Origin of the sequence: Microcystis aeruginosa FD4 (assembly GCF_009792235.1) — a bacterium.
Lineage (GTDB): Bacteria > Cyanobacteriota > Cyanobacteriia > Cyanobacteriales > Microcystaceae > Microcystis > Microcystis viridis.
Window position 1 is genome coordinate 2,067,434 of sequence record NZ_CP046973.1, and the last position, 115,343, is coordinate 2,182,776.

Sequence of the window (115,343 nt, forward strand, 5' to 3'; positions counted from 1 at the left end):
TTAAAGTCCCACCAATCGATAAAGGAAGGGAAGTTAAAATCGCTAAGGGATAGAGAAAATTGTTATACAATAAGACCAGAATCCCATAGATAGAAATAATTGCTAAACTTAACGCCCCCAAAAAACGAGCGAAGATATCCCGCATAATACGAGCATCACCAAAGGGTTCTTCTGTCACCTCTGGGGGTAAGTTTTTCATGATTGGTAAAGCGCGAATTTGTGTCACCGCACTTCCCAAAGAAACTCCCTCTAAATTAGCTCCAATATTAACCTGACGTTGACGGTTAAAGCGTTGAATTTCCGCAGGTCCACTACCTAAGCTAATTGTCGCCACCGAGTTAAGCGGTACTAACGTCCCATTACTGCTAGGAACGCGCAAATTTTGCAGAGTTTCTATCTCACTGCGTCCATCATTGGCAATTTTCACCCGGATGGGAATTTGTCGGTCAGCAAGGTTAAATTTAGCTAAATTAAACTCATTATCGCCGATTAAAGCTAAGGATGCAGTACGGGCGATCGCTCTGACCGAGACTCCCTGATCGGCGGCCCGGACGGGATCTGGTTGAATAATGATCTCCGGTTTAACTAAACTTACCCCGGAACTGACCTCGACAAAACCGGGTAATGCCCGCATTTGTCGCTCTAATTTTTGGGCAGTTTGGGTTAAAATATTGCCATTTTCACTTTTAAGGACTATAGCCACATCTTTAGTGCTTCCTGCTCCCCCCTGCGCCCGAAAAGTCACTCTAGCCCCTGGTATCTTCTGGAAATCCCGGCGGGTTTGTTCCTCAAATTGCCGTTGAGTTAGCGATCGCTGTTCCTTAGCAACTAAATTAACATATATTAAGCCCGTATTTACCCGTCCCGAATCTCCCGGAATAGCCAAAACATTAGCGACGGCGGGATTTTTTTGCAGTAAACTATTCACCTGATTAGCCACGGCAACAGTATCATTCAAAGTCGCACCGGGAGGTAATTCTAGACTGATCGTACTTAATCCAGTATCCCCGGAACTAAATAACCCTTTTGGAATCAAAGGAACTAACTGTAAACTACCGATAAAAAAGACCAAAGCCGCTAATAAAGTCAGGATTCGATGACGTAAAGCCCAAGTTAACAAACTTTTGTAGGGACGAAAACGGGGGCGCGAGGAGGGATGATTATCACCAGTTTTGATCTTTTTCGGCTGTAGAATATAGGCACTTAACATCGGGGTGACGGTGACAGCGATCAAACTGGAAAATAGGGTAGAAACCGCCACCGTAACGCCGAAAGGTTGAAAGAATTGCCCCGGCACACCACCCATAAAAGCAACCGGCAGGAATACCGCCATAATTGCCGCTGCACTGGCTAAAACGGCTAATCCAATCTCTTTTGAGGCATCAAAGGCCGCTTGCAGGGGTTTTTTACCCATAGCTAAATGTTGATCGATGTCCTCCACCATACACACCGCGTCATCGACAAGATTACCCAAAGCTAAAGCTAAGGCCAGCAGGGTCATGCCGTTAAGGGTATAATTTAGGGACTGCATCACCCAAAAAGTCGGGAAAATCGACAAAGGCAGGGCCAAACCCGTGATAATCGTGGCGCGCCAATTGCCTAAAAATAGACCCACCGTGATCACCGTCATCAGACAACCAATCAGGAGATCACTAAGAAGGCTTTCGTAACTAGCACGAATTGAGTCAGCACGGGTAAAAATTAATTGAAATTTAAGATCTTCGGGCAGTTTTTTCTTTAAATTCTCGATTTCTTGACGCACTGCTGTTTCTACCGTCACCAGAGTGCTGCCAGTCCCCCGTAAAATCGAAAAACCCACCACTGGCTGCCCATCTAAGAGGGCCATTTGTCGAGGATCACTGGAACTATCGCTAACTGTCCCTAAATTGCTTAAGGGGACGGTATCACCGTTAGGTAAAGAGATTTGATAATTTCTTAAATCTTCAATGGTTTGAGCGCTGCCGAGGGTGCGGACAGTTTGTTCGCTACCAGCGATTTCCGAGCGCCCTCCGGGTAAATTAATATTAAAACTACGAATTTGGTCATTAACCGCCGTAGCCGTGATACCGTAGGCGATCAGACGACCGGGATCTAAATCTACACGCACTTCTCGATCGACTCCCCCAATCCGATTGACTCGCGCTACTCCCGGCACTCCCGTTAAAGCGCGGCCAATTTGGCGATCAACTAGATCACTTAATTCGGCGATCGATCTTTTCGGGGAGGAGATGGTATAGTTCATCACCGCACCCCCGGCAAATTCTAAACGTTGGACAATTGGATCATTAGCATCCTGGGGTAAATCCTGTCGAATTTGCGCTATGGCATTTCGCACATCATTGGTAGCGCGATCGCTGTTAGTGCCAAGGATAAAGTTAACGGTGGTGGTGCTGCTGCCTTCGTTAATGGTGGAAGTAATTTGATCGATATTACCCAAAGCAGCCACCGCATCCTCGACTTTTTTGGTGACTTGGGTTTCCAATTCCTCTGGACCGGCGCCGGGTTGATTAACGGTGATAATCACGGCCGGAATGTCAATATTAGGAGAGCGATCGATCCCTAATCCTAGAAAGGCAATGTATCCCATTAAGGCCATAACCAGGGAGATCAGGATCGTCGGAATGGGATTTTTGATCGACCAATTAGAAATATTAAAAGCCATAATTTCAGTTATCAGTTATCAGTTATCAGTTATCAGTGGGTAAGTTATCAGTTACCAGTTACCGGTTATCAGTTATCAGATTTGAGTTTTAAGTTTTAAGTTTTGAGTGAGCAGTATGTATTAAGTGAGCCTGATCAAATGGCAGTTTGCTACTGTCTTTTCACTGATCACTGTTTACTGTTTACTGATCACTGATTACTGATCACTGATTGCTGTAATTTTGTCGCCATCACCGAGATAGGCTGCCCCTTTGACCACAATGCGATCGCCCGCTTGTAAACCAGTGAGAATTTCCACGCGATTATTCGACATAATTTGACCTAATTGCACAGTTTTGGCGGTAACTGTGTTATCAGGTCCCACTAAATAAACTAGAGCTTGATTATCTTTTTGGGGTAAAACCGCGGTCATGGGGACAGTTAAACTATTGCTAGTATTCGTCACGATCGCACCTCGTAAAAACATCCCCGGTTTTAATCCCGTCTTGTCGGTTAAATCGACTTTAACCGTTGCTTGACGGGATGTCTCATCGACGATGGGATTAATTTCGCGCACCTGTCCCGATAATTTTAAACTGGTATTAGCATCGGAAGTGATAGTAACAGGCGCTCCGACGCGGATTAAAGGCAATTGATTCTCAGGAACCCGTAATCTTAGCTCTAAACGCCCATTTTCGATGATTTTAAAGAGAGCATTTTGACCGTTGGTAGTATCCCCGATGCGGCCATTTCTTTCAGCAATTTTGCCACTGACCGGAGAAATCAGGCGAGTCTCGTTTAATTGGGCTTTAACAATGGCTAAACGGCTTTGAGCCTCCGCTAATTGGGCTGTAGCTTGGGCAATCACTTCGGGACGATTGCCCGCTTGCAATTGCGCTAGTTGCTGCTCTGCTTCTCCTAAACGGGATTGGGTCTGTTCTACGATCGCCGCTTGGTTTCTTTCTTCGTTGAGGACTTCATCGAGACGATCCCGGGCGATCGCTCCTTCCGCTTCTAAACTTTGGTTTCTCTGGACGCGTTTTTTAGCCAAATCCCAATCCGATTGAGCTTGACTAATTTCGGCTTTTATGCGTTGAATAGTTTGTTTAGCTCTAGCGATCTCCTCTTTACGGCTACCTGCTTGCAATTCTGCCAAACGCGCCTGGGATTGGGCGACATTTGCCTGTGCTTGGGTTAATTGCGCTTGTAGGACGGTATCATCGAGACGAGCGAGAATTTGACCTTGACTAACGATATCACCCTCATCGACAAAGATTTCTTGGATTTGTAGTCCCGTCGCTTGGGAAAGAATCGGGATTAATTCATAGGCTGCCACGCTTCCAGTCGCTTTCAGGGTGCGGTCCACGGGAGTAAATTCTACCCTAGTGGTGGTTACTGTTTGTGCTGGTGCTTCATTTTTTGCCGCTACAGGCTGAGTATTGGGGTTTTGGGCTGTTTGGGGTCGATTAGCGAAACGAGTCGCCCCTAGGGTCAATAAAACCCCCAATCCCACACCGATAAATAAACCCCTTCCTCCCGATAGCCAAGAGTTGGTTTTTGTCGGTTTTGGCGAGTATTCGGGTTCCTCTGGCTCAATTTCGGGATTAAATGCGATTTCTTCGGGAACTAGCGAATTATCGGCTGAATGCTGGTTATTTTCTAGGGTATCTGGCCGCACGGTCTGCCCTCTCGGTAGATTCTGGATAAAATGTTAAGTTTTGTATCCATTTATAATCTAACGGAAAAAGGTCGCAGGTGGGGAAACTGAGAAAGTGGACTTGCTCTAAAAATCCAAAATTGTTGTGTTTGGTGAGAATTCAGTAGGCAGGAGAATTAAGGATAAGTAATCAGAAATTAAATGGTTTATTTAGAAGTTTTATGCCAGTTAATACTGATTTTTGGCGTTTTTGAATCCCCAAAAATTAATTATGCCAGAGGTTTATTGTTGCCCATCAGAAAAGTGGGGAATCCCAAGCGTTAAGGAACTTGCGCTTTGATAATGTACCTTTTGGGCGAACGCAGTTCGCCCCTACATTGTGGACAAAATCCGTTACTGTCGGGGCGCCTGGAACCTGCGCCCTCTGCGCGGAGGGGGTTTGCTGATCACCCTAAGTAGGGCGAGAGCCTTCGAGAGCCACCTTCCAATAAGGGACTTGCGCTTTGATCCTGTGCCATCTGACTGGTCTGATTCTTCTACAGAGCGATTTTCAAAGCTGGGATATTATTCCCACGCCAGTCCCTAAGTTAACTTTTATCAACGTCCAGACTAGACTTTCATGGGTTGGGAGTATCATCGAAGTATAAATACTTAGTGATGCCGATTCTCTAGGTTAAAAAATAGCCCCAGTCAAGAAGCGGAGGCAACCATGAATGACCTCTATAGCCAAGGCTTTGCACCAGAAGACTATTCGCTTAACCCTTTAGATAGTGAAGCTTTGGAGTTAGTTTCCCCAGATTTTACGGAGGTGAATCTGCCGGAAACCGAAAGCGGTTGGCAGGAAATGCCGACTCAAGGGGGTTGGAATTGGCAAAATGAGATGATGGTGGATTCTTTCAACTATCAACCTGATGAGTCTTGGCAAGATGTATCCCACTGCCATCAAGATTTCCATTATGAATCGCCAGAAGCTTTAATTAATGATATTCCCCATCAAGAATTAGGGTTTACGGGGTTAGGAAATGTGCATTTGTTGGCAGATTTACAAACGGGTCCAACCTGTGGTTACGAAACCATTGAAAATATTGTCCAGTGTTTCCATCCCGAGATTACGAATCATTTCTCAGACCAACTGCAAATAGACTATCCCGGCCGAGAAGGTGCATTAAATCCTGAGGATTACCAAGAAATTTTGAGTTCTTATGATATCCCCTCCCATTGGGCAAATTTTGACCATCAGGAATTGGCTAATGCTTTAGATGAGAATCGTCCCGTGGTTTTTGTCGGGGATGCCCACAATTTAGACCCGATTTCCTATCCCGATTCCCAATCTTGGCACGCGATTACTTTAACCGATGTTAGCCGAAATCTCGATGGTGACGTTATTGGTTATCGGGGGATTGATTCTAATTTTCCCTATGAGGAAAAGTTTTGGTCTTGTTGGCAAATTGAACAAGCAAATGAGCAGTTGACTGGGGAGGTTTTAATTACCGATAAACCAGCGGAAGCTTGGCCGTTTAAAACTACTTTAAAAAGTTAGTTTTTGGAGAGTAAAAATATGTCTTTGAATTTACCAGCCTTACCCGAAAAAACGGGGTTTTGGCGTTCGATTTGGGATAAAGCAAAAAACAGCTTCAACTATTTGTTTAAACCCCAAGTTTATTCCAGCCAAATCTTGGCAGATACTCAGCGCATTAATACCGAGAGAAATATTGAAGCTCAACAGGAACGGGATAAAGCACAGCAGGAATTACAGCGGATGCAGATAGTTTCCCAGGCGCTGCAAGCAAAGGCTAATTTAGATTTGCAAATGGAGCAAGGAGAGTTAAACCGACAACTACAATTAGAATTAGCGAAGTTGAATCAGAATGCACAAGCAGAACAGGGAATTCTTAATCGAGAACTGCAACTCAAACTAACTCAATTAAGTCAAGAATTTCAAGCGCAACAGGGAAAACTCAACCGAGAACACGCTGAAAAACTAGAAATTTTGCGAGGACAATTGCAAAAATGGGCTTTAGATCAACAAAAAGAATTGCAACTCCATCTCAAACAATTAGATGCAGAATTGGCAAGAGAATTAAGAATTTTTGATCGCCAAACTTCCCTAGAGGTGATCAAAGAACAAAAGCGAGAAAAGAATTCGCCTTTGATTTTTGTCACAGAAGATTTAATTAATCTCAACCCTGATGAAATGCGCTTATTAGTGCTATTTTCACCGCCAAAAATCAGGCAAGATAATCCTTCTCAATCGTCTGGAGGTCGTGGGTTTCCTGATGCTGAACACGCTTTAGCTGATTACTTGAGGGAATTTTTCCAAAAATACACTAATCAAGGAAGAACCATCGAATTTTTACCCGGTGCTTGGACAAGTAAAGCTTTTCATAGTGAATCTGCTGCTAAAGCTATTTTTCGAGGACTGAAAACCGAACCGACTTTAATTCTCGAAGATTTAATCGAGGGCAATAATTTATTTATCAATATTGCTTTTTGGGGATTAAATTGGTCTAAGTATCGCTATCAGAAAGCTATCTCTTTATCGTGGCTAGAAACACTTTTTGATTTTGTTAAAGTTCGGACTCTAGATTGGGCAGAAAAACGACAAGCTTATCAGGATTCAGGGAAAAATTCTGAGCAGTTCGATCAATTTTTTGGCAATAAGGTTGTGGAGGGATTAAGAAGAAATTTAAGTGTTCTGGAAGCAGAACAGGAATGTCTAAAATATGACTGTGATCCTAGTGAAATAGAACGTCCTTATTGGGTCAATGAAAAAGATTACCAAGCACTAATTCAATTTATTGCTATTTGCCATTGTCTATTTGCTGGAATGTTCATTGATGAATTTTTCTTACTGCACGTTCCCAATCGCTATCGAAAATCACCTTTTTTACCGCAATTGTTGCCTGATTTAATTAAAGATATTCCTGAAGAACAGCAGACAGAATTAATAGAGATGGTTGTTGCTTCCTACGAAGCAATGTATCAAGCTCTGGAGGCAAGTGAGTCGGCATGGATATCTGAACTAAAACTAGATTTAGCGGAAAGTTTAAGTCATTTTTCTAATCAATTTGTTGCTAGAAAACAGATCGATGAATCGATTAAAGCTTGGCTAGATCTGCGTCAAATAGACTTTCAAGGACTTGAGCCGATGGAAGTCTTAAATCAATGGGTTACTATTGATGATCAAGCTTACATTGATCGACTCAATCAATGTTTGTTGAATCTAGGAGAAAAACGACAACTGAATGTTAGTTTAGCTTGCTATAATCGAGGGCTAAATTATTATCAAAACCGAGAGTATCAAAAAGCCATTTTCGAGTTCAGTCAATTAAGTGAATCAGAGTCCCCACAAGCAGAGGTTTTCTATTATTGCGGATTGACCTATAGTCAATTGCAAAATTATTCAGAAGCAGCCAAATATTTTACTCGCTCTCTGCAAATTAAGCCCGATTGGGCAGAAGTCCATTTTGAGCTAGGTAAGGCTTATCAAAAATTAGGAAAAGTCCAACAAGCTTTAGCTGAATATCAACAGACATTGCGGCTAAAACCAGAATTTTCTGAGGCACTAAGTAAACTGGAATTAGAAGAACCTCAACAAGAATTCTCCGACAATCTTCCATCTTTTGATTTTCAAACTGTCACCGTCGATAGTCGAGGGAAAGAAGTCAAACGAGAAAAGAAACAAGCGCAGTATTTTACAGAAAACTTAGGCAATGGTATCACCCTGGAAATGGTCGCTATTCCACCAGGACAATTCAAGATGGGTTCACCCGATGGACAAGGAAGTGATGACGAACGTCCCCAACATCTAGTGACTGTTTCTGCCTTCTTTATGGGCAAATATCCTATCACTCAGGCCCAGTGGAAAGCAGTGGCCTCCCTGCCAAAAATTGAACGTGACCTCAGCTTAAATCCTTCTAACGTCTCTGGCAATAATCGCCCTGTTGAAAAAGTCTCTTGGTACGATGCGGTGGAATTCTGTCAGCGACTCTCGAAAGCGACGGGACGAGACTATCGCCTCCCCTCGGAAGCGCAGTGGGAATATGCCTGTCGTGGGGGAACCACCACTCCCTTCTATTTCGGGGAAACCATCACCCCCGATTTAGCCAACTACGACGGCAATTCTATTTATGCTCAGGGCCCTAAAGGTATTTATCGTCAAGAAACCACCCCTGTTGGCAAGTTTCCCCCCAATGCTTTCGGGCTGTACGATATGCACGGGAACGTTTGGGAATGGTGTGCCGATACTTGGCACGATAATTATGACGGTGCGCCGACAGATGGCAGTGTCTGGATAGAAAATGGGGATGATAATCGTTCTCCTCGGCGGGGCGGTTCTTGGTACTCCATTCCGAATAGCTGCCGTTCCGCTTACCGCGTCAGCGGAAGCCGCCGCGACTACAACTACTACAACGGTTTTCGGGTGGTGTGCGGTGCTGGGAGGACTCTGTAACCCTTTTTCTCTTTTTTCCCTTTTTACCCTCATTCCCTATTTTTTCTCTTTTCTTTTCTTTCCCGCCCTTAGGCGGGTCGATTTTGTAGGGGCGAACTGCGTTCGCCCGCCGGCAATAATCGTCCCACCGGCAATAATTGTCCCGCCGGCAATTATCGATTTTGTAGGGGCGAACTGCGTTCGCCCGCCAGCAATTATCGGGTTTGGGGGTGGTTTTTGGGGATTTGGGTTTTTTTGGGGTATTTGGGGGGATTTGGGCGCACGCGATGCGCCCCTACGGGTTTGGGGGTGGTTTTTGGGGGGTTTGGGTTTTTTGGGGGTATTTGGGGGGATTTGGGCGCACGCGATGCGCCCCTACGGGTTTTGGGGTGGTTTTTGGGGGTTTGGGTATTTGGGGGTATTTGGGGGGATTTGGGCGCACGCGATGCGCCCCTACGGGTTTTGGGGTGGTTTTTGGGGGTTTGGGTTTTTTGGGGTATTTGTGGGGATTTGGGGGGATTTGGGCGCACGCGATGCGCCCCTACGGGTTTGGGGGTGGTTTTTGGGGGTTTGGGTTTTTTGGGGTATTTGGGGGGATTTGGGGGGATTTGGGCGCACGCGATGCGCCCCTACGGGTTTTGGGGTGGTTTTTGGGGGTTTGGGTTTTTTGGGGTATTTGTGGGGATTTGGGGGGATTTGGGCGCACGCGATGCGCCCCTACGGGTTTGGGGGTGGTTTTTGGGGGGTTTGGGTTTTTTGGGGTTTTTGGGGGGATTTGGGCGCACGCGATGCGCCCCTACGGGTTTGGGGGCGGTTTTTGGGGGTTTGGGTTTTTTGGGGTTTTTGGGGGGATTTGGGCGCACGCGATGCGCCCCTACGGGTTTGGGGGTGGTTTTTGGGGGGTTTGGGTTTTTTGGGGGATTTGGGGGGATTTGGGCGCACGCGATGCGCCCCTACGGGTTTGGGGGCGGTTTTTGGGGGTTTGGGTTTTTTGGGGTATTTGTGGGGGATTTGGGCGCACGCGATGCGCCCCTACGGGTTTGGGGGTGGTTTTTGGGGGGTTTGGGTTTTTTGGGGGATTTGGGGGGATTTGGGCGCACGCGATGCGCCCCTACGGGTTTGGGGGTGGTTTTTGGGGGTTTGGGTTTTTTGGGGTATTTGGGGGGATTTGGGGGGATTTGGGCGCACGCGATGCGCCCCTACGGGTTTGGGGGTGGTTTTTGGGGGGGGTTGGGTTTTTTGGGGTATTTGTGGGGATTTGGGCGCACGCGGTGCGCCCCTACGGGTTTGGGGGTGGTTTTTGGGGGTTTGGGTTTTTTGGGGTATTTGGGGGGATTTGGGCGCACGCGGTGCGCCCCTACGGGTTTTGGGGTGGTTTTTGGGGGTTTGGGTTTTTTGGGGCATTTGTGGGGATTTGGGGGGATTTGGGCGCACGCGATGCGCCCCTACGGGTTTGGGGGTGGTTTTTGGGGGGTTTCAGAAAAAATACGTCGGTGTGAATTGCGATCGCTTATGATGGGAATTGATAAGAGGTTTTGTGAGTATTGCGGGAATATATATGACCTTTGATCCTGAAAAACATCATCGTCGTTCTATTCGCCTCAGAAATTATGATTATTCCCAACCAGGAGCATATTTTGTGACTATTTGTACCTACCAAAAACGACCTTGGTTTGGAGAAATCAAAAATGGTCAAATGTACCTTAATCAATTAGGAAAAATTGTTGCTGATGAATGGCTAAAAACCTGCAAAATTCGACCTAATTTTCAATTGGCTGAATGGGTTATTATGCCCAATCATTTCCATGGAATTGTTATAATTAATGATTATTCTGGCGACAATCAGAGTTTGGGCAACGGGCAATCAGCCTCTAGATTTAGGCGCACGCAGTTCGATCAACTCACTGACCACGATGCGCCCCCACAGCAGAAACCGAATTCTTTATCGTCATGTATTGCGGGGTTTAAATCGGCGGTTACTAAACGAATTAATTTGCTTCGACAGAACAGAGATACTCCTATCTGGCAACGCAATTATTATGAATCAATTCTTCGAGATGAAAAGTATCTAGCAGTTGTTCGAGAATATATTATTAACAATCCCAGAAACTGGCCAAATGATCGAGATTATCTGCCAATCGATCGACAATCACAAGAATTATATTTAGATTTGTTGTTTTAAGCGAGAACATAAAACAGTAGGGGCGCATCGCGTGCGCCCACAACCAATTATTAGCCCACAGCCAATTATTAGCCCACAACCAATTATTAGCCCACAACCAATTATTAGCCCACAACCAATTATTAGCCCACAACCAATATGGAATTAATCAAAAAATTCAAAACGGATTTGGTATCACTTAACACTCCCACTGATCACTGATCACTGATTAGCCATTCCGAGGCTCTTTCACCTAGATCTAGGGGCAGACTAACCGCTTTACCGAGACGGGGACGCTCGCGGGTTTCGCGAATAAAAGCTTGAAATTGACTAACACCACCCCATTCGTGGAGATAATTAGCGATCGCATTGAGATGTTCCAGATATTCAGACTCGGAGAGAGGAAAAGAAGCTTGTTCAAGATATTTCCACATCACCTGCACATGAACTTTATCTTTGATGCGTCGCAGCCGGATATCGTAGGAACGACCCCATTTTTCTAGTAATAATTGCTGTAAGTCCACACCTGTCATGGTTGGTATCGCTTCTCAGATGTCAGTCAACCCCTTAATTTTATCTTATACCAATTCTCTACAGTCTGACTACAGGAGTTCGCTCCCCTGGGCATCCCCGATCCCCCGCCCTCCTCACTAAGGATAGGGCCGATAGACGGCGATATGCGACAATTCTCAACTCTCAAATCTTCACTTAAAAATGAACGACGAACAAATATTACTCAAAAAATGGCGCATTTTCTCTTGAAGAACAACAGAAAATTTTAGTAATCTCAAGCTAATGCAAAAAAATTATAAAAATATCAAAACTCAAAACGTAAGCCACACAACAGGTTATTATTATACCTAAAGAATTAGAACCAAAAGGTGATGAATTCTCTCTCAAACAAATTGTTAACACTGAAGAAATGGAATTTTTAGCAACTTTAGAAACAGGCTTGATCTCCGCTGTGGCAATCATCAAGTTTTGCCTAGAAAGTCTTTCGATCGCTTGTGTGGTGATCGGATTAATTAAAACCCTACAATTAGCTTGGCAGTCTAATCGTCACCGTCGTAGTCTTCCCTCTTTTTCTTTCAATCAAATTCGCATTCGTTTTGGTACTTGGCTATCTTTAGCCCTAGAGTTTCAGTTAGGTGGAGACATCGTGGCTACCACCGTCACACCTACTATAGAAGCCTTGGCAAAACTCGCCCTCATCGCTATTATCCGAACTTTCCTCAACTATTTCCTCAGCAAAGAATTGGAAACGGAATTGTCCCTGGAACAAGAGCGATCGCAACTAGCAGCCAGGGACAATCTCAGGGATTTTTAATGCCAAAAAAAGGTGAGTTGACAATCACCTGACACTAACCCCTGATCAGCTGTTGACTATCTAAATTACCTGTTAAGACTGCAAGGGAGCTGCGGAGCAGGTAGCAGGGAGAAGGGAGAAGGGAGAAGGGAGAAGGTAGTTCGAGCATTTGTACTAGAATATCCAAGACGCAGTTTAAATCCAGTACAGCTTAGTTGATCAACAGTTAAGGTGTTGACATCCTCGCCGCCCTAAAAGTGCGGCGATTCCTAAACCTCACGATTTAAGTTTCTGCTTCAACCACCGTTGCATACCACGGTTAAAAAACCATGTACTGTCTTACACAAAGTCCACAGACTTTCGCGACCTTTCAGAAGCCCGATTCCTTGTGTCCCACGGTACGGTTCTGACTAAACGCTTCTTGTACTTGTTGCGCGCGACTTTTTACCAGGACAAGCTTTTCTGAACGGAACCCCCTAAGCCGAGTTTTCAAGGTGCTGTCCGCCCACTTGGTTTTCGAGACGGTCTTTTTAATTCTAACGTAAAGCCAACCTAGAACGGCGGGGTTTCCCACCCAAAATTTTCGATGAGCAAATCTGAGCGAAGAAAGGGCGTAGGCTATACGTCTCTACCAAACGCCCCTAGCAATCACAGCAGGTGCAATTTAGGGGCGCAACGTGGTCAGTGAGTTTATCGAACTGCTTGCGCCCATAATGTGACATTGTGAACATTTTTCAGCCAAGGGCCAAGAGAGGCTCTTTTTTTTTCTGATATTGAGAGAATAAACCTGACTTTCTTACCCTAAAAAAGGGGAAAAACTGTATCAAAAGTAGCAGAAATGGGCAAAAAAAAATAAACTAGCTTCTGCTAATTATTGGAGAAGATTTCTCGATGAAACTCGCTATTAGGCCCCTTGTTTTATCAACTGCCACTTTAGGGTTAATATTTGGGGTGACACAAAACGCCCAAGCCGCCCTGATTACTGGAGTTACTGCTTCATCGAAAATTTTGGGTCTGAAACCCCGTCGTTCTACGACGGCTTTACTGTTAAATACTAGCGCATTTACCAAATATATGCTAAAATGTGAGACATGGAAAAAGCCTATTCGTTTCGATTTTACCCCACACCAGAACAAGAGTCGCTATTGCGGCGCACCTTGGGCTGTGTAAGATTGGTTTACAACAAAGCTCTCCATCTCAGAACACAAGCATGGTACGAAAGACAAGAAAGAGTAGGATATGCTGAAACGTCTTCAATGTTGACCGATTGGAAAAAACAAGAAGAATTAGACTTTTTAAACGAAGTTAGTTGTGTACCTTTACAACAAGGTTTAAGACACCTACAAACAGCTTTCACTAATTTCTTTGCTGGTCGTACTAAGTATCCTAACTTTAAGAAAAAACATCAAGGAGGAAGTGCCGAATTTACTAAGTCAGCCTTTAAATTTAAAGACAAACAAATCTATTTAGCCAAATGCACAGAACCCTTAGCGATTCGCTGGTCGCGACAAATCCCAGAAAGCTGTGAACCAAGTACAGTAACAGTCAGATTACATCCTTCTGGACGTTGGCATATCTCAATAAGATTTGATGACCCAACGATTAAGCCATTACCAGTAACAGATAAAGCCATTGGAATTGACTTAGGAATTAGTAGCCTAGTAATTACCAGCGATGGTGACAAAGTATCTAATCCCAAGCATTTTAAAAAGCATTATCAGAGACTGCGAAAGGACCCCAAAAATCTTTCTAGAAAACAGAAAGGGTCAAAAAATCGAGAAAAGGCAAGAATCAAAGTAGCCAGAATTCACGCTCAAATCACCGATAGCAGAAAAGACCATTTACACAAGCTAACCACTCAATTAGTTCGTGAAAACCAAACGATTGTGGTTGAGAATTTAGCCGTCAAGAATCTGGTCAAAAACTCGAAATTATCTCAGGCAATATCTGACGTTAGTTGGGGAGAAATAACTCGACAATTAGCCTATAAATGCCGTTGGTACGGGAAAAATTACCTCGAAATAGATAGATGGTTTCCTAGTTCTAAGCGGTGTAGTAATTGCGGGCATATTGTCGAAAAGATGCCGTTAAATATTCGAGAGTGGGACTGTCCAGACTGTGGGACACACCATGACCGAGATATTAACGCCAGTAAAAATATTTTGGCCGCAGGACTTGCGGTGTCAGTCTGTAGAGCGACCATAAGACCAGAACAGAGTAAATCTGTTAAGGCAGGTGCGGAACCCCGCAAGGGAAAGAAGCAGAAACCTAAATCGTGAGGTTTGGGAATCACCGTCCGTTTACGGCGGTGAGGATGTCAACAGATATATCTACTGACTTTGGCAGTCTAAACTATACCGTCAATGGGGCAGGGTTGCCCGGTAATACACCAAGTCTGACGGGAACTCATGCTGCTCGTAATTTCAGCAACAATGCGTGGCTAGGAAATTACAGCCTTGGTGGTAATATCACTTTTAATCTTAATGGCAGCTATAGCCTAGCTGGTTTTAGCTTCTGGAACCTGAGCGGCCAGGGCAACAGTGCGGATTACGGAATTAAGGGCGTGACTGTTCAAGCCTCCACCGATGGTACAACTTTCACTACTATATCGGGTGCTCCTACTGAGTTTTCTAAGGGTACTGGCGGTTCTGTCGGTCCACAGCAATACTCCTTTTCTCCTGTTACCGCGTCTTAAGTGCGGTTTGTTGTTGGTGGTAACTGGGGACATCTCAGTGGTGAAGCAGGCTTCTTAGAAGCTCAATTTGATGGAACTACTCCTCCACCGCAACCTGTCCCCGAACCGTCTTCCTTGCTTGCTCTGTTAGCCTTTGGTTTAGCGGGTGTTGGTTTCAGAAAAAGAATGTAATCTTTAGATGGCAAAGATGGTTAATTACCCTTAGCCATCAGCTTTGAATCAGTTATCATACCATTTTTCTTTATTCGTAGCAGGCATAACCGGGCGCATCTCCTATTGGTGATTTTCTCTCACTGATGGTGAGCAGCAGAAGTTGTTCAAAGAGGGCGAAGGCAATTCGCCCCTACAATAATATGATTGCGCCAATGGTAGGGGCGCACTGCGTGCGCCCAAAATGTCATCTAGATATTTCGACAAAATTGAGATGCACCAGGCATAACCATCTCTGTCATTACTTTTGAAAAATGGTATCAGATGTGAGTTTTCAGTTCACTGATTATTGTTTACTGTATTACTGATCACTGAAAAAAAGCTCCCCACTCCCCAATTCATAATTCATAATTCATAATTCATAATTCCCACTCTTCTTAAACAGGATTTAGTCTAGGATATCTGCTAGGAATAAAGAAAAATGATATTACTTTCGATCGCCCACTGGCTCAATTCCGTGCGATTATGAAGACCGGTTTTATGAAGCATATTCGACACATGACTTTCGATCGTCCGTTGACTAACATTAAGTTTTGCGGCGATTTCCCGATTAGCCAGTCCTTGTGCGACCAATTGTACTACTTTTAACTCCGTTGGGGTTAATTCCACATTACCCGGAACCTGAAGAGGGGTGACATCTGGGGAATGGATGCGGGTGCTGCGTTTCGGCAGCCGGCCCGCTTGTGTGAGGGAAGACTCCACCCGGGCCACTAATTCTTCCGGTTCAAAGGGTTTGACCATATAAAAATTGGCCCTGGTGATTAAACCTCTTACCTTGTCCTGACTTTGCCCCTCAGGGGAGAGAAAAATCACGGGAATGCAACTAAAACGACTGTCCTGACGAATTTTTTCGAGGAAAGCATAACCGTCCATTTCCGGCATGATCAGATCACAGATAATCATATCGGGCATTTCCCTTGCTTTGGCCGCATTTGCCCCGCGTTCGAGGATTACTAGGGCCTCCCGACCGTTTTCTGCGGTTGTCACCCTATAACCACGAAACTCTAGATAATCCTTCACCAAAAGTATTAAATTTGGGTCATCGTCGATTAATAAAAGTTGTTTGTTGTCTTTGTTTGTCTCTTTCATCGCTATTTTCCAGGCTGCAGGGTTGGGGGAATGGAGACGGACAAAGGATCGACAGGCAAGAGGCAAAAGGTAGTTAGATATGTGCAATTAATTGTGTCTAGCTACTTATCTTAATCGATCGAATCAGTGATTTCAGTTAGTTTTAACCCTGTTTTCCTCTATTGTTTCGGGTTCTTCTCTGGGACAGTTCAGAGAAATTGCCGGTAAATCGTGGCGAAGAAAAGCATATTCGGTGACGATTTGATTACCGATTAGGTGTTCTTGGATAATTCTTTCGACCACTTCCCTGTTTACCCTTCGATACCAGACTCCTTCCGGGTATACTAATAAAATCGGCCCTTGGCTACAAACCCGCAAACAGTTGGCTTTAGTGCGAAAAATACAGCCTGGACGGTCGGCGCTGGGGCGATCGAGTTCTAATTCCCCTAACCGTTTCTTTAAATAATCCCATACTTCTAACCCTTCTTGCTTGTCACAGCATTTTGGCTTAGTCTGATCGCAGCAGAGAAATAGATGACGCTGGATCTGGGCTAATCCCAACTTAGCCGCATTTTCCCCCAAGATATCTCTGGTGTCTGTTTCTTCCATAAATTTTTTTTATCAACTAAACTCTTGACATTGAACAGAAAATGTGCATAGCCGACTAAACTTTTGGTTTGAGGATGTAACGATAGATAAGATAAACGATAGCGGCGAGGATTAAAGCACTTAAAACTGCGCTGACTAGGCGTAAAATCGCCGTTAAAATCGAAAAAGTCACAAAAACCCCCGCCACTGCCACAACTACCTGTGCTGGTGTGGACAGGCTGCCGTACCAAGTTTTCACTTTTTCAACAGTGGCAGCGAAACTAACCCGGGTATCAACGGGGGGGGAATCGTCGGTTTCGATTTCCACTTCCACTTCCTCTGGGGTATATTTATTATCGAACGGTTCGGGAGACTGCATAAACACTCAAGCTACTTAACACTTCATCCCTATTTTATCGGTGATTGGGGTTAACAGGGGTTGAGACAGAATTAATGTAACAATGGGTTTATCAATAGCTAGACGACCGGAATCTATGAGCCTATCGACTCCCACCGTTACCGCCATCAATTATCCTGATGCTACCATCACTAGGGCCGAACGAGCCCTCTGTTGTTCTCCTTTCCGTCTCACCCTATTCGCCGCTATGCTTGAGCGAAGTGTATCACTTTTAAGCATCCCCGGTCCTGGAGGTTTAGAAAAAGGTTATACTTCCAGACTGCTAACGGAAGCAGCAGCGGAAAGCTATCTTCTCTGGTTGATTAAAGTGGGAATTTTGCGGCGCGAAGTAGATGGACAGGGGATAACCGATAGTTTTCGTCTCACTCCTTTGGGGAGGAAATTAATAGAAAAATGGCAACCCCAAGGGGACTTTTTCCCTCAACCCACTTTCTGGCAAAGATTTTTAAATACTCTGCAACGTTGGTTTTCTTTTTAAGCAAGAGGCAACAGGCAAGAGGCAAGAGAAAGAATCTGGCAATTCTCCTACCCAAAAAAGTTTATAAACTAACTACATCAAAGCTTTTAGCTTAACAAATTAGGTTGTAGATTCGGTCATTGTTATCAGCTATCAACTGATTACTGTTAACTGATTACTGATTACTGATTACTGATTACTGAAAATACTCAATAAAAAAACTAGATGAAAGCAATTATGGTGGTGGGGACAACTTCCCACGCGGGTAAATCTTTTTTAACTGCGGCTTTATGTCGTTTATTTAACCGGAAAGGTTGGCAGGTAACACCCTTTAAAGGTCAGAATATGGCTCTTAATGCCTATGTTACCGCCGGAGGGGAAGAAATGGGTCACGCTCAGGCGGTGCAAGCATGGGCTGCGGGGACAATTCCCCGGGTAGAAATGAACCCAATTTTATTAAAACCCCAGGGAAATATGACCTCTCAGGTGATTATTAAAGGTAAGGCTGTTGGTGTCACCACGGCAGCGGATTATTATCAGAATTATTTTGACCAAGGTTGGCAAGCAATTAAAGAATCTTTAGCCAAATTATCAACAGAATTTGATCTAGTTGTCTGTGAAGGTGCGGGAAGTCCGGCGGAAATAAATCTCAAACATCGCGATTTAACTAATATGCGGGTGGCTAAATATCTCGATGCCGCTACTATTTTAGTGGTGGATATTGATCGCGGGGGGGCTTTTGCTCACGTCGTCGGTACGCTAGAATTATTAGAACCGGAGGAAAGGGCTTTAATTAAAGGTATTGTGATCAATAAATTTCGCGGACAAAAATCTCTCTTAGATTCGGGGATTACTTGGCTAGAAGATTATACAAAAATTCCCGTCTTGGGAGTTCTTCCCTATAGTGATATCTTTTTAAGTGCTGAGGATTCTCTCAGTTTACTCGATCGCCCCGCCCAAAAACCCAAAGCTGAACTAAATATCACTGTCATTCGTCTGCCTCATATCGCTAATTTTACTGATTTTGACCCTCTTTGTGGCGAAGCAACGGTTAATGTACGTTATCTAGAATTACAGGAATCTTTAGGTGATCCCGATGGGGTAATTATCCCCGGTTCTAAAACCACTGTCGCTGATTTAATTGCTCTTAATCAAAGTGGTATGGCTCATCAATTACAAGCCTATCACCAAAGGGGAGGTATTATCTTGGGCATCTGTGGTGGTTTGCAAATGTTAGGGCGATTAATCCTGGATCCTGACCATCGAGAAGGTCCCGACAGTGAGGCAGCTGGCTTAAATTTACTGCCCTTAAAAACGGTAATTACTGCCGAAAAAATTACCCGTCAACGACAAGTTTTATCTAATTTTCCCCAAGCGGGTTTACCAGTAACAGGATACGAAATTCACCAAGGAATAAGCGAATGGGAAAGTGAATCAGGTTATCAAAAAATGTTCGAGGAAGATGCTAGTCTAGGAATTGTCAATGATTCTCTCTCAATTTGGGGCTGTTATTTACATGGTATCTTTGATAATGGTTCTTGGCGAAGAACTTGGCTAAATCATCTGCGTCAGCGTCGCGGTTTATTATCTTTGCCTACGGCAATTGCTAACTATAGTGAACAAAGAGAAATAACCCTCGATAATATGGCTAATTTACTGGAAGAACATTTAAATTTTAAACCTATTTTTGCTCATTTGTAAGGAGAAATTATGACTATTTCAGTGCGTTTTTTACCCGATGATATCATCATGGAAGCGGAAACCGGAGAACTATTATTAGATGTGGCCAAAAAAGCAGGAATTGCCATTCCTACCGGCTGTTTAATGGGTTCCTGTCACGCCTGTGAAGTAGAATTAGATGATGGTACTCAAATTTGTAGTTGTATTACTGGTATCCCCGGCGATCGAGATTCTTTAACTGTTCATTTATACTCCGATCCGCTTTGGTAGTTAATCCCTTAGATCTAGTCAAACTTGGGAATAATCCAAGCTGCTATAATAGCCAATAAAACAACAATTTCTAGGACTTTATATAAGTTAAGAGATTGTAGCCACTGAAAAGTATTGGCTAGACGCAAACTTAACCCCCATTGACGTAATTGAGATAACCATAATTTCGGATTATCTTGTTCACGAAAACCCCATTTAAGGATAGACAATAACAGGGGAACTCCTCCCACTTTAGCAGTCATGAGCAGGTGCAGCACCAGACATACTACCATAATTAACCAACTGAGCAAATGGGCATAATACCAGAAGTGATTTAATTCCCCTTCTGGTAGCCATTTGGAATCCATCATCCGGCCACTATACAAAGCAAAAGTTAGGGCAAAAAGAGTCAAAGTATTGACTAAACGATGGAGACTATACCACCAAATTGGCTTACCAAATTGAGTTAATTTGTGAAGAGAATCACTTTGAATTAATCTTTTGTTGCCGCGACGAAAAGCATAGATAGCAAAAACGGGAAAGATAATCAGAGTATAGAGGCCAAAAGTGCCGTGAATACTTTCAATTTCTTGATATTCTGGTAAGGGCAGTTTTAACCAACGACCGTCAAAAGTATCATAGGTCCAATAGGCCGTAACCATGGCGGCAATCAGTGCAATTCCTGTGAATCCGTGCAGAATTCGCAGTAAAAGAGGTTGATAAGGTTGATTAGTTTTCATCGACTCGATCGATACAATAGGGTATATAAACTTGCCCAGATACTATGTTAACTAATCCTTGGCTCGTCGCTGTTCTTCTCAATACCGTCCTCCTCGGAATCGCTGCAATTGCCCCAAAAAAGCTCTTAACTCGGATGGGTTATCTCCATGCTTGGGTTTTAGGGGTAATTGTCTGGGGAAGCTTAGGATGGCGCGGTTATCTAATTGTTTTATTCTATTTCCTCGTCGGTTCTACTGTCACCCGCATCGGTTTAGCGCGCAAGGAAGCGGAGGGAATTGCCGAAAAAAGAGCGGGGGTACGCGGTCCTGAAAATGTCTGGGGTTCCGCTTTAGCGGGGGCAATTTGCGCTATCCTCAGTCTTTTTGCCGCTCCTCCCTGGGATTACCTCTTAATACTCGCTTATGTGGCTAGTTTTAGCACTAAATTAGCCGATACTACTGCCAGTGAGGTGGGTAAAGCTTACGGTAAAACTACCTATCTAATCACTAATTTTAAATCCGTCCCCCGGGGAACAGAAGGTGCTGTTAGTTTGGAAGGAACGCTCGCCGGTTTGCTGGCAGCCACGGCGATTTCCCTGTTAGCATGGGCTATCGGTGCGATCGATCTTATCGGTGTGTTATGGTGTGTAATTGCGGCATTTATCGCCACCAATATCGAAAGTCTCATCGGCGCTACCCTACAAACTCGCTTTCTGTGGTTAACTAATGAATTGGTCAATGTGATCAATACGGTTATCGGTGCGATCGTGGCTATACTGTTAAGCTTGCTCTGGTCTTTCCGCTAAAATTAAGTGACTAAAAAAATTTTTCAGAGAATATCTATGCTAAAGTGGCGTTTTTGTGCATTGTCCCTGTTTTTACTGCTAATTACTGCCTGTGGGACGGAAAATCAACCTAATTCTAGTTCTAACACCGCAAGTAGTCCCGATGCTGGCCGCTTGCAAACGGTGAAAAATCGCGGTAAGTTAATTTGTGGCATTAACGGAGAAGTGCCGGGGTTTAGCTTTGTTAATGAAAAAGGCGAATATTCGGGCTTAGATGTGCAAATTTGCCGAGCTATTGCGGCCGCTCTCTTTGATGATCCCTCCAAAGTCGAATATCGTAAACTTAGCCCCCAAGAGAGATTTACTGCCGTACAGACGGGAGAAGTGGATATTCTCAGTCGTAACACCACCTGGACGATTAACCGGGATACCGCCCTGGGGATGGAGTTTATCACCCCGGTTTTCTATGATGGTCAAGGAATTATGGCCACGAAAGCCAGTAATATTAAGAAATTAGAAGATTTAAGCGGAAAGTCCATTTGTGTGCTATCGGGAACCACCACGGAACAAAATCTGGCCGATGCCATGGCAAAAGCGGCAGTTCAAGGTTATAAACCGATCGTTTCCGATGATGTGGAGGCCTTATATACAGCTTATCAGGCGGGGCGCTGTCAGGCTGTCACCTCCGATCGCTCCCAATTGGTGGCCCGGCGCTCGGTTTTTCCCCGACCGCCGGATCATCAAGTATTAGAAGTGGTAATATCTAAGGAACCCTTGGCCCCGGCCGTGGCCGATGGTGATCCCGCTTGGTCGAATGCTGTCCGCTCGATCGTTTTTAGTTTAATTCAAGGGGAAGAATTTGGGATTAACTCCCAAAATATTGCCACTTTTGCCGATAGCAAAGACCCCAGTATTCGGCGCTTTTTGGGTATTGATGAGAAGTTAGGTGAAGATATGGGTTTACCCAATGATTTTGCCCAAAGAGTCTTAAAACAGGTGGGTAATTACGGGGAAATTTATGAGCGCGAAATCGGTAAACCCCTGCAACTCGATCGAGGTTTAAATAATCTTTGGACAAAGGGGGGTTTATTGTATTCTCCTCCTTTTCGTTAATTTTAAAATTGTGTTTCTTGACGGGGAATATAGACCCCTATGGCTGCTGGAATAACTCGAAACATGGCGGGAGTAGTGCTAGTAATTTCGCCATCGGTGTTGATACTATGGGGTTTACGAGTCTGAATTTGAATTTCTTTACCGTTAAGAGTTCTCACCCAAGATAATAAACCCTGTTGTCCTCGCGGTAATGTCCATAAAAGCGGGAAAATTTGCCACCAGTGTTCAATTTCTAGGCTATATAAATCTAATCTTTGATCGTCAATTTGGGCATCGTGAGCGATCGGCATTCCTCCCCCATAATAACGACCATTTCCGATCGCTATTTGTAGGGTTTTAACTTTGATATTTTGGCCATCAACACGGATCATAGCGGTAAAAGGACGGGTTTTACTTAATACCTGTAGGGCTGTCCAAGCATAGGCCAAAATCCCCAACCGTCGCTTTAAACCCTTGCTCAGTTTTTGGGTAATTTTCACACTTAATCCTAAACTAGCCACGTTGAAAAAGTATTTATTATTTACCCAACCTAGATCGATATATTTTAAGTTACCTTCGGCAATAATTCGACAGGCTTCGGCAATAGAATTCGGTATCCCTAAAGTCCGGGCTAAATCATTAGCTGTTCCCAAAGGTATAATGCCTAGGGGCAGTTGAGTTTCTACCAACACATCCGCCATAGCATTAAGAGTCCCATCGCCACCACCGACGATAACTAAATCAATACTAGAGCGATATTTTTCGATTAAAAAAGGTATATCTTCTACTTTTTTCAAAGGGACGCTGATAATTTCAAAATCCCAATGATTGAGTAGATCAACAGTTTGAGCAAAGTTTTCTTTACCCTTGCGCGAGTGACGATTAATTAGTAGTAAAGCTCTTTTAGTCATAGGTAAGTTTCTCAGCAATCCAAGGATAAAGGTTAAGCTGCCTGCGAATTTAAATGCGCGGACGGCTTATAGCTCTAACCTGTTCAACCTCTAACTCTAACGCGGATGCGACTTGTTCAACACTTAATCCTAAGGCTAACAAACGAGGGACTGCCTCTAGTGCTTTGTTTAGTCTGCCTTCCTGACGTGCTTCCTCGCGCACATCTTGAAAATACTGAGTTTGTTTTAATTCATCTAAACTAAACATAGTTTCTATCTCCCGACGATTGAGAAGCGGTAACTTATAAACGAGAATCGTCTCTATTAATTGTAAGAGTTCTTGGGGTTTTTGGTCGGGGGTTAATTCTTCTCTCACTCTTTGGATTAATTTTCGGGTGCTATCAAGCGCTTTTGCTTTAGATAGGGTGATTAATTGGACTGTGGCTAAACCAATCGAAGTTTGAGGAATGTTTTCTAATTCATTCAGATAAATGCGTCTAACTCGCTCGCAGTTGAGGAGTTCCCGATAACGTTGAACTTTATCAGTTTCTACTTGAGGGTTAGGATAGACAATCACACCCTGCCAATCATTGGTTAAGTCGGTTTTACTGAGATATAAGAATATTTCAGTGAAAAAGCGCTGATAAAAAGCCTCATCTTCTTGAAATTGTACCTCACAAAAGTAGATAGGAGTCTGGGGGTGATTATTTTGCGGCAGAAAGACTCCATCAAGACGAAAGGAAAGTTGTTTGACTTCCACTGAGTCAAAGCGGTAGTTATTCGCTTCGCTGATAGGGAGTTGAATTAATTCAAAGAAGATAGAGGGGAAAGATTGAAAGAGTTGATCAAAAATCGTGTCAGTTTTCATGCTTTTATTTGACAACGCGTAGCGTGCCGTCGGCAACGCATTTTTTGAGCAGCAATAACCTCTCTGGGGTTCATAAACTTCTATAAATTGTCTTCCACAATGCACACAAAGGTAGTTCTGTTTTCCTTTTCTATGACCATAATCATACCTAAATTAGCAGTGCTGATTTCCCCAAGGCACCCAAAATGTGACATAGAGAAGATCACAGAGTTACAGAACCGGTTAGGTGGGGATAAAATACCAGTGGTTGCTTTAATATCACCTGAATAGTCGGTTTTTTGTGTCTTTCCCGAGACTATCGGCTGCTACCACTGGTTTGCTGTTGTTTGTTGTTGTAATCCGAGGAAATATAGTTCTTGCGTTCCCAAGCGCTTGAACTGCATTTGTCTCTCTAGTAACAATTGTAACAGACAATACCCATTTTGTGTAAAAAAAAGTAAACAATTTGGTAAAAAATTATTTTTTGCGGTAATCCTCAACCCTCTGAGGACAGCCCCAGATTACCGTTTCCTGTTTGTAAACCACCATACCGGGCTTTGCGCCCTTGGGTTTATAGACGTATTTGGGACGGGTATAGACGACGGGAACCCGTTCACTATGGCGAGCGCGGCTATAATAAGCGGCGTAATCGGCGGCAAATTGCAGATCGGCGGCTTCTGGAACTGTACCGGGGGTTAAACGGAGTAAAACGTGACTACCAGCGATTTCTTGACTATGAAACCAGATATCGTAATCGCTGGCGCTACGAAAAGTTAGCCGATCATTTTGACGGTTATTTCTGCCAATCCATAATTCTACTCCAGAGGGAGTAGTAAAGCGCATAGGTTCGGATTCTTTGTTATTCGCCCGATTGCGCTGGTAATTGCTTTCTAGATACTTCTGTTGAATTAATTCTTCTTGTATCTCGTCTAATGCCTCTAAATCTTCGCTGCTGCTATAATTTTCTAGTTGACTTAAACTCGATCGCACCTGTTCGAGATAATTAATTTCACTGACCACTTCCTCTAATAAAGGTTCCACCGCTAACCGCGCCCTTTTTAATTTCTGATGTTGTTTATACAAATATTGGGCATTCTGTACGGGATTTCTTTCGGGATCGAGAGGAATAATTACAGGTTTTCCTGTCTGGAAATCCGCCAAACTAATGCTAGTCATTCCCTGCTGTATTTGTTGCAGATTGGCCATTAATAAATCCCCTTGCTCTTTATAGCGATCAGCATGAGCAGATTCTGCTAGTCTTGTTTGAAATCCTGCGGCTTTACTTTGCAGTTTAGTCAGTAAAGATACGACTTTTTGGTTTAATTTTTGCTGTAGTTGTCGAAAGCTTTCTTGATTAATTTGGTCGCTATAATAACGGTTTAATAATTCTTGGACATTTTTAGCTGCTGCCAGTATCTCCCCACCGATAACTGTATAACCTTCTCTTGTCCATCCGGGTTGAAAGGTTTTATTTTCAAGGATTTTTAACCATTCTTGCCAAGCTGAAAAGAGCTTTTCCCAATCAGTATTATCTAACTGATCCGTGTTTAATTTCGGGTGAATTTTGGCTTTTTGTAACAGCGATCGAGCGATGACCGGACTAACCCCACGATAGGTACTAACTAGCTGTTTTTCGATAGTTTTAGGGATTAAACTAACTCTGGCTTGCCAACTGCTCAAGGATTCTTCTAAACTGGGATTTGTTGCCAATAAAACGGGGGGTAGTTGATAGATTTGTCCCGTTTGTACGGTGCGAACACTAGACTGGGTGGCATTGACTTGATGGGCAACGGTGACAATTTGATTGTCAGCCGCAGTTAAAATCACATTGCTATATTTGCCCATAATTTCTATATACAAATGCCACAGGGCCGGATCATCGGGACGTTGGGCAAATTGCAGATCGATGACTCTTTCCCACGGGGCAACAAATGCTAATTTTGTCAGCGCAAAACCATTGAGTTGATGACGCAATTGATCGCTAAAAGTGAAGGTATCGGGGACTTTTGGCGGTGGATCACCAATATGCAGCCGCGCTCCTTGGGGATGCCAAGAAATAATTAACCATCCTTTGCGATCGAAGGTTCGTAAATAGAGGGCGATCGTTTGGCGATCAATTTGATACACTTGTTCTAGTCTCGCCGGCAGCCAAACGGCAGCAATTTCGGCACAAGTGGCGCTGAGGGTGGTAAAGTCTACGGATTGCATTTTCAGGATTCAGGAGATATTCTCGATGCCAAAGTTGGCACCGCCAAGCATGAAAATATCATAGCTTCCCACTAAGGCTAAGACAAAAAAGTTGTTTCCTCAATTAAAAACGGATTTGGTGTCAGAATCTATCGATGGAGGTATCCCAGTCTTAGCCGCACTTAAAAGCTGAGGAAGGAAAAACTATGCCAGTAGTCTATGAGAATGGCACTGGTCTAACGGACAAAACTGGCCATAGCGCCTTTTCTGGGTTTTGTCTGGATGGGTATTAGCAACCGCGCAAGCGTCCATCTTCCATGTGAACAATGCGATCGGCAATATCTAAAATCCGATTATCGTGGGTGACGAGTACAATAGTACGGCTCTGTTCTTTGGCTAAACGTTGCATCAAATTCACCACGTCTCGTCCCGTTTTACTATCGAGGGCGGCCGTTGGTTCATCGGCTAAAACTAATGGCGGATTACCAGCCAAAGCTCGCGCGATCGCTACCCTTTGTTTTTGTCCCCCAGATAAGCTATCTGGATAATAGTCGATCCGATGTCCTAAACCGACTTCTTCTAATATCAAAGCAGCGCGTTCTTCCGTTTCCCACCCGCCGAGATTTTCCTGAAGCTCGATCGACATTTGTACATTCTGTCTTGCGGTTAGAAAGGGTAACAAATTATGGGCTTGAAAAATATAACCAATTTGACGGCGGGTTTGGACTAATTGTTCTTCACTAGCCCCCCGTAATTCTTTTTCAAAATGCTGTAAGCTTCCTTCTTGAACAGAGCGTAGGCCACCAATTAAGGATAGTAAGGTTGTTTTTCCGGAACCAGAGGGGCCAGTTAAAATAACGATCTCTCCCTCTGTGATTTTTAAGTTGATCTGAAAAAGAACTTGTTTTTTCAGCGTTCCTTGACCGAAATAGTGATTGAGGTTTTGAATATCAATAACGTCCATAGACAGCATCTTTCCTTGAGATGAGGTATAGATATTTGTTTCTTTTTTCTAAAAAATATCGGCTGGATCGGCATCTTGCAATTTTTTAACAGCAGTGGCTCCTGAAACAAAGGCCATGACTAAGGTTAAAATAAAGACAAAAACCGCTCGATCAAGCGACATATTGACAGGTAATAAGGTGGCATTTTTAGTCAACTCATATTGAATATTAGCGATCAAAAAACCAGGAATATATCCGAGAACAGCAATTAAAAAAGCCTGTTGTAAAACCATTGATAAGAGATAGCTATGACGATAGCCCATGGCTTTTAGGGTGGCGTATTCTGAAAGATGTTCCGAAACATTTGTATAGAGAATTTGATAGACAACGACAATTCCAACAATAATTCCCAGGATAACACCTAAATTAAAAATGAAACCAATCGCCGTACTGCTTTGCCAATAATTCTTCTCAAATTGAATCAACTGTTGCTTGGATAAAACTTTAATATCATGAGGTAAATATGCTTGAATATCTTCGATAAATTTATTGATATTAGTTCCTGGCTTTAGACGAATTAAGCCAATATTAATTAATCCATAAGAACGGTTGCTAAAAATTCTTAAAAAATTCAAATGGCTCATGATTAAATTCCCATCTGAACCAAAAGAAGTTCCCAGTTTAAATAAGCCAGCGACTTCTATTTTGCGGTTGTTACCCTTATTGCTAACCTCGGTAATAACCGAGCCCTTTTTTTCAAAATCAGCAACAATAGGACCAAATTCAGAGCGAGAATCTTGATCGAATAAAACTTGATCGGGAAGTTTTAATAGCTCCATATTTTCTGCGAGACCGGGTAAATCAAATGCCAAATTTCTGAGATCGAACCCAATCACGAATATATTACGCCAATAATTACGAGTTTCAGGGTTTTTCCACTGAGCAAAATCTAAATAAATCGGACTGACAAAATCTACTTCTTCAAAAGCCAAGGTTTGGAGTAATCGCCGTTGAGGAAAACTTTCCATGCCAATCAGTGAAGTAGTACGAGGACTAATTAAAAAACAGTCCCCTTGTAGAGCTTCGTGAAGCCGAACAGCACTATCAAACAAAGCATCCCGAATCCCCAATTGCATAAAGACAATTACAACCGCAAAAATAACCCCCGATAGAGCCACCAGTAACCTGGTTTTTTGGTAGCGTAATTGCAACCAAGCTGTCGGTAACTTCCAGGGGAATATTTTCATTTTTTGCTCCTCCTAAAGATTCTAGATTGATCGCGGCTGACTTGTTGACAAATACTACTCCTTATTTGAGACTTCGACCTAACATTATCTCAAGGCTAAAAGTCTTTCTAGATAAGAAATTTAACTAAATAGATATTCATTTCATATATAGAACTATTTAGTTAGCGCACAACCTAAAAGCCAGCTATGATTGGGTTATAATTTTTCGATATATCTTTTAAAGATTAGTTTTGTTCGTATCGATTACGACATTAACTTGTAAATTGGTCAAGTTAGCCACTTTCTTGCTAGAAGAGGGATCGAGACGAATTTTGACTTCCACCACTCGCGCATCTGCATCAGCAACTGGATCGGTTCCCAAGACATCTTTTTTGCCAATTTGTAAGCCAATTTCAGCGACAGTTCCCCTTAGTTCCCCAATTAATCCATCGGTGGTAATTTTTGCCCGTTGTCCTAGTTTAACTCGACTAACATCTGTTTCGTAAACTTCGCTAGTGACATACATTTGACTGGTTTGACCAAGATCGAGGATGCCTTTATCACCAATTAATTCACCGGGCCAAGTATAAATTTTGAGAATTTGCCCCGCTTTGGGAGCTTTGACAAAGGCTAAATCTAAATCAGCTTTTGCCTTTTGGACAGCACTTTTAGCTGCGATTAATTGCGATTGAGCAACTTCAACATCTACGGGACGGACTTCAGCAACTGCATCTAGTGTCGCTTGATTTTCCTTGATTTTCTGATCTAGAGTTGCCACTGTGCGCTGAAGATTAGCTTCAGCTTCATCAATTTTTGCGGTTAGAGTGGTGACAATTCGATTTAAATTAGCATTGGCTTCTCGCAGACTTTCTTGGCCAGTTTGAGCCATCAGACAGAAGCGATCGCGTTCTTGTTCCGAAACCGCTCCTTGTTGGTATAAAGCATAATAACGCTGACAATCTTTTTGTGCATTGTGAAACTCAGCTTTAATCCGCTCAATAGTGGCGTATTGAGCCATTTTTTCCCCTTGTAATTGAGCCGTTAAACTGGCAATAGTAGCTTTTTGGGTAGTAATCTGTCCTTCCAATTCCGAGCGAGTCCCTTCAAATCTCGCATTTTGGGCAATAATATCCCCCTGTTTTGCGCCAGCTTTCACCTGAGTTAAAAGAGATTGAGCAATGCGAACTTGGTCTTGTGCTTGTTTCAGTGCTGCTTGGAGTCTATCCCGACTGTCGAGGATGGCCAAAACTTGTCCAGCTTCAACCTTGTCTCCCTGTTTTACCAACAGTTTATCAATGCGGGCTCCTTCCACAAAAGCAGGAGCAGAAATCTTGATTGCTTCTCCTGCCGGTTCTACATAGCCTAAAGCCGCGACGGCTTTCAGCTTTCTCGGAGTAGTGGAAGCGACAGCAGGGGATGTGGTTTTTAAAGATTGATAGCGCCAAATTGAATAAGTTGCGACAGCGCCACTTGCCATAGTCCCGATGGTGAGACAGGTAATAAGCAGCCAATTAGTTGGTTTAACAAAAAGCTGAGATTTCATAAGAAGCTTTACTCTCTTTAATTATCTGGTTTCATTGAGGTCTCTTCTTCTTGGTCGAGTTATTCGTTCCAAGATTTGCACCGTTATCCTGCGTGGCATTAAGCGAGGAACACTGTGAGCCAGCAAATAATTCTTCAGTCCTGGAATAACATAATTGCGCCCGGCTTCGAGAGCTTTAAGGGCAACTGCTACCACGCGATGAGGAGAGGTAGCACTTCCATCATCAAATATTTTAACTAAAGATCTGGTTGCCGTCGGTCCTGGGCAAAGTGCTAAAACCCGCAATCCTCGATGGCGGTACTCAGCCCAAAGAGCCTCACTAAAGGAAAGCACAAATGCCTTAGTAGCTCCATAAACTGCCATATAAGGCATGGGTTGAAAAGCACCGCTAGAGGATAAGTTAATCACGCCGCCTTCTCCTTTAGCCAGCATTCCTGGAATAAATTTATGGGTTAAATCAACTAAAGCCACTACGTTAACCATTACCTGTGCGTGATCTTGCTCAAGAGGTATTTGTTCAAAGGGTGCATAGTTAAGAAACCCAGCATTATTGACAAGTAAATCCACGGTAAGCTCCATTTGCTCCACAGCGTCAAAAACATCCTGCGCAGCATTTCCCTTGCTTAGATCGATAACAATTACTTCAGTGCGGACACCGTAAACTTGATGAAGATCCGTTGCCATTGTCTGTAGTTTTTCTTCAGCCCTTGCTACCAAAATGACATTCATGCCACGCTTAGCAAGCTCGCGGGCAAATACCTCGCCAATCCCAGATGACGCTCCCGTAATTAATGCTGTCTGACCACGATAATTGAACATAAACTTTTCTCTTTTACTTAAAGATTAGACACATCTGCTTAGACTGCGAAATTATTACTAACAAAAATGTTATTGTTAGTCAAATCAAGTCCAGATGATAGTTTAGCAATCTGAATTTGAGCGATTCCGCCTACACCATCGACATCAAAGAATAAAGTGCCGTTAGCTCGGTTATAGATAAATCTATCATTAGAATCGACTGCTGCTGTACCAATGACAAATTGCTCAGGCATCAGCAAAGCATCTGCTATGAGGTCATCGGTGAAACCAGCAGCAGAGATGATTATAATATCATTAATAACTGAAAAATCTGTAATAGTGTCAATGCCATCTTGGGGACTACTGAAAACAAATTGATCGGCACCAGCACCGCCCGTAAGAGTATCTCCACCTAAGCCACCAATTAATACATCGTTGCCACTATCACCAAAGAGAGCATCATTGCCCACCTCGCCAAAAAGAATGTCGTTACCAGAACCACCAAAGAGAGCATCGTCACCATCACCGCCATTAAGTACGTCGTCACCAACATCACCAATGATGCCATCGTTGCCATCACCACCAAATAGGGCATCGTTGCCATCACCGCCCCAGATGCCGTCGTTGCCATCACCCCCTGTTACCTGATCGTCGCCAGAACCGCCAATAATCCCGTCTTTGCCAGCACCTCCACTTAAAGTATCATTGCCAGCATCACCATTGAGAATGTCATCGCCATCACCGCCATTGAGAGCGTCATCACCATTGCCACCAAGGAGAATGTCACGTCCATCGCCCCCAAGCAGATCGTCGTTGCCATCGCCGCCACTTAGATAGTCGTTGCCACCTCCGCCGAACAGTAAGTCATTACCGCCACCCCCAAGTAAGGCATCGTTGCCATCGCCAGTCACTAAAGTATCGTTGCCAAGTCCACCATCAAGATAGTCATTGCCACCGTTGCCATATAAAATATCATCGCCATTGCTGCCGAATAAAAGATCGTTGCCAGTGGTGCCGATAAAAGTAGCCATCTCATTTTCTCCTTTGCAATAAAAATCTGATTTATTTTAAGTTACTCAAACTTTTTGTCAGCTTTTTGTAAGCGACTAACTCCCAAGAGTCCGAGTCCTAATGGTAAACAAGACAGGGTATTAGAAGGCTCAGGAATTGGCGTTAGGGAAAGAGTCACCGCCCGATTGTTAGCATCAGGAACAATGCGAGCTACTTCGACTTCATCCCCTGTCCAAAACACTCCATCAGGTCCAGGAGTAAATAAAGGGGTAATGGCGGAACTGAAGAATTCTAGCTGACTCCCGGCTCCTTCTGGAGGAAACCCAGTTAAGGGTGAGGAGACATTGAGGGTTACGGGGTCTCTGGTGCGAATTGTTCCTTCCGGCGTTCCTTGGATTTCTAAAAAGAATTTCAAGAAACTATCCCCTAAAGAGGAATTATCGCTTCTTTGGCTGATAGCTCCTGCCGAATAGAGGGAAACATAGGGTAAAGTTGACCCTGAAGGAGTCGGGGCTAAATCCGGCACTCCATCCCCAGCTAAGGCAGTAATCAGGGGGACAAAAGGAGTAGAACCTGAAGCGATATTGTGGAAGACTTCCAGTTGAACTACGTCGGCAATACCATCAACACTGCCTACATTACCCAGTAAAGGATCGCCAATAATGGCATCAACGGGATTTCCTAATAAAATCTTAGTTTTTCCCTGAAGAATTGCGGTAAAATCTGGTAAATTGTTCGGACTAAAGCCAAAGTTAGCACTAACGATAACTGTGTTAGCAAAATCGTAGATCTGGCTCGAACAATTAGAAATCCAATTGTTCCCTGAACCACAGTTTAAAGAAGAGGCATTGGCGGGAGTTATTGCTCCTGGCAATAGGGAAACTGTTAAGCCCATAATGCTTGGAATAAGTGGCAGCATTTTAAACTTAGAGTTTTTCATTTGTCTTATCCTTGAGATTAATCTGTTGTAAGATTTTCCTGATTGCATCGACAACTAATTGAGGTTGATCAATGTGGATATTATGACCACTGCCGTAAGCGATTTGTAAGCTTCCCGAAGTCGAAAGCTGGGAGGTTTCTGCCTGTAATTGCCGCCAGATAGACTCAGCTGCTTCTACATTTTGCCCGGAAAACATATTCAGTCCGTGAGAAATTACGACTAAGGGTAAGTGAGAGGGAAAGGAAGTTTTACTGACCAATGCAGCATCTTTTTCCATTAATGCGCTTTCGGCTAAGGCAGTATTAAAGCTTTGAGGCAGGAACTTCGCTAAAACAACAGATTGTACAGACGGGGGCATTTTTTGGACAAATTCGGGAGCGACATCACTGCCTTTGAGTTGCAGCAGGAGGCGCAAGATTCCCAGGCGAGAAATAATGGATAAACTGCCAAACATTTGCCGCGTTGCTGCCATATTTTCCCTAAATTCACTCCCCAGACGGCTATAGACATTTGCCGGTACCGCATCCACTAAAACCACTCCTACTACTTCTGAGGGATACTGGCTGGCAAACAAGCGCATATTCAACCCCCCCAAGGAATGACCCACCAGTAAATAAGGTCCAGCTATTCCCCCTTTTTTCAGTAGAGTGTGTAGTTCTTGAACCATAATCAGGCTGGTGCGAGGATGGGGACTGGGTTCACTCCAGCCGTAGCCAGCGCGGTCGTAAACACAGACAGAGGTGAACTTTGCCACTTGCGATTGAACCCAATGCCAGAGGGGAGATATTCCCCCTAGTCCATAGTCCATCACCACAGTCGGATGACCTTGGCTTTTACAGTGGAGATGCAAGCGATAACCCCCTACATCTATCAATTGACCAGGTGGTGGATACTTACTTAGGTCTTTGACTGTAGAAATTTGCTGGTAAACCATTCCTAAAAGTACCAGTAGCGCCACCAAAGTAATAAGTATTCCGCCGAGTAGCCAAAATTTCATCTTTCTTCCTCATCGTCCATTAGTTACCTGATAAAATTCTCTACTAAGCACCGATCTTTAGAACTGGTTTACTATCGGTTAAGGTAAGATAGACACAACATTTTTTGTCTAAGTTAGAGAGCCAACAGTAAATTGGAATTCCAGGACAACTAGCATTTTCAGGCGGAATGTCTGGCTCAACAAGAGTCGGTAAATCAGAAAACTTAAGCAGCGTTCTCGGTTTACCCAAATTAATGGCAGCAACGGCAGCTGCCATGATAAACATTGACCCAATTTCACTCAGTCCTCTGCCTTCTAAGGAAACTGAGTTTCCCTGCTCAAGCGCTTGGAGTTCTAAGTCGGAAAGGTTTAAACCAATGCGGTTTATTCCTCGACGCAATTCATGAGACTCTAAGAGCAATTGAGATAGAACAAGGGTAGTTGATTGCATGAGAAGTCCCTCCAATAAGATCAGGATACAACAGCAATAAAACTAAGAAGCAAACGACTCAATTTTTACTGCTTTATTTGCCACTTCTTCAACAGGAAAAGAGTATTTATCCTGCGGTTGATAATGATAGCTCTTAAATTCTTCACGCATCTTTTCCATTTGGGTGTTGTCAGGTATTCCTCTCGTTTTCCACTTATAGATAACTTCGGCAATAGTCGCTTGAACCGATAGGCTCAACATCCGACCAAAGTAGTACCAGTGTCGTGGGGTTAACCAGCCAGCTAGTCCAAAAGCTTTCCATTGAAAGAGAGCGTACCAAATAGCGATGTAGAAATAAACAGCTTTCATGCTGGCAAAAACATTACACCGCCGAGGCTCGAATTTAGTATTTTCTAAGAAGTCATCAAAGTGCTTTAATGTCCCATAATTGCCCCATAATTGGTCAGCACGATAGGCATCCATTAAGCCGATATTAGCTCCTTCTTCAACTAATTGATGAAACTCTTTACATAAGTCAGCGAAAATGCCATCTACATTTCCATTAGCAATCTTGACGTAGCGGGGGATAAAATTCAAGTCCAGATGCCATTTACCAATATAGGTGGGAATATGCACACCAAACCACCACATATACTCGAAATAAATCCGCCAACTCATAACACTAGCATGACCGAGTTGATAGGCATGATCTCGGTAGAGACAGTTGACAGTACGAGCATAAGCTAGGTTGAAATCATTGTAAGCGGATCGTTTTTGTTCTGCTGCTGCTTCCTCAGCCAATTTAGCACGGATAATTTCTGTAACACTTTCTACCTCAAAAGCGATCATGGTCGTTCCATAGGAGTAGAAAGCATCGAAAATATGGGCGGCATCGCCAATAATGTACCAGTTGTCAGGAGAGAAGAGAACTTTACTTTTGTGGGCAATTTTCGGCCAGTAATGAAAATCAACTACTTCCCCACTGTCAATCAATCGAGAGAGAATAGTATGATTCGCATCGAGAAAACTGGAAAACTTCTCAAGGTTGTTGATGCTTTTAGCGGGGATAACATCGTGATGGTGAATGATGCCAATAGATAACTCCATAGACTTCTTATCAATGGGAATCATCCACAACCAATGGCCTTGGCCAAAATAATGATTGGTGGCATAGTAATGGCTGGTAGATGCGCCTTCGGGATGGTAGCCACTGTGGAAAATTGTGCGGTCTATATTTTTGACCCGCAGCCACGCCGAACCATTATTGACTCCCAAGAGATTTTCTGGACCGGAAAGCACATTATCAGTTTTGCGTCCAATAATAAAATTCCGTCCTGCGGCATCGATAACGTGCTTGGCTTGAAGGGTAATATTTTCCTCGCCAACTTTAGCGTAAACTGTTTTCAGATCATCCCCTTGAGTGAGATCTACATCTTTGACCCGTCCATTGTAAAAATCGGCTCCCATCTGACAATTCATCGCCAGTAAATCTTGCTCAAATTTAGCCCGTTGTAGGTGAAAAGAACCAACCGGAGTTTGACGGTTTGCCCAGACATGATAGTAATCGTCAAGGCTGGCTGTTTTTGAGGTATCTTTAGGCCAGTGGAAATTGAGACCAGATTTGGGGGGGTGGTTTTCAATTAAATAATCATGTAGTCCTAATTCTTTACAGAGAAATAAAGCCGCAACTTCGATTAAAGACTCACCGATTTTTAAATCTTTGTCTGTGCGTTCAACGGGACGGGGATCGATTAGCGCCACCCGAATATTAGGGATGTTGAGCATGAGATGTCGTGCTTGGCACAGTCCAGCAAAGCCTGCTCCCATAATGACAACATCGTATTCTCGGGATTGAGTAATGGTAGAATTCATGGTTAACTCCTTGATAGTTGATGAGATGATTGACACTCACAGATGATTGAGAGAAGGGCGTTGAATTTGATGCAAGTCAAAATCCTTAAGAATTGGTGGCTTCTGCCAGCCAAGGCTGGAGTTTTGGTTGATATTGATAAGTTTTAAACTCTTGACGCATCGCTTCAATTTCGCTGTTGGCGGGCAGTCCTTTGGTTTTGAACTTATAAATTAACTCGCCGATAGTTGCTTGTCCTGACAACCCTAACAGGCGCAAGAAATGGTAAATATGGTGGGGATGGAGACAACCTTGGATACCAAATCCTTTCCATTGAAAGATTGCATACCAGAGGGCGGCATAAAAACAGGTAGCTTTTAAGCCAGCAAAGACATTACACCGCCGCGGTTCAAACTTGGTATTTTCCAGGAAGTCATCAAAGTGTTTGAGAGTGTGATAACCCTTGAAAAGTTGATCGCCCCGGTAACAATCCATCAAGCCAATATTGACATCCTTGTCTGCTAGTTCGGTAAATTGTTCATTTAAATCAGCAAACAGTCCATCAATATTGCTGTTAAGGGTTTTGAGAAAGATCGGAATATAGGTGAGGTCCAAATGCCATTTACCTACATACATGGGAACTTGTACCCCAAACCACCACATATACTCAAAGTAAATGCGCCAACTCATCACACTGGCTTGTCCTAACTGTTTGGCCTGTCCCCGATAGAGACAGTTGACACTACGGGAGTAGGCTAAGTTAAACTCATTGTAAGCAGCCCGTTTTTGTTCCGCCGATTCTTCCCCTGCCAGTTTGGCCCGCACAATCTCCGTTATCCCTTCAATGGCTAAAGCAATCGTGGTGGTTCCGTAGGAATAGAAAGCATCGAAGATGTAAGCAGCGTCGCCAAGGACATACCAATTGTCGGGAGAAAATAGGGTTTTGCTTGTGTGAGAAATCCTCGGCCAATAGTGGAAATCTACTGCTTCTCCACTGTCAATAATATTGGCAAGAATTTGGTGGTTATTTCGCAGGAAATCATGGAATTTTTCCCGGCTGTTTACCTGAGTAGAATTAATCACATCATGGTGATGAATCACGCCAATAGATAATTCCATTGTTTGGGTGTCAATCGGAATCATCCACAGCCAATGTCCTTCGCCAAAATAGTGATTAGTCGAGTAATAATGGCTGGTTGAGGCATTAAGAGGATCGTAGCCACTGTGGAAGATGGTACGATCTACATTTTTGACTCGCACCCAGGCAGCTCCCGTGTTTAATCCCATTAAGTTTTCTGGACCAAATAGGAGGTTGTCAGTCTTGCGCCCGATGATGAATTTCCGTCCTGCTGCATCGATAACGTGTTTGGCTTGCAGTTCCATTCTTTCATCGCCTACCTTGATTTTAACTGTTTTAATGGCATCGCCAGGAGTTAAATCAACATCAACAACTTGCCCATTATAGAAGTTGATTCCCATGGCTTTATCCATTTTTAGCAAGTCTTGTTCAAACTTGGAGCGGTTGATTTGAAAAGAGGGAATGGGAACTTGTCGGTTCGAGCCAGCATGATAGTAGTCGTCGATTGTTTCAGTTTTTGCTGGATTTTTGGGCCAGTGAAAGTTAAGCCCTTGTTTGGGAGCATGATTTTCAATTAGGTAATCATGTAGTCCCAATTCTTTGGCAAGAAAAAGAGCGGCAATTTCAATGGTGGACTCGCCAATTTTTAAGTCCTTATCTGTGCGTTGTTCGGGACGAGGATCCACTAGAGCAACTTTGATATTGGGAATCTTGAGCATCAGGTGTCGCGCTTGACATAGGCCAGCAAAACCAGCACCCATAATGACTACATCATACTCTTTGTTTTGAGTTGTTTGCATTGATTTACTCCTGAATTAATCGAGGTTAGTTTTGGTAAATTGTTTGAATTTGAGAGAAGGAAAAACTAGGGGCTTTGAACCAATTTTTAAGAAAGTTCAGCAATCCAGGGCTGTAATTTGCCTTGATAGCGATATTCTTTGAATTCTTGGCGCATTTCCTCGATTTCACTATTATCTGGCAGACTGCGAGTCAAGAAGTTATGCCGCATTTCTCCCAGGGCTGATAATCCACTTTGGGCTAACAAATAGCTAAAATTAGCTAAATTGCGTGGTTTCAACAGGCCGCGCCAGCCAAAACCTTTCCACTGGAACATTGCATACCAAATTGCCACATAGAAAAAGGTATTTTTCATGCTGGTGAAAATGTTGCAGCGTTGGGGTTCAAGCTTGCTATTTTCTAGGAAGTCTTCAAAGTGTTTAAAGGTATAGTAACTGCCGATTAGTTGATCGGCTCGAATCGCATCCATCAAACCCATATTAACTCCGCGCTCTACTAATTGGTTAGAGTCTTGATAGACATCCACGAATAAGCCATTGAGAAAAGTGCGGAAAGGTCCAGTAAACTGTTTCAGGAAAGCTGGATCTAAATGCCATTTACCTATGTACATGGGGACTAAGACACCAAACCACCACATATACTCAAAGTAAATCCGCCAACTCATGATACTGGCATGACCTAATTGTTTTTGATGTTCCTGCATGAAAGTGTTGACGCTATCAGTAAAAGCCAAATTGAAGTCATTGTAAACAGCCCGTTTTTCTTCAGCATTGGCCTCGTTTGCCAATTTGGCGCGGACAATTTCGGTAATGCTTTCAACGGCGATGGCAATCATCGTTGTTCCCAGGGAATAAAAAGCATCAAAAATACAGGCTGCATCTCCGACAACATACCAGTTATCAGGTGAAAACATCACTTTACTTTTGTGGGCAACTCGCGGCAAATAATGGAAGTCAACCAATTCACTACTTTGCAATAATTTATAGAGAACTGTATGGTTGGCTTTCAAGAAAGCAGTAAACTTTTCTTGGGTGTTTATGGTGGCTGAGGGAATGACATCATGGTGGTGAATGACTCCCAGAGAAAGTTCTTTACTATCTCGATCAATGGGAATCATCCACAGCCAATGACCAGGGCCAAAGTAATGGTTGGTAGCGTAGTAATGACTGACAGTGGTTCCTGCTGGATGATAACCACTATGGAAAATGGTCCGATCTACATCTTTAATCCTTACCCAAGCGGAGCCATTATTAACTCCTAAAAGTTGGTCTGAACCAAAAATGAGATTGTCGGTTTTTTTGCCGATAATAAATCGGCGACCAGCCGCATCAACAATGTGCTTGGCTGTTATTTCTATGGTTGTATCCTCTAATTTGACTGTGACGGTTTTGAGTTGATCGCCTTCGGTTAAATCTACATCGACAACTCTTCCGTTGTAGAAGATTGCTCCCATTTCCTTATTCATTTTGAGCAAGTCCCGTTCAAACTTTGCTCGGTTGATCTGAAAAGTCGGAATCGGGGGTTGACGATTGATCCAGACGTGATAATAATCGTCAATTGAATCAGTTTCAGCCGGATTTTTCGGCCAGTGGAAGTTCAGTCCCGCTTTGGGAGGATGATTTTCAATCATGTAATCATGCAGTCCCAACTCTTTACAGATGAGTAGGGCGGCTATTTCAACTGTAGATTCGCCAATTTTGAGGTCTGTATCGGGTCGATTTTCGGGACGAGGATCGATCAGCGCCACCCGAATATTAGGGATGTTGAGCATCAGGTGTCGCGCTTGACATAAGCCAGCAAAGCCAGCCCCCATAATGACCACATCGTAGTGCAAAGCTTGAGTCGTGTTCATTGATCAATTTCTCCTGATAAAGGGATGAGAATTACGGTTCTTCGTTACTAGGTCCGGTTTGATCGGGGGGCATAAATCGACTAAATCCTGATCTGGCAAGAGACTTAATTGATTAGTTCGTTCTAGATCAACCACAAAGGTTTTCATCGCGTATAATCCCCGTCTATTACATAACACAAACCGAAGAACCAGAATTACGTTAAGTTAGTTCAATTAAGAGGGAGAATCCTCTGAGGAAAGTATGGTTCGGCTCTCCATTAACCATTTTTCGATGCGTCGCCCTTGCCACATCCAAAGTCCAGTGAAGCTTAAGAGGGGAAAGACGACAATCCCGACGGCTATCAGCATTCCTGGATGATTGCGCCAGGGGGAATAGATAAAAATCCCTAAGAGAAGTGATGCCAAAATGTGGATCAGTCGGAGTTGGTTTCTCAATGATTTATTCGGCTTGTACATGACAAATTTTCCTGGGTAGATAGAGAAAAGTGAGAAAGCAGAATCTAGTCAGTAGGTTGGTCTGAGGATGGGGGAAAACCCATCCTACAGATTGGGTTTTCCTAGACCATTAACAGAGCCGCTTCCCTGGTGGTCGCCCTTGCGACTAAAGACTGCTTCACCGCCTCGGGCCAAGGTGCGGCCACAGCCGTTCCATCTTCTTGACGCTCCACCCAAGCCACATCTTGTTGACCGACATGGAGTTTTTCCAAAGTGCCATCAGGCTGTTCCCGGAAGAACTCAAAGTTGAAGGATGCGCCATACTCGGATACTGAACGCACATAGAGAAGGGTGCGAATGCGATCAAAAGGCATCGCTTCCCGTAGATAGTCCATGCGGGTATAGAGACAGACCATTTCCCCGCAAGGATTAGAAATCCGCAAATATTCAGGAGCAACCGAGTAAAGGAACAGGTCGAGAATGCGTCCTTGCCAGATGAAATAATTGCCGTAGTAAACATTACCGACCAAATTCGATTCTTCCAGAGTGGTTTGGAAGACCTCAGACCGCAATAACCGTCCATAGCGGCTTTCTTGTTGTGGAATGTCATCAATGACTGCGCCAGGCTTGAGGGAAGCAAGGCTCGCAGGTAGGGGAGCCAGAGGCAGGGTTTCCGGGTGTTTTAAATCAAGGCTGGCGGGTTTGTCAGCGGCAAAGCGAGCCAAATAGTCTTGGAGATAGGGCGGGAAAGGCATGGGAGCAGGAACCCCATAGCTGACTAACCGCACCCAAGTGGCTTTAACTTCGGCAATCGCCAGACGCTCTAGGGAATTATCGGGCAATACCTTACAAAACTCGATGTAAGTCTCAAAGGAGGAGCCGACAATATTGCCTACCCAAGCTCGCGCTTGAATCACATCATAGGAAGTGGCTTCTCCCACAACTCGCAGGCTAACGGAATTGGTAACCATGCCCCAATCTCCAGTTAGGAAGTCGGCTAACATTTGCTGGGCAATACTTTCCATCGGCAATTCCCGAATTTTGCCAATCCAGCGAAAATATTGGGCAAAGTAAACGTGACGGCTAATGCTACCACTATCTTTGAAACTGACTTGATAGCGTTGCTCATAGACTAATTGTCCTTGCGGCCCGTCATGAGTGTAGCGAGAGCTATGGCTGTCAATTTTCCCAGGTGTCGCTGGGATAATCGCCGCTTCCGTTGCTTGAGGAGACTGGAAATTAGCTTCTGTGGGAACAGACACTGGGGTGTGGGAAACCACAATCGCCACCATCCGTTCTGGTGGACGGGTTAATTTGACAGGGACAGTCAGCACTTGAGACTCACCCTCCGGGGTTGAGGTGGATAACAAGACCCCATCCCCTTGTTTCGCCACTAGAGAAAACTGCGGATCACTACCATTAAAAGCTTTGCGAACTGCTTCTGTGGCTGACCAAATCCTCATACCGGCACGCTCTTGGGTGTCTCCTTGGCGCACTAATTGCTCCATCAGTTGACTGCGGCGATCGCTTAAGAGGGCGACCCAGTCCTCGGTGCTGCGAGGGGTAATTGCTTCGATATCACAACCTTGGGGGGTTTCAGCGACAGTGCAGAGACAATAGCGATCGCAGTGAGATAAAGAAACATTTAACCCAGAAACTTGTGTCCCGCTCAGTTGAGGCTTACCAGAGGGGAGAGACTCAAGCTCGAAAACAAGTTTTTGATCGGGTTTGAGTCCTAGCTTAGTTTTCAGCGCGCGTTCTACAATGGGTTTTTCCTGTTGGCGGCGCTGTTCTAAGGATTTCCCTTGCAGGTTAGGCGCATAACCAAGCGCAACGGTAGGCGGTGGAATCTCGAATCCCTGACAAGTTGTCTGTAACACTTGTCGCAAGTGTTGGCGATCACGGGTTTCGGGATTACCTAACTCAGCAGCAGTAGGATTTTCCTGGTGTTCTTCGAGAATCCGTAGGCGATAACCGCTCAAGCGTTCAATTAAGTTCCCCTGCTCATCGGTAGCAATCACTTCACTAATATACTCCCGATCTTCCCGGGCCAATAGGTTAACGGTGACAAGGCGGCGACCTTGATCGCTGCTGGCCGGTTTAAATCGCTCAATCTTGGCAATTTCCACAGGCAAGCAGATATCTTGGGGAATGGTCAACTGTACCGATTGGAGCAAGACATCGCGAAAATAGGGATCGCCGAGGATTAAGGAGTGATTCAATCCTTTGCTAAAGCTTTGATTGGATAAATCTTCTCCAGAAAGTTGCGCGTGGGAACGGAAGACACTCTGTTTTTCACTAAGGGTGTAAATTTCACCCAGGCGTTGAAAACGTTCTCCCTGGAAGAGTAAATCCCCGTAGAGATCGGTTTTGGGAGCGATTGGAAGAGGTTCGCCTAATTCGGGTTTTTCCTGAGAAGCGGAAGTCAACTCTCCGAGAATGAGATTGGCAGAAAAATGAGCGAGAGAAAAGCCCGTTTGCTCGGTATAAATGCCGACTTTAACTCGACGTTCCCCATTGCTGGTAGCTTCGGCAATTTCTGCTTCAATTTGAATCTCAACTCCAGTCTCTGGATTAACGACTATTGGTCGTCGTAGAGAAATATCTTCTAGGCGAACAATTGGGGGGGTTGAGGTTCCTGTCAGGTAAGCTACAGCTTGGGCCATGGCACATAACCCAAACACGGTGGGGAACAAATAGGAACCGCGCCAAAGGTGGTCTTTGACATAGAGATCCTTCCCTAAACTCAGATGAGTCCGCACGGTCAAGGCTACCTGTGGTTCCACATATTGGACATTTTCGATAAAGCGCAGTCCGGCGGGAGAGGGTAAAGGGGTTGGTAACCAGGTATCTAAGCCACCCAAGCGAGCAGTGATTACTACCTGTGAGGTGCTTGGTGCGTTTTGGAAAAGCTTGAGAAAGCGGCTGACTCCTTCACTCGGAGCAATCGCCTTGATCCCCATGCGCTCCAGATGCTTGACACTGCCAAGACGCGCTCCCATGCCGATTTCATCCCAAACGCTATAAGCAAGCGCAAGTACCTGGGTTTGGGGGTGTTGGCGTTGGTACTGTTGTAACAGCAAGGACAGGGATTCATTGGCAAAGGCATACCAAGCATTACCAGGCATTCCAGTAACGCCGATAATCGAACTAAAAGCGATAAAGAGCTTGGGTGGGTTAGAGGCTAATGTCTGCAATAAGTTGTAAGCTCCCAAAAGTTTGGGTGAGACTTCTGTTTGAGCATCTTGGGGTCTAACTTGTTCGACGCGACGGGGTTGATTGAGTCCGGCTCCGTGAACTACTCCCGTGATGGGTCCTAATTCCTGGGTCACTTGGTCAACTAACTGTTGGACTTCGGTCGGATTGGCAATATTGCAGCGATAGTAAGCACCGGTGAGTCCTTGAGCCGCTAAGCGCTTGAGAGTTTGGGCAATTTCGCTGTTGCTATCTTCGGCGTCTGGCGCTGGTGCTCGCCCCACCAAAGCCATTTTCACTCCCGTTTCTTTTCCTAAAGCGAGAGCGCATTCGGCGGTAATTCCCTTGGCTCCACCTGTCACCAGAATTACGTCTGAAGCTGACCAGGTGAGGGAACGGGGCGTATAATCAATCGGCTGCTGTAACTGGGCTTGGGGGATTAGTCTTACTTGCGTCGCATCATAGCCAACGGTTGTAATCGCCTCAGATCCGGCTAGTTCCTGAATTACTAATTTACTGGCCTGAGTTGGTTCAATTTCTGCCGCCAAATCTATTACCCGGACTCGTGCTTCTTGGCGTTCTAGATGAACACTGCGGGCAAAGGCCGCGGCTGAAGCGACTTCGGGATGGTATTCCCCCTCACCAGTGCCAAAACGCCCCCCACCAAATTGAATATAAGCTAAAGTTGCCGAGGGATTGGTGTGGCTAATGGTAGCAACACTGCTGAGGCGAGTTACCATGGCGGCGAGGGGTAATTCCGATGGCAAGGGGGAAATATCGGGTAAAATCCCTAGATAGTGGGAGAATAAACCGATACTGGCGGGTTCTGCCGCTGCGATTTCGGCGTAGGTCTTTTGTTGGACTTGAGCGCCCAATTGCTCTAATTGCTTGGTAAGAGTTTGAGCAATCGATGTGCCAGCATTAGATAGATTCCCCAGGTCTAAAACATCAGAGACAATTAAGACTTGAGCTTGTGACCAATCAGTCGCAATTGTTGGTGGAGTCAGAGGTTGAGGGACATATTCAATGGCGTAGTTACGAACCCAGTTGACAAATGGGGGAGAATTGTTTTGGCTTGCTGGCAGCACTGGTGTTTTCTCTGAAGCAGCAGTTTTGACAGAGAGTTGGTTTGATACCTTCTCCAGCGCCGTAATGACATCCGCCAAAGTTCCATTCGCTAAAGCTGAGGGATCTAGTTTTCCAGTTGCTCCCACTTGTTTGACTGCTGTAGCAACTAGCTCGGCTGCTTTAATAGAATCGAGGTTTAAATCATCAAGAAGACGAAGATCGAGGCTGAGAGTATCTTTAGGAAACCCAGTCATTTCTTCGACTAATTCCAGTAGTTTTTGGGTAATATCGGGGGAAGTTGAAGGCGGGGAAGCCAGAGGCGCAACTTCTATGTGCTGAGGAATCCCAGTCGGCATTCCCACCGCAACAATGGCATCAATAGCCTGTTTTACTTCTTGCAAAGTAGCATTAGCTAAAGCAGAAGGATCAATTTTTCCGCTCACACCAAAGGTTTTGGCGGCTGTCGCTACTAACTCGCCAGCTTTGATGGAATCTAAATTCAAATCATCTAGTAGTTTGGCATCAAGATTGATGCTGGCTACTGGATAGCCAGTTTTTTCTGCAACTAACTCAATTAAACGTTTCTCAACAGTTAAATTGGTTTGGATTACTGTTGTTTCTGGGATTCGCTTGCCATTGCCATTGCTATGACCATTGCTATTAGCAGTGCTATGACTATTGCTATTAACAGGTCTATTTACCTGATCACTGTTCTGAAAGGGAATCAGATTAGTTGCTGGACTTTTAAGCAAAATATAAGACTGAAGATCTGCTTTGATAACTTGGGACAAAAACTGGCTTCGGTTAGAGAAGTAATGGGAGAGAATTTTGACAATCTCTTGATTGCCAACGGCTTGTTTGGAGTCAGAAGAATAAGTCATAATGTCCTCTAGGCATTGTGATTGTTTACAAAGGGTAAGCTTTGGATATCGGCACTGATTAACTCAGAGAGAAAAGAACCACGTTCCAGCAGGTAATTTGCCAAGACTGTCGTTAGTTCATCATCTGCAAAAAGACTTTCTGGTTGAGAAAAATTCGAGGAATAAGCGAGAGCCGTATTTGGTGATGACTGTTGTATTTCTCTCCAAGAGAAGGCAGAACTCGACTCAATTTCTTCAAGAGATACCGGAAAAGATCGTTCGCAGGGATTATCAACAAACAGACGCTCAGCAGCCGGGACAAAAGGACGAACCAGTCGTTGTTCATACAACGCTTGCCAGTTGAGTTCGCCTCCTTGGACAAAGTAAGCGGCTAAAAAAGTATTCAAATCGCAAGCGATACCCGGTTTTGACTCTAGGGGAAAACAGAGGGGAGAGGTCACTATTGCTCCCACTAAACCAGAAAGCACTTTTCCCGTTCCAACTTCAACTATCAAGTCACATTTATCCTTCAGATTTTCGACAAGAGAAACAAAATTTACCTGAGCAACAACCTGATGAGCAAAGTGTTCTTTTAAGTTGAGTCCTGAATTAACTATCTGGCCGTTGACACTGGTAAATAGAGGCAGAGAAACTTGCTCGAAAATCTCAGGAATGGGAGCTTCTTTTCGCAAATATTCAGCTGCTGTCGCCACCATTTGGGAGTGAAAAGCATTCGCTACTGGAAGTTGGCGAACTTGAATTTCTTGGGCTAGGGCAACGTCACAAACAGCAGCAACACTGTTTTTTTCTCCAGAAATAACTGTCTGTTGAGGACTATTGATATTAGCAACTGTTACATACCCAGAAATCCCTTGTAAGAGCTTTTGCGCGGTGGCATCCGAGCAAGCTAAACTCGCCATTGTCCCGATAGAATCGCCCTTAACTGTCATTGCTTTTCCCCGCATTGCGGCAAAGCAAAGGAGGGTTTTTTCATCATAAGCACCAGCCGCTTCAAAAGCAGTCAATTCGCCCAAACTATGACCCCCTAGTGCCACTGGTTCCAGTCCAAGTCGCTTCAGGTAATGCTTCCACAGTAGTGAAGTCAAGCAGATTGCTTGCGGTGCAACATCGGTGAGAGCCTTAAACCATTGTTCTACTTGTTGTTGGTTAACAGCGCGGTCAAGAGGACGGTAAATTAATGGACTAATCGGTTCAAAACCAGATTCAATCAGCCATAAATCTGCCCGTTGCACTAACTCTCTTGCCCAAGAATATCGCTCCACCAAAGTCCGGGCCATGTTCAGCTTTTGTGAACCTTGTCCTGGAAAGAGAAAAGCTACTCGAGAACGCTGCACTTGATGGGCGAGCCAGATGTCTTTTCGCTGGGATATATATGTTTCTCCCGCGGCTGGGGGTTGAGAGTGAAGAATGTTGATTAAATGCTCCAAGCGCTCCAGTAATTCTCTGGGGTTTTCTGCCACAATGGCGGCGCGAATTGAAGTCTGAGGGGCTAATTTTTGAGCATTCTGCGCTGCTAAATCCACCATATCTGCTAAACTCATCCCTTTGGCTTGTTCTGAGAAAATTTGCAGAGATTCCAGCAGTTGGGCAAGAGAATTAGCCCCGAAGACAAAGATTTCGCTATCTTGGTTGGAGACTAAAAGCGAACGCTGGTCTAAACTGGGTTTTAACCGGGGGGAAGGTGCATCACCAGATATTAGGGTTACATGGGAGTTAATGCCCCCAAAACCCATCGCCGACACTCCCGCCCGTAAAATCTCCGTTTCCGGGTAGACTTCCCCTAGTTGCACTGGATATAAACATTGGGCGCTCTCCTCGAAAACGGGATTCGGTTCTTGACAGTTAACGGTCGGGGGAACGATCCGCTGATTAACCGCCATGACCGCTTTAATGAAACCCCCGATCCCGGCCGCCGCTTTCGTATGACCAACTAGGGATTTAAAAGAAGTCATGCCACAGGAACGAGGGGGGGCAGGTTTCGAGGCGTTCATGGCTAGGGCTACCCCTTCAATTTCAGCCCGATCGCCTACGGGGGTTCCGGTTCCATGTCCTTCAATAAAATGAAGAGACTGGGGACTATAACCGGCTTTTTCGTAAGCTCTTAATAGGGCTTTGGACTGTCCCACCTTGGAGGGTGCGGTAATGCCTCCTTTGCCGTCGGAGGACAGAGCCCAACCGTCCAACAGGGCATAAATGTAGTCGCCATTGGCCTGTGCGTCGGCTAATCGTTTGAGAACGACAAAACCAGCTCCCTCCCCAGGGATAAAGCCACTGGCACGGCGATCGTACACTTTCATATCCTGGCTGGTTAAGGCGCCGGTTTTGGCGAAACCAATTAATTCAAAGGTATCGAGACTGATATCAATGCCACCGGCTAAGGCCATGTCTAAATCGCCATTACTTAAAGCGTTGGCGGCAGTGACAACGGCGATTAGGGAGGAGGAACAAGCGCCATCCACGGTATAACCACCACCGTCAAAATTAAAAAAGTTACAGATTCGTCCGGCTATGGTGTTGGACAGTCCTCCAGCAAGGGTATCTTCGGTAATGGGTGGGAAAACGGATTTATAGAATTTCTCCATCGTTTCGAGAAGTTCTGCCACAATTGTTCCAGACAGTCCTTTGACTTCGGCAGCGGCTCGCAAGGCTCTTCGTACGTAGGGCCAACGTAACCGCATCACATTCGATCGAGTATGTTCTCCAGTTAAGGAATTGCCGAGAATGACCCCAGTTTTTTGGGTGGGAATGGTATCTCGACGATACCCAGCATCTTCGATCGCTTTGTTGGCCACTTCTAAGGCTAACCAATGCACGATGTCGGTTCCATCGACCGTTTTTTTCGGAACTCGACGATTAACCCAGTCGAATTGAAAGCCATCAATGAAGGCCCCGCGTGTTCCGTAGGTTTTATCGGGAGTGGCGGGATCGGGATCATAATATTCCGAGAGTGGTAAACGTTGGTCGGGAAACTGGCGAAATTGACAACGACGCGCCAAAATATTCTCCCAAAGTTCGCTTAATTGGTTGGCACCAGGGTAATGGCAACCCATTCCGACAACGGCTATAGGATGAGCGATTTTATCGCTTTGAGTTTTCGGCATTTTTTTCCTTGTTTTGAGGACAATAATTGTGTTTGATAACTATCTGGTTATCCTAGTAGAGGGAACCCAGCCAGGTCTTTTTTCGGTATTTCCCGAAAGGTGATTATTTATGGTTATTTAGCAATTACAACTATCTCATTTGCACTTAAAATAACCTTGATAAAATCACGGTATATAAGCCAAGGTATTCAATTATTCAAAGTATTTTCCAGAGAAATGTTAAAGGGAAAACTTTAGCATTTACTCTATAGTTGTAACTTGTTCACAAGTATATGGGGAAGTTTCAGCAGTGACAATCGAAGTTTAGGATGTTAAGCAAGAAGATAAGCGGCCGGGGAGCATCTCATTTATGCAAGTGAGTAATTATGCTTGTCGCTAAAACTGACTTTTGGCAAGGCTTTCAAAATAGCTTGACATAAAACTTAATTTAGGAGTTACAAAGGTGAGATGCTCCCCAGCGGCCTAAGCGGCTCTTCTCGACTTTGTGTGATCATCAGTGCTGATCATTCGTAGGAGTCTTAGCGACGGCAAGACTTTGAAGACTATATTTCTGGAAAATTATCTCTATTCTTCTTCCTTCCACACAGAAACGAGGAGAGCCGATAAGCAGTAGATGCGTTTGGGAGTTTACCTCTTTCTAATGGTTATCTCTCGTCAAGAACCTTACTGCTATTTAGGGGTTGCTGAATAAATCTAAAAACATTGATTGTTGGATAAGACTTTTAGACTTTAAACGTTTAGAGAAGCTGGGTTATCCAGTTGCTCTTGAGCCTATTGCAGTTGTCTCTTAAATTGGTCTAAAATATGGTAGAGTTCGGCTGTTATTCGATAAGACTGCAGCTAACTGCTTTGCATGGGTTTTTAGTTGCGTTATTACTTTCAAGTCGGGAGTAACTGATCAGCTGTTGACCATCTAAATTACTCGTTAAGACTGCCTGAAGGCAGGGACCAGGGGGTCCAGGAGTTGGGAGTTTGGGCATTTCTACTAAAATTACCAATACGCAGTTTAAATGCAGTACAGCTTAACCGACTCCCTAACCCCCATCACCTTTTTACTTTTTACTTTGATAAAAAGGTTTTTTGACTACGGTAGCGGGGTAGGTGGTGCCGCGGATTTCCACTTCGATCGCCTGTCCGATCGAGGCGAAAGCTGTGGGAAGATAGGCTAAAGCGATCGCTGTGTTTAAAGTTGGTGATAAAGTGCCACTGGTGACTTTACCCACCACTTCCCCAGCGAATACTACTGGATAATCGTGACGGGCGATATGTTTGCCGGACATCTGCAATCCCAGCAAGAGCCGATTCACACCATTAAGTTTTTGGTCTTCAAGGACATCACGACCGATAAAATCGCCTTTTTCTGGTAGATGAACCAACCAATTTAGGCCAGCCTCTAGGGGAGTCGTGCTATCGTCGATATCCTGTCCATAAAGGGCTAAAGCTGCCTCTAAACGCAGGGTATCCCGCGCCCCTAAACCGCAGGGAGTCACCCCTAAATTTAAAAATTCTGTCCAAAGTTGCTGTCCGATTTCAGGAGGGGCCATAATTTCAAAACCATCTTCTCCCGTGTAACCGGTCCTAGCGATAAAAACTTTTTCCCCGAAAAGCTGGCTTTCCCAGTGATTAAATAGCCCAAAATCGCTTAATTTTTCCCCGATCAAGGGCTGTAAAATTGTGGCTGCCTTGGGTCCTTGCAGGGCAATTAAGACCCTTTCTCGGGATAAATCCTTTAATTTGACCCCCGATCCCTCTAAATTGCCTAAAATCCATTCTCGATCTTTATCGGTGGTTGCGGCATTAACAATTAATACGCCCTGGCTTTCGCTTTGGTAGTAAAAGATAATATCATCGATTATGCCACCGTCTGCGTTAAGTAAAACGCTATACTGTGCCTTTCCTGCGCTTAAACGGGCTAAATTAGAGGGAACTAGGGTTTGGAGAGATTGAACCAGATTATCTCCAGTTAAGATAAATTTGCCCATGTGGGAAATGTCAAACATCCCGACACCGTTGCGGACAGCATTATGTTCGATTTTTAGGCCGCTAAACTGTATCGGCATCTCCCAACCCGCAAAAGGGGTAAATTTACTGGTTTGTTGGGCAATTAGCTCGTATAAGGGGGTACGAATAGCGGGGGAAGTTGCTTCTTGGTTAGCCACGGTGATCTCGAGCGAATGATTTTCTGCCTAGAGTAGCATAGCAGTTATCAGTTATCAGTGACCAGTTATCAGTTATCAGTGATCGATCACTATCCACTAAGCTAAGACGCATTTAAACCGCTTATTCTTAGATTAGCCGAACCTCCCCCAATCCCTTTACTGTTGCCTTTTGCCTCTTGCCTTTTGCCTCGTCTCAACAAGCAATTTAAATTACGAACAGCTTAACTACTATCCACTATCCACTATCCACTATCCACTATCCACTGATTACTGATTACTGATTACTGAAAAAGTTCCCCACTCCCTTAACCTTTCTCGCACTCTGTCAATGGGAATTGCGAAACCGCAGCCCAATCTAACGGCATTTTCTAGGGGTTTAGGAGTGGAGGGATTGTCACAAAATAAACTCGCTTGGGAAATCACTCCCACCACTTGATTTTTATCGTTTAAAACTGGACTTCCCGACTGTCCAGAAACGACAAACATGGATAAACTTAAGGATTTTTGGTTATTATCATTAACAGTGCCTTTGCTGACAGTCCAATCTTTTTGATTAAAAGGATTACCGATCGAGATTACTGGTTGATTAGCGGCAATTGGTAGGGGTGCTAAAGCTAAAGGTTTTAAATCTGGGGGGGGATTTTTTACCTCTACGACTGCTAAATCGAGCCAGTCGTTAGGGGTGGTAATGTGGAGAATTTTAGCTTTTGAACGCTTGCGAATTTTTCCCTGGGGGGGTTGGCTATAATACTCGACAAAAATGCGCGCCTCTGCATCGATTTCTTGACGGGAATTCGTGACCACATGGCGGTTAGTCACGATCCAAGCTGTATCTTGATCTCGTTTTAATAACCAACCAGTGCCGATGCCATTTTTATTTTGGCCGCGAATGACAATTTTAACAATTGAGCGTTTTAAATTCACCAGAGGATCACTCTTAACACTGGGAATTATCTCTGGCATTTTTAATAATTCGGGATGATCGTGAATTAATCGCCCCCGTTGGATTTCCTGTAAAATAAATCTAGCTTCTGATAAATTGGGATCAATTTCTACGGCCTGCCGACACCAATTTAGACCCTCATCGATCTGACCGCTATTGATATAGGTATAACAGAGATTTTCGTAAATATTGGCATTTTTGGGGCTAATTTGCCGCGCCTGTTGAAAAACTGCCATCGCTTCCCCTAGTTTTCCCTGTTCCGCTAAAGCTTTACCTAAATAATTATAAATATCCCCATCTTTAGGAGCGTAAATTAAAGCCTGCCGATATATTTGCTCTGCTTCCTCCCATTTTCCCTGTTTTGCTAGGGTTTCTCCTAATTTTTTGGAGGTTTCACCCTGATTAGGTATCAATTCTAGAGCTTGCTGATAGGCATAACTGGCCTCTGGCCAGAGTTGCTGTTCACTGTAGGCCTTTCCCAGATAAAAATAGGCTTTTCCCTGACTAGGATCGAGAAAAACCGCTGCTTGCAGAGCTTTCGCTGCCTCATCCCAACGTTGTAAATTATAGAGAGCTTTTCCTAGCTGAAATTGCGCTTTAAAAGTTGGTTTAATGATAATTGCTTTTCGGTAAGCATCGATCGCCTCTGACCATTTTTCCTCTTGGGCGAAGATATCTCCCAAAGCGACTAAATGATTACTTTGGGAGGGTTCCATCGGTGGTTTATCATTAACGATAAAGCCACGATCATAGGCTTGTAAGGCTTCAGAATAGCGTTTTTGACTTTGCAACACCTGAGCGATTTTTATATGGGCTTGTCCCGAATTTTCGTCAAAAGATAAAACTGTTCGGTAAGCAGACAGAGCCGATTCCTTCTCCCCCGCGGCCAAAAGTCGATCGCCTTGCCAAAGATAAGCCAGGGCAATAAGATAAAAAATAGCAAAGGGAGCGGCGGCGATGAAGGCAATAATTAAAAATATTTGCAGGGGTTTGCTAGAATAGCGGCGACCGATTTTAATATCTTTTCTTTTCATTTCTTGGTTAGGATAGACCACAGGCCAGAGATGGTTCGATAGGTGCAATTAATTTTGTCTATGTAATTATAGAGGATTAGGGCAATAGTTAAGGTTGTGGCTGTTAGCTTGGATGGTTTTCTCCATCTTGTTTGTCAAGCTCCTTTACCCAGTATGCTGCCGCGATCATCAATAATAGTATCGTTGGCAATTAAACTTAAAAATGGAATTAGGCGATCGCCTTTTGGTGGTGGATGATGTGTCGGAAAATCTCCTACTCACTAAAGTTAACTTAACACTAACCTTATTTAAGAACACTGGTCGGCAATTCCCGTCCATGGTTAATTAAGAAAAATAAACTGTAGCGAAATATACTTTTTTCCATGTTCTAATGGGGATAGATAGGGGAAAAAAAATCATGTCGAAATCACTCTTTACCGATGCCAGCAGTCGCCTAGAACGCGCCCTTAAGTATGTCTCCATTTCCGATGATGCGATCGAGCGGTTAAAATATCCCAAAGCCAGTCTCAGCATCTCCATACCCGTCCGTATGGACAACGGCACTTTAAGAATCTTCCAAGGCTACCGCGTCCGCTACGATGACACCCGCGGTCCTGGAAAAGGAGGTGTGCGCTATCATCCCAACGTCAGCATTGATGAGGTGCAGTCCTTGGCCTTTTGGATGACCTTTAAATGCGCCCTGCTGGATTTGCCCTTTGGTGGGGCTAAGGGCGGCATTACCCTCAATCCGAAAGAATTGTCAAAGGCCGAGTTAGAACGCCTTAGCCGGGGCTATATCGAGGGTATAGCCGACTTTATTGGTCCTGATGTCGATATTCTTGCCCCCGATGTCTATACCAACGAGATGATCATGGGTTGGATGATGGACCAGTACAGCATCATTCAGCGTAAAATTAGTCCGGCGGTGGTGACGGGAAAACCTTTAACCATGGGGGGCAGTCGCGGCCGCGATACGGCGACGGGAACGGGAGCTTTTCATGTTATTAACTCTCTTTTGCCGAAATTAGACAAAAAACCCGCTAATACTACCGTGGCCGTCCAGGGATTCGGTAACGCCGGGGCCGTAGTAGCGGCTCTCTTAGCCAAGGCTGGTTATCAAGTGGTGGCGGTAAGTGATTCCCAGGGCGGCATTTATCGGGAAAAAGGCCTAGATATTGCCAGCATTCGTCAGTATAAACAGGAACATCGCGGGATTACTGCTATTTACTGTGAGGGGACCGTGTGTAATATCGTGGAACACGAAGCGATTAGTAATGAAGAATTATTAGCCCTAGATGTGGATGTTTTGATTCCAGCCGCCCTAGAAAACCAAATTACCGCCGCAAATGCCGATCGCGTGCGGGCAAAATATATCTTTGAAGTGGCCAATGGTCCCACTACCTCGGAAGCCGATCGCATTTTAGACTCAAAAGGGATTCTCGTTTTCCCCGATATTTTGGTTAACGCCGGTGGGGTAACGGTGAGTTATTTTGAATGGGTGCAAAATCGCAGCGGTCTTTATTGGCAATTAAACGAGATAAATGAGCGCCTAAAAGAAAGAATGGTGACAGAAGCCGAAAAAGTCTGGTCTTTCGCTCAGGAATTCGATATATCTCTGCGTACCGCCGCCTACGCCCACGCTATTGATCGTCTCGGTGAAGCCCTAGATGCCAAGGGAACCCGCGACTATTACCAAAATAAGACGGGAGCTTAGGGACTTGCGTAGGAATAATATCCCAGCTTTGAAAATCGCTCTGTAGAAGAACCAGACCAGCCAGATGCCACATTATCAAAGCGCAAGTCCCTAACATCTCGAAGGCTCTCGCCCTACTTAGGGTGATCAGCAAACCTGATCGATCGGAGGGCGCAAGCTTTGCGCCCCTACAGTAACGGATTTTGTCCACAATGCAGGAGCGAAGTGCGATCGCACAAAAGGTACATTATCAAAGCGCAAGTCCCTTACCGCCGGCTTTGATTTAATTCGAGTGGCGATCGCTCGTCATCCCGGTCAAATCATTCCTCTTTCCGTATCTTGGTTTGGTGATGCCGATGACTTTTTGTCTATGGATGTTAAAGTAACCATTCGCAAGCTGGGGACGCTGCCAGATTTTGATCCCAGGGAATAGGGGAAATTATCGGGTTTTTCCTTGACTGGCGATCGCAGAAAACGGGGTTCTCCGAGAAACCCGTTTTCTACTCATGCAATAAAGCGAAGATTGCCGTTAGGTTCTAACATTTTTATCGATTTTTGTCAAGATATATTTGACACAATTTATTAGAAAAAGGGTTTCTAAAAGAAACCCTTTTTCTGTTTTCCAACTAATCCTATTTGACCTAATAGGTAAGGGTTCTTTAAGAAGGTAGTAATACCTTTTATATTTACCGTTTCCAACTAATCCTATTTGACCTAATAGGTAAGGGCTCGTACTATTCTGGCACGTTAAATGGCTAATGAAGGGTTTCCAACTAATCCTATTTGACCTAATAGGTAAGGGTTTGGAATTAGTTGCAAAGCTGACCCCCGAAAAGTTAATGTTTCCAACTAATCCTATTTGACCTAATAGGTAAGGAGTTCAGCAGTTGCTGAACAGAATCTTCGGAGTATAAAAAAGTTTCCAACTAATCCTATTTGACCTAATAGGTAAGGAAAAGAACAGAAAAAGAATTTAGTAGCCACCTTTAATTGTTTCCAACTAATCCTATTTGACCTAATAGGTAAGGTTAACCAAGAGCAAGAGTTAAACAAAGAACTTGAGTTAAAAAAGTTTCCAACTAATCCTATTTGACCTAATAGGTAAGGAATCCCACAGAAACCGTGGTGGTTTTTGTGGCTATTCTTTTCGGCACGTTTCCAACTAATCCTATTTGACCTAATAGGTAAGGAGTACCCCTTGGAAAGCCTTATCGAGAGGGGAAGACAGACACCCAAATCGACGCACCTGCAATCCATAGGGTAAAAAGGTGGTAGTGGGGGGGGTAAAAGTCCCGATACCAAAGGGTAGAACCCTGACGGGGAGAGCAATCGACACACCTCAACCAGAGAATCGGGGTTTTGGGAGTCGGGGAGAGGGTGCATCGATTTTCAGCCAAGAGTTCTTGGACAAGCTAGATGATATAGACAGTTGGGGGTGGTTGAGGAGGAGAACCTCCAATTACCAACACCCTAGAGACTGCTTCTTCGGAAATCCCATAGAAGCGTACATCATCCTCTTGAGGATTGACCCTTTCTACTACTTTAGCGTATAGTTTCCGCATCTGGTCGAGGGAGAGAAAACATTCAAAGGCCGACTTTTGCACTCGGCGACCGTAACCTTCTAGAAAAGTGGCTAGCTTATCCCGTCTTTTGTCGTCAGGAATATCATAAATCACTACGACCAGCATCAGTGCGCCCTCAAAAACGATTGGTAGGGAACCGATTCCAACAGACAGTGTTTATAGCGTTGAACTTGTAGGTGAATTGCGCGACGGTAGGAGACGGGGGATTGTACATCTGGGTGATTGACCTCTTGGTTCATGCGTTCTTCAAACTCCCGCAGAAAAATTCTTCGTGGGGTTTCCGTAAGATAGACGCCACCCTCCTCATCTGGATAGGTAAAATCCGTCGGTTTTAACACCTGTTTATTAATCAGGGTTATGACCAAGCTATCGGTAATTGGAGAACGGAATTCCTCCATCAAATCCAAAGCCAATTCCGGTTTTTTCTCTTGGGAACGATGGAGATTGCCCAGATAGGGATTCATTCCCTCCGCTAAAATTAGACTCATGACATTGTTGAATAAGAGGGTGTAACCGAAACTCAGCAGGGAGTTGACAGGATCCTTGGGAGGTTGGCGATTTCGTTCGCTGAAAACAAATCCAGGGTTAACTAGCAAGTTTCCCCAAGCTGAGAAATAATTAGCGGCGCTGTTCCCCTCGTGACCTAACAGAGAATCGAGAGAGTCCACCGTCCCAATCGTCTCCAGATGGGAAGAAATCGCCGTGATATTTGCCGCTACTGTCTCTAAACGGCGTTTACGGTTCAATCTGAGCAGTAATTGCTTAGAATTTCTTAATTTACCCTCCACCAGACTTTTGGCCATCTCTAGCTGAAAATCGGGATTATCTCGATACTCGAACTGTAGCAATTGGCTATCGAGGTCGCCACTTTCGGCACTATAGAGATGTCCCTTGTATTCTCCTAACTGACTGAGGAAAATAACGGGGATATGGGAATTAAGACAGGTTTCGATAACTGAAGTCGAAATTTGAATGTTGCCATAGATGAGAATTCGCTCGATTTCTCGCACAGGAATCTCGATACTTTCTTCTTTGGGGGGTTGGAGAATAAAGCGTCCCTGTTCTTTTTTTACATTCGTCCCCTGTTGTACTAGATAAAGACTGGCCATTTTTGGACTCCACGCTAATTCTTTTGAGGTAATCACCACCTTTTCCACGGGTCTTACCTGATAACCCAAAACTACATACAAGGGAGGAGGTATCGGATGCTGTTTTTCCCGCAAACTCTCCAGTAAAGCTAACTGCATCGCTGTCGGGTAAGTAAAATTATCGGTGTGGATAAGGTGAAAGTCTCTCTCTGGTTGGGTTTGGCAGTGAATTTTCTCGCTAATCGGTTGACAGGGAATCATCAAGTCTTCGGTGAATACTTGTCCCAAAAAGCGAAATCCTCGTTTAAAATTAGTGATTTCGGTTTTATCTGGATGTAATTCCAGTCCCATCTCCTCAAGAATGTCTCTAACCTCTGATTGTGCTTGCAGAATCCGCTTACGGCTGCGGGACAAAACGACAAAATCATCAGCATAACGAATGAGTTTCAGGTCCGAATCGCTGACGATTTCATCAAAATCATCCAGATACACATTTGCCAACAGGGGAGAAATTACTGCTCCCTGGGGAATACCTTTAGGGGGGATAATTAAGCCATCTTCTGTTAGAACGGGGACGGTAATCCAAGCGTTGATTAAAGTAACTAGCCAAGCTAAATCAACACTTTCTTTTAATTCTTCTATTAAACGTTTGTGAAGAATATTATCGAAATACTTGACAATATCCCCATCTAGTACCCAATCGTAGCCTTGATCCCGCCATTTGGCCACGGTTAAGGCCGCCATTTGATGGCTGCGGTGAGGACGATAGGCAAAGCTACAATCCTCAAAATCTGCCTCGACAATCGGGTGCAGAATCTGTAACAATGCTTGCTGAATAATTCTGTCCCGCACCGTGGGGATTCGCAATTCCCGTCTAGTACCTTTTTTGGTAGTGATAAAGAGTTGTTTGAGCGGTAAAGGTCGATAATCGCCTTTCTTGAGTAGTTCTTGCAGGTTTTTTAAGTTTTGTTCTTTGCGATAGGCGAATTTTTCGAGGGTTTCCCCATCCACTCCCGCACATCCCTTGTTACTAGCGACTTTTTTCCAGGCAGTATCAAGGTTATCGAGAGAAAAAAATTTTTGTCTGAGTTTGAACATAGGAGTTTATTAACCTAAAGTTGCAATTTGTAGATAAACCAAGACATTCCCAGGTTTCGAGTTTTTTTAAGGATTTTTTAGCCCCAAAAATCCCCCGATTCCGGCGAGTCATCAGTATCATGAATAACAACAACAAGTTTTAGGTCTAATCCGATAAAAATCATGGACTCTTTTGGATTTGGTGGGTAAAATGTATTCTGAAATACAGTTCTACTGGCGAGGGAGTAGAGGGAACCACACCAGACACAGAGGACACAGAGATCGATCGATCCTATGTAAGTTAAACTGATCACACAGAACCTAGAAGAGCCGAATTATGACCTACCTATCTCCTAAATTATTCACTTTTGAAGATTTTTTGGCTCAGTATGGAGATGACCCACGCTATTAATTAATTGACGGGGAGTTGCGAGACGTGGAACCCACTAAACCTCATGAATCCGTAGCGGGAAAAATCGCAGGAAGACTGTGGGGAGAAATTTTTCGATTACATCTACCCTGGACAATTCCTAAAAACTGTTTGCTCCGTCCAGAATCCAGTCAAACTACTTCTTTACGTCCCGATGTCATCATTTTAGAAGTTTCCCGCAGCACCGAACCTCTCTGGGAAAAACAACCCATTTTAACTAGCTCCCAAGCAATTAAATTAGTGGTAGAAGTGGTTAGTATTAATTGGCAAGATGATTATGCACGCAAAGTTGAAGAATACTCATCTTTGGGTATTGCTGAATATTGGATTGTCGATTTTCGTGGATTGGGTGGCATCTCTTTTATCGGTAAACCCAAACAGCCTACCCTGACCATTTGTCAGCTAGAAGACGATGAATATCAACAAAAGTTATATCGTCTTTATGAGCGCATTAGTTCAGCAGTTTTTCCCGAATTGTCTCTCTGTCTTCTCGATATTATTCCCTAACTTTCTAGAAAAAATATGCTGACCTCTCTGCAAAATGTCCTGAGTAATCTTCGTCAATCTCCCAATAATATTATCTTTAATCCCCTCACCAATGCAGGATTAGCCATCGCCGCTATTTTAGCACTAATTGCCGATCAATTTGGCCAGGGATACTATCTAATTTTTCTGATTACTTTGGCTCTAGTTATCATCGGTATCTGGCAAGAATCTCAGAAATACGACCTCTATAAACATCAGGCGATTCCTTTACCGATAGTGATTAAAATTGCTAATCCTGCCGATAGTAATAAAGCTCTGCAATCACTTTTTAATATCATCGAAACAGAAAATAAATACAAGGATCATAAAAATAATCTCGACAGGTATCTCAATATTAGCGAAACAGATTTAATTTTTAACTATTCCTGTGATATTTATGATCAAGAAATGCTGAAAGCTTTTCTGCAAATACTACGCTATAATCTAGAGAAACTTAAGAAAAAAACTCCCCAAAATACTATTATTTATCTTGCCTATATCGGACCGATTAGCGTCGCTATTATGGTCGGTACTATTCTCGCTACCGAAGGAGTAAAAATCTTTCAATATAATAATTCTTCTGATAGTTATTATCCTGTGGTGGAAATTAGCGATCGCAAATTAAAAGAAAGTATTAAAGAATACGAAAAATTTGAGTGGACTGTCACCAAAAAAGGTCAAGATAGAGTAACTATAGCCATCGATGTTTCTTCCCATAAAATAAATCTTAATGATGAGAGTATTGAAAACTACGGCGATTTAATTTATCTGAAAAGTAAAGGCAGTGGTACAATTGAAAGAAATGAAGATTGGCTACAATATTCTAGAGAAATCTTTGCCACTATCAATATGACTCAACAAAACAACTATCAAGAGATTAAGCTAGTTTATTCTATACCTATAACTTTGGGAATACTTGTCGGAATGACCGTTCAACAATACTGGCCAATTCTCCTAACTCAATACGAAAATTCTACCTACAGAAATCTTATTAATCTTCAGGAACTTAAACTTTATCGAGGACAATAAAGATCAAATGACCTATACTGTAATTACCTTTGCTCCTGTGCAAGGATTCATCGAAAAATCCCGTAAACTAAGAGATTTATACGGTGGTTCTTTTTTATTATCATATCTTGCCGATTCTATCTGTCAGGCAGCGGATCAATATCCTGAATGTAGCCTTATTTCTCCCGCTTTAATTGAGGTTAAAAGAGGAACTCCCAACCAAATCTTAATCGCGGGTAATTTTCCCAAAAAAGAGGCCGAACAAGTCTTCAATGACTCATGGCAAAAAGTAGTTAATAAGTGTCGGGTTTGGATTGAACAAAATCTGCCACAATACAATTATACTTGGCGACGAGAATGGAACCTATGGATTAATCATACTTGGGAATTCTTCTGGGTGCAAGAAGACTCGATCGATTGTGCGTTTAAAAGTCTGCAACAGAAAAAATATCAACGGGATTGGACGGGAATTAATTGGCAAGGAGAAAGTTCTAGCTTATCTGGTTCTGATGCCATTGTTTGGTATGGAATGACGGATCAAACCCATCCTTTATATTCTAGTATCTCCCAACAAAATCAGCAAATCACCGAATTTTATCAGCAATTAAGTCAAAAACTTTCTGAGGCTATTCTCGATGAAAACGAACGTCTTAGCATTCCCGAATTAGTCAAACGCATGATTACATTATATGATATTGGCAAGCCTTTAAACCTAGAACTTCCTAAAAAATTTGTAGAACTAAATCGCTACGAGGAAAAATTCTATACAGGATGGTTTCAAGGGGACGGTGACGGGATGGGAACCTACCTAAAAAATCTGTCCATCTCCTCAAGAAAAGAATTTAGTCAAAGAATGCGACAATGGGGAGAAGAACTAGAAAATTATCTTAACTTTGGTCGCATTATTTATGCGGGAGGAGATGACTTTTTAGGAGTTTTGTTTCGACAAAAATCAGAACCAAAATTAACCCTACAAGATTGTCTCTATTGGTTTGATAAATTTCATCGAGAAATCTGGACAAAACATGGTTATTCTCAGGATATAACTGTTAGCGTCGGTTTCGTTTGGGCAGCTTCAGGAGTTCCTCAGCGAGACATATTGCAACATTGCCGCGAAGCCGAAAAATCCGCTAAAAATCAAGGTAAAAATCGTCTAGCTGTGCGAATCCTTTTTAACAGTGGTAACTATTTAGAGTGGGTTTGTCCGTGGCAAAACTTAAAAGATATCCTCGACAGTTATTGCGATCGCAGTGGGGGTAAAAACTGGACACATTTCTATAATGATATAGCAACTTTAGAAAATCGCCGCGCTTTTACCGATGATAATCATCATATTACCAATGCAGTTTTTAACCTTTATTTTAATCAAAATATACCCATCGATATCACCTCTCACCAAGATAAAAATAACTGGGTAATTAACCTCTCCAAAGTTGCCAATCATCTCACCTAAAAATAGAAAAATGCTGCCATATCTGATCATAATTAAACCTTTGGGATTTCTCTACGGTAGTGCCGGTCCGTTTCTGTCTCCAGAAAATCTAGTCGGACGTTCAGGAAATCGTTTTCCCCCCACTGCTGCCACAGTTTCGGGACTATTTGCTCACAGTAATCCCACCAATGTTCGCGATTTACAAATTGCCGGCCCTTTTTGGGCAAACAGTGAACAACCAGATAACTTTTTTGTCCCCACTCCCTTTATTTATCTAGCGAAAAAACCCCTAGCAAATTATTTTCAAGAGCAAGAAAGTAACGACAATGGGAAAATTCAACACACCTTAACATGGCAAGAAAAATGGCAAGAGAAAGACGGTAAACAAATTGAGGGAAAATTCGATCGAGATAGTTGGATTCCTATCAACCAATGGTATAATCCTCAAAAAGCCTATTGTTCCCCGTGGCAATATCATCCCCATCTCCATCCGCGTTTGTTAGAGGAGCAAAGAAAGGTAGAAACCGGGGAATTATTCCTCGAAAATGCCGTCCAGTTACATCCAGATGCTTGTCTAGTTTATTTGGCTAATCAACCCCTAGAAAATGGCTGGTATCGCTTTGGTGGTGAATCCCATCTAGTGGAAATTAAATCACTTGAATTAAGCAGCCATCTACAGACTTTATTTAATCAAGATGTCGGTCAATATTTTGCCCTCATTACTCCTGCAATCTGGGGAACAAATCGCCTATCAACTCGCAATCCCAGCGATTGGGAATTAGAAACCCTCAACACCGAAAGACCAATAACCTATCGTTATCGATTCGGAGGAAAAGATAAATTTAAGCGCTTATCTAGGGGACGCTATGCAGTTCCCGCAGGAACAGTTTATCGCTTAAAAAACCCCTTACCATCTTGGCACAATTGGCAAGAATCTTGGTTCCCCACCGAAGGAGTTTCCCTCAAACGTTGGGGCTGCGGATTAGCTTTACCCTTAGAAAATATTGCCAAATAAAGCCTATAATTATTGAGTAGGGTAAATTAGACGAGAATAACTGATACTAAATCCGTTGAGTATAGGCTACATATCAGGACAGGCACTCATGCAAAAGGTTGAATAAATAATCAGTTTTTAATAACCAGATTTAGTATGATAGCTATGGCAAAACTAAAAACCAGATTTCCTCGAAAAGCTTTATTAGGTTATCGAAAAAGTGGTAATAATCAAAGCTCACAAATTAGCGAAAATAAAATTCTGTGTATGTTTTTGATTTTTTGGTAGAAGATGCCTTTAAAAACCCTTCTTCTCTTACTCCTTATACAGAGGAAATGGCTAAAGAAATGGATGAATTATTAAAGGGTGTTGAAATTGATTGGGACTAAACGTATAACTTTGTACTGCCCTAATAGTCTAAATACCACCATAAAATATTAACAAAATCTTAGAAAATCCTGATATTAATGCTAACCTAGTTTAGAATAATCCCTAAGCATCTAAAATACTCACTTTTACCCAAAAATGTATCACAAAAGTTATGGCATACTTGAAACCCTAGCACCGCTTCATGTGGGAGCAACCGCAGGAGAAGAAACAGGTAATCTTAACCTCATTTTTCGCGATCAATTTACCCAAACAGCAATTATCCCCGGTAGTTCTATTCGCGGCCGTTTTCGTGCCGATATGAACAATATAGATGAAAAACGTACATGGTACGGACACGAAGCAATCCCAGGACAAGAAGACGGAGGAACCACCGAAGCAAAAGTTAAATTTGAATATGCTTCCCTCGTTTGGTTGCCGGTATTTTGTCCAGGACAGCCGATAATTTGGGTCACTTCTCCCCTATTATTAAAACGCTACAAACAAATCACGGGAATCTCTGCAAAAGTACCCAATCCTTATACTGCTTCCCCTAGCTTACAAGCGCGAGTAGTGCAGGGAGTTAACCGCAATAGCAAAGTTTTATTTTTTAACTTAGGATTTCTCGAAATTGAACAATTAGAGGAGCTTTCTTCGTGGATTCCCTCGCAAGCGGATTTAAAAGCTTCTCAATTAGTCGTCGTTGATGATAACGATATATCCATGCTGCACGATATGGCACTCTACCGACAAAGCCGGGTTAAACTACTAGAAGATCAGAAAAAAGTCGATACAGAAAAGGGAGCTTTTTTCAATGTGGAAGCTTTACCCGTGGGTAGTGTTTTAGTTTTTCCCATTGCTTGCAAAGAAAGAGGATGGCAACCTTTTGGAGAATCGGTAAATCAAAAAGAATTATATTTCGGAGGATTAGAATCCATCGGTTTTGGTCGTTGCCAAGTTACTATTTTAAACTACGCTAATCAATAATTACATTTTATCTAATATTATGGCTTGGAAAGAATACAATCTCGATCGCATTGCTCAGAAATTAGTTCTGGCTGCCAAACTACGAGACCGAGATTCTCTCAATCAATCTTTTAAAATGCGTGAATCCGTTTCCTATGGACTAGAAAGATTTTGGGGTGAGCATCTGCGCTTACAATCTAAGGAACCCAATAAAGCACAATACTGGAAAGAAACTTGGGATAAATTAGTCGAAACCATGGCAGAAGCTGGGATTCCTATCCCTAACGATACCGTAGAGGTAAATGATACCAAATCTGTTCAAGCAATGGCAGAAAAACTCTGGGAATTAAAGCTAGAAGACCAGAGAATTACCCTCGCTGTTTTAACGCAACTATGCGATTGTTTAGTTTGGTGGACCCAAAGATATAAAGGAACAAAGGAGCGATAAATTATATGGTTAATATTCCCGATATTGGTAACAAAATTCCCCTGATGTTTCGCGCACAAACCCAAGGGCGATCGCAATTACAATATATTGATTCTGAAAAAGATGAAAATCATAGCCAAAAATGGGTAAAAGAATGGATAGAAAGGGTCGATGAAAATTCTCCCCAATTTGGTGAGGAAGTAAAGACCAAAGAATATCAAATCTCGTGGCGATTCGTCACTAATGGGGGACAAGATGAAGGAATAATTCGGCCTGTAATGGGTGCTTATGGCATACCATTTTATCCCGGTTCCAGCATGAAAGGAGCCTTTTGTCAAGCTTGCACCCCCGAACAAAAACAACGTTATCACCTCGAAAAAGATAGCGATAACCCTAGTCTTTTGCGCTTCCATGGCGGTTATCCCGTTAATGATTGGACGGAAAATCTTTTAGATATTGTTCACCCGCAACAGGGATGGCAAGTAAAAACCCAAAACACTCGACAAAAACCCGGTGGAGAAAGTGGTTTTGCTTTAATTTCCCTCTATCAACCTACCCTAAAATTTGGCATTTCTAGCTTAATAGAACAACCGGATTGGGAGGAGATTTGGACTATCTGGGAAAGAGCTTTAGAATCTGGTCTAGGATGCCGTGTTAGTAGCGGTTACGGCTTGCCAAAAGACATTAAACCTTCAAAAGAACCTTTATATAAATGTTTTCTGAAAGGGCAAGGAATGGCTCCTAAAAGCCTCGATGGTGCAAGGGAATTTCGACCCAATATTTTTCGAGGAGCAATTCGCGGTCATGCCTTGCGTATTTTTGGCGGTTTAACTGATGCTAAAAATGCCGAAAAGTTAGTTAATCAGCTATTTGGAGGAATTGACGGAGAAGCAACCCAAGGTTTACTAGCGGTCGATTTTTGTGTCAAATCTCTAGACTTAGGAACCTTTGCCAAGGGTTACAACGAACCCACCTACACAGTAACAGGAGAATTACGCTGGATTCTCACCCAATCTCTCCCCGAAAACCAGCAAGAATCCTTAAAAAAATTAATTTGTTTTCTCACTCGTTTTGCCATGTTATTAGGAGGATTTGGTAAATCGTGGCGACGAGCAGATCATAGTATTTTCTATGAGGATTATTATCCTAATAAACCCTTAATTGGCTGTCATTGGCAATGGGGGGATAAAAGTTCTTTAATCAACGATAATAAAGTCAGAGATTTAACTCACGTTCATCCTTTTATCAAAGATGTTCGCACTATTGCTAAAGAATGGATGACCTTACAAAATATCCCCATCACTCCCAATAATAGTGCTAACTGGCGAGAAAGTTGGCATCCTAAAAAAGTCGAGGTTTGGGGAAGAATTGCTGAAGATAAAGATGATTCCCTAGCCATCAAATGGCTTCACAAAGCCTATCAAAAACTGGATAATTTAAGTATCTATAAAACCTCGGTGACAGGAATAGTAACAAAAAATATCAATCAAATTGGTCGTCTTTGGCATCGAATGTATCCCCAAAATAATCATCAATACCTAGAATTGTTAACAATTTTTCCTGATGACTCTGATGATTGTGCTTATTTTCTAGGTTTTCTAGACGAGAATAATGGTAAAGAGAGCAAATTTCAAAAACTTTGGCCGAAATAATCCCGTTCAAAGTTAAGTACCGCGCGCAAAATTAATTACACATTTCGATAAAGCTTTTGCCTTTTACCTCGACCAGATGCGGAAACTATACGCTAAAGTAGTAGAAAGGGTCAATCCTCAAGAGGATGATGTACGCTTCTATGGGATTTCCAAAGAAGCAGTCTCTAGGGTGTTGGTAATTGGAGGTTCTCCTCCTCAACCACCCCCAACTATTTATATCATCTAGCTTGTCCAAGAACTCTTGGCTGAAAATCGATGCACCCTCTCCCCGACTCCCAAAACCCCGATTCTCTGGTTGAGGTGTGTCGATTGCTCTCCCAGTCAGGGTTCTACCCTTTGGTATCGGGACTTTTACCCCCCCACTACCACCTTTTTACCCTATGGATTGCAGGTGCGTCGATTTGGGTGTCTGTCTTCCCCTCTCGATAAGGCTTTCCAAGGGGTACTCCTTACCTATTAGGTCAAATAGGATTAGTTGGAAACGAATAAAGCAACAATGCAAGGAAAGACGCCATTCCAAACCCCTTACCTATTAGGTCAAATAGGATTAGTTGGAAACAAGATGAAAACTGAACGTTACTTGGAATAAAATATTCTCCTTACCTATTAGGTCAAATAGGATTAGTTGGAAACGTTTTCACAATTTCTTCAAAATCCTTGCCTGATTCCGCCGCCCTTACCTATTAGGTCAAATAGGATTAGTTGGAAACTTTTTGGTGGTGATGATAATTTTTTCCAACTCACCCCTTACCTATTAGGTCAAATAGGATTAGTTGGAAACATTGGGATCGTTGTATTCGGGATTGCGGAAAGTATCCCTTACCTATTAGGTCAAATAGGATTAGTTGGAAACATTTGGAAGGACAAGCCGAAGCAGTGTTTTGCTTCGTTAAGACCTTACCTATTAGGTCAAATAGGATTAGTTGGAAACAACTATCGGTGATAATCAGAAAATTACCTTCTACATCAAGGCCTTACCTATTATACCATTTTTCTTTATTCGCGTCACAACGAATGCAGGCTTGGCAAGCATTCGAGCGTGGATGTCTGTCATGGATTTAGAAATTTGGTATTAGGTCAAATAGGATTAGTTGGAAACCTTTCTGATATTCACGTCCTCGTTTACTCTTGAAGATTGGAACTGACCTTACCTATTAGGTCAAATAACTGGACTTCCCCGTTGACAAAAAGCCATAAGGGACTTGCGTGGGAATAATATCCCAGCTTTGAAAATCACTCTGTAGAAGAACCAGACCAGCTAGATGGCACATTATCAAAGCGCAAGTCCCTTAGCTGTGGGGGTTCTCGAAGGCTCTCGCCCTACTTAGGGTGATCAGCAAACCTGATCGATCGGAGGGCGCAAGCTTTGCGCCCCTAGAGTAACGGATTTTGTTCACAATGTAGGAGCGAACTGCGATCGCACAAAAGGTGCATTATCAAAACGCAAGTCCCAGGGCGCAAGCTTTGCGCCCCTACAGTAACGGATTTTGTCCACAATGTAGGGGCGAACTGCGATCGCCCAAAAGGTACATTATCAAAGCGCAAGTCCCTTAAGGTCGTCGGTCGGCAGGAAATAAGGTGATAGGGTTTTGGGGTGATAGGGTGATGAGACAGCTTCCCCACACCCTGTCCCCAGGAAAAACTTTTTGCCGCAAACCCTAAATATTGGAGAGCGTGTTTTGGGCAATTTTTGCCAATGTTATCGATCCTCCTCATTGTCATGGGAAATAACTAATCGTCAATTCTTGACCGCAACTACCAAGACTCGCGGTTTTTATTCCCCTAATTGCCAGGTTATCTCTTCACCTGCTCGTAACGGCACCAGTCCGGATTCGAGAAAGGGCAATTCATCGGGAATACGCCAAGGGGTTTTGGTTAAGGTGATTTGTTCCGTATTCCGGGGGAGTTGATAAAAATCTGGCCCGTGAAAGCTGGCGAACCCTTGCAGTTGCTCGATTGCATCGACACTCTCAAAAGCTTCTGCGTACAACTCTAGGGCGTGCAGAGCCGAATAACAACCCGCGCAGCCACAGGAACTTTCTTTGCTGTAGCGAGAATGGGGTGCGCTATCGGTCCCTAGAAAAAACTTGGGATTGCCCGATGTTGCCGCTTGCAAAAGTGCCAAACGATGATCCTCTCGTTTCAAAATCGGCAGGCAATAAAAATGAGGACGAATGCCACCGGTAAAGAGAATGTTTCGGCTAAATAATAAATGTTGGGGCGTAATTGTGGCGGCGACATTGTTGTTAGCAGAGAGAACAAACTGGACCGCATCGGCAGTGGTAATGTGTTCAAACACCACCCGCAGTTTGGGAAATCTCGTTATCAGTGGGATTAAGTGCCTCTCAATGAACACTTTCTCTCGATCGAACACATCAATATCTCCATCGGTAACTTCTCCGTGCAGTAGTAGCGGCATATCCAGCTGCTCCATCGCTGCCAAAACGCGATCGCACTTACGCAGGTCTGTCACCCCCAAGTCGGAATTAGTTGTGGCACCGGCCGGGTAGTATTTCACCGCTTTGACAAACTGGGAGGCTTTCGCCGCCATAATTTCTTCGGGACTGGTATTATCGGTGAGATAGAGGGTCATCAATGGCTCGAACTGTTGACCCTCTGGAACTGCTGCCAGAATGCGCTCGCGATAGGAGGCAGCATCTGCCACTGAGCGCACTGGGGGCTTTAAATTCGGCATGATAATGGCACGGGCAAACTGACGCACCGTATGGGGGAGAACCGCTTTCATTGCCGCACCATCGCGGAGATGAAGGTGCCAGTCGTCGGGTCGAGTTATTGTGAGTCTTCGCATTGTTCTATCATACAACGGTTAGGGATGCCACCGCCATCACCCAACACAAGGGTTTTAGTTGATTTGAACGAACCCGCATCAGTCCCCAGCCTCTCTGCGGCGGTGATGACTGGCAGAGCGAACAGACTTAACTGTACGACTATTTTTCAATTTTATTGGTGAGAGTTCCCACTACATCAATACCGAGGGTTTGATGGACACTGGCGAGGAATTGATTGACGATTTCGGGATAGACTTTAATCAGGGTAGCGAGGGATTTACCATCACCATTATCAACGATATTAACTCGATCGAGGTGTAGGCGTTTAGGGATTTTGATCGCTTCTTCTAGGATAGTTTCTAACTGTTGAATCAAGAAAATTGCTGATGCTTCGCTGCCGGTGTTTTGCCAGACTTCCGCGAATAATTCGTTAACCAAGGCTTCAGCTTTAGCATTTTCTTCAAAAATTGCCGCTTGTCCTCTAGCGCGGAAAGTTTCGGCTTCCTGCTGCGCTTCTGCGGGTAAAACTTCATCTGCTTGCAGACGTAATTTTTCTAATTCTGCCCTGACCTGTTGCAATTTTTCCTCAACTATAGCACGTTTTTCCTTAGCGGCGGCGATAGTTATTTCTTCTTCTGATTTGGCCTGTTGTTCCAGTTTTGCCTTTAACTTTCTCAATTCGTTTTCTTGCTCTAAAATGATAATTTGATCGCTGGTTTTAGCTACGGTTGCCTGTTCCTCACATTCCGCGACTATTTGTTCAGCTTCATTGAGTGCATTTGATTCCGCAATTTCAGCATCACGCATGACTAAAGCGATTCTTTCCCGTCCGAGGGAGTTAAGATAATCCACGTCATCGGCAACATTTTGAATTTTGAGAGTATCAATTTCTAAACCGAGTTTAAACAGGTCTTGACTGACGTTACTGGTAATACTTTCGGCAAATTTTAGGCGATCTTCGTTCACTTGTTCGGGGGTCATTGTTGCGACTACACCCCGCAAGTTTCCTTCTAAAGTTTCTTTAGCTACGCGAATAATTTCTTCTCGATCTCGATCTAAAAAACGTTCGATCGCATTGCCGACTATTTCAGGTTTAGAACTAACTTTCACGTTAGCAATTGCCACTATATTCAGGGGAATATTTCCCTTAGAATAGGCATTTTTAATCTCAATTCTGATCGGGGTTGTGGTGACATCCATGCGTTTAACGGTTTCTAAAATTGGAATACGAATCGCCCGACCCCCCGATATCACTCGATAACCCACATCCTGTCTATCTTTTGATTTGCGTTTCATCCCACTCAGGATGACTACTTCATTGGGTTTACAAATACACAAAAAAGCATTGACAAACCAAATCGCACTAATCCCCAGAAATATCAATAAAGCAATGGGAACACTATCCAATAATAAATTGCCAGCACTGTTGTTATTATTGTTGTCGTATTGATTGGGATTGATTTGGATGAGATAGGAATTATTTTGACTATTCATAGTTAGTTACCCTTTGGTCTAGAAGAAATTAAAAATCGCCTCTAATATACTTTTCCGCAATGACTAAAACTTTATTGTCTTGGCAATTGAGGATAAATGCTTGATCACCGACATTAAATTGTTCTTCCCCTTCTGTTATGGCCACTATATCGATCAGACTATCCCCGACATTAACTCGCACTTTCCCCTTGCTATTTTTATCGAAGGGGATTTGAACAACTCCAATTAAACCGATGAGAGAGTGATAATCGACGATACTATTTACCTGTTGGTTGCAGCGTCTCAACTTGACCAAAATTAGGAGTAGAATGGCGAAACCAATACCTACCCCTAAAGAAATTACAACGATTGTGAGCAGTTGAGCATTCATAGTTTAGTTATTTACCGTTATGGTTGCCCCCAATCTAATTACCGTTAACTAATTCGAGACTTCGGCCATTTCAATCACGCGATCAGCATTATCTTTGACCAAAAAATTTAAAGGTTTATTGCGACGAACTTTATACTTTAAGCGTCGTGATTCCACCCGCATCAGAATTTGTTCTAAACAATCGTGATCAAAACAAACGTGACGATGACGATCCTTATAACCCGTGGTTGCCCCAGCAACGATGTGCAGTTGGGTATTTTTCTTTAACTGATACCATAAACCCTGGGGTTGATCTCCCAAAGAAGGGTTGGCAGTAGTCACAGCCGGATTACTAGACAGATAAAATGGGTCAATCATATTATTGCCCATCGTCTGCTCATAATTGTAATAGTAATGGAGGGGAACATCGGCCGTGGGTAAATTTAAAAGTCCTTCATAAAATTGTCGGGCTGTCTCCAAATCTGTCACCATGATTGTATGAACTTTTGGGGCGCTAGTTAGAAACATCCACATGGCTAAGGCATAAGCGGCCAGAAGCATAACCATAATCCCCTGGGTGGACAGGAGAGTATCAAGGGGTAGGAAAGCGCCGAAGAAAAGATGATTTATCAACACTGATGTGATCCTATTGTCTAAGAATTTCTATCATTCCCTAATTATAATCACGACGCTGAAACTTAAGTTAACGGGGTGGGGAGTGACCAAGTTCCGTACATTTGTATTAAAATGCTCCCTACCCAGTTTAAATGCAGTACAATTTGCCTCAAATTCTCCTATGGGATGAATAAGTAGCTGGTTATAATTAAATTAAAAATGGATTTTAGGTTCGATCCCCCTTAGTACTAGGGTTGATTCATAGTAGGGTTGATTCATGAATCAACCCTACCCTATAGTCCCCCCTTGATAAGGGTGGTGTCTGATAATTTTTAACGCCTACCTACTTAAATGATGAGATGATGACATTGGGGACGGAAATATGGGGAATTAGCGGAGATGAAAGCGTATATTGGAAATAGAGCCGTCCCTAGAAAGTGAGCCACTGTTATGAATTCTTTTGCGCTTCCCGTCTTTCTGCAATCAGGTTTAACCCTACTGGCATTTTTAGTGCTGGTTATCCTGATGGCTTAAATTTTAATCCGTCTGTGACTTCGATCGAGTAGGGGACGATCGATATTGCAGACGAGATTTTGATAGACGGTTAACAGTTGGTCAGCGATCGCCGACCAACTATATTGATTGAAGACTAAATCCTTGGCATTTTTCCCCCTTTGTTGGCGAATTTCAGGATTAGTGATAGCCGTTGCCAAAGTATTAGTTAAATCCTCAAGCTGACAAGCTGTCACCCATCCTGCGGCCGCTGCTGCCACCGCAGGATGCAGATCCACCCGATCCGAGATCACCACAGGAATTCCGGCAGCCATAGCTTCTGCGACTGCGATGCCAAAATTTTCATAGTAGGAAGGTAAAACAAATAAATCGGCCCTAGCGAGGAGGCTATTTTTGACTTCTCCGGTGACAAATCCGGTAATTGTCGTATTTTTGCCCAATATTGACCGCTCGATCTGATTTTTAATCCGATTTTCGTAGTCTCGGTCCTGGGGATTACCTCCTGCTAGGACAAAATGAAAATCTAGTCCCTTTTCTAACAACCTTTCTAAACTAGGCAGCAGTAGATCTAGACCTTTTTTCGGGTCAAGACGGGACATATAGAGGATGATCGGTTTATTTTGGGGAAGATCAAAACCCACCGATAAAGCTTGTGGGTTAAAAAAATCTACCCCTAGGGGGATGACAATATCCTTAGTTTTTATATTAAATCTTTCGGCAGTTTGACACTCCTGCTGACTGGTAAAATGAACTGCCGCCGCCGCCGCTAAATTGGTTTTTTCCAGAAAATTGGCATATATTTGTTTAAGTTGCCGTTTTTTTTGCAAATCTGCCGGATCGAGGGTGCCTAGGGGACGGAGAATATAGGGCAGTTGACGATAACGAGCGATAAAAGCCGATATACTGCTCACTGGGGAGAATAAAGCGTGAATATGAGCGATATCGTAATCTTTTGCCCTATTAGCCAACCAAGTAAACAGATCAAGGGAAAATTTATAGCGCCGAAAGGGAGAACAGGGAAAATAATAGATTTGATAGCCATTTTGACTAACAGGGACCCCCAAAGGCACATCTAGGGGTGCTTGTCCCGTGTCACCATTGGAATCGGTGGTAATAATAGTCACCTCTTGGCCCAGTTGGGCCAAGGCCGCTGACAAACCGAGTACCATTTGACTGGGGCCACCGTAAACAAGGGAAATCGAAGGAACAATCTGAAGAATTTTCATCTCTTTGGTGCAAGGGTCAAGACTTGTTAAGATCGATCAAGCCGTTCGCTCAAATTTACCACTTCTGTGGCTCTCATTTATGGTAATCGACTTTCTGCCCTTCACTATCAATATTTCCCCGGCCTTTATTGCCGGTAGCTGTCTCTGGTCTTTAGCATTATATTTGGGGTTAGCTGGGGTGCGAAATTGGTTTATAGAAATTTTCGATCGCTGGTTTAATTTTGCCGAGCGTTTCCTCTACACTTCCCTAGAGGAGTTTGAAAAAACTCGCGTCGCCAGGGAATCTCAAAATGCTTTTTATGCCTCTATCTTTAGTATTATTCCCTTTCTCATTCTCGGCGGTTTCTCCGATTGGTTAATCGAGATTAGTTTAGGAAAAAGTTGGCCGATTAGTGTCGGTATTCTCGCCTGTGTTGCCTCCGGTGTCTATGAATTAGGACGGCAGGATGGCAGCGGTAATCAGTAAACACCGGTCAATTAAGCTGTTAACTATCTCAATTACTACTTGGCGCTGCACGGGAGTGGCAAGTGAGTCTATTTTAACCCATGACTATAGCTCAATCTTTTCCTTCCAGACGATTTTTATGTTTATTGAGAGTCTTTTGTAGTAAATTCAAAACCTCATTAGCAATCTCAATAACTTGATGGGTTCCAAAACCGGCCTGAGTTAATTCTTTAAAAAAAGCCTTCGCGACAATTTTGGCTAATTTCGGGGGATAGGGATGGACAGCGATCGAATGTTCGGACTGAATTTCTGCTATTTCTCTAGTCACTGCCATAGCCACAAAACGAGATTTTAACATCCCTTGCAAATGAAAAATTTGCAGGGATTGGGCAGCCTGTTGAGCGAATAACTGCAAGATTTCTAAATCTAATGGTTCAAAATGTTTTTTGTCTAGGGGAAAACTGAGATTAATTACTCCAATTACCTGCTCGTTTAGGATAATCGGTACGGAGATAAAACTATTATTATTTGATCTTTTGGCATAACGGGCTGCGCTGGCAAATGGCGATCGAGTGATATCCTTAATTAGTAAAGGTTTTCCTGTAGTCGCTACAGTGCTGGCAATACCTTGATCAAGTTTAATTATTTCTTGTTCGGCTAAAGGTGATAGCTCATCGTAATGGGCAAAAACTTCTAGATAATCGGTAATTTCCCCTTTTAATTCCTCTGGAGAGCTTAACATAATTGAACAGTGCCGCGCTCGCAATTGATGAGCGCTCATACTAGCTATTTTCCGAAAAATATCTTCGAGATTTTCCTCAACATTCAAGACAAGAGCCAGAGTAGTCAATTTGGGGTTAAAATTATCCATGTATTCAATCATTTATTCAGTCCGAGTTTAGGCTTTCAGGGTGAGGGTGACATTCCTTATCTCCCTGCTTGTCTGAGTCTATAGCTTGCCATAGCATCTCAAGGAAGGGCTTTTTTACTCGCCAACTGATCTATTGTAGATGTAGGCAAAACTTCTGTGTCTCTCTTGTTTTTTGTCTTCCCTCTAGCTACTCTGAGATCTAGTAGGTCAGAGGAGTTTAACCTGACTGGAGTGAAAGATGGTGCGTTTTCTCTGGGCAATTTTGGCCGGTGTGGGGATGGGGTTAACAGTAGCGCCGGTTTCTTGGTGGTTACTCGCTTGGATTTCTCTAGTCCCCCTGTGGATTATTGTGAGATTAGGGGAAAAATCCCTAAAAAAACAGCTTTTATACGGTTTTGGCTGGGGTTTTGCCTACCATGGTCTGGCTTTATTCTGGATCACGGGAATTCACCCGATGACGTGGATGGGTGTCCCCTGGTTAGCTAGTTTGTTAATTGCCCTGTTTTGTTGGTTGTTTATCACTTTTTGGGGAACGGCGATCGTGCTAACTTGGACGTTAGTTATGTTTTATGTCAACAAAAGTGTTAATCAGTCATCTTTTAGGGATGCTCTCCTACGGGTTTTCATCGGTACTGCTCTCTGGTGTGGGTTAGAATCTCTCTGGAGTCAATCCCCCCTCTGGTGGACTACCCTTGCTTATAGTCAAAGTCCCCATAATTTATTGATTCTGCAATTGGGCAAATTATCGGGTTTTACGACGGTAACGGCGGCAATTGTGGCAATTAACGGTTTAATCGCCGAAAGCTTGCTCCTAATCCGTCAATCGCGGCAAAATCTCGCTTTTCTCTCTTTACCCCTCCTCATTTGTTTGAGTCTGCATCTCTGGGGATGGAATGTTTACCATAAACCGCTCGAAAAGTCAAGGGATTTAGGGATAAAAATTGGCGTAATTCAGGGCAATATTCCCAACACGATCAAACTTTCACCCCTAGGATTTCAAAAGGCACTCGAAGGTTACACCTCTGGTTATCAAATTCTCGCCGATCGAGGAGTAGATGCCGTCTTAACTCCTGAAACCGCCTTACCCTACTATTGGGAGAACTTAGTCAATAATAGCTCGATTTATTCGGCAATTTTAGCCAAAAAAACGCCGATCTGGTTGGGTGCATTTGGCAAGGTGGACAAGGGTTATAGCAATAGTCTCTTGAGCATTGATGGCGAGGGACGGGTGATTAGTCGGTATGATAAAGTAATTCTCGTGCCTTTAGGCGAATACGTTCCTTTTCAGGAAATTTTGGGCGGAATTGTTGATCGCCTTTCTCCCTTGCAAGCGCACTTAATCCCGGGAGATCCCGCTCAAATTATTGACAGCCCTTTCGGTCAAATCATTGTGGGCATTTGTTATGAATCGGCTTTTTCCGAACATTTTCGCCGTCAAACTGCTAGAGGCGGCGAATTTATTATTACTGCTTCTAATAACGCCCATTATAGCCACGCCATGCCCGCTCAACACCATGCTCAGGATACCATGCGAGCGATCGAAACCGATCGATGGATGGCCCGGGCCACCAATACAGGTTATTCTGCTTTTGTCGATCCCCACGGTAATCACCTTTGGTTATCGGATTTGGATAGATATCAAATCCATAGCGAAACAATTTATCGACGGGATACGAGAACTTTATATGTGCGCTGGGGAGATTGGTTAACTAAAGTTTTAATCATTACTGCCGGACTAGCTTGGCTTTGGAGAGCTTGGGATTAAAGTGACAGTGGTATACTTTTTCGTAAATCAACTGTTAAATAACCTAAGTTTTTGCCGCAATGAAAGAGCAATTTGTCAAGTGGTTGAATAGAATCTTAATATTTGATGTGTTTTTAGTGATAGCGGGTTTTCTCTGGTTTGCCGTGGCTGTTATCGGTGAATCCACAGGAATTCCCCTAGGATTTAAACTTTTTCAGCGTCTTTGGCTGCCTTTATTCAATCCTGCTATTAGTATTTTAATTGCAGGGGCGATTTTAAGCTGGGCGATTAATAAAATTCAAGAACGCTTGTCCCCTAAATAGGGGTTGCTTAATTCAGTTATCAGTGATCAGTGATCAGTTATCAGTGATCAGTTATCAGTGATCAGTGATCAGTTCACTGTTTACTGAAAAAAACTCCCCTACTTCTCCACTTCCCCACTTCCCCACTTCCCCACTTCCCCACTTCCCCACTTCCCCACTTGATAATTTATAATTCATAATTCATAATTCCCTCTCTCCTATAGCTTTTAAAGTCGTCTTTGCCAAGCAACAACTAATTTAATTTCCTCATAACTATAATTATCTCCCAGATTTTCTTTGAGAGTTTTCAGGGATTGATCGCCCACTTTTTTGATCGCTAAACGAATATATTCCTGTTTATTTTTAGAGACTAACTGATTAATATCAATTTCGTAACCTGCTTCCAGCAATTTAGCTAAATGTTCATAGATGGTTGAGACTTTTAAGCTTCTTTTGCGAGCGATTTCTTCCACAGTCAACCCATCTTGATAGTATTGGAGAGTGAGGAATTGAGTAGAGGGAAGACTATCCTGACAAAAATCATTAATTGCCGCTATAAATATATCCCCATACTGTTGAACTTTGCTTTGTACTACTCCAGAAATTTGACGAAACTGTCCTAAACTTCGAGGTTTTGATTGGGCCATCAAACGCAGACTAGAATCATGGAAAATAACGTAGGGAGGAACCCCTTGACTATCGGCAATTTTTTTCCGCAGTTGCCGCAAGCGCTCGAATAATAAATCACTTTCCACCGTATTGGGATTGTCGTCTCCCAAGATTGGACCGTTAGCTTTTTGGGGGACGGCAATAAACACAGAACGTTCTTTCCGCATCACTTCCCAACTATGTTGATTAAGTTTCAAGATTCTAAAATCGTCTTCTGTTTCTACCAGTAGATTTTGCTGGACAAGGGAACGACTTAAACGTTTCCACTCCCCGAGAGTTTTATCTTTACCGATGCCATAAGTGGATAATAAATGATGTTGATATTGGGTGATTCTTTCACCTTTTCCTCCCCTCAGCACGTTGATTATGTGCATCATACCGAATTTCTGTCCCGTCCGGGCCACACAGGATAAAAATTTTTGTGCTTCGATCGTCCAATCCTGGTTATTTGTTCCATTCCGACAGTTATCACAGTTACCACAGTTACCCGCAAAACTTTCTCCAAAGTAACCTAGTACGCTCGATCTTCTACATTCAGTCCCTTCAGCATAATCTAACACCTGTCGCAATTGTTGACGAGCTTTCTGTTGTTCATTTTGCTCGGTTTTTTGGTTAATAAAATACTCAATTTTTCTGGCATCGGCAAAGCTAAAAAAGAGGGTACATTTAGCCGGTTCTCCGTCCCTACCGGCGCGGCCAGATTCTTGATAATATCCCTCTAAATTGCGGGGTAAATCATAATGAACGACAAAGCGCACATCGGGTTTATTAATCCCCATACCGAAGGCAATTGTCGCCACCATAATCTGCACATCATCCCGAATAAAACGGGTTTGATTTTGGCTTCTTTCCCGATCCTCCATACCCGCATGATAGGGTAGGGCATCAATACCATCTTTTTGTAACTGTTCGGCAACTTTATCGACGGTTTTGCGACTGATACAGTAAACTATTCCTGCTCCTTTTTGTCCTTTAATATATTGATACAATTGCTGATAAGATTTACTGGTTTTAGGTTGAACTTCATAATAAAGATTAGGACGATTAAAACTAGCAATATGAATGGAAGTATCTCGCAATCCTAATTGTTGGATAATATCTTCCCTAACCTGTTGGGTAGCGGTGGCAGTTAAAGCGAGAATTGGTGCGGAGGGAAAGCGTTGACGGACTTGTTTAATTTGTCGATATTCAGGGCGAAAATCATGACCCCAATCGGAGACACAGTGAGCTTCATCCACCGCTAAACAGGCTAAACCGAGGTAATTATCAATAACAGCTAAAAAATCTAAAAAACTAGGCGATAATAATCTTTCTGGAGCCACATATAACAGTTTAATTTTTCCTTGTAGGATTAAAGATTCTCTGTCTCTGACTTGTTTAGCGTTTAAAGTGCTATTGAGAAATGTTGCCCCGATGCCATTATCAGCTAAAGCAGTTACTTGATCCTGCATTAAAGCAATTAGGGGAGAAACCACCACCGTCACCCCTTTTTTGATTAAAGCAGGTAGCTGAAAACAGAGAGATTTACCGCCTCCGGTGGGCATAATTACTAATAAATCCTGATTATTTAAAGCAGCCTCAATTATTTGGCGTTGATTCGGTCGAAATTGATCGTAGCCAAAGTGATATTTTAAGACTTTTTCTAAAGAGTCAATTGCAGCCATTGAGCAAGGGGAAAAATTATTTTTATAGTAGTTATTTTAGGGTTAGGGATTTAAGTAATCAGTAGTCAGTAATCAGCGATCGGTAAAAAGAAAGCTGATAGCCAAAACAACTGACCTTAAGATTGTCTCACCTGATCGGGAACACCAACAAAGGAGAGATTGGCTAATTTTTTTAGATTTTGACAGCGCAATAACTCGTTAAAATTGAGACTCGATCGCCCTTCAATTTCGGCTATAGTCTCAATCGCCGATAATAAACTTTTAGCGGCCTCGGTTTCCGTGTAACCGCGTCTAACGGCCACTTTTAGGGCTGCTTCATCCGCGTCTAATTCCCGTTGGGGGCTGCGTTTTTCTCGCCAAATCCGGTTAATTGCCAAGGCAGTTAAACCCCCTGCTACTGCCATACCGACGGCATCGGTTTGCAGGGTTTCCACGGTTAAACCGATCATACCAGCTAGGGCAATTACTCGATCGAGATCGGGTTTAAACCATTTTACTGCCGTTAAAACACAGACGGCCCTTAACAAGACTAAATCCCGTTGGGGTCTTGATAATTGCCGCCAGAGGTCAAAATTAATTGGAATCGGTCTGACTCCTCTTTGCCAGGGCAGGGGAAAATTAGTTTCGATTACCTTGCTGCTTTCGGGTTTGCTGACAATGCGCGTCATCATCCGTCCCGAAGCAGGCATGAGGTCTAGTAAATGACTAATCTCGTTGTCTTGGTTCATCGATCGCCGGCCAATAGTCTTCGATCATTGAGTATAATCGCTTTCTGAGCTAATATCTCTTTTCCGACAATTTTCTCAAAGTTGAGTTTTGTTAAGATAGAAAAAACGCCGGGGTTTGCCGACGGAAGGGACAAGGGGAGCAAAAATCGCTTCTCCCTACTCTGCTATACCTTTTCCACAGGATTTAGTATTCAATTTTGCACGATTAATTATAAGCTAACTAGGAGAATTTTTATGCCAAGTAAAATAAAAACTTGCCCCTTCACCTGAGCGGGATTCTATCCAAATTCTCTCTCCTTGATTATCAAGAATTTTTTTGACAATTGATAGACCTATGTCTGTATTTTCGGTTTGATCTCGCTCAAAAATTTTTCCTTGATATTCGGGAGCGATACCCGGTCTATTAACTGATAACTGATAACTGCTATAAACCACCCCAAACTAATCGGGCTGCCCAAAAGGGAATCAACAAAAATAAAGCAATAAAATCAGGCCATCTTAACTGTAATTGGTGCCAGCGTACCTGATGCTGATTGGGACTGGTAAAACCGCGAACCTCCATAGCGATCGCTATTTGTTCGGCGCGCAAAAGCAAATTATCTAGTAATTTTTCCACTACTGTTAACCAGACGTTTAAACTTCTTTTAATCCCTAATTTTTGCCAATCGATCGCCCTAGTTCGCACTGCCCTAGCTAGATTTTGCACTTCTTCTAAAACCAGAGGAATAAAGCGCAAAGACAGGGTCAGAGTCAGAGAAATTTCCGTCACCGGCACATTAAATCGCCGTAAAGGACTGATTAAATTCTCTAAACCTTCGGTAATTTCTTCTGGGGCCGTCGTCAACAAAAAGAGATTAGTGCTATAAATTAAAGTAAAAATTAGGGTACTAATTCTCACTGCTAATTCCAAAGAACGTCGGGTAACAAATAAACGGCCTCTATCCCATAAAACATACTGATAATCACTTGCTGGCGGTAAATTCAGCCCTTCATCGGGTAAACGCGGCTGAATACTCACCCCTAAACCATCGGGAGTGATAGCAGTAATCAGAAAGACGATAATCGCCAAAAATATCAGCCAGCCCATCTGTTGCCGCCAGACGCGGGGGGGAATAGGTGCCAGCAGGGTTAACAACATTAACAATCCCACCAAAGCTAAACGCCACCAAGCATTAGCTAATAAAGGTGCTGCTAAAAAAGCCATTAACCAGATAAATTTTACCCGGGCATCTAGTTGATGTAGTCGGGTAATCGGTTGATCGAGATAAAGACCGATGGGCAAACTTCGCAATAAATCCATAAATTAGACCTTGGTGGCTCTATTAACCGTTTTTTCCACTTCTCGCGCCGGTTTGCCGCGCCAGATTAAGCGGATCGGGGTTCCTTTAAAGCCTAACTGTTGCCGGAATTGCCCTTCGATGTAACGGCGATAGTTATCATTAAAGCGCTGGGGATCGTTAACGAAAAGGGCGATCGTGGGGGGTTGACTCGATACTTGTGTGCCATAGTATAGTTTCCCCTGTTTTCCGCCCCTGGTGGTGGGGGGATTGTGCCATTTAACCGCATCTTCGATCACGTCGTTGATTACCGAGGTACTGACGCGACGACGGTGAGATTCGGCGGCAATATCGACTAATTCGAGGATTTTGGTGACTCTTTGCCCCGTCATGGCGCTGACAAAGATCATTTCTGCCCAATCCATGAAATACAGCCGATCTTGGAGCATTTTGGTGTAAGTATTGATGGTGTAGGTGTCTTTCTCCACCGCATCCCATTTATTGACTACTAGCACCACCGCGCGCCCTTCTTCAATGATTCGTCCCGCCAATTTTAAATCCTGTTCGGTGACACCATCTAGCACATCGATGACGAATAGCACCACGTCAGACCGGCGAATTGCCTTAAAAGCACGGTTAATACTGAAAAATTCGGCTCCATAGTCCACATTCTTCTTACGGCGAATGCCAGCGGTGTCAATTAACCGATAAACCTGTCCTTCTCGTTCAATTAAAGTATCGATCGAGTCTCTGGTGGTTCCCGAAATCGGACTAACGATCGCCCGTTGTTGTCCAGTTAAAGCATTGAGGAGACTGGATTTACCCACGTTAGGACGACCGATAATTGCCACTTTAATCTCTTCATTTTCGGGAATTTCCGCCGCGGGTGGCAAATATTTAATCACCGCATCGAGTAGTTCTCCTGTACCAGAGCCGTGAATGGCCGAGATGGGGAAGGGTTCACCGATGGCTAATTCCCAGAATTCCGTCGCTTGCAGGATACCCTGTTCCACCGATTCACATTTATTGACGGCCAAAAGTATCGGGACATTTTGCTGTCGTAACCAAGCGGCAATTTCTCGATCGCCGGCGGTAATTCCTGCCTGGCCATCGACGACAAAAATCGCCACACTTGCCTCTGCTAGGGCGATTAAAGCCTGTTCGCGGATTAAAGGGAGAAATTCGCTGTCATCGTTAAAAACTAGCCCTCCTGTATCGACAATTTGAAAATCTCGATCGCACCAGAAAGCTGGTTGATAGGTGCGATCTCTGGTAATCCCGGGTTGATCGAACACGATCGCCTGTTGATCTCCAGCGATACGATTGACGAGGGTGGATTTGCCCACATTGGGACGACCGATAATAGCGACGACAGGCAGTTTCATAAAGGGAGGAGGGGACGGAAATTAAAGACCCAATATTCTATCATAGCGATTTGCGATCGAACTTGGTTGATTGATAGCGTTTCTGTTCAGCGCTGAGACATTGAATACTTTAGTCTGTAGAACTTTTGTGTACAAAAGACTAAAATCCAGCTTATGCAATCTGGTCAACTAGAGCAAATTTTAGGACGAGAGCTACAGCGTTATCGCCAAGAAAAAGGGTGGTCGCAAGAGTATTTGGCGGAAATAACAGGTCTGCATAGAACTTACATCAGTCAACTAGAGCGAGGATTAAAAAGTCCATCAGTGAGAGTGCTTAGTCATATTACTAATGCTTTAGGTCTGAGGATGAGTGAATTTTTGTATTCCGTAGAGGAATCCCTAAGTGTTAACGAACGACGAGACTAAAAGACTAAAGCAGGCCATTCTAGCCGCAATTGCCTCACCATTGATTGGCTCGATCGAGGATTATAGCTGGGAAGCAATTTTTCATTATATCAAGAATATTCCTTTATCCGATCCTGCCCTAGGCAGAAGCAAACTACTCTACGATGCAGTGGACAGTAAAACTGCCCGTGGTTGGTCGCTAAAATCTCTACAACTGAATAGTTTAACTACAGATAATACCTTTTTGTTCGTAATTCAACGAGCAGATATTATCAAAAAAGCCATTCAACTTGGGGTTCCCTCTTTGAATCTGCAATCTTCCCCCGCACAACTGGGAACCGCTATTATTCAACACTGGAACGAGAAGATTCGCTCCAGTCAAACTGCTCAAAATGTCATCAACAGCTATGAGGGAATATTGCTAAAAAACCGAGAGGGCAATGAATATGTTTACTGTGAATACCCCCTTAATCCTTTTGATCCCAATGTTTTTTCTTGGGCATGGGCAATAGATAAAAAAACTGGGGGAGTAGGGGCAGGTTTACAGGGAAGCATCGCTGGCAAAACTCAGTTAGTTTGGTACAAAAATCAGAAACAGTTGTTTAGAAGCAGAACAATCCCCGCTGCCGCTATTCGTCTGAGAATTGAGAGAAATCGTCTGACAATAGATCGATATGTGGAGACAATTTTTGCAGCGCTACAAACCCAAACTAATACTCAAGATTTTGTCCCATAGAGTCTGCTACCACTTTGCCTAACAGTGGTGGCACAGATTCTCCAATTTGAGAGGCCATATCAGTATAAGTCCCTAAAAAGTGAAAATGATCGGGATAAGAATGTAATCTTGCTGCTTCACGAATTGTGATTGTCCGATTCTGGGTCGGATGAAAAAATCTGCCAGAACCGGGATGAAAAAACCACCTTGTAATTGTTCTTGCTGGTTTATCCCAAGAAAGTCGACCATAGGCCCCGCTATAGTGTTTTTTCGGTGCTAATTCAGCAGGTAAATCTCTCGCATCTTGTCCTTCCGCCAAAATTTGCACTCTTGACATTTGAATTGGTGTTAAAGCACGGGCAATATGATTAACAATTTTTTGACTTTGCTCACGCATCTTCTGTTGATATATGGTCTCGGGTTCCCTAGTATAAATTTCGTGATCATAAGCTTGTCCTGCTTCTAAAGGAGGTAAATCACCAATGGCATCTTTAACAGTAGTAACTGGGGCAATATTTGGTTCTAGTAAGGTAAGCTGTGTCCAAGATTTTACAGCTTTATAATCACTTCTGATATCACCAGAATGAGTTGCTTGGGGAAGGGATGGTAAACGCTCTAGACTAGCTAAAAAAAAGGCTCTTGAGCGAGTTTGTGGCACTCCATAATAAGCGGCGTTTAGGGAGGTAGTAACTACTTGATAACCCCAAGATTCTAACTGTGCTACAATTTCATCTCTGATGATACCGCCATAAGCTTTCAAAATTTCAGGAACATTTTCCATGACTACATGAAGAGGACGAAACTCTTGAACAAATTCTAAGAAAGACTTATATAAATGATTGCGAGAATCATTAAGATAGCGATATCCAGCTGGGATATTTCGTGAAAATCCTTGACAGGGTGGACCCCCGATAAGGGCGGTTAATTCTTCTCTTTGTAAACCTAAGTATAAGCGCAGTTCTGATGGATTAACTTTGCGGATGTCTTCCTGAAAAGTGCGTGTTTTAGGATAATTATGTTGATAGGTTGCTAATGCTTTCGCATTTACATCAATTGCACAGATAGATTCAAACCCGGCTAAATGAAATCCCGTGGTCAATCCGCCCGCACCAGAAAATAAGTCGATAATTTGTTGTTTCATGGTTGAATACTATCGTATTCGGAGCCTCTTGTCAACTAAATATAATAGCGATAATAGCGACGACAGGCAGTTTCATAACAGCAGGAGGGGACGGAAATTAAAGAGCCAATATTCTATCATAGCGATTTGCGATCGACCTTGGTTGATTTATCTGTTTTCTTGTAAGGACTTTCAGGCCTTTTCTAGACGATTCTGGATTTCTCCATCAATAAATCTGTCGGGATTACCGGCAAATTCTTGCAGAAATTTTCTCCCAGCTATACTAAGGTGTATGCCAATGATATGCTGCAATAATTTCCCCAAAAGTTCCGCTATTGCCGAGAGATTACTTATAAATCCAAGTAGCGGCATGACTGCCGTGGATAGACTGAGATAATCTAGCATAACATGGATAAATTTCTGGCTTATGAATTTCAGTAGTTATTTGTTTAAAATCAGGCTTATTCTTATTACTATCTTTCTCCAGTTGAGGACAATTGGATATATTCTTCACAATCTCTTTTTTGTAATTCTCTAATGATTGCTTATCTTCTTTAAGTTGAGCAACTTTATCTGGGTTTGATTTCAATTCCTCTAAGTATTTGATATATTTTTTAGTTTCCTCAATCTCAGAGTTAATCATCCTTACCAGTCTTATTTCTCGTTTATTTTCCTCAGTTTCATTAAGTATCCACATTAAATTACCAAAGGTTTCAAGGAGCGATCAAGCAATAATTAAAGCTGGCGGCAGCAGACGCAGATATTGATTAGCTAGACAAAGAATCCCTTCAATATCTCGTCTTATTAATCTGAGAAAATCCGCGGCTGTTTTTTCTGCTTCCCATTTTCCTAATTCTTGTATTTCCTCTAAACAATCCCCTAGTCGTTCCAGCAACAATTGTATCTCTTCAAGAATAATTCTCATAAATTGTGGCGGCTGAAAAAAATCTGCCGCCCAACTATAATTAGCCCAATAATCCGCTTCTTCTGATTCAGAGTTAAAATCAGGAACTTCTTCCCAACTATGGATTTCTGTCAGTTTTTTGGCTACAAATTGAGTCATAATTGTTCATCTCCGATAGAGTCTTTTTTCAGAAAAGGTGGCATCTCTAGCTGTAACTACTCGAATTTTTTGATCCCGGCGAGTATAGACAATAAATAAAATACGTCCGCCATAGCTCCTCCCAATTATAGCCCAACGTTTTTCCCTCTCTGTCTTCCTTGATGCCGTCCCTATTTTTGTTGTATCCTGAAAAACCTACTCCACTTCTGCTGGAATTAGATTATGTCTTGAAATATGCTCGATATTATTCGCGTCCCAGTCAAATTGCCTTGCTAGTTTAACCCGAAGAAACAAAAGTCAGTGCAGCTAATTATTGGCATCCTTGAGAAAACTGACTAAAGGCAAGAAAACCGGCGCTAAATTCGATCGAGCTACGGCTAAACAGGGATAGGATCGATCCCCATAATTCTCCCCCACCTGTAAGGGAAAAATCTTTTCTCCTAAAGAGATAAATACCCCGTCTGCGGCCTGTAGAATCGCCCAAACTGCGGCAATATCCCAGACTTTTGGGGTTGCTTCCACTCCTCCCAAGACAGTGCCATCGGCAACCAAAAGCAGATTATAACTAGCCACTCCTATCATCCGCACTTTGCAGGGAAAGGGATTTTTAAATACATCTGTACTACGAGCGCAGAGATTAAACAGATGATTTTTGCTGGGAAAATCGTCGCTGGTGTGAATCGGTTGACCGTCGCGGTAGGCTCCCTCTGGACCAGTTAAACCCGTCTCACCGTACCAATAACCATAATAGGCCTGTTTCAGGCAGGGGAGATCAACAAATCCGAACACGGGAGTCCCTCGGTAGAGAAGTCCCAGGGAAATGCCCCAGATGGGAACACCGCGAGTAAAATTAGTCGTGCCGTCGATCGGATCCACTACCCAACACCATTCTTGATCTGGGAAAATATGGGTAGTTTCCTCGGTTAAGACTCCATGATCCGGGAAAGTGCGGGCAATTAGCGATCGCAATTCGCCATCGGACCAACGGTCGGCAGCCGTCACTAAAGTCCCGTCTGCTTTATTGGTGGCCTGTAGTTTGCCAAAATCGGCCAGTAAGCGATCGCCCACCTGGCCGGTAGCCTGATAACAAAAGTCTAAAACCTGACTCCAAAAAGTTTCCATAATTTTCTCGTTCGTCTTCTAGTAGAATATCAAATCATTGTCTAAACTTAGGTAGTCGAGATTGAGCGCGGAACCCCACCAGGAGATCAGACTAGCTACCCGTCTAGAAGCGATACTTTACCTAAAAGGGCAGCCTGTCCCCTTAACCGAGATGGTGACATTAACCAACAGCGATCGCTTGACGGTAGCAGATGCTATGATCGAGTTAATGTCCGATTATGCACACCGGGATAGTGCCTTGGAAGTGGTGGAAACCCCCCTCGGTTATAGTTTACAATTGCGGTCAGCTTATCAGAATTTGATCGAAGACCTGATCCCGGCCGAATTAGGCACGGGAACCCTCCGCACTTTGGCCGCGATCGCACTAAAAGCACCGATTTTGCAAGCGGATTTAATTAATTTACGGGGCAGTACGGCCTATCAACAGGTTCAGGACTTGGTAGAACGAGGATTTGTCAGAAAACGCAAGCAAAACGAAGGTAGATCGTACTGGTTAGAAGTAACCGATAAATTTCATCAATATTTCGAGGTTGACAATCTTAGGGAACAGGGTATTCTGGAATCTACTGATCGGGAATAAGGAGAGAGAGGGTATATTATGGGTTAACCACAGAAACCAAAAACCTACCTAAAGCTTTTTAAAGTTACTCATTTCTGTAGCTAGATAACTAAAATAAGTAACTTTGGCCACCGATAGATTTTAAGAACGTTATCAGGTATAATCAAAATATGAAGCTAGTTGAACGTCATATTATCAGTCAAAACCATCCCTTATGGTCAGAAATCGATCATTATGCCTTTTTGTCAAAAAATTTGTTCAATCTAGCTAACTACCATTATCGCCAATATTTCTTTGAAAACTCCCAAAAACTGAGTTTTAATCAACTCTATCATCTGGTATCTAAAACCTCAGATTATTTAGCTTTACCCACGAAAGTGAGCAAGCAGATAATCAGAAGATTAGATCAGGCTTGGGTTAGTTATTTTGCCGCTTTTAAAGCTTGGAAAAAACACCCTGAAAAATTTTTAGGAAAACCCAAAATTATTAAGTATAAGGACAAAACCAAAGGAAGAAACCTGCTGATATATTCTCAGGAATCAATTTATAAAAAACCTTTAAAAGAAGGAATTTGTCACTTGTCTATGAGCGAGTTAAAAATGACCACTTCCCGAAGAGAAATAATTGAAGTGAGAATTGTCCCCAAAAGTAGCTGTTATGTCATTGAAATAGTCTATGAAAGACGGTCGGAAACCACAGATAAACAAGAGATAGCTGGGGTAGATTTAGGAGTTAATAACTTAATGGCTGTAACTACAAATCAAACAGGTGTAGCACCTCTTTTGGTAAATGGCAGACCGTTAAAAGCAATTAACACCTTCTACAACAAACAACGTTCCCGCTTACAATCTCAACTGAAAACCCAAAATAATCAACCCTCATCTAAGAGATTGCTATTCCTGACCCATAAACGAAACTGTCGAGTAGAAAATTATCTACACACAGCCAGTAAAAGAGTAATAGATTGGTGTACTATTCATCAAATAGGGACGTTAATAATTGGGCATAATGAGCGGATAAAACAATCTCTTAATCTAGGAAAAAGGAATAATCAACAATTTGTCAATATTCCCCATAATAGATTAATAGAAATGTTAACCTACAAGGCTCAATTAAAAGGGATAAAAGTCATAATAACTGAAGAATCCTATACCTCACAATCCAGTGCTTTAGATAGGGATGAGTTACCTAAATATGGTGAAGAAAAACCATTATTTAAAGGAAAAAGGTTAGCTAGAGGACTTTATAAAATGGGAACAAATCAGTTATTAAATGCCGATGTCAATGGTGCATTTAACATCATTAGAAAAGTAATTCCTGATGTCATTGACCAGGGAATAAAGGGTTTGCCGTTTAATCCTGTAGTGCTTGACCCACTACGAATGACTAAGCTTTCAGGCTTTTAAGTAAGTTTGAGTAAGTTTAGTTGAGCGGTGAACGTTTCCGATCACTGAGCTAAACTTGAGGAAGATGGGGGGGACTTCAGGCAATCAAGAAGAGCGATTTGTTAACCTAGAGCCAATAACCACTACAGCGTGGGAGTTCTGATGACTTTTAATCCTGATTTTTTTCCCTGGGAAACCGAAGAACAAAATGATAACGGTCTGATGCAGTATCTCCAGCGGCAGCATCCTGAAACCCTTGAGAGAATAGCCCAATCGGTCAGTAGCGAAATTAAAGATATTATCTCGCAAAACGTCAGGGGATTGGTGGGAATGTTGCCCTCAGAGGATTTTGCGGTACAAATTACCACCGACCGCGAGAATTTGGCTAATCTTCTCGCTTCAGCGATGATGACAGGTTATTTCCTCGGTCAAGTGGAGAAGCGCCATCATTTAGAATCAATTTTGTTAGCTACAGAATCAATTAAATTAGGCAAAAAACCAAAAATAGATTAATCTTCACCCCAAAAAGATAGAGACACTTTCATCGGTGTCTCTATCGGTTTTTAGCCCCCTTTGGCAAAACTCACCATCACCAAAATCGAGAGCAGGATACCGGGGACAAGTAAACCCGCTAATAATCCAAATTCAGTCAGCGTCATAGGAAAATATGCCCAAAATTCCATCACTTCCCACTCTAAACCCCTCTTCCGGCTACCTCAACAAAGCTTAAGGAAAATTTAAAGCCTTTTACCAGTTTTTCTCCTATCAGTTGTCCGACTAGACAAACCAAAGAGAGTCGTTTTGATGTTGCCAAGCAGTTTATCATTCTTTTTTCAGCGCCCCGTATAAAGCTGAATAATCTTGCTCTGCTAATCCCATTTCTAAAGCTTTTTCAAGAACGCGCTGCACTCCTGTTAGAGGAAAAGTGGTTAAATCTAACTTCTCCGATTCCTCTAAAAAGAGATTGACATCTTTGAGTAAATGTTTAGTGGGAAAATTAGGGTTAGTATAATTTTCTTCTAACATTCTGGTTAATTTTTTGTCAAAAGTAGGCGCATATAAGGCACTTTGACGTAGGATAGTCATGAACTTTTCTATATCTACTCCTTGCTGGGATAAAAAAGCTAAACTCAAAGCAAAAGCACTGGTTAGAGAGGCAATTAATTGATTTAAAGCTAATTTTAACGCCGCAGCGGTTCCCACTTCCCCGATTAACATCGGTTCTTGACCAAAATTTGCTAATAAATTTGACCATTGATGGAACTGTTTCTCCGTTGCTCCCACCATAACTAAGAGAGTCCCATTTTTAGCTTCGGGAATACTTCCTAACACGGGTGCTTCTAGATATTCTCCCCCTTTAGCAACAATTTGATCTCGCAGTTGTTTACTTTCAGAAGGGGCAATGGTTCCCATCTGGATAATAGTACGATTATTGAGGTTAGATTGCTCGGAATTTAATCCTAAAACCTCTTGGATAGCGGCAGCATTAGTTAACATTAAAATCAGACAATCTGCCTCTTGAATAACTTGCTCGGAACAGCTAACTGTTTTGGCTCCCAACTGCTGTAAAGGTGCTAATTTTTCTAAGGTGCGATTATAGGCAATAACAGAAATTTTCTGATTTAATAATCTTTCTACCATTGGCTTTCCCATTAATCCCGTTCCCAAAAATCCAACTTTCATAACTCAATTTTTCCTGATTTAGTGATTAGTTTTTACTTGTTTTTATGGCTGTCCAATGACGTTCGGAAGACTGATAAATTTTAACATTTTTTAATCCCGACTGCTGGATTAAATCGGCGATTTCTGCTATGGTAAAAGCGGCCTGGAGAGAATCTTGAAATAGTTGCGCTTGTCGAGGAGAAAAATTAGGATCGATTTCCCTCACCATCCCCTGGATTATTTCCTCGGAATCGGGACGGAATAAATCTCTTAAAAAAATGCCACCATTCGGTTTTAAAACTCGCTTAATTTCCCGTAAAAAAGGCAGAGGATTTTCGAGATGATGGATTAAACTATTAGAAATAACTAAATCAAATTGCTCGCATTGGTAGGGAAGATTTTTACCATCAACTTTTTCTAATTTGATCTTTTCTTGACAGTTAGCATTAAGGATATTTTTTTGACCAATTTCTAACATAGAATCGGCCAGATCAATAGCGATAATTTGCCATTGGGGACGTAGTTGACTGATCATAATCGGAATGCGTGCAGTGCCAGTTCCTACATCTAATACCTTAGCATTAATACCAGCCAATTGTACGGCTTCTTTAGCGAAATTAGTATTAACTTCCGTGAAGTCCATGGCATCATATTCGATCGCTTCTTCCCAATCATCCATTACTTCTGGTTCTAAAATTCTTTCCATAGAAAAGCTATCTTTAAGGATTACAATATTCACAATACATCGGATCGGCGGTTTTTTCACCGTTGGGAAAGAGTTTTTCCTCTCGATAATCACAGCTTTGACAACCGTATAGTTCCAGTTTAATTAAAGAGGTGGGAAAGTGACATAAACCACAGGGTAAACCCGCTTTTCTTTCGATAATATCAAACCCCGGACAACCACAGTTAGGACATAATTGATTAAGTTTCTGAACCAGATTTGCTGTCGCAGCTGCAATCGCTTTCATCCGCATGGGATTGTGCATAGCGCGCATATCGGTTTCTAGGTGTACTTTGCCGTTTTTGTCAAGAATATCTTTAACAATTTTAACTAAATTTTTCTGGTCAGTAATTCCCTTAAAAATCTGCTCGGAGTCGAGAGAATTTTTATCAAACATCACCACTAAACCATGACTAGGAAAGCCGATTTTTTCGGCAAATTCTAAAGCATCTGCTAGATTAGTTACAGTTTGGTGAGCGTGATTGGTTTCCGTGACTATTGCTTGACCAATTATTTCTAGATTATGGACTCGATCGAGTAATAAAATCAATTCACGATTACAGGAAACTAACGGCAAGTTGGGATAGGGATAAAAACTACCCTCACTAGCAATTCCGATATCGTATCCCGAAAGCTCGATCGCTTGTTGTGCCTTCCTGCGAGCGGTTTCAATTTGTGTCCCGATGCGCTTAATATCCCGGGTAAAAGTGCCAAAGCGATCGGTATCAAAATTATCGGGTACAATCACCTTAAGGCCTATTTCTTGCGCTAAAATCGGCGCTATTACCCGCTCTTTTCCGTGCATAGTCCCTAAAATTGCTATCCGATCTTGAAACATCTTTTCTTGAAACATCTTGATCACGGAAAAAGGGGTTTAGGGTTTTAGGGTTTTAGGGTTTTGGGGTTTTAGGGTTTTGGGGTTTTGGGGTTTTGGGGTTTTTAGTTGAAATTCCCTACTTCCCCATTTCCCCATTTCCCCATTTCCCCATTTCCCCATTTCCCCATTTCCCCATTTCCCCATTTCCCCATTTCCCCATTTCCCCATTTCCCCATTTCCCCATTTCCCTAACACCCATCCCCTAATTTAACTGTCCATTGTTTTTCCCTGAGCTTGTTTTAATCTTTCTGCTGCTGTTTCCATGACTTCTGCAAAGTTTTCGAGAATTTCGCCGGGGTGCGCTTCGAGGATTTTCGTAGATAGGGAAATGCGGTTTTTATATTCGTCAATTTCCGCGACCACCACTTGAATTGCTTGACCAACTTTAAAGAAAGTCATGGGAGAATTAAAAAAGGCTCCTGTCACCTGTTTAGCATGGAGTAATCCCGTCACTCCACCGCAATCGACAAAGACACCGTAGGGTTGTAATTTAACCACGGTGCCACTTAATAATTTACCCACAGCTAATTGACTGATAGCGTTAGCGCGAGCAATTTCTCGCTGAGATAAAACTAATTTATTATTTTCTTGGTCGATTTGAATAAAAGTTGCGGTTAAAAGTTGTCCGATCAGGGAATCTAAATCATTTTTTTCGATTAAATGGGAGCGAGGGATAAATCCTTTTAATCCTTCCACCTCTCCCGTCACTCCCCCCTTATTCACCCCCGTGACGCGCAGCTGTACCGACTTGCCACTTTCAGAGATTTCCCTGACATTTTCCCAAGCTTTTTGTAGTAATAATTGCCGCAGAGACAGGGTAACTTGTCCTTCCGCATCCTGTCCACGGGTAATCAGAAAATCGAATTCTGCACCTATGGGTAAAGCTTCAGCAATGGAAGTAACATTTTCGAGGGAAATTTCCCTTAAAGGAATAAAAGCGGAGGATTTGCCGCCAATATCGATGTATGCTCCATCGGAGGTGTGTTGATCGACTCTCCCGCGCACGATTTGCCCTTTTTCAAATTGATAATCGTATTGATCAAGAGCTTTGGCAAAATCGTCCATGGAAAAGGCAGGGTTCGGTGTCATGATAAATAGAATAGTTACAAGTATAATTTCGAGCTGCTTCCAGTGTAAGCTGAAGCTTGAGGAGTCAGACCATTAAGATTTAAGAAGGCTAAATAACTCTAGCACATGATCCCAGGCAGATTTGGCCGCCTTAGCATTATAACTAGCTCTTTGGTCGCAGAAAAAGCCATGGTCGGCATTTTCATAGCGGAAAACTCGATGAGGAATTTGATAACGGGTTAATGCGTTTTCTATCTCATCCACTTGCTTCTGAGGAATACTGGTATCTAACACCCCGAAAAATGCGTAGATTGTCCCTTTGATTTGGGGAGTCACCTTCACTGTCGCTTGGCCACCCCCGGGGGTTCCCGTGGTGATTCCCGCACCGTAAAAAGAGGCAGTAACTTTGATATCCTCTAGAGTGGAGACAAGATAAACCACATGACCACCAAAACAAAAACCGATCGTGCCGACACCGGTTTTTTGCACCTGTGGCAAACTATAAAGATAATCGATGGTGGCCTGGATATCGCTGAGTAATTCGGCTGCTTTGGTTTGTTCCTTGTACTGACGACCGATTTCGATATCTGCCATACTGTACCCCGTTTCAAAACCGGGAGCAAATCGCTGATAAATGGCAGGAGCGATCGCTATATAGCCTTCTTGGGCAATTCTGCGGGTAACATCGCGAATATGGTCGTTTACGCCGAATATTTCCTGAATCACGATAATTGCTGGATAAATTCCCACTCGATCGGGAATGGCTAAATAGGCATCGATGTCAATATCTTTGTTAGAAATCGTAACAGTTTGCGTATTAATAGTCATAATTTTCTCGATAAAAAGCGAATTGGTGTTGGGGTGTTAGGGCTGTAGGATTGTAGGGTGTTAGGGTTTTAGTTAAAATTCCCCATTCCCCCACTTCCCCATTCCCCCATTCCCCCATTCCCCCACTTCCCCATTCCCCCACTTCCCCATTCCCCCATTCCTCAAATTAAAACAAACTTTTCCAAAGCCGCAGCCACCCCATTTAAGTTTACACTGGGGGCAACCCAATCGGCTTGATCCTTAACGGCTTGGGGAGCATTACCCATGGCAACACCGAGACCAGCATAGGTGAGCATAGAAACATCATTAAAATTATCACCGATCGCCATGACGTTTTGCGGTTGTAATCCTAGGATATCTTCGGCCAAAAATTGGGCGGCGCTTCCCTTGGTGGCCTCAACGTGGGTAACTTCAAAAAAAGTCGGACTCGATTGGGTAAAGTATAAATCTTGATTTTGATAGCGTTGCTGTAAATGCTGCCAAATCTCAGCGATAAATTGCTTATCTTCCCCCATGGCCAGGATTTTAGTAGTTTTGTGGGCCACTTTGCGTAAATCTCCCACTGCTTCGGCCATAATACCCGATCGCTGCCGATAGAATTCCGTTTCCGCGTTTAATTGCCGCACATAAAGCACATCGTCCATATAAAAATTAAGGGAGATTTTCTCTTGCCATTGGGGTTGTTCAAGATAATCTAAAAGATCGATCGCTAAGTCGGGGGAAATGGGAGTATGTCGATGGTGAACTTGAGAAACAGGATCTTGAATCCAAGCGCCATTGTAAGCAATTAAGGGTAAAGTGGATTTAAGGCGTTGATGAAAACGTAAAGCCGAGCGGTACATCCTGCCAGTGCCGATAGCGACGGGAATCCCCTTTTTTTGGACGGCCGAGACCGCTTGCACCACAGCCGGATTAACCTGATTGTTATCCCCGGCGATCGTTCCATCCACATCAACAACGATTAAGCGAATATCCACAGTCTTTTCCCATTCAACGGTAACAGTTAATAGTTTGCCACTTCCCCCCTCAAAAAGGGCAAGAATTAAGTAGTCTGTTAAGACTCCCAACCGTTTATCAATCAAGGCGATTCTATCAACGCTTGAGCGGACTTTTCTCTCAATCTTGCTCACAATTCGGAACGGGGCTCTCTTGGATTTGGTGGGTAAAATGTATTCTAAGATACAGTCCTGCTGGCGAGGGAGTGGAAGGAACCACACCAGACACAGAGGACACAAAGATCGATCCTATGTAAGTTAAACTTATCACACAGAACCTAGAAGAGCCGGAACGGGAATTAATCAACCCAATTTTCTAAGAATAAATGCGGAATTTGTCTAAAATGTCGCAGATTTCTAGTTACTAGAGTTGCTTGATCAGCTAAGGCGATACTAGCAATTAACAAATCTGCTCTGCCAATTTTGCGGAATTTAGAAATACCTTGTAAGCGGTCAAATTGATTGGCTGCATCTGGGTCAATTAAAATTACAGGAAGTTGATTTAATAAGGTTTCTGAACGAGAGAAAAGCTCTTGTGCTTTCAATAAATCCCTGCCTGAAAAAGCCTTAAGCAGATAATCTATCCGCCCGCGTAAAATTTCTACCTTGGTGACAATCGTAATGGCGACTTCCTCATCTTGTAAGCTTTCTAAGCGATTGATGATGTTAGTGTTGCCAGCGTGGAGATCAGTTAAAGTATCCGTGTCAAGAAGATACATCATCTTCAGTTTCAGAACGTCCCCTTGCTTGGTAAATAGAGTCTCTTAGGTCAGCAAGAGAACTATCATCACTTAAAGTACCTGCCTGTTGCAGAAAAATAGCTTTACTATTTTGGGAAGAGTTAGAAAGGGACGGGATATTCAAGGCTTTAGCCTCTTGCTCTGACAAAGGCTCACTGATTAATTTTTCTGGTTTTGGAGTAACTGCCATAATTGCCCCTGGTTATTTATTAACATTAGCTTCTCTCTCGATGCGGCTATTTTTCTATGATATGCCGTGACGCGGTTCTAGCTTATCTGAACGGTCATTCCTTAAATAAAGGACATTGGGACAATGAATCGAGTTACAATGTAAACAGTGTAATTAAAAGTTGAAAAAATTTATGTCCCAAGTTGTTAGTACCCGACTCCCCGACCGCACAGCAGAAAGACTGAAACGGTTTGCCCGTCGATTAGGAAAAACCCCTAGTGAAACCAGCGCGATTTTAATCGAGGAATCCCTCCGAGAAAGCGAGTTCCCCTATATTGAATTTCGCCATTCTCCTTTGGGGCGGCAACCCTACCTAAAAAACTCTAGTTTGGCTCTGTGGGAAGTAATTCAAATTGCTCAAAGCTACGCGCTAGATGAAGAAAAAACGGCGGCACATTTTCATCGACCCCTCGAATGGGTACGCTCCGCCCTGCTCTATGCCGAAGCCTATCGGTCAGAAGTGCAAACTGCGATCGCCGATGCTCAAACCCTCAATGAAACGACGATAAAACGACTCTTACCCCAATTGGAAACGATTACGGTTTCTCCTGATTCCCCGCTCACGATCAGGGAATAGCTAAAATGCTATCTTTTTTATTAGATGAACATATTTCTCCGACGGTTGCCGAACAAATTAGTCGCAAACGTCCAGAAATCCTGATTTTTCCCTTAATCACCTGGCAAGAAGGTCGGTATTTGGGTGATTCGGATGAAATCATCTTAAAAGCGGCAACGGTCGCCCAGTTAACTCTAGTAACATACGACCAGAACAGTATTCCCCCGCTTTTGTGCGAATGGGGAGAAGCTCAGAAAAGTCATAGTGGCGTTATTTTTATCGATTATCAGTCCATTCCCCCTAGCAATTTTGGTCTTTTGGTTCGTTCGCTTTTAGCCTTATGGGAGCTGCAAGGCAAGCGGGATTGGACAAACCGACTTGTTTATTTGAAGCCAAAAATTTGATTCGTTTGGGCACAATGGGGGTTAAACAATAGTTAACCATCAGGCTTCGGTTGAACAATCTTCGCCGTCACCGTCCCCACCGCATACTGGTCTTTCAAGAGAGCGATCGCCGCTGCTTCCCCAACTTCAGTCGTCAACTTACTCGTAATAATCTGCTCGTTAGTGTTATAGAATGCATTGGGTATTTTACACTTACGTTTGGGTTTGCCATTATGTTTAGAACCATTTTTGATGGTATGGCAAGAACCACATTTAGGACAACGAAATATTGAAGCTGGTGAATCTTTTGTTAGAAGATTATGTTCTAAATCTTCATCGCAATCCAACCAAAATTTAATAATCCAAGAGAAGATTTTGATAAAAACAGCAATCATAAAAAGCAAATTCTTGACATTGATCAGGTAATTATTTTTATTAGTCAATATTCTACACAACTCAGGCTAGATAAGCAAGAGAGCTACGCCACTACTATCGGATCACTACCGCCAATTGAAGAAATTAAAACCCGATGGCTCTGGATGGGTAAGATAGGGATAGAGAATGCCCCGACGGGCATAACTATCGAGATAGTCGATCGTAGTGGCTAGTTTAATCTTAGCCAGATCGAGACAGAGCTTAATTCTTGCAGCTAGGGGCATTTTAGCGGGTAATTCCGCCGCCGATTCGGGACGATGGATAATCCGGACGTCCACCGCACCGATCGCCGCCCCTGTACCTAGAATGATGAGCGTGCGTCGCTGCAAATTCCCGACTCCTAAGCTGGATAGATGCGAATCCGGCGATTCGGTTCCTCTCCGAAGCTATCGGATTGGAGACGGTAATGTTCCACTAATTCGTGCTGCATTTTTCGCACTTTCGCCGATCGCGGCAGCAACTCCACCGGTTGGCCGGTAGGAATAACGATTTGTTCCACCGCTAACCGGGCCTCCTCTAAAGCTTCGATCTCGTCATCGCTACCGCCGCGGGCAAATAAACGCAGATCCGCACCTTCCTGATTCATCGGGTCATCAATGCCCAAAATCCGCTTTAAACCGCGAGAAATTTGCGGTAGGGTATTGGATTTGATGCCGTGGATAGGAATTTGTCGTACTTTGGCAATTTGCCGCAATTTTGACTGATTTTTAACGTGGGAACGCAGGGCCAGCACCGCGTCGGCCCCCTGTAAATCTTTGGTCAAAACGATCGGCAAATCTAGGGCCTGTACTACCTGTTCGATCGGGGCGCGACTGACTCCGTAGGGATAGACATAAACCGGCCAATCTTCGCCATTAGGACCGGGGACGCGGACTTTTTCCGTTTCCGGTTCTTCCTGCAGCCAAGATTGTTCGAGGAGGCGATCGAAATCGTTTTCCCGGTTGAGGGGGCCCGCACCGAAACGGGCCACGGGAGTCATCCGGCCATCGGCGCGCCATCCCTTGGGTTTATCCATTTCCGGCAGATAATTGCGACGCAAAGGGGTCAAGTTTTCCGGTTTTGGTTCTTCCTGAGTGACTTGTACTTTTCCCTGCTCATCTACCCAACGGATTTGGGCAATTGCTTCCCGTCCCCGCAGCAGTTGGTCGATAGTGGTGGATACGTCTTCGTGGATGACCCAGCGCTGACGTTCCAACATTTCGATGGCAATGTCAAAGGTGGGCGGTGCTTTGCGTTCTAAAACGGTTTTCTGAGAACCCCGGCGGCGCGCTTCTTCGTCTCCAAGAGTTACTGCCTGAATTCCCCCGACTAAATCCGATAAAGTCGGGTTTTTAATTAAATTTTCTAATTGATTGCCGTGGGCGGTTCCCACTAACTGCACCCCGCGTTCGGCGATCGTGCGAGCGGCCAGAGCTTCTAATTCCGTACCGATCTCATCAATCACGATCACCTCTGGCATATGGTTTTCCACTGCTTCGATCATCACCTGATGCTGCAATTCCGGACGGGCCACCTGCATCCGACGAGCGCGACCGATGGCCGGATGGGGAATATCTCCATCCCCGGCGATTTCGTTGGAGGTGTCGATAATCACTACCCGTTTATTGAGATCGTCGGCTAAAACTCGGGCTATTTCCCGCAGGGCCGTGGTTTTCCCTACCCCCGGACGACCGAGCAGCAGCAGGGATTTACCCGTTTCCACCAGGTCGTTAATCAGGGTGATCGTACCGAAAACAGCCCGACCGATACGACAGGTTAAACCGATAATTTCCCCGTCTCGATTGCGAATGGCACTGATGCGGTGCAGGGTGCGTTCAATCCCGGCGCGATTATCGCCGCTAAAACTGCCCACCCGGGCGATCGAATACTGGATTTCTTCTTTTGAGATCGGTTCGTCCCCCAGATCGATCGCCCCATCGGGAAAACGCGCTTCTGGTATACGTCCCAAATCCATAACCACTTCGATCAGTTGATGCTGCCGCGGCTGTTCCTCGATTTTGCTGCGAATCCGTGCGGGTAGAATTGCCAAGAGTTTGTTTAAATCGTCGGTCACTGGCATCCGAGAGGAGGGTAGGGTTTCTGGCATTAATAATAAAAGGTTTTGGCGATTATTGGCTGTTTTTATTTCCAAGATTTTCTTGGGGTCTAACACATTTAGGGGTTAGTTGTCAATTAAAAAAATATTATAGTTTTTTGACCAAGGCTAGGCTTTTAATTGAGCCAAGAGAACAGAAGCGGCTTTAACGGCTTCTTGGTAGGCTTGGGGGTCATTTTCAAGGTTAGGCTGGTCTAAATGCTCTAAAATTGGCAAAATCAATGAACGGGCGTAACTTCCATAGGCAATACCAGCGATTTTTTCTCTCAGTCCCAGTTGCTGTAATTTGCTCACGGTATGGTCATTGGTTCCCCCGGCTAACTGCACAAATCCAGCTAGATTGTCGGAGAGGACTTTTTTGGCCATGTTAATGGCTGGGTGGGTGGTTCCTTTGCCGATATCGCCGCTCATCGGCCGGCCGTCAGTCTGCCAAATCAGAGGACAGCTTAGGGGTGAAATAGTTTCTCGCAGATAGTGGAGGTAATCAATGATCTGCTGATCATCCTGGCAACTTATGGCGAGGATTTTTAAGTTTTTAGTTAGAGGTGCGATCGCTGGCCAGAGTCGAGCAAATTCCTCTCCATGACCGACTTGGGTATGAATTTCGATCGCATCGACTCCCATTTCGATAATTAAGGGGATGATTTCTGCGGGTTGACAGACCAGGGATTTGGTCTCGATTATTTGCCGGGGACAAACGGGTAAGCAACGACCGCAACCATAACAGCGCTGTTCAATCACTCCTTCCCCATCGATAGCATCAGCGGGACAGATTTTTTCGCAGGGACGGGGACAATCGACTGGACAGAGTTGCGGATTAAAGACAGCTTTACGAAAGTGGGGATCTTCACCGTCATTGAGACTGACCATTAACCAAGGTCGTCGATTGGCAGGGAATCCGGCGATTTTTTCGGCGGTTTCGATGCCTTCGCGGGCCGCAAGGATCACGGCTCGATCAGCGGCCACATCAATACAATCAGCCCCGGCCATAGTATAGGTCAAAGCGAGGTTGCGAATCGTGGGCAAATCCTGGTAACTAGCTCCACAGATGAGCTTGAACCAGTGACCCGCAACTAAGGACCAGAAGGGAGAGGAGTTTTTATCTAGCACTTTTTTATCCTATCGCAGCCAGCCCCTAAACGTCAGCCTTGTGCTGCTCTGATACTAAATCTGTCTAACCAATCACTGCACCCGACCAAGAGTTAGACTAATAATATCATCCGAAGTTGATGATAGCAGATCAGTTCAGCCGTTAGCGGTCAAAAGGAGAAGCTGTGCAATTATCCAAGCTTGAAAAGGTCGATTTAAGAGAAGTTTGGCAGCATGAAGGCCCGGATTTTACAATCATTTAGTTAGGGCTGGCTGAATAAATCTAAAAACCTTGTTGGATAATATTTTTAGGCTTTTTTGAAATCAAAAAGTACCAGCCTTTGGAGTGATCGGGGGGGAAATTTAGGCACTTTTTCCCTGAAAATTAGGTAATTGACCGCCTGAAAATCGGTAAAACCCTACACCCTACACCCTAAACCCCACACCCTACCCCCACGAAAAACTTTTTGCCGCAAACCCTAGTTAGCTACCAATTTTCTAGCAATTTTAGGTCAAAACTTACCTAAAACCACCCAACCCCAACGCCTTATTGAGAATGGAAAGGGGAACGCGGAGCCGACCAATAAGGTGAAAACCCGCTCAGTGAGGGAGTTTTGTTCTAAGCCCGTGATGAGGATTGAACTCATGACCTCACCCTTACCAAGGGTGTGCTCTACCACTGAGCTACACGGGCATTGATCGTGGTGGGCCGGGCCGGATTCGAACCAGCGTAGGCGTAGCCAACGGATTTACAGTCCGCCCCCATTAACCACTCGGGCACCGACCCATTAATTCCACGATTATCAATCATAGCACCCTTAGCTAAAACAGACAAGTGTTTAAGGAAAAAAATTTTTGAGCCATAAAATAACTCCCGTTCAAGCCAGGGCTTGAACGGGAGTTTTCTGACAATCTTGAGAGAGATTAGGACAAAGCTTCTTCTTCTTGGTGGGTGACGATCACACAGTCCGAGGTAGGATAGGAGACACAGGTGAGGATAAAACCAGCTTCAATTTTATCGTCATCTAAGAAGGATTGATCGGATTGATCAACGCTACCGGACACAAGTTTACCGGCACAGTTGGAGCAAGCTCCCGCGCGGCAGGAATAAGGTAAGTCCAGTCCTGCCTCTTCAGCTACATCGAGAATGTACTCATCATCGGGAACATCAATTATATGCTCGCCATCGGGGGTTTTCAGGGTGACTTTATAAGTTGCCATCGGTTGTTCCTCTTATTGAATGCTAGTGAAAGCGGCAGTCTCTACAATTGCCTCTCGCCCGTCGTCAAAGTGAACGATTCGAGCGAGTTTCATTTTTGATACTACGGGAAAATCTCCCTGACTCAGCCTTGCATTAGTAATGACAGTCTTAAATAAACTTAAAATAAAATTTACTTATAGATGTAACCCAGAATTCTTGACGCTCCTTGCTCGATCTCTAGATAATTTCATCGATCTACAATCTAGCTAAACTAACCACTACTAAGCATTTGGAGCCATAATGTTCATTGTTTTTTTAGTCTTAAGCCGATTTTTGTCAAATATTAATTTAACTTATAGTTAAGATAGATGTCAATGAATTGTCTTTAACCCAGCCAAGAAATTGCTTTTCGGGACTACTGCCGCTAACACATCTAGGGAAACTATGAAAAAATATATTGACAATCAAACTGATAAATGATAAAGGGAGATAAATCCCCTGTTGCTAGGGCTACCACCCGTTATAACGGATGGCTAACCCTCCCTGACGATTTTATGGTTTTCGGATTGTCAGTTTTCTAGGATATGGTTCACCGATTAGGAATCAGTAATTACTTATTAGGTTGGGGAGTCATGCGTAGATAGGGTTTGATTTCTTCAACTCCTTTGGGGAATTTGCTGCGAGCTTCTTCAGTGGGAATAGAGGGAACCACCACACAATCGCCGCCGTCGGTCCAGTTAGCCGGGGTAGCCACTTGATAGTTATCGGTGAGCTGCAGGGAGTCGATTACGCGCAGGATCTCGTTAAAATTGCGTCCCGTGCTGGCAGGATAGGTAATAGTTAAACGTAATTTTTTGTTGGGATCGATGATAAACACCGAGCGTACCGTGAGATTATTGAGGGAATTGGGGTGAATCATGCCGTAGAGATCGGACACTTTGCGATCGCCATCGGCGATAATCGGATAGTTAACGGTAGTGTTTTGAGTTTCGTTGATGTCATTAATCCAACCCCGATGGGATTCGGCACTATCCACACTCAAAGCGATAACTTTAACATTACGTCGCTCAAATTCTGACTTAAGACTAGCCACCGTACCTAATTCCGTGGTACAAACGGGGGTGTAATCAGCCGGGTGCGAGAACAGCACCACCCAGCTATCTCCTACCCACTGGTGAAAAGAAATCGGACCTTCACTAGAATCTTGTGTAAAATCTGGAACGATATCACCCAATTGGAGAGCCATAATTGTGTCTTCCTTATTATATATTTCAAGACAAGCAACAGTTTATGATGCCATAGGAGTGCTGTTCGTCATTGATAATTTTAGGGATTTGTAATAATTGCATTAGGGGATAGGGGAATGAGGAAATGGGGGAAGTGGGGAGATAGGGGAATAGGGAAATAGGGAAATTCAACTGTAGCAGCAGCCAGATGGCAGCAGGCATCAGGAAAATCCTTGCCAGAAAAGGGTTTTAGCGATTTAGATTGTCCTAACCAACTTGTTCTTTGTGATCAAACCCCAAAACCGCAAAACCCTAAAACCCCATCCCCCAATACCCAAAACCCTTCCCCTAGGGCGGCAAACTAGGTTAAGATCTGGTCTAATGGCATGATATAACTTTTTTAACTAGCTATCAGCGTTCAGCTAATAGCTAGGCTGCGGTGGCAAATCCCAATTCCCCACCCTATGCCTAGTCGGAAAGCTGACGGCTTAATTTCTTGTCCTGATCGTTAATTTGCCTTGGTTTTAGGAGACCACAACTGCAATGAAGAATCTTGTTCGTCTGCTGGCGGTAATTGCCTTGATTATCGGGAGTTTTTGGGGCAAAGTTCCCGCTCAAGCTCTCAACCTCACCTCGATCGCCTCTCCTTCTCTTCCCGTGGCGGTCTTAAATGCGGCCGATGCCAAACTAACCACAGAATTTGGGGCAAAAATCGACCTTAATAACAGTGATATTCGCGATTTCCGGGACTTGAGAGGGTTCTATCCCAATTTAGCCGGTAAAATCATCAAAAACGCCCCCTACCAAGAAGTGGAAGATGTCCTCAATATCCCCGGACTCTCGGCCACTCAAAAAGAGCGTTTACAGGCCAATCTGGAGAAATTCACTGTTACTGAGCCTTCTAAAGAATTTATCGAGGGTGATGACCGTTTTAACCCCGGAGTTTACTAAATCCAGTTAATTACGGTTTTAAAAAAATTCCTAGGTGAGCGATCGCTCACCTTTTTTAGTGATCAGCTTCTGAAGGCAAGAGGCGACAGGCAAGAGGCAAAAGAAAGAATCTGCCATGCTGATCTAAGGAAAGACTGGGGATTTTGGCCAGAGCTATAGAGAAATGAAATGCTAGAATAAATAGAATTTATCAATTAACTACTACATGGTCGTTTCCTCGCAACTGCCGAGTTATCAAGATGTTTTAGTGGTGGGATCGGGAGCGGCGGGATTGTATGCCGCGCTGTGTTTACCCCCTAACTTAAAGGTGGGTTTAATTACCAAAGAAGATTTAAAAACTGGGGCTAGTGATTGGGCGCAGGGAGGGATTGCGGCAGCCACGTCCCCTGAGGATTCCCCCGTTTTCCATTTAGAAGATACCCTGAAAGCCGGAGCGGGCTTATGCGAGCGCTCTGCCGTGCAGTTTTTAGTCGAGAAAGCCCCCCAAGCGATCGCTGATTTGCTGCGGTTGGGGGTTAGTTTTGATCGCTCTGGAGACGACTTAGCCCGCACTCTTGAGGCCGCCCATTCCCAGGCCCGGGTGCTACACGCGGCTGATCGCACGGGGAGAGCGATCGTCAGTACCCTGATGGAAAAAGTAGTCGAGCGCCCCAATATTACCATTATTCCCCAAGCGATCGCGCTGAAACTCTGGCTTGACCTAGAAGGGCAACGCTGTCAAGGTATTTGTCTACTCCATCAAGATCATCTCTGTTGGCTGCGAGCGCAAGCAGTCATTCTGGCTACGGGAGGCGGCGGTCAAGTCTACGCCCAAACCACTAATCCCGCCGTTAGCACGGGGGATGGAGTCGCCCTGGCTTGGCGTGCTGGGGCAGTGATTCGCGACCCGGAATTTTTTCAGTTTCACCCCACCGCCTTGACTGTGCCGGGGGCGCCGCGGTTTTTAATTAGTGAAGCGGTGCGCGGCGAAGGAGCGCATTTAATTGATGCCCGGGGGCGGCGTTTTGCCTTCGATTACCATCCGGCCGGAGAATTGGCCCCCCGGGATGTGGTGAGTCGGGCGATTTTTAGCCATTTGCAAAAAACCTCCCACGATCCCGCCCATGCCAAAGTATATCTAGATTTAAGACCGATCGAACCGGAGCGTCTGCGTTATCGTTTCCCCAATATTATCCGCATCTGTCAAAAATGGGGCATTAATGTGCTTGAGGATGTGATTCCGGTCGCCCCCGCCGCTCACTATTGGATGGGAGGAGTGGCCACCGATTTAAACGCCCGCACTTCTCTATCCGGTTTGTATGCGATCGGCGAAGCCGCTAGTACAGGTGTTCATGGAGCCAATCGTTTAGCCAGTAATTCTCTCTTGGAATGTATTGTCTTTGCGGCAAATTTAGTTGCAATAGGTCTAGAGCCAGAAAACTTTCGTGGGGAAAGACCAGAAAAACCCTTAGAAATTGCGGAAAACTGGCAGCAAGAACAGGAAGACTGGCAAAAAGTACGGAGAGAATTACCGATTTTAATGTGGGAAAATGCGGGAATTTGCCGATTTCAAAATGAGTTAGAAATTGCTATCCTACGGGTGCAGCAGTGGAAACAACAGTTAGAATCCTTAAAGATGGGCCAATTTCTCCAGAATCTTCTCCCCGACAAAGAACAATTATTTTTGTGTCCCTCGGTGCAGTTAGAAATAAGAATAGCGATCGAGACATTAAATCTTCTAGATATCGCTGACTTAATTCTGGAAAGTGCCTTATTACGAGCAGAAAGCCGAGGCGGTCACTATCGGGGCGATTATCCAGAAACCGTAGCTAATTGGCAAGTACACACGACTATTCAAGGTCGAACATGGCGCAAAACGCCTGTGCAAGCTTAATTAAGCTAGTTTTTCACAGATAATCCCTAAGCTCTAAACAGTGGACTCTATCCTCGCTCCTAGGAGCCGTACTATTCGCCCCACGCTCACCGAGGGCTTTTCCCAATCATTGCGGTCTATGACCCATCTCTGGAGTTCAGTGCTTTTCATTTATGGCTTTTAGGCTATTATAACTTTTACCCCCCCCCCTAAACAGTTACATTAATTCTATGATCAAACCCAATTTCCTATTTTTGTTAGCTATCGGTGTGAGCAGTTGGGGTCATAATTTCCAGACTTTACCCACGGCTAACGCTCAAACTCCCCCTAGGTTAGAGCAACCCCAGACTGTGGCCACTTACGATCAGTTGATGAAAGCTGGTTACGAAGCCACAGCCCAAAGAAATTACCAACTCGCCCTGGAAAAATTTCAACAGGCTCTGGCACAACGTCCGAACGATACCTACGCCCAAAATGCGATCGCTAATATCCAGAAGTATCTAGGTCAAACCTCCACGCCTGCCAACGCCGCCGCCGAAAATGAGACTTCACCAGTACCATTAATTGCTGGCTCGGCCCTGTTATCGATCGCTTTATTAGCAGCTTTACTATCGCTTTTCTTTCAATACCGTCCCAAGGGCAAAGCCTCAAAACGGCCCAAAAAGACAACTTACGCCAATCCTAAAAACCCGCTCGACAACTTTTCTAGGGGCAATGACAATTCCTTCGATGCCGACACCAAAGCTGGCAGTGACATTAATGACAATTGGGAGGAGGATTTCGAGCCTTCTTTGCCCGTACAAGCTACCTCCCGTATCCCAAACGCAGACTTAATCCTGAGTTTGATTGAAAGTCTCCGCGATGACGATCCCCGCACCCGCAGACGGGCGGTTTGGAAGCTGGCACAGATGTCCGATTCTAGGGCAATGCAGCCTTTAGTCGACAGTATGGTGGATGGGGATTCCTACGAACGCAGTTTAACCCTAGAAGCCCTCGCTCAAATCTGTACCCGCTCCCTGCGACCGATGAACCAAGCTTTGGCTATCTCTCTCCAGGATAAAAATCCCCAAGTGCGGAAAAATGCTATCCGGGATTTAACCAGACTCTACGATATCATGTCTCAGATCAGTCAATTAATTTGTCATGCCCTCGATGATTCCGATGAAGAAGTGCAAGAAACAGCACGCTGGGCAATCAGACAGTTAAATCTGCAATTACCGCCCCGTTTAGATATTGCTCCCCTAGAAACCACTGGTGAACCGGAAGATGATGACGTACAGGATACTTCCTTCACTGAAACCACACCCACAGAGGTGCAAAATTGAGTCGAAAACTGTTATTTATCTCCACCCCCGTGGGATTTTTGGGTTCGGGGGGCGGCGGTGGCGTAGAATTAACTCTTTATAATCTCGCTCGCACTCTGACCAGGCAAGGCTATCCGGTGCGGGTAGTGGCTCCAGAAGCCTCGCAGTTGCAGGATATTCCCTTAATCACTATAGCAGGAAATGCCCAGATTTCCGCCCAAAGTCAGGGCCGGCAAGCCCCGATTTTAATGCCCGAAAATGCCGTTTTGGCCAATATGTGGCACTACACCCAACAAGTACAACGTCAGTACGATTTAATTATTAATTTTGCCTACGATTGGCTCCCTTTTTATCTCACTCCTTTTTTTGCCACTCCCGTCGCCCATTTAGTCAGCATGGCTTCCGTTTCTTTGGCGATGGATCATGTTATTCAAAAAACCTACCGCAGTTTTCCCCATTTACTCGCTTTTCACACCCTCGCCCAAGCAGAAACTTTCTCCCTCTCTCCCCCCTATCGCTGTTTGGCTAATGGTTTAGACGTATCTTTGTATCAGTTTCGGGCCGATTCCTCCCCCTGTCTAGCCTGGGTGGGACGGATTGCCCCGGAAAAAGCTTTAGAGGATGCGATCGCTGCTTGTCAACGGTTGGGTGTACCTTTACGGGTTTTCGGTCATATTTCCGATCCTCTCTACTGGCAAAATTTACAGGATACCTATAGTTTCGATTTAGTGGATTATCGCGGGTTTTTGCCCACCGAGAGCCTACAAAAAGAGCTAGGCGACTGTTTTGGCCTGTTGATGACCCCGCGCTGGGTTGAGGCTTTTGGGAACGTGGCTATTGAAGCTTTAGCCTGTGGTGTTCCCGTGGTTGCCTATCGTCGTGGTGGTCCAGTAGAAATTATTGAAGATGGAAAAACCGGTTTTTTAGTTGAACCCGATAGTATCGAGGGATTAGTTACAGGAATTAAAAATTTAGACCGGATCGATCGATATTCTTGTCGTGCAGTAGTCGAGCAAAAATATTCCCTAGAAGCTTTAGCAAATCGAGCTATTAATTGGTTTGAAGAAATTTTTGCTTGCAGTCAAAAATAAATAGGCTCTCTTGGTTTAGTCCGGTTAAATCTAGCCTAGCAGACAATTTTCTATCGGGTTATCCCAGAAGGGTTAGGGATAAACCACAGAGGCACAAAGAACACAAAGTCAAAACAGACTCGATATTAATTTTGCTTAGTTACTTAGATCAACTTTTCTGCTAGAGTTGATTTTAAACCCTGTATGATCTATGGCAAGATTGACCCAAGAATTGTTATGTAACGAGGCAGCTGTCTTCTCAGCTTTGGAATCTCAACATCAAGAATCTTCACTCTACGGTGTTACAGATGGTAAAGCGATCGGAACCTACTTAGAACAAAAGTTTAAACTATATCTAAAAGAAAAATATAATTTTCTTGACGGTAATTCAGCTAGTGGGATTGATTTTCCTGATTTGTTAGTAGATATCAAAGTAACAAGCATGAAACAACCTCAATCATCTTGTCCTTTTAAATCCGCAAGACAAAAAATTTTTGGCTTGGGATATTCCTTAATTATTTTTGTTTATCAAAAGTTAGATGATAGCCTAAATCGTACTGCCAGTTTAAAAATTATCAGGACAATTTTTGTCAGTGCCGAAAGAACAGGCGATTGACCGATGACTCGTGGTATTCGTAACATCTTAAACAATCAGGGAAACAAAGATGATTTAATTGCTTTTATATTAGATAAAAACTTACCTGTTGATGAAATGGAAGCGGCCAATATAGCTGATGAAATTCTTGTTCATCCCCCGGGGCAAGGTTTTCTAACTATTTCTAACGCGTTACAATGGAGATTACAATATACTAGGGTAATCGATCTTGCTGGTCAAGAAGAAGGATTAATAGCCATTTATAGAGAGAATTAGTAATGCAAGCTTCTCAGGTTAAAATTGAATATGGAGACTTTCAAACTCCCCCAGAGTTAACCGAAAAGATTTGTCAAAAATTATGGCAAATTCATGTTAAACCCGATGTTATTATTGAGCCAACTTGTGGTATAGGTAACTTTTTAAAAGCAGCATCACTTACATTTAAAGAAACTGAAAAAATTCTTGGCTTTGAAATTAATCCTGATTATATCACTCAGATTAATCAAGATCCGCAAATATCCCAAGATCAAAGAATACAAGTTGAACAGAAGAATTTTTTTGATTGTGACTGGTATTCCCTGACTCAATCATGGTCAGAAAATATTTTATTCCTGGGGAATCTACCTTGGATAACCAACTCAAAACAAGGACTTATTAACGGAAAAAATTTACCTCAAAAAAGCAACTTTCAAGGCTATCAGGGTTTAGATGCAATCACGGGAAAAAGTAATTTTGATATTTCAGAGTGGATGTTAATTAAGCTCATTGAATGTCTCGATCGACGTTCAGCTTATCTGGCAATTATCTGTAAGACAGCTGTATCTAGAAAAATTTTAAACTATATCTATACTCACAAAATTCATCTAGTTTACTCGGCAATTTATCCGATCAATACTCAAAAATATTTTCAAGCAAATGTAGATGCTTGTCTTCTATTTTGTCAATTTGATTCTCATTCAGAAAATTATTTTTGTGATGTTTTCAATAGTTTTGAGGAAGGGGAATTTCAGCGCATTGGTTATCAAAATAATATCCTAATCAGAGACTTAAATGCTTTTACTAGATTAGAATATTTATATCATCGGCATCCTCAAGAAAAATGGCGTTCAGGAATTAAACATGATTGCTCAAAAATCATGGAATTACAGTTAGTTAATGGAATTTTTGTCAATGGTTTAAAGGAAGTCGTTAATCTTGAAACCACCTATCTTTATCCTCTCCTGAAAGGTTCAGATGTGGCACAAAATCGCCTAAAGGTTATCAATAAATACATTTTGGTAACTCAGAAGTTTATCGGTGAATCTACAGAAAATATACGGCATCTAGCACCAAAAACTTGGCAATATTTAGTTAATCATAAAAACTATTTTCTGGGTAGAAAGAGCAAAATTTATCAAAATCAGCCAGACTTTTGTATATTTGGTGTGGGTTCTTACAGCTTCTCTCCTTTTAAGATTGCCATTTCTGGACTTTACAAAAAACTAAATTTTAACCTGATATTACCCTATCAAAATCTACCCGTCATTTTCGATGATACTGTTTACTTCTTAAGCTTCGATGATCTAGATACCGCTCAAAAAACCTTACAGCTTCTCAATTCTTCCCTAGGCAGGGAATTTTATTCTTCCTTGATATTTTGGGATGAAAAACGACCAATAAAAACCCGTATTTTAAATAGTTTAAATTTGTCGGTTTTAGCCGAGAAGGTGTTATAATATAAGCCTGAATTTTAGCCGTGTTAATCACCCATACTAGGAGATATTTTATGATCGGGTTTTCATCACACACAGGAGTCAATAAGTCAATAATACTAAATCTGGTTATTCTGGCTATTAAAGACTAATTAGGGTCTGCTGAATAAAGCTAAAAACCTTACAGGAAAAGGCTTTTAGCTGAATTGAGAGTCGCTCAGGTGCCCCTGAATCTGCGCTTAATCGCTTCAAACCCTTGCACTTTCCTTGGCTAGTACCAATGTACCGCAGAGTCGAGCTACCCCCAACCTCACCAGAAAACTTCGAGTTTCCCTCGGAGGGGAAATTATCCCCAGACAATCGTTGGGTTATCATGGCCAATCTAATTCCTTGGTCAGAATTTGAAGAAGAATATGCCCAAAACTTCTCAGAAGAAATGGGTGCACCAGCCAAAACCTTTCGGATGGCATTAGGAGCATTAATCATTAAAGAGAAGTTGGGAACAAGTGATAGGGAAACCGTCGAACAAATTAGAGAGAACCCTTATCTACAATACTTTTTAGGGCTATCGGCTTACAGCAATGAAGCTCCCTTTGAAGCCTCAATGTTAGTCTATTTTCGAGAAAGAATCGGGTCTAATTTAGTCAACCAAGTCAACAAAAAAATGGTCATCAACCAGGGAGGATTAACCAGCTTTCACCGGGGAGAAAAAAAGCCCGAAAAAGAAGAAAAGGGAGAAGAAGAAAGTGAGCCGAAAAATCAAGGAAAATTAATTTTAGATGCCACCTGTGCGCCGGCTGACATTAGGTATCCCAATGACTTAGGAATATTAAATCAAGCCAGAGAACAAACCGAAGAAATTATCGACTCCCTCTACGAACCCATCAAAGACAAATTCCCAAAAAAACCGAAAACTTACCGAGAACAAGCCAGAAAAGCTTACTTAGAAGTGGCTAAAAGACGCAGTCCATCTCAAAAACAACGGAGAAAAGCTATTAAAAAACAACTCCAATATATCAAAAGAAACTTAGCTCATATTGAGCAGTTAATGGCGGTCGGAGCCTCGCTTTCTTGGCTGAGTAAAAGGCAGTATAAAATGCTGCTAGTTGTCGCAGAAGTTTACCGCCAACAGTTATGGATGTGGTCAAATAAAAAACAGAGTATTGAGAACAGAATCGTCAGTTTAACCCAACCTCATGTACGTCCTATTGTCAGAGGAAAAGCGGGAAAACCAGTGGAATTGCTGGCTAAACTGTCAGCAAGCTGTTACAATGGCTATGTATTTTTAGACCATCTAAGTTGGGATAACTTCAATGAATCTGGGGACTTGAAAGAACAAATAGCAGAATTTAAGCGTTATACGGGCTTTTATCCTGAATCAGTTCATGTAGACAAAATTTATCGGACACGGGAGAATCGAGCCTATTGTCGAGAAAGAGGTATTAGAATGAGTGGACCTCCTTTAGGAAGACCGCCAGCAAATATTAGTAAAGAAAAGAAAAAACAAGCTCTTGAAGATGAAAGAATTCTTAATGCTATTGAAGGGAAATTTGGTCAAGCAAAAAGAATATTTAACCTCAATCGCGTGATGGCAAAACTTCCCTCAACATCGGAAACAGCCATTGCTATTACTTTTTTAGTTATCAATCTTTCCACCCTGCTTCGGCAGGTTTTTTGGGCTTTTTTATGTCTGAAATGGAAAAACAGCACTTTTTCTCGGTCAATACTTACAAGAAGTTATAACTTAGAGATTAATCAACAACTAAAGCTTATGCTTGTAGCTAAGTGAAATCATTGATTAAGAGACCTGTACTTTTCAATAACTTTTTGCCGCAAACCCTACTTAGGCTTTCTAAAATAGATCGTAATCGAGTAGAAGCGCGGTTTCAACCTAGCTCGATCTCACCGATTAGAATCCCGGTCTCTTGAGAGCGGGGAGATGTCAATGTCAGTTTGCCGGCTGGATAATTTTCTTAATTTCGCGAGTTTGCCTAGGTGAATTTGCAATAACATGGGATATCGTTGCTGCAAAAAACCTAGGAGTTAGACCGTGACAGTTAGAGTTCGTATTGCCCCCAGTCCCACGGGAAATTTACACATTGGAACAGCGCGTACAGCCGTATTTAACTGGCTTTTTGCCCGTCATCACCGGGGGAAATTTATCTTGCGCGTGGAAGATACAGATTTAGAACGTTCTCGACCAGAATATACCGAAAATATTCAAGCGGGCCTACAATGGTTAGGACTGAATTGGGATGAAGGTCCTTTTTTTCAAACTCAACGCCTTAATTATTATCGTCAAGCCATTCAAACCCTGCTCGATCGAGGTTTAGCCTATCGTTGTTATTGTACCCCGGAAGAATTGGAAAAAATGCGGGAAGAACAAAAAGCCCGCAATCTTGCCCCCCGTTACGATAATCGTCATCGTTATCTCACCCCCGAACAACAAGCTCAATTCGAGCAAGCGGGGAGAAAAGCAGTAATTCGTTTTATTATTGACGATGATCGAGAAATTATTTGGCAGGATTTAATCCGGGAAAAAGTCATCTGGAAAGGTAGTGATTTAGGGGGGGATATGGTGATCGCTCGTACCTCGGAAAATGCGGAGGAAAACTTTGGTCAGCCTCTCTATAATTTAGCGGTAGTTGTTGATGATATCGATATGGAAATTACCCATGTTATTCGTGGGGAAGATCACATCGCTAATACGGCTAAACAAATTCTTTTATACGAAGCTTTGGGGGCAAAAGTGCCGGAGTTTGCCCACACTCCTTTGATCTTAAATCAGGAGGGTCGTAAGTTATCTAAACGGGATGGAGTCACTTCGATCGATGATTTCCGAAAACTGGGTTTTCTGCCGCAAGCTTTGGTTAATTACATGACTCTCCTCGGTTGGACTCCTCCCGATTCCACTGAAGAAATTTTTACCCTTGAAACGGCCGCTGAAGTGTTTAGTTTAGAACGGGTAAATAAAGCAGGGGCAAAATTTGACTGGACTAAATTGGATTGGATTAATAGTCAATATCTCCATCGCTTAACCGGTGAGGAATTAGTGCCTTTACTCCTTCCCTACTGGCAAGAAGCAGGGTATAATTTTGCTGCTGAAACCGATCGAGCTTGGTTGATCGGTTTGGCTACTCTCATCGGTCCGAGTTTAACTCGTTTAAGCGATGCTGTCGCCGAAAGTCGCTTACTTTTAACCCCTGTGGCTAATTATAATCAGGAAGCTCTAAGTCAATTACAATTAGAGGGAGTTAAGGATATTATCAAGGATATTCTCGCCGCTATTACTCCCGATTTGACTGGAGAAGTTGCTAAGGGAATTGTGGAAACAACAACTAAAGCCCATCGGGTTAAAAAAGGTCTGGTGATGAAGTCTCTGCGCGCCGCTTTGATGGGGGAGTTACACGGTCCAGATTTAATGCAGTCTTGGCTACTTCTCAATCAAAAAGGTTGGGATATATCCCGTCTTCAGCAAGCAGTAAATAGTTAAATTGATCGGCTATCAGTTATCAGAAAATTTCTCGTACATTAGGGTTGACAAATTCCCTAGAATTGCTATATAATTTCTAGTATAATGGGAATCCGTGTCGCCCTGCACACCCTGCTCGTGATCGATTACTGAGGGGACGGGGGTGAATTTTTCGTTTTTTTCCCCTAACTGTCAGGGACGATCTAGAAACTTTCTTAATTTTTAGGCATTATCCGCAACTTTTCCCTAAATATAGATTTGTTAATCTCCTGACAAAAAGCTATGGGTGAAAAAAAACGCATTGGACTTCTCACCAGTGGTGGCGACTGTGCGGGTTTAAATGCCGCCATTCGTGCCGTTGTCCACCATGCCACTGGCAATTATGGCTGGGAAGTGGTGGGTATTCGAGAAGCAACTAACGGATTAATTAGCCGTCCCCCCAAAACCACGATCTTTGATATTGAAGGAGTCGATCGCCTGTTGGTGATGGGAGGAACAATTCTCGGTACTACCAATAAGGGGGATCCCTTCGCTTTCCCGATGCCCGATGGAACCCTGATCGATCGCTCTCAGGACATCATCGACGGCTATCATAGTCTGGGACTGGATGCCCTGATCGGCATCGGTGGCGATGGTAGTCTGGCGATTTTGCGCCGTATTGCCCAACAGGGAGGCATTAATCTGATTGGTATCCCCAAAACCATCGATAATGATGTGGGAGCGACAGAAGTCTCCATCGGCTTCGATACAGCTACTAATATCGCCACAGAAGCCCTCGATCGCCTCCATTTTACCGCCGCTAGTCATAACCGGGTGATGATCCTAGAAGTTATGGGTAGAGATGCCGGCCATATTGCCCTGGCTGCCGGTATTGCGGGGGGGGCCGATATCATTCTCATTCCCGAAATTCCCTACCGATTAGAGAAGATCTGCGAGAAGATCCGGCAACGGCAGCGTATGGATAAACAGTTTTCTCTGATTATTGTCTCCGAGGCTGTGCGGACGGAAACTGGCGATCGCCTAGTGCAAAAGGAATCCCTAGGAGAAGATCGTCTCGGGGGTATCGGTCGCTATTTAGCCGAAGAAGTTGCCAGGGAAACCGGGGCCGAAACGAGAGTGACTTTCCTGGGCCACATTCAACGGGGGGGCATTCCTTCTCCGATGGATCGCTTACTGGGGGCGGCTTTTGGCGTGGCGGCCGTGGATCTGATCGCCAGGAGGGAATTCGATCGCATGGTGGCCTGGCAAAATCGGCAAGTGGTCAGTGTTCCCATTGAGGAGGCGATTAAAACCTATCGCGTCGTCGATCCCGAAGAAACTTTAGTCAAAACCGCCAGGGGTTTGGGTATTTGTCTAGGGGATTGAGATTAAATCTAGGGGAATCGGTGCGAGAATTAATCCTTAAGTATCGCCCTTTCCCCACTGATTAAAATTACAAGTCAAATAAAGATAAACTCTGATAATTATTTTTCGGCAATTTCGCCAGTAAACCTAAATGATTAATAGTTCAGTTAATGTAGCAGAAAGATTGTTAGAAATCAACAATCTCGATCGAGAATTATTTAATTATTTTCAAAACAAATTACTTGATTCTGAGCAATTATCTCGTACCCTAGTGAGTTTTCAAGGTAATAAAAATCAACCGGTTTATCGCTGGTATAAATATAAAGAGGGTTTTTCCGTTGATCTGATAGTTTATCTTCTAGAAAAATATGGTATCAAACAAGGAAAAATACTAGACCCTTTCGCCGGCAGCGGAACAACTTTATTTGCGGCGGCGGCCAGGGGTTTATCAGCAGATGGAATAGAACTATTGCCGATTGGACAGGAATTAATTATTACTAGACAAATTTTAGAGAATGGCTTAAATAGTGATGATATATATCGTCTAGAGTATTGGTCTAACCATAGCCTTTGGCAACAGGGAGATGACAAAGTTAAGTTATTAGAATTACCAATTACTCAAGGAGCATATCCCCAAGAAAATCAGGCTTGTATAGAAAGTTACTTAGGGTTGATTGCCCAAGAGAATGAGCGAGTGCAAGGGATCTTAAAATTTGCCTTACTTTCTATTCTCGAATCAATTAGCTATACTAGAAAAGATGGTCAATACCTGCGTTGGGATTATCGTTCTGGGAGACAACAGGGCAAAAATATATTTGACAAAGGGGAAATTTTAGACTTTAAAATTGCCCTCCATAGCAAGTTAAGAGAAATTCTCGCAGATTTAGAGCCTAGTCAGCAACAATTGGAACTTTTTTCTAGAGATTATCCTCAGGGAAAAATTCAACTATATCAAGGTTCTTGTCTTGAGATTTT

Annotated in this window: 105 protein-coding genes, 2 tRNA genes, 4 pseudogenes and 2 CRISPR repeat arrays (2 of these 113 running past the window's edge); of the genes and pseudogenes, 46 read left to right on the top strand and 65 right to left on the bottom strand. The window is 43.4% G+C overall.

What is annotated here, in order from left to right; genetic code table 11:
- Together GQR42_RS10580 and GQR42_RS10585 are read right to left on the bottom strand one after the other, a co-directional pair.
- A protein-coding gene (locus tag GQR42_RS10580) for an efflux RND transporter permease subunit (protein ID WP_158199948.1) crosses the window boundary here: on the bottom strand, nt 1-2,662 show its 5' portion. 404 nt of this gene lie to the left of the window's left edge; 2,662 of the gene's 3,066 nt are visible here — the first part of the coding sequence; it begins with the start codon at nt 2,660-2,662; its stop codon lies beyond the left edge, outside the window.
- Between the two features lie 195 nt (nt 2,663-2,857).
- The gene (locus GQR42_RS10585; RefSeq protein ID WP_158199949.1) at nt 2,858-4,318 is read right to left on the bottom strand and encodes an efflux RND transporter periplasmic adaptor subunit; all 1,461 of its coding nucleotides are present in this window, start codon (nt 4,316-4,318) and stop codon (nt 2,858-2,860) included.
- Between the two features lie 688 nt (nt 4,319-5,006).
- Between GQR42_RS10585 and GQR42_RS10590 the strand changes: the two genes are divergently transcribed.
- The 3 genes from GQR42_RS10590 to GQR42_RS10600 all read left to right on the top strand — a co-directional run bounded on the left by GQR42_RS10590 (nt 5,007) and on the right by GQR42_RS10600 (nt 10,911).
- Nucleotides 5,007-5,837 carry a hypothetical protein gene (locus GQR42_RS10590; protein WP_158199950.1) on the top strand — a complete coding sequence of 277 codons (831 nt, stop codon included), beginning with the start codon at nt 5,007-5,009 and terminating at the stop codon, nt 5,835-5,837.
- A gap of 18 nt (nt 5,838-5,855) precedes the next feature.
- Complete coding sequence (locus tag GQR42_RS10595; RefSeq protein ID WP_158199951.1) at nt 5,856-8,750, top strand: SUMF1/EgtB/PvdO family nonheme iron enzyme; 2,895 nt, start codon at nt 5,856-5,858, stop codon at nt 8,748-8,750.
- A 1,537-nt stretch (nt 8,751-10,287) separates the two neighbouring features.
- Complete coding sequence (locus tag GQR42_RS10600; RefSeq protein WP_158199952.1) at nt 10,288-10,911, top strand: transposase; 624 nt, start codon at nt 10,288-10,290, stop codon at nt 10,909-10,911.
- A 194-nt stretch (nt 10,912-11,105) separates the two neighbouring features.
- On the opposite strand, the gene GQR42_RS10605 is transcribed toward GQR42_RS10600, so the two are convergent.
- On the bottom strand, nt 11,106-11,423 hold the full coding sequence (locus tag GQR42_RS10605) for a DUF3067 family protein (protein WP_158199953.1): 318 nt from the start codon (nt 11,421-11,423) through the stop codon (nt 11,106-11,108).
- Between the two features lie 389 nt (nt 11,424-11,812).
- On the opposite strand from GQR42_RS10605, the gene GQR42_RS10610 reads away from it, so the two are divergent.
- From GQR42_RS10610 to GQR42_RS28635, 5 genes are all read left to right on the top strand, one after another.
- Nucleotides 11,813-12,217: a DUF1622 domain-containing protein gene (locus GQR42_RS10610; protein ID WP_158199954.1), complete on the top strand. Its 405-nt coding sequence runs from the start codon at nt 11,813-11,815 to the stop codon at nt 12,215-12,217.
- An 870-nt stretch (nt 12,218-13,087) separates the two neighbouring features.
- A complete protein-coding gene (locus tag GQR42_RS29945; RefSeq protein ID WP_371731317.1) occupies nt 13,088-13,366 on the top strand; it encodes a hypothetical protein in 279 nt (92 codons plus the stop codon).
- A complete protein-coding gene (locus GQR42_RS10620) occupies nt 13,288-14,475 on the top strand; it encodes an RNA-guided endonuclease InsQ/TnpB family protein (RefSeq protein WP_158199955.1) in 1,188 nt (395 codons plus the stop codon). Before GQR42_RS29945 ends, GQR42_RS10620 begins: the two co-directional genes overlap by 79 nt.
- 29 nt (nt 14,476-14,504) lie before the next feature.
- Nucleotides 14,505-14,891 (top strand): hypothetical protein, encoded by a 387-nt coding sequence (locus GQR42_RS10625; protein WP_233271353.1) that lies wholly within the window; start codon nt 14,505-14,507, stop codon nt 14,889-14,891.
- Nucleotides 14,892-15,062: a PEP-CTERM sorting domain-containing protein gene (locus tag GQR42_RS28635; protein ID WP_233271354.1), complete on the top strand. Its 171-nt coding sequence runs from the start codon at nt 14,892-14,894 to the stop codon at nt 15,060-15,062.
- Between the two features lie 444 nt (nt 15,063-15,506).
- Here the strand turns inward: GQR42_RS28635 and GQR42_RS10630 are convergent, their stop codons facing one another.
- From GQR42_RS10630 to GQR42_RS10640, 3 genes are all read right to left on the bottom strand, one after another.
- A complete protein-coding gene (locus GQR42_RS10630) occupies nt 15,507-16,190 on the bottom strand; it encodes a response regulator transcription factor (protein ID WP_158199956.1) in 684 nt (227 codons plus the stop codon).
- 132 nt (nt 16,191-16,322) lie between these two features.
- Nucleotides 16,323-16,778, bottom strand: coding sequence for a (2Fe-2S) ferredoxin domain-containing protein (locus GQR42_RS10635; RefSeq protein ID WP_158199957.1), 456 nt, complete (start codon nt 16,776-16,778; stop codon nt 16,323-16,325).
- Between the two features lie 55 nt (nt 16,779-16,833).
- Nucleotides 16,834-17,136: a hypothetical protein gene (locus GQR42_RS10640; RefSeq protein WP_158199958.1), complete on the bottom strand. Its 303-nt coding sequence runs from the start codon at nt 17,134-17,136 to the stop codon at nt 16,834-16,836.
- A 115-nt stretch (nt 17,137-17,251) separates the two neighbouring features.
- On the opposite strand from GQR42_RS10640, the gene GQR42_RS10645 reads away from it, so the two are divergent.
- The 3 genes from GQR42_RS10645 to GQR42_RS10655 all read left to right on the top strand — a co-directional run bounded on the left by GQR42_RS10645 (nt 17,252) and on the right by GQR42_RS10655 (nt 19,582).
- The gene (locus tag GQR42_RS10645) at nt 17,252-17,653 is read left to right on the top strand and encodes an Npun_F0494 family protein (RefSeq protein ID WP_199273302.1); all 402 of its coding nucleotides are present in this window, start codon (nt 17,252-17,254) and stop codon (nt 17,651-17,653) included.
- A 204-nt stretch (nt 17,654-17,857) separates the two neighbouring features.
- Nucleotides 17,858-19,333 carry a cobyric acid synthase CobQ gene (cobQ, locus tag GQR42_RS10650; RefSeq protein ID WP_158199960.1) on the top strand — a complete coding sequence of 492 codons (1,476 nt, stop codon included), beginning with the start codon at nt 17,858-17,860 and terminating at the stop codon, nt 19,331-19,333.
- 9 nt (nt 19,334-19,342) lie between these two features.
- Nucleotides 19,343-19,582 (top strand): 2Fe-2S iron-sulfur cluster-binding protein, encoded by a 240-nt coding sequence (locus tag GQR42_RS10655; protein WP_158199961.1) that lies wholly within the window; start codon nt 19,343-19,345, stop codon nt 19,580-19,582.
- 14 nt (nt 19,583-19,596) lie between these two features.
- On the opposite strand, the gene GQR42_RS10660 is transcribed toward GQR42_RS10655, so the two are convergent.
- Entirely contained in the window at nt 19,597-20,301 is a 705-nt protein-coding gene (locus tag GQR42_RS10660; RefSeq protein WP_158199962.1) for a cytochrome b/b6 domain-containing protein, read from the bottom strand.
- A gap of 44 nt (nt 20,302-20,345) precedes the next feature.
- Between GQR42_RS10660 and GQR42_RS10665 the strand changes: the two genes are divergently transcribed.
- Both GQR42_RS10665 and GQR42_RS10670 read left to right on the top strand, forming a co-directional pair.
- Nucleotides 20,346-21,086, top strand: a complete 741-nt coding sequence (locus tag GQR42_RS10665; protein ID WP_158199963.1) for a TIGR00297 family protein — start codon at nt 20,346-20,348, stop codon at nt 21,084-21,086.
- 36 nt (nt 21,087-21,122) lie between these two features.
- Nucleotides 21,123-22,178, top strand: a complete 1,056-nt coding sequence (locus GQR42_RS10670) for an amino acid ABC transporter substrate-binding protein (protein WP_158199964.1) — start codon at nt 21,123-21,125, stop codon at nt 22,176-22,178.
- Nucleotides 22,179-22,180: 2 nt separating this feature from the next.
- Here the strand turns inward: GQR42_RS10670 and GQR42_RS10675 are convergent, their stop codons facing one another.
- The 20 genes and pseudogenes from GQR42_RS10675 to GQR42_RS10770 form a co-directional block, all read right to left on the bottom strand.
- Nucleotides 22,181-23,068 (bottom strand): lipid kinase, encoded by an 888-nt coding sequence (locus GQR42_RS10675; RefSeq protein ID WP_158199965.1) that lies wholly within the window; start codon nt 23,066-23,068, stop codon nt 22,181-22,183.
- Nucleotides 23,069-23,117: 49 nt separating this feature from the next.
- Nucleotides 23,118-23,915 carry an Rpn family recombination-promoting nuclease/putative transposase gene (locus GQR42_RS10680; protein WP_158199966.1) on the bottom strand — a complete coding sequence of 266 codons (798 nt, stop codon included), beginning with the start codon at nt 23,913-23,915 and terminating at the stop codon, nt 23,118-23,120.
- A gap of 54 nt (nt 23,916-23,969) precedes the next feature.
- Nucleotides 23,970-24,053: pseudogene (locus GQR42_RS10685) on the bottom strand (IS1/IS1595 family N-terminal zinc-binding domain-containing protein); the annotation flags it as partial.
- A 318-nt stretch (nt 24,054-24,371) separates the two neighbouring features.
- A complete protein-coding gene (locus GQR42_RS10690) occupies nt 24,372-26,102 on the bottom strand; it encodes an Rqc2 family fibronectin-binding protein (protein WP_158199967.1) in 1,731 nt (576 codons plus the stop codon).
- Between the two features lie 268 nt (nt 26,103-26,370).
- Nucleotides 26,371-27,045, bottom strand: a complete 675-nt coding sequence (locus GQR42_RS10695; protein ID WP_199273303.1) for a DevA family ABC transporter ATP-binding protein — start codon at nt 27,043-27,045, stop codon at nt 26,371-26,373.
- A gap of 48 nt (nt 27,046-27,093) precedes the next feature.
- Nucleotides 27,094-28,272: an ABC transporter permease DevC gene (gene devC / locus GQR42_RS10700; RefSeq protein WP_158199969.1), complete on the bottom strand. Its 1,179-nt coding sequence runs from the start codon at nt 28,270-28,272 to the stop codon at nt 27,094-27,096.
- A gap of 217 nt (nt 28,273-28,489) precedes the next feature.
- Nucleotides 28,490-29,794 (bottom strand): ABC exporter membrane fusion protein, encoded by a 1,305-nt coding sequence (locus tag GQR42_RS10705; RefSeq protein ID WP_158199970.1) that lies wholly within the window; start codon nt 29,792-29,794, stop codon nt 28,490-28,492.
- A 21-nt stretch (nt 29,795-29,815) separates the two neighbouring features.
- Nucleotides 29,816-30,613, bottom strand: coding sequence for an SDR family NAD(P)-dependent oxidoreductase (locus GQR42_RS10710; RefSeq protein WP_158199971.1), 798 nt, complete (start codon nt 30,611-30,613; stop codon nt 29,816-29,818).
- A gap of 38 nt (nt 30,614-30,651) precedes the next feature.
- On the bottom strand, nt 30,652-31,623 hold the full coding sequence (locus GQR42_RS29725; protein WP_158199972.1) for a calcium-binding protein: 972 nt from the start codon (nt 31,621-31,623) through the stop codon (nt 30,652-30,654).
- A 41-nt stretch (nt 31,624-31,664) separates the two neighbouring features.
- Nucleotides 31,665-32,543, bottom strand: a complete 879-nt coding sequence (locus GQR42_RS10720) for a hypothetical protein (protein ID WP_158199973.1) — start codon at nt 32,541-32,543, stop codon at nt 31,665-31,667.
- Nucleotides 32,530-33,540: an alpha/beta fold hydrolase gene (locus GQR42_RS10725; RefSeq protein ID WP_158199974.1), complete on the bottom strand. Its 1,011-nt coding sequence runs from the start codon at nt 33,538-33,540 to the stop codon at nt 32,530-32,532. The genes GQR42_RS10720 and GQR42_RS10725 overlap by 14 nt, the downstream gene beginning before the upstream one ends.
- Nucleotides 33,541-33,583: 43 nt before the next feature.
- Nucleotides 33,584-33,970: a hypothetical protein gene (locus GQR42_RS10730; RefSeq protein ID WP_158199975.1), complete on the bottom strand. Its 387-nt coding sequence runs from the start codon at nt 33,968-33,970 to the stop codon at nt 33,584-33,586.
- A 42-nt stretch (nt 33,971-34,012) separates the two neighbouring features.
- A complete protein-coding gene (locus GQR42_RS10735; RefSeq protein WP_158199976.1) occupies nt 34,013-35,821 on the bottom strand; it encodes an NAD(P)/FAD-dependent oxidoreductase in 1,809 nt (602 codons plus the stop codon).
- An 85-nt stretch (nt 35,822-35,906) separates the two neighbouring features.
- On the bottom strand, nt 35,907-37,676 hold the full coding sequence (locus GQR42_RS10740) for an NAD(P)/FAD-dependent oxidoreductase (RefSeq protein WP_158199977.1): 1,770 nt from the start codon (nt 37,674-37,676) through the stop codon (nt 35,907-35,909).
- A gap of 86 nt (nt 37,677-37,762) precedes the next feature.
- On the bottom strand, nt 37,763-39,526 hold the full coding sequence (locus tag GQR42_RS10745; RefSeq protein WP_158199978.1) for an NAD(P)/FAD-dependent oxidoreductase: 1,764 nt from the start codon (nt 39,524-39,526) through the stop codon (nt 37,763-37,765).
- A 213-nt stretch (nt 39,527-39,739) separates the two neighbouring features.
- Nucleotides 39,740-39,982, bottom strand: coding sequence for a hypothetical protein (locus tag GQR42_RS10750; protein WP_002740859.1), 243 nt, complete (start codon nt 39,980-39,982; stop codon nt 39,740-39,742).
- Nucleotides 39,983-40,083: 101 nt separating this feature from the next.
- The gene (locus GQR42_RS10755) at nt 40,084-45,105 is read right to left on the bottom strand and encodes an SDR family NAD(P)-dependent oxidoreductase (RefSeq protein ID WP_158199979.1); all 5,022 of its coding nucleotides are present in this window, start codon (nt 45,103-45,105) and stop codon (nt 40,084-40,086) included.
- 8 nt (nt 45,106-45,113) lie between these two features.
- Nucleotides 45,114-48,206, bottom strand: a complete 3,093-nt coding sequence (locus GQR42_RS10760; RefSeq protein WP_158199980.1) for a type I polyketide synthase — start codon at nt 48,204-48,206, stop codon at nt 45,114-45,116.
- Between the two features lie 1,052 nt (nt 48,207-49,258).
- Complete coding sequence (gene gcvT / locus GQR42_RS10765) at nt 49,259-50,365, bottom strand: glycine cleavage system aminomethyltransferase GcvT (RefSeq protein ID WP_158199981.1); 1,107 nt, start codon at nt 50,363-50,365, stop codon at nt 49,259-49,261.
- 267 nt (nt 50,366-50,632) lie between these two features.
- Nucleotides 50,633-52,342 carry a serine protease gene (locus tag GQR42_RS10770; protein ID WP_158202444.1) on the bottom strand — a complete coding sequence of 570 codons (1,710 nt, stop codon included), beginning with the start codon at nt 52,340-52,342 and terminating at the stop codon, nt 50,633-50,635.
- A 96-nt stretch (nt 52,343-52,438) separates the two neighbouring features.
- Between GQR42_RS10770 and GQR42_RS10775 the strand changes: the two genes are divergently transcribed.
- The 3 genes and pseudogenes from GQR42_RS10775 to GQR42_RS10785 all read left to right on the top strand — a co-directional run.
- A complete protein-coding gene (locus GQR42_RS10775; protein WP_158199982.1) occupies nt 52,439-52,579 on the top strand; it encodes a hypothetical protein in 141 nt (46 codons plus the stop codon).
- A 160-nt stretch (nt 52,580-52,739) separates the two neighbouring features.
- Nucleotides 52,740-54,035 (top strand): Glu/Leu/Phe/Val family dehydrogenase, encoded by a 1,296-nt coding sequence (locus tag GQR42_RS10780; protein ID WP_199273304.1) that lies wholly within the window; start codon nt 52,740-52,742, stop codon nt 54,033-54,035.
- A 244-nt stretch (nt 54,036-54,279) separates the two neighbouring features.
- A pseudogene (locus GQR42_RS10785) lies at nt 54,280-54,447 on the top strand (transglutaminase family protein); the annotation flags it as partial.
- Nucleotides 54,448-54,632: 185 nt separating this feature from the next.
- Nucleotides 54,633-55,204: direct repeats of the CRISPR family, unit length 36 nt; unit sequence GTTTCCAACTAATCCTATTTGACCTAATAGGTAAGG.
- A gap of 222 nt (nt 55,205-55,426) precedes the next feature.
- Here GQR42_RS10785 and cas2 read toward each other — a convergent pair.
- Both cas2 and cas1 read right to left on the bottom strand, forming a co-directional pair.
- Nucleotides 55,427-55,702 (bottom strand): CRISPR-associated endonuclease Cas2, encoded by a 276-nt coding sequence (gene cas2 / locus GQR42_RS10790; protein WP_158199984.1) that lies wholly within the window; start codon nt 55,700-55,702, stop codon nt 55,427-55,429.
- Nucleotides 55,702-57,783, bottom strand: coding sequence for a CRISPR-associated endonuclease Cas1 (gene cas1 / locus GQR42_RS28650; protein ID WP_158199985.1), 2,082 nt, complete (start codon nt 57,781-57,783; stop codon nt 55,702-55,704). Before cas1 ends, cas2 begins: the two co-directional genes overlap by 1 nt.
- Before the next feature lie 316 nt (nt 57,784-58,099).
- On the opposite strand from cas1, the pseudogene GQR42_RS10800 reads away from it, so the two are divergent.
- From GQR42_RS10800 to GQR42_RS27700, 9 genes and pseudogenes are all read left to right on the top strand, one after another.
- Nucleotides 58,100-58,699, top strand: a pseudogene (locus GQR42_RS10800) (Uma2 family endonuclease).
- 15 nt (nt 58,700-58,714) lie between these two features.
- Entirely contained in the window at nt 58,715-59,746 is a 1,032-nt protein-coding gene (locus GQR42_RS10805; RefSeq protein WP_158199986.1) for an SAVED domain-containing protein, read from the top strand.
- Between the two features lie 7 nt (nt 59,747-59,753).
- Nucleotides 59,754-61,178: a Cas10/Cmr2 second palm domain-containing protein gene (locus GQR42_RS10810; RefSeq protein ID WP_158199987.1), complete on the top strand. Its 1,425-nt coding sequence runs from the start codon at nt 59,754-59,756 to the stop codon at nt 61,176-61,178.
- Nucleotides 61,179-61,188: 10 nt separating this feature from the next.
- A complete protein-coding gene (locus tag GQR42_RS10815; protein ID WP_158199988.1) occupies nt 61,189-62,172 on the top strand; it encodes a type III-B CRISPR module-associated Cmr3 family protein in 984 nt (327 codons plus the stop codon).
- Nucleotides 62,173-62,414: 242 nt separating this feature from the next.
- Nucleotides 62,415-62,540, top strand: coding sequence for a hypothetical protein (locus GQR42_RS29495; RefSeq protein ID WP_257792630.1), 126 nt, complete (start codon nt 62,415-62,417; stop codon nt 62,538-62,540).
- Between the two features lie 136 nt (nt 62,541-62,676).
- Entirely contained in the window at nt 62,677-63,504 is an 828-nt protein-coding gene (locus GQR42_RS10825; protein ID WP_158199989.1) for an RAMP superfamily CRISPR-associated protein, read from the top strand.
- 19 nt (nt 63,505-63,523) lie between these two features.
- Nucleotides 63,524-63,931, top strand: coding sequence for a hypothetical protein (locus tag GQR42_RS10830; RefSeq protein ID WP_024969500.1), 408 nt, complete (start codon nt 63,524-63,526; stop codon nt 63,929-63,931).
- Nucleotides 63,932-63,936: 5 nt separating this feature from the next.
- Complete coding sequence (locus GQR42_RS10835; RefSeq protein ID WP_158199990.1) at nt 63,937-65,562, top strand: RAMP superfamily protein; 1,626 nt, start codon at nt 63,937-63,939, stop codon at nt 65,560-65,562.
- A 76-nt stretch (nt 65,563-65,638) separates the two neighbouring features.
- On the top strand, nt 65,639-65,788 hold the full coding sequence (locus GQR42_RS27700; RefSeq protein WP_199273305.1) for a hypothetical protein: 150 nt from the start codon (nt 65,639-65,641) through the stop codon (nt 65,786-65,788).
- Nucleotides 65,789-66,009: 221 nt separating this feature from the next.
- A CRISPR array of direct repeats spans nt 66,010-66,493; the repeat unit is 36 nt; unit sequence CCTTACCTATTAGGTCAAATAGGATTAGTTGGAAAC.
- 843 nt (nt 66,494-67,336) lie between these two features.
- Here the strand turns inward: GQR42_RS27700 and pyrC are convergent.
- The 5 genes from pyrC to hpsP all read right to left on the bottom strand — a co-directional run bounded on the left by pyrC (nt 67,337) and on the right by hpsP (nt 72,548).
- A complete protein-coding gene (gene pyrC / locus GQR42_RS10840; protein ID WP_158199991.1) occupies nt 67,337-68,371 on the bottom strand; it encodes a dihydroorotase in 1,035 nt (344 codons plus the stop codon).
- 139 nt (nt 68,372-68,510) lie between these two features.
- Entirely contained in the window at nt 68,511-69,845 is a 1,335-nt protein-coding gene (locus GQR42_RS10845; protein ID WP_158199992.1) for a flotillin family protein, read from the bottom strand.
- Nucleotides 69,846-69,873: 28 nt separating this feature from the next.
- Nucleotides 69,874-70,215 carry a hypothetical protein gene (locus GQR42_RS10850; protein WP_158199993.1) on the bottom strand — a complete coding sequence of 114 codons (342 nt, stop codon included), beginning with the start codon at nt 70,213-70,215 and terminating at the stop codon, nt 69,874-69,876.
- Between the two features lie 48 nt (nt 70,216-70,263).
- Nucleotides 70,264-70,830: a glyoxalase-like domain protein gene (locus tag GQR42_RS10855; protein WP_158199994.1), complete on the bottom strand. Its 567-nt coding sequence runs from the start codon at nt 70,828-70,830 to the stop codon at nt 70,264-70,266.
- Between the two features lie 509 nt (nt 70,831-71,339).
- On the bottom strand, nt 71,340-72,548 hold the full coding sequence (hpsP, locus tag GQR42_RS10860) for a hormogonium polysaccharide biosynthesis glycosyltransferase HpsP (protein ID WP_158199995.1): 1,209 nt from the start codon (nt 72,546-72,548) through the stop codon (nt 71,340-71,342).
- A 79-nt stretch (nt 72,549-72,627) separates the two neighbouring features.
- On the opposite strand from hpsP, the gene GQR42_RS10865 reads away from it, so the two are divergent.
- A complete protein-coding gene (locus tag GQR42_RS10865) occupies nt 72,628-73,014 on the top strand; it encodes a hypothetical protein (protein WP_104397237.1) in 387 nt (128 codons plus the stop codon).
- A gap of 91 nt (nt 73,015-73,105) precedes the next feature.
- Here GQR42_RS10865 and GQR42_RS10870 read toward each other — a convergent pair whose 3' ends face one another.
- Complete coding sequence (locus GQR42_RS10870; protein ID WP_158202445.1) at nt 73,106-73,864, bottom strand: GAF domain-containing protein; 759 nt, start codon at nt 73,862-73,864, stop codon at nt 73,106-73,108.
- A gap of 238 nt (nt 73,865-74,102) precedes the next feature.
- Between GQR42_RS10870 and lnt the strand changes: the two genes are divergently transcribed.
- On the top strand, nt 74,103-75,629 hold the full coding sequence (gene lnt, locus GQR42_RS10875; RefSeq protein WP_158199996.1) for an apolipoprotein N-acyltransferase: 1,527 nt from the start codon (nt 74,103-74,105) through the stop codon (nt 75,627-75,629).
- Between the two features lie 59 nt (nt 75,630-75,688).
- A complete protein-coding gene (locus tag GQR42_RS10880; protein ID WP_002740130.1) occupies nt 75,689-75,931 on the top strand; it encodes a hypothetical protein in 243 nt (80 codons plus the stop codon).
- 54 nt (nt 75,932-75,985) lie between these two features.
- Here the strand turns inward: GQR42_RS10880 and GQR42_RS29500 are convergent, their stop codons facing one another.
- The 6 genes from GQR42_RS29500 to der form a co-directional block, all read right to left on the bottom strand.
- Nucleotides 75,986-76,108 carry a hypothetical protein gene (locus GQR42_RS29500; RefSeq protein ID WP_257792631.1) on the bottom strand — a complete coding sequence of 41 codons (123 nt, stop codon included), beginning with the start codon at nt 76,106-76,108 and terminating at the stop codon, nt 75,986-75,988.
- A 29-nt stretch (nt 76,109-76,137) separates the two neighbouring features.
- Nucleotides 76,138-78,243 carry a DNA helicase RecQ gene (gene recQ / locus GQR42_RS10885; RefSeq protein ID WP_158199997.1) on the bottom strand — a complete coding sequence of 702 codons (2,106 nt, stop codon included), beginning with the start codon at nt 78,241-78,243 and terminating at the stop codon, nt 76,138-76,140.
- A gap of 116 nt (nt 78,244-78,359) precedes the next feature.
- A complete protein-coding gene (locus GQR42_RS10890) occupies nt 78,360-78,971 on the bottom strand; it encodes a DUF3318 domain-containing protein (RefSeq protein WP_158199998.1) in 612 nt (203 codons plus the stop codon).
- Between the two features lie 216 nt (nt 78,972-79,187).
- The gene (locus tag GQR42_RS10895) at nt 79,188-79,406 is read right to left on the bottom strand and encodes an ATP-binding protein (protein WP_158199999.1); all 219 of its coding nucleotides are present in this window, start codon (nt 79,404-79,406) and stop codon (nt 79,188-79,190) included.
- Nucleotides 79,396-80,271, bottom strand: coding sequence for an energy-coupling factor transporter transmembrane component T family protein (locus GQR42_RS10900; RefSeq protein ID WP_158200000.1), 876 nt, complete (start codon nt 80,269-80,271; stop codon nt 79,396-79,398). Before GQR42_RS10900 ends, GQR42_RS10895 begins: the two co-directional genes overlap by 11 nt.
- 3 nt (nt 80,272-80,274) lie before the next feature.
- Nucleotides 80,275-81,633 carry a ribosome biogenesis GTPase Der gene (gene der / locus GQR42_RS10905; protein WP_149975193.1) on the bottom strand — a complete coding sequence of 453 codons (1,359 nt, stop codon included), beginning with the start codon at nt 81,631-81,633 and terminating at the stop codon, nt 80,275-80,277.
- Between the two features lie 153 nt (nt 81,634-81,786).
- Here der and GQR42_RS10910 point away from each other — a divergent pair, with 153 nt between their 5' ends.
- The gene (locus GQR42_RS10910) at nt 81,787-82,038 is read left to right on the top strand and encodes a helix-turn-helix domain-containing protein (RefSeq protein WP_158200001.1); all 252 of its coding nucleotides are present in this window, start codon (nt 81,787-81,789) and stop codon (nt 82,036-82,038) included.
- On the top strand, nt 82,016-82,753 hold the full coding sequence (locus GQR42_RS10915; protein ID WP_158200002.1) for a hypothetical protein: 738 nt from the start codon (nt 82,016-82,018) through the stop codon (nt 82,751-82,753). Before GQR42_RS10910 ends, GQR42_RS10915 begins: the two co-directional genes overlap by 23 nt.
- On the opposite strand, the gene GQR42_RS10920 is transcribed toward GQR42_RS10915, so the two are convergent.
- From GQR42_RS10920 to GQR42_RS10945, 6 genes and pseudogenes are all read right to left on the bottom strand, one after another.
- Nucleotides 82,728-83,873: a DNA cytosine methyltransferase gene (locus GQR42_RS10920; protein WP_158200003.1), complete on the bottom strand. Its 1,146-nt coding sequence runs from the start codon at nt 83,871-83,873 to the stop codon at nt 82,728-82,730. The two genes, GQR42_RS10915 and GQR42_RS10920, sit on opposite strands and share 26 nt — an antisense overlap.
- A 171-nt stretch (nt 83,874-84,044) precedes the next feature.
- The gene (locus GQR42_RS10925; protein WP_158200004.1) at nt 84,045-84,224 is read right to left on the bottom strand and encodes a hypothetical protein; all 180 of its coding nucleotides are present in this window, start codon (nt 84,222-84,224) and stop codon (nt 84,045-84,047) included.
- A complete protein-coding gene (locus GQR42_RS10930; RefSeq protein WP_158200005.1) occupies nt 84,199-84,549 on the bottom strand; it encodes a hypothetical protein in 351 nt (116 codons plus the stop codon). Before GQR42_RS10930 ends, GQR42_RS10925 begins: the two co-directional genes overlap by 26 nt.
- Before the next feature lie 27 nt (nt 84,550-84,576).
- Entirely contained in the window at nt 84,577-84,915 is a 339-nt protein-coding gene (locus GQR42_RS10935; RefSeq protein WP_158200006.1) for a hypothetical protein, read from the bottom strand.
- A gap of 6 nt (nt 84,916-84,921) precedes the next feature.
- Nucleotides 84,922-85,098, bottom strand: a pseudogene (locus tag GQR42_RS29950) (BrnT family toxin); the annotation flags it as partial.
- Between the two features lie 123 nt (nt 85,099-85,221).
- Complete coding sequence (locus GQR42_RS10945; protein WP_158200007.1) at nt 85,222-86,037, bottom strand: inositol monophosphatase family protein; 816 nt, start codon at nt 86,035-86,037, stop codon at nt 85,222-85,224.
- 61 nt (nt 86,038-86,098) lie between these two features.
- Between GQR42_RS10945 and scpB the strand changes: the two genes are divergently transcribed.
- The 3 genes from scpB (at nt 86,099) to GQR42_RS10960 (ending at nt 88,494) form a co-directional block, all read left to right on the top strand.
- A complete protein-coding gene (scpB, locus tag GQR42_RS10950; RefSeq protein WP_158200008.1) occupies nt 86,099-86,617 on the top strand; it encodes an SMC-Scp complex subunit ScpB in 519 nt (172 codons plus the stop codon).
- 149 nt (nt 86,618-86,766) lie between these two features.
- Nucleotides 86,767-88,002, top strand: coding sequence for an RNA-guided endonuclease InsQ/TnpB family protein (locus GQR42_RS10955; RefSeq protein WP_158200009.1), 1,236 nt, complete (start codon nt 86,767-86,769; stop codon nt 88,000-88,002).
- A gap of 141 nt (nt 88,003-88,143) precedes the next feature.
- Nucleotides 88,144-88,494, top strand: coding sequence for a DUF760 domain-containing protein (locus tag GQR42_RS10960; protein ID WP_158200010.1), 351 nt, complete (start codon nt 88,144-88,146; stop codon nt 88,492-88,494).
- A gap of 309 nt (nt 88,495-88,803) precedes the next feature.
- Here the strand turns inward: GQR42_RS10960 and GQR42_RS10965 are convergent, their stop codons facing one another.
- The 10 genes from GQR42_RS10965 to GQR42_RS11005 all read right to left on the bottom strand — a co-directional run bounded on the left by GQR42_RS10965 (nt 88,804) and on the right by GQR42_RS11005 (nt 95,065).
- The gene (locus GQR42_RS10965; protein ID WP_158200011.1) at nt 88,804-89,664 is read right to left on the bottom strand and encodes an NAD(P)-dependent oxidoreductase; all 861 of its coding nucleotides are present in this window, start codon (nt 89,662-89,664) and stop codon (nt 88,804-88,806) included.
- 25 nt (nt 89,665-89,689) lie between these two features.
- Nucleotides 89,690-90,349 carry a class I SAM-dependent methyltransferase gene (locus GQR42_RS10970; protein ID WP_158200012.1) on the bottom strand — a complete coding sequence of 220 codons (660 nt, stop codon included), beginning with the start codon at nt 90,347-90,349 and terminating at the stop codon, nt 89,690-89,692.
- A gap of 13 nt (nt 90,350-90,362) precedes the next feature.
- Nucleotides 90,363-91,220 (bottom strand): DUF6671 family protein, encoded by an 858-nt coding sequence (locus GQR42_RS10975; RefSeq protein WP_158200013.1) that lies wholly within the window; start codon nt 91,218-91,220, stop codon nt 90,363-90,365.
- A gap of 21 nt (nt 91,221-91,241) precedes the next feature.
- On the bottom strand, nt 91,242-91,412 hold the full coding sequence (locus tag GQR42_RS27705) for a hypothetical protein (protein WP_199273384.1): 171 nt from the start codon (nt 91,410-91,412) through the stop codon (nt 91,242-91,244).
- Between the two features lie 39 nt (nt 91,413-91,451).
- Nucleotides 91,452-92,309, bottom strand: a complete 858-nt coding sequence (locus GQR42_RS10980; RefSeq protein WP_158202447.1) for a S1 RNA-binding domain-containing protein — start codon at nt 92,307-92,309, stop codon at nt 91,452-91,454.
- 96 nt (nt 92,310-92,405) lie between these two features.
- Complete coding sequence (locus GQR42_RS10985) at nt 92,406-93,140, bottom strand: dienelactone hydrolase family protein (RefSeq protein WP_158200014.1); 735 nt, start codon at nt 93,138-93,140, stop codon at nt 92,406-92,408.
- Nucleotides 93,130-93,282, bottom strand: a complete 153-nt coding sequence (locus GQR42_RS10990; protein ID WP_158200015.1) for a hypothetical protein — start codon at nt 93,280-93,282, stop codon at nt 93,130-93,132. The genes GQR42_RS10985 and GQR42_RS10990 overlap by 11 nt, the downstream gene beginning before the upstream one ends.
- Before the next feature lie 19 nt (nt 93,283-93,301).
- Nucleotides 93,302-94,117 carry a Cof-type HAD-IIB family hydrolase gene (locus GQR42_RS10995; RefSeq protein ID WP_158202448.1) on the bottom strand — a complete coding sequence of 272 codons (816 nt, stop codon included), beginning with the start codon at nt 94,115-94,117 and terminating at the stop codon, nt 93,302-93,304.
- Nucleotides 94,118-94,434: 317 nt separating this feature from the next.
- Entirely contained in the window at nt 94,435-94,857 is a 423-nt protein-coding gene (locus tag GQR42_RS11000) for a type II toxin-antitoxin system VapC family toxin (RefSeq protein WP_158200016.1), read from the bottom strand.
- A complete protein-coding gene (locus GQR42_RS11005; RefSeq protein WP_158200017.1) occupies nt 94,841-95,065 on the bottom strand; it encodes a hypothetical protein in 225 nt (74 codons plus the stop codon). The genes GQR42_RS11000 and GQR42_RS11005 overlap by 17 nt, the downstream gene beginning before the upstream one ends.
- 172 nt (nt 95,066-95,237) lie before the next feature.
- On the opposite strand from GQR42_RS11005, the gene GQR42_RS11010 reads away from it, so the two are divergent.
- Nucleotides 95,238-95,681 carry a transcriptional regulator gene (locus GQR42_RS11010; protein ID WP_158200018.1) on the top strand — a complete coding sequence of 148 codons (444 nt, stop codon included), beginning with the start codon at nt 95,238-95,240 and terminating at the stop codon, nt 95,679-95,681.
- Nucleotides 95,682-95,686: 5 nt separating this feature from the next.
- Entirely contained in the window at nt 95,687-96,064 is a 378-nt protein-coding gene (locus GQR42_RS11015) for a DUF5615 family PIN-like protein (protein WP_158200019.1), read from the top strand.
- A 32-nt stretch (nt 96,065-96,096) separates the two neighbouring features.
- Here the strand turns inward: GQR42_RS11015 and GQR42_RS11020 are convergent, their stop codons facing one another.
- The 8 genes from GQR42_RS11020 to GQR42_RS11055 form a co-directional block, all read right to left on the bottom strand.
- Complete coding sequence (locus tag GQR42_RS11020; RefSeq protein ID WP_158200020.1) at nt 96,097-96,486, bottom strand: hypothetical protein; 390 nt, start codon at nt 96,484-96,486, stop codon at nt 96,097-96,099.
- A 57-nt stretch (nt 96,487-96,543) separates the two neighbouring features.
- On the bottom strand, nt 96,544-96,807 hold the full coding sequence (locus GQR42_RS11025; protein WP_158200021.1) for a hypothetical protein: 264 nt from the start codon (nt 96,805-96,807) through the stop codon (nt 96,544-96,546).
- Nucleotides 96,808-96,818: 11 nt separating this feature from the next.
- Nucleotides 96,819-98,630 carry a R3H domain-containing nucleic acid-binding protein gene (locus GQR42_RS11030; RefSeq protein ID WP_158200022.1) on the bottom strand — a complete coding sequence of 604 codons (1,812 nt, stop codon included), beginning with the start codon at nt 98,628-98,630 and terminating at the stop codon, nt 96,819-96,821.
- A 51-nt stretch (nt 98,631-98,681) separates the two neighbouring features.
- On the bottom strand, nt 98,682-99,683 hold the full coding sequence (ldpA, locus tag GQR42_RS11035; RefSeq protein WP_158200023.1) for a circadian clock protein LdpA: 1,002 nt from the start codon (nt 99,681-99,683) through the stop codon (nt 98,682-98,684).
- A gap of 601 nt (nt 99,684-100,284) precedes the next feature.
- A tRNA-Thr gene (locus GQR42_RS11040) sits at nt 100,285-100,356 on the bottom strand.
- A gap of 8 nt (nt 100,357-100,364) precedes the next feature.
- A tRNA-Tyr gene (locus GQR42_RS11045) sits at nt 100,365-100,449 on the bottom strand.
- A gap of 137 nt (nt 100,450-100,586) precedes the next feature.
- Nucleotides 100,587-100,883: a ferredoxin gene (locus GQR42_RS11050; protein ID WP_158200024.1), complete on the bottom strand. Its 297-nt coding sequence runs from the start codon at nt 100,881-100,883 to the stop codon at nt 100,587-100,589.
- A 590-nt stretch (nt 100,884-101,473) separates the two neighbouring features.
- Entirely contained in the window at nt 101,474-102,109 is a 636-nt protein-coding gene (locus GQR42_RS11055) for a peroxiredoxin (RefSeq protein ID WP_002761158.1), read from the bottom strand.
- Between the two features lie 523 nt (nt 102,110-102,632).
- Here GQR42_RS11055 and psbU point away from each other — a divergent pair.
- The 11 genes from psbU to GQR42_RS11110 all read left to right on the top strand — a co-directional run.
- Nucleotides 102,633-103,040, top strand: coding sequence for a photosystem II complex extrinsic protein PsbU (psbU, locus tag GQR42_RS11060; RefSeq protein WP_158200025.1), 408 nt, complete (start codon nt 102,633-102,635; stop codon nt 103,038-103,040).
- 205 nt (nt 103,041-103,245) lie between these two features.
- Complete coding sequence (nadB, locus tag GQR42_RS11065; protein WP_158200026.1) at nt 103,246-104,913, top strand: L-aspartate oxidase; 1,668 nt, start codon at nt 103,246-103,248, stop codon at nt 104,911-104,913.
- A 209-nt stretch (nt 104,914-105,122) separates the two neighbouring features.
- Nucleotides 105,123-106,217 carry a HEAT repeat domain-containing protein gene (locus GQR42_RS11070; RefSeq protein WP_158200027.1) on the top strand — a complete coding sequence of 365 codons (1,095 nt, stop codon included), beginning with the start codon at nt 105,123-105,125 and terminating at the stop codon, nt 106,215-106,217.
- Nucleotides 106,214-107,287 carry a glycosyltransferase family 4 protein gene (locus GQR42_RS11075; protein WP_158200028.1) on the top strand — a complete coding sequence of 358 codons (1,074 nt, stop codon included), beginning with the start codon at nt 106,214-106,216 and terminating at the stop codon, nt 107,285-107,287. The genes GQR42_RS11070 and GQR42_RS11075 overlap by 4 nt, the downstream gene beginning before the upstream one ends.
- A 190-nt stretch (nt 107,288-107,477) precedes the next feature.
- Nucleotides 107,478-107,882, top strand: a complete 405-nt coding sequence (locus GQR42_RS11080; protein ID WP_158200029.1) for a type II restriction endonuclease — start codon at nt 107,478-107,480, stop codon at nt 107,880-107,882.
- Nucleotides 107,883-107,885: 3 nt separating this feature from the next.
- On the top strand, nt 107,886-108,137 hold the full coding sequence (locus GQR42_RS11085) for a type II restriction endonuclease (RefSeq protein ID WP_158200030.1): 252 nt from the start codon (nt 107,886-107,888) through the stop codon (nt 108,135-108,137).
- A gap of 2 nt (nt 108,138-108,139) precedes the next feature.
- Complete coding sequence (locus GQR42_RS11090; RefSeq protein ID WP_158200031.1) at nt 108,140-109,576, top strand: SAM-dependent methyltransferase; 1,437 nt, start codon at nt 108,140-108,142, stop codon at nt 109,574-109,576.
- 256 nt (nt 109,577-109,832) lie between these two features.
- Nucleotides 109,833-111,341, top strand: a complete 1,509-nt coding sequence (locus tag GQR42_RS11095) for an IS5 family transposase (RefSeq protein WP_158200032.1) — start codon at nt 109,833-109,835, stop codon at nt 111,339-111,341.
- 261 nt (nt 111,342-111,602) lie between these two features.
- Nucleotides 111,603-113,045: a glutamate--tRNA ligase gene (gene gltX, locus GQR42_RS11100; protein WP_158200033.1), complete on the top strand. Its 1,443-nt coding sequence runs from the start codon at nt 111,603-111,605 to the stop codon at nt 113,043-113,045.
- A 261-nt stretch (nt 113,046-113,306) separates the two neighbouring features.
- Complete coding sequence (locus GQR42_RS11105; RefSeq protein ID WP_158200034.1) at nt 113,307-114,389, top strand: ATP-dependent 6-phosphofructokinase; 1,083 nt, start codon at nt 113,307-113,309, stop codon at nt 114,387-114,389.
- Nucleotides 114,390-114,519: 130 nt separating this feature from the next.
- Nucleotides 114,520-115,343, top strand: partial view of a DNA methyltransferase gene (locus GQR42_RS11110; protein ID WP_158200035.1) — the 5' portion only. The gene runs 589 nt beyond the window's last position; only the first 824 of its 1,413 coding nucleotides appear in the window; it begins with the start codon at nt 114,520-114,522; the stop codon falls past the right edge of the window.

Coding starts and splice junctions, on each gene's coding strand:
- psbU (WP_158200025.1), top strand. CDS start 102,633: ATGAAGAATCTTGTTCGTCTGCTGGCGGTAATTGCCTTGATTATCGGG.
- GQR42_RS10910 (WP_158200001.1), top strand. CDS start 81,787: ATGCAATCTGGTCAACTAGAGCAAATTTTAGGACGAGAGCTACAGCGT.
- GQR42_RS10620 (WP_158199955.1), top strand. CDS start 13,288: ATGGAAAAAGCCTATTCGTTTCGATTTTACCCCACACCAGAACAAGAG.
- GQR42_RS10890 (WP_158199998.1), bottom strand. CDS start 78,971: ATGAACCAAGACAACGAGATTAGTCATTTACTAGACCTCATGCCTGCT.
- cas1 (WP_158199985.1), bottom strand. CDS start 57,783: ATGTTCAAACTCAGACAAAAATTTTTTTCTCTCGATAACCTTGATACT.
- GQR42_RS10760 (WP_158199980.1), bottom strand. CDS start 48,206: ATGCCGAAAACTCAAAGCGATAAAATCGCTCATCCTATAGCCGTTGTC.
- GQR42_RS11070 (WP_158200027.1), top strand. CDS start 105,123: ATGATCAAACCCAATTTCCTATTTTTGTTAGCTATCGGTGTGAGCAGT.
- GQR42_RS10930 (WP_158200005.1), bottom strand. CDS start 84,549: ATGTGGATACTTAATGAAACTGAGGAAAATAAACGAGAAATAAGACTG.
- GQR42_RS11055 (WP_002761158.1), bottom strand. CDS start 102,109: ATGGCTCTCCAATTGGGTGATATCGTTCCAGATTTTACACAAGATTCT.
- GQR42_RS10815 (WP_158199988.1), top strand. CDS start 61,189: ATGCTGCCATATCTGATCATAATTAAACCTTTGGGATTTCTCTACGGT.
- GQR42_RS10825 (WP_158199989.1), top strand. CDS start 62,677: ATGTATCACAAAAGTTATGGCATACTTGAAACCCTAGCACCGCTTCAT.
- GQR42_RS10985 (WP_158200014.1), bottom strand. CDS start 93,140: ATGACTATTAATACGCAAACTGTTACGATTTCTAACAAAGATATTGAC.
- GQR42_RS11000 (WP_158200016.1), bottom strand. CDS start 94,857: ATGATGTATCTTCTTGACACGGATACTTTAACTGATCTCCACGCTGGC.
- GQR42_RS10750 (WP_002740859.1), bottom strand. CDS start 39,982: ATGTACAAGCCGAATAAATCATTGAGAAACCAACTCCGACTGATCCAC.
- GQR42_RS10705 (WP_158199970.1), bottom strand. CDS start 29,794: ATGAAATCTCAGCTTTTTGTTAAACCAACTAATTGGCTGCTTATTACC.
- GQR42_RS10675 (WP_158199965.1), bottom strand. CDS start 23,068: ATGACTAAAAGAGCTTTACTACTAATTAATCGTCACTCGCGCAAGGGT.
- GQR42_RS10945 (WP_158200007.1), bottom strand. CDS start 86,037: ATGGAAACTTTTTGGAGTCAGGTTTTAGACTTTTGTTATCAGGCTACC.
- GQR42_RS10635 (WP_158199957.1), bottom strand. CDS start 16,778: ATGGAAGAAACAGACACCAGAGATATCTTGGGGGAAAATGCGGCTAAG.
- GQR42_RS10600 (WP_158199952.1), top strand. CDS start 10,288: ATGACCTTTGATCCTGAAAAACATCATCGTCGTTCTATTCGCCTCAGA.
- GQR42_RS29500 (WP_257792631.1), bottom strand. CDS start 76,108: ATGAATTATAAATTATCAAGTGGGGAAGTGGGGAAGTGGGGAAGTGGG.
- GQR42_RS10920 (WP_158200003.1), bottom strand. CDS start 83,873: ATGAAACAACAAATTATCGACTTATTTTCTGGTGCGGGCGGATTGACC.
- GQR42_RS10590 (WP_158199950.1), top strand. CDS start 5,007: ATGAATGACCTCTATAGCCAAGGCTTTGCACCAGAAGACTATTCGCTT.
- cas2 (WP_158199984.1), bottom strand. CDS start 55,702: ATGCTGGTCGTAGTGATTTATGATATTCCTGACGACAAAAGACGGGAT.
- GQR42_RS11010 (WP_158200018.1), top strand. CDS start 95,238: ATGTCCCAAGTTGTTAGTACCCGACTCCCCGACCGCACAGCAGAAAGA.
- GQR42_RS10725 (WP_158199974.1), bottom strand. CDS start 33,540: ATGAAATTTTGGCTACTCGGCGGAATACTTATTACTTTGGTGGCGCTA.
- GQR42_RS10955 (WP_158200009.1), top strand. CDS start 86,767: ATGAAGCTAGTTGAACGTCATATTATCAGTCAAAACCATCCCTTATGG.
- GQR42_RS10755 (WP_158199979.1), bottom strand. CDS start 45,105: ATGACTTATTCTTCTGACTCCAAACAAGCCGTTGGCAATCAAGAGATT.
- GQR42_RS11015 (WP_158200019.1), top strand. CDS start 95,687: ATGCTATCTTTTTTATTAGATGAACATATTTCTCCGACGGTTGCCGAA.
- GQR42_RS10690 (WP_158199967.1), bottom strand. CDS start 26,102: ATGCAATCCGTAGACTTTACCACCCTCAGCGCCACTTGTGCCGAAATT.
- GQR42_RS11050 (WP_158200024.1), bottom strand. CDS start 100,883: ATGGCAACTTATAAAGTCACCCTGAAAACCCCCGATGGCGAGCATATA.
- pyrC (WP_158199991.1), bottom strand. CDS start 68,371: ATGCGAAGACTCACAATAACTCGACCCGACGACTGGCACCTTCATCTC.
- GQR42_RS10645 (WP_199273302.1), top strand. CDS start 17,252: ATGAGCCTATCGACTCCCACCGTTACCGCCATCAATTATCCTGATGCT.
- GQR42_RS10670 (WP_158199964.1), top strand. CDS start 21,123: ATGCTAAAGTGGCGTTTTTGTGCATTGTCCCTGTTTTTACTGCTAATT.
- GQR42_RS10605 (WP_158199953.1), bottom strand. CDS start 11,423: ATGACAGGTGTGGACTTACAGCAATTATTACTAGAAAAATGGGGTCGT.
- hpsP (WP_158199995.1), bottom strand. CDS start 72,548: ATGAAAATTCTTCAGATTGTTCCTTCGATTTCCCTTGTTTACGGTGGC.
- GQR42_RS11090 (WP_158200031.1), top strand. CDS start 108,140: ATGCAAGCTTCTCAGGTTAAAATTGAATATGGAGACTTTCAAACTCCC.
- GQR42_RS10720 (WP_158199973.1), bottom strand. CDS start 32,543: ATGAAAAACTCTAAGTTTAAAATGCTGCCACTTATTCCAAGCATTATG.
- GQR42_RS10610 (WP_158199954.1), top strand. CDS start 11,813: ATGGAATTTTTAGCAACTTTAGAAACAGGCTTGATCTCCGCTGTGGCA.
- devC (WP_158199969.1), bottom strand. CDS start 28,272: ATGAAAATATTCCCCTGGAAGTTACCGACAGCTTGGTTGCAATTACGC.
- GQR42_RS10780 (WP_199273304.1), top strand. CDS start 52,740: ATGTCGAAATCACTCTTTACCGATGCCAGCAGTCGCCTAGAACGCGCC.
- GQR42_RS11005 (WP_158200017.1), bottom strand. CDS start 95,065: ATGGCAGTTACTCCAAAACCAGAAAAATTAATCAGTGAGCCTTTGTCA.
- GQR42_RS10970 (WP_158200012.1), bottom strand. CDS start 90,349: ATGGAAAGAATTTTAGAACCAGAAGTAATGGATGATTGGGAAGAAGCG.
- GQR42_RS11080 (WP_158200029.1), top strand. CDS start 107,478: ATGGCAAGATTGACCCAAGAATTGTTATGTAACGAGGCAGCTGTCTTC.
- GQR42_RS10900 (WP_158200000.1), bottom strand. CDS start 80,271: ATGGATTTATTGCGAAGTTTGCCCATCGGTCTTTATCTCGATCAACCG.
- GQR42_RS10935 (WP_158200006.1), bottom strand. CDS start 84,915: ATGACTCAATTTGTAGCCAAAAAACTGACAGAAATCCATAGTTGGGAA.
- GQR42_RS10850 (WP_158199993.1), bottom strand. CDS start 70,215: ATGAATGCTCAACTGCTCACAATCGTTGTAATTTCTTTAGGGGTAGGT.
- GQR42_RS10595 (WP_158199951.1), top strand. CDS start 5,856: ATGTCTTTGAATTTACCAGCCTTACCCGAAAAAACGGGGTTTTGGCGT.
- GQR42_RS10880 (WP_002740130.1), top strand. CDS start 75,689: ATGAAAGAGCAATTTGTCAAGTGGTTGAATAGAATCTTAATATTTGAT.
- GQR42_RS11085 (WP_158200030.1), top strand. CDS start 107,886: ATGACTCGTGGTATTCGTAACATCTTAAACAATCAGGGAAACAAAGAT.
- GQR42_RS10745 (WP_158199978.1), bottom strand. CDS start 39,526: ATGAACACGACTCAAGCTTTGCACTACGATGTGGTCATTATGGGGGCT.
- GQR42_RS10925 (WP_158200004.1), bottom strand. CDS start 84,224: ATGCCGCTACTTGGATTTATAAGTAATCTCTCGGCAATAGCGGAACTT.
- GQR42_RS10805 (WP_158199986.1), top strand. CDS start 58,715: ATGCTGACCTCTCTGCAAAATGTCCTGAGTAATCTTCGTCAATCTCCC.
- GQR42_RS29945 (WP_371731317.1), top strand. CDS start 13,088: ATGAAACTCGCTATTAGGCCCCTTGTTTTATCAACTGCCACTTTAGGG.
- GQR42_RS10680 (WP_158199966.1), bottom strand. CDS start 23,915: ATGAAAACTGACACGATTTTTGATCAACTCTTTCAATCTTTCCCCTCT.
- GQR42_RS10735 (WP_158199976.1), bottom strand. CDS start 35,821: ATGAATTCTACCATTACTCAATCCCGAGAATACGATGTTGTCATTATG.
- GQR42_RS10665 (WP_158199963.1), top strand. CDS start 20,346: ATGTTAACTAATCCTTGGCTCGTCGCTGTTCTTCTCAATACCGTCCTC.
- GQR42_RS10695 (WP_199273303.1), bottom strand. CDS start 27,045: ATGGACGTTATTGATATTCAAAACCTCAATCACTATTTCGGTCAAGGA.
- lnt (WP_158199996.1), top strand. CDS start 74,103: ATGGTGCGTTTTCTCTGGGCAATTTTGGCCGGTGTGGGGATGGGGTTA.
- GQR42_RS10845 (WP_158199992.1), bottom strand. CDS start 69,845: ATGAATAGTCAAAATAATTCCTATCTCATCCAAATCAATCCCAATCAA.
- GQR42_RS10870 (WP_158202445.1), bottom strand. CDS start 73,864: ATGGATAATTTTAACCCCAAATTGACTACTCTGGCTCTTGTCTTGAAT.
- GQR42_RS10730 (WP_158199975.1), bottom strand. CDS start 33,970: ATGCAATCAACTACCCTTGTTCTATCTCAATTGCTCTTAGAGTCTCAT.
- GQR42_RS10810 (WP_158199987.1), top strand. CDS start 59,754: ATGACCTATACTGTAATTACCTTTGCTCCTGTGCAAGGATTCATCGAA.
- GQR42_RS10630 (WP_158199956.1), bottom strand. CDS start 16,190: ATGAAAGAGACAAACAAAGACAACAAACAACTTTTATTAATCGACGAT.
- GQR42_RS10965 (WP_158200011.1), bottom strand. CDS start 89,664: ATGAAAGTTGGATTTTTGGGAACGGGATTAATGGGAAAGCCAATGGTA.
- GQR42_RS29725 (WP_158199972.1), bottom strand. CDS start 31,623: ATGGCTACTTTTATCGGCACCACTGGCAACGATCTTTTATTCGGCAGC.
- GQR42_RS10835 (WP_158199990.1), top strand. CDS start 63,937: ATGGTTAATATTCCCGATATTGGTAACAAAATTCCCCTGATGTTTCGC.
- GQR42_RS27700 (WP_199273305.1), top strand. CDS start 65,639: ATGCGGAAACTATACGCTAAAGTAGTAGAAAGGGTCAATCCTCAAGAG.
- recQ (WP_158199997.1), bottom strand. CDS start 78,243: ATGGCTGCAATTGACTCTTTAGAAAAAGTCTTAAAATATCACTTTGGC.
- GQR42_RS27705 (WP_199273384.1), bottom strand. CDS start 91,412: ATGGGGAAATGGGGAAATGGGGAAATGGGGAAATGGGGAAATGGGGAA.
- GQR42_RS10660 (WP_158199962.1), bottom strand. CDS start 20,301: ATGAAAACTAATCAACCTTATCAACCTCTTTTACTGCGAATTCTGCAC.
- GQR42_RS10865 (WP_104397237.1), top strand. CDS start 72,628: ATGGTAATCGACTTTCTGCCCTTCACTATCAATATTTCCCCGGCCTTT.
- GQR42_RS10655 (WP_158199961.1), top strand. CDS start 19,343: ATGACTATTTCAGTGCGTTTTTTACCCGATGATATCATCATGGAAGCG.
- GQR42_RS10980 (WP_158202447.1), bottom strand. CDS start 92,309: ATGGACGATTTTGCCAAAGCTCTTGATCAATACGATTATCAATTTGAA.
- GQR42_RS10960 (WP_158200010.1), top strand. CDS start 88,144: ATGACTTTTAATCCTGATTTTTTTCCCTGGGAAACCGAAGAACAAAAT.
- GQR42_RS10710 (WP_158199971.1), bottom strand. CDS start 30,613: ATGTTCAATTATCGTGGTCAGACAGCATTAATTACGGGAGCGTCATCT.
- GQR42_RS10830 (WP_024969500.1), top strand. CDS start 63,524: ATGGCTTGGAAAGAATACAATCTCGATCGCATTGCTCAGAAATTAGTT.
- GQR42_RS11095 (WP_158200032.1), top strand. CDS start 109,833: ATGTACCGCAGAGTCGAGCTACCCCCAACCTCACCAGAAAACTTCGAG.
- GQR42_RS11105 (WP_158200034.1), top strand. CDS start 113,307: ATGGGTGAAAAAAAACGCATTGGACTTCTCACCAGTGGTGGCGACTGT.
- GQR42_RS10640 (WP_158199958.1), bottom strand. CDS start 17,136: ATGCAGTCTCCCGAACCGTTCGATAATAAATATACCCCAGAGGAAGTG.
- nadB (WP_158200026.1), top strand. CDS start 103,246: ATGGTCGTTTCCTCGCAACTGCCGAGTTATCAAGATGTTTTAGTGGTG.
- cobQ (WP_158199960.1), top strand. CDS start 17,858: ATGAAAGCAATTATGGTGGTGGGGACAACTTCCCACGCGGGTAAATCT.
- GQR42_RS10770 (WP_158202444.1), bottom strand. CDS start 52,342: ATGAAAAGAAAAGATATTAAAATCGGTCGCCGCTATTCTAGCAAACCC.
- GQR42_RS10740 (WP_158199977.1), bottom strand. CDS start 37,676: ATGCAAACAACTCAAAACAAAGAGTATGATGTAGTCATTATGGGTGCT.
- der (WP_149975193.1), bottom strand. CDS start 81,633: ATGAAACTGCCTGTCGTCGCTATTATCGGTCGTCCCAATGTGGGCAAA.
- GQR42_RS10975 (WP_158200013.1), bottom strand. CDS start 91,220: ATGTTTCAAGAAAAGATGTTTCAAGATCGGATAGCAATTTTAGGGACT.